General features: G+C 40.7%; 105 protein-coding genes, 2 tRNA genes, 1 pseudogene and 1 other annotated feature (2 of these 109 cut by a window edge). Of the genes and pseudogenes, 23 read left to right on the plus strand and 85 right to left on the minus strand.

Going from position 1 to position 115,343, the window contains the following annotated elements:
* Together FFM67_RS00540 and FFM67_RS00545 are read right to left on the minus strand one after the other, a co-directional pair.
* Positions 1-319, minus strand: the beginning of a protein-coding gene (locus FFM67_RS00540) for an AI-2E family transporter (RefSeq protein WP_137612727.1). The gene continues 851 nt to the left of window position 1, outside the view; only the first 319 of its 1,170 coding nucleotides appear in the window; the start codon lies at positions 317-319; its stop codon lies beyond the left edge, outside the window.
* Positions 320-331: 12 nt separating this feature from the next.
* The gene (locus tag FFM67_RS00545) at positions 332-676 is read right to left on the minus strand and encodes a PTS glucitol/sorbitol transporter subunit IIA (protein WP_137612728.1); all 345 of its coding nucleotides are present in this window, start codon (positions 674-676) and stop codon (positions 332-334) included.
* A gap of 107 nt (positions 677-783) precedes the next feature.
* Here FFM67_RS00545 and FFM67_RS00550 point away from each other — a divergent pair, with 107 nt between their 5' ends.
* Positions 784-1,803, plus strand: a complete 1,020-nt coding sequence (locus FFM67_RS00550; protein ID WP_137612729.1) for a lactonase family protein — start codon at positions 784-786, stop codon at positions 1,801-1,803.
* A 22-nt stretch (positions 1,804-1,825) separates the two neighbouring features.
* A complete protein-coding gene (locus FFM67_RS12230) occupies positions 1,826-1,987 on the plus strand; it encodes a hypothetical protein (RefSeq protein ID WP_169818918.1) in 162 nt (53 codons plus the stop codon).
* A 458-nt stretch (positions 1,988-2,445) separates the two neighbouring features.
* On the opposite strand, the gene FFM67_RS00555 is transcribed toward FFM67_RS12230, so the two are convergent.
* From FFM67_RS00555 to groES, 9 genes and pseudogenes are all read right to left on the minus strand, one after another.
* Positions 2,446-2,871, minus strand: a complete 426-nt coding sequence (locus FFM67_RS00555) for a hypothetical protein (protein ID WP_137612730.1) — start codon at positions 2,869-2,871, stop codon at positions 2,446-2,448.
* 168 nt (positions 2,872-3,039) lie between these two features.
* The gene (locus tag FFM67_RS00560) at positions 3,040-5,721 is read right to left on the minus strand and encodes a cation-translocating P-type ATPase (protein WP_137612731.1); all 2,682 of its coding nucleotides are present in this window, start codon (positions 5,719-5,721) and stop codon (positions 3,040-3,042) included.
* A 267-nt stretch (positions 5,722-5,988) separates the two neighbouring features.
* On the minus strand, positions 5,989-6,753 hold the full coding sequence (locus tag FFM67_RS00565; protein WP_137612732.1) for a tRNA 2-thiocytidine biosynthesis TtcA family protein: 765 nt from the start codon (positions 6,751-6,753) through the stop codon (positions 5,989-5,991).
* A gap of 17 nt (positions 6,754-6,770) precedes the next feature.
* Positions 6,771-8,225: pseudogene (locus FFM67_RS00570) on the minus strand (LTA synthase family protein); the annotation flags it as partial.
* Between the two features lie 214 nt (positions 8,226-8,439).
* Positions 8,440-9,264 (minus strand): NAD(+) synthase, encoded by an 825-nt coding sequence (gene nadE / locus FFM67_RS00575; RefSeq protein WP_137612734.1) that lies wholly within the window; start codon positions 9,262-9,264, stop codon positions 8,440-8,442.
* 13 nt (positions 9,265-9,277) lie between these two features.
* Positions 9,278-10,750, minus strand: coding sequence for a nicotinate phosphoribosyltransferase (locus tag FFM67_RS00580; RefSeq protein WP_137612735.1), 1,473 nt, complete (start codon positions 10,748-10,750; stop codon positions 9,278-9,280).
* Between the two features lie 143 nt (positions 10,751-10,893).
* Positions 10,894-11,253 carry a DUF1827 family protein gene (locus FFM67_RS00585; RefSeq protein ID WP_137612736.1) on the minus strand — a complete coding sequence of 120 codons (360 nt, stop codon included), beginning with the start codon at positions 11,251-11,253 and terminating at the stop codon, positions 10,894-10,896.
* A 234-nt stretch (positions 11,254-11,487) separates the two neighbouring features.
* Positions 11,488-13,113 carry a chaperonin GroEL gene (groL, locus tag FFM67_RS00590; protein WP_137612737.1) on the minus strand — a complete coding sequence of 542 codons (1,626 nt, stop codon included), beginning with the start codon at positions 13,111-13,113 and terminating at the stop codon, positions 11,488-11,490.
* A gap of 21 nt (positions 13,114-13,134) precedes the next feature.
* Positions 13,135-13,419 carry a co-chaperone GroES gene (gene groES, locus FFM67_RS00595; RefSeq protein WP_137612738.1) on the minus strand — a complete coding sequence of 95 codons (285 nt, stop codon included), beginning with the start codon at positions 13,417-13,419 and terminating at the stop codon, positions 13,135-13,137.
* Positions 13,420-13,617: 198 nt separating this feature from the next.
* On the opposite strand from groES, the gene FFM67_RS00600 reads away from it, so the two are divergent.
* Entirely contained in the window at positions 13,618-14,277 is a 660-nt protein-coding gene (locus tag FFM67_RS00600; protein ID WP_137612739.1) for a CPBP family intramembrane glutamic endopeptidase, read from the plus strand.
* A gap of 66 nt (positions 14,278-14,343) precedes the next feature.
* Positions 14,344-14,964, plus strand: coding sequence for an NAD(P)-dependent oxidoreductase (locus FFM67_RS00605; protein ID WP_137612740.1), 621 nt, complete (start codon positions 14,344-14,346; stop codon positions 14,962-14,964).
* 58 nt (positions 14,965-15,022) lie between these two features.
* On the opposite strand, the gene FFM67_RS00610 is transcribed toward FFM67_RS00605, so the two are convergent.
* The 13 genes from FFM67_RS00610 to FFM67_RS00670 all read right to left on the minus strand — a co-directional run bounded on the left by FFM67_RS00610 (position 15,023) and on the right by FFM67_RS00670 (position 27,643).
* Positions 15,023-15,835: an RnfABCDGE type electron transport complex subunit B gene (locus FFM67_RS00610; RefSeq protein WP_137612741.1), complete on the minus strand. Its 813-nt coding sequence runs from the start codon at positions 15,833-15,835 to the stop codon at positions 15,023-15,025.
* 56 nt (positions 15,836-15,891) lie between these two features.
* On the minus strand, positions 15,892-16,482 hold the full coding sequence (locus FFM67_RS00615) for an electron transport complex protein RnfA (protein WP_137612742.1): 591 nt from the start codon (positions 16,480-16,482) through the stop codon (positions 15,892-15,894).
* The gene (rsxE, locus tag FFM67_RS00620) at positions 16,482-17,159 is read right to left on the minus strand and encodes an electron transport complex subunit RsxE (protein WP_137612743.1); all 678 of its coding nucleotides are present in this window, start codon (positions 17,157-17,159) and stop codon (positions 16,482-16,484) included. The genes FFM67_RS00615 and rsxE overlap by 1 nt, the downstream gene beginning before the upstream one ends.
* Positions 17,160-17,171: 12 nt before the next feature.
* Entirely contained in the window at positions 17,172-17,729 is a 558-nt protein-coding gene (locus tag FFM67_RS00625; RefSeq protein WP_137612744.1) for an RnfABCDGE type electron transport complex subunit G, read from the minus strand.
* A complete protein-coding gene (locus tag FFM67_RS00630) occupies positions 17,726-18,667 on the minus strand; it encodes an RnfABCDGE type electron transport complex subunit D (RefSeq protein WP_137612745.1) in 942 nt (313 codons plus the stop codon). The genes FFM67_RS00625 and FFM67_RS00630 overlap by 4 nt, the downstream gene beginning before the upstream one ends.
* Positions 18,664-19,989 (minus strand): electron transport complex subunit RsxC, encoded by a 1,326-nt coding sequence (gene rsxC, locus FFM67_RS00635; protein WP_137612746.1) that lies wholly within the window; start codon positions 19,987-19,989, stop codon positions 18,664-18,666. The genes FFM67_RS00630 and rsxC overlap by 4 nt, the downstream gene beginning before the upstream one ends.
* A gap of 366 nt (positions 19,990-20,355) precedes the next feature.
* Positions 20,356-21,165: an MBL fold metallo-hydrolase gene (locus FFM67_RS00640; RefSeq protein WP_137612747.1), complete on the minus strand. Its 810-nt coding sequence runs from the start codon at positions 21,163-21,165 to the stop codon at positions 20,356-20,358.
* A 48-nt stretch (positions 21,166-21,213) separates the two neighbouring features.
* A complete protein-coding gene (locus FFM67_RS00645; protein WP_137612748.1) occupies positions 21,214-22,059 on the minus strand; it encodes a two-component system regulatory protein YycI in 846 nt (281 codons plus the stop codon).
* Positions 22,060-23,373, minus strand: a complete 1,314-nt coding sequence (locus FFM67_RS00650; protein ID WP_137612749.1) for a YycH family regulatory protein — start codon at positions 23,371-23,373, stop codon at positions 22,060-22,062.
* The gene (gene walK, locus FFM67_RS00655) at positions 23,370-25,199 is read right to left on the minus strand and encodes a cell wall metabolism sensor histidine kinase WalK (RefSeq protein ID WP_137612750.1); all 1,830 of its coding nucleotides are present in this window, start codon (positions 25,197-25,199) and stop codon (positions 23,370-23,372) included. Before walK ends, FFM67_RS00650 begins: the two co-directional genes overlap by 4 nt.
* A gap of 2 nt (positions 25,200-25,201) precedes the next feature.
* Positions 25,202-25,906, minus strand: coding sequence for a response regulator YycF (gene yycF / locus FFM67_RS00660; protein WP_137612751.1), 705 nt, complete (start codon positions 25,904-25,906; stop codon positions 25,202-25,204).
* A 341-nt stretch (positions 25,907-26,247) separates the two neighbouring features.
* A complete protein-coding gene (locus FFM67_RS00665) occupies positions 26,248-27,102 on the minus strand; it encodes a DegV family protein (protein ID WP_137612752.1) in 855 nt (284 codons plus the stop codon).
* The gene (locus FFM67_RS00670; protein ID WP_137612753.1) at positions 27,095-27,643 is read right to left on the minus strand and encodes a DUF1836 domain-containing protein; all 549 of its coding nucleotides are present in this window, start codon (positions 27,641-27,643) and stop codon (positions 27,095-27,097) included. The genes FFM67_RS00665 and FFM67_RS00670 overlap by 8 nt, the downstream gene beginning before the upstream one ends.
* A 157-nt stretch (positions 27,644-27,800) precedes the next feature.
* Here FFM67_RS00670 and FFM67_RS00675 point away from each other — a divergent pair.
* Positions 27,801-27,873: transfer RNA gene (locus FFM67_RS00675), tRNA-Lys, on the plus strand.
* A gap of 224 nt (positions 27,874-28,097) precedes the next feature.
* On the opposite strand, the gene FFM67_RS00680 is transcribed toward FFM67_RS00675, so the two are convergent.
* Genes FFM67_RS00680 through opp3b form a run of 4 tightly spaced genes read right to left on the minus strand, consistent with a single transcriptional unit; the run spans position 28,098 to position 32,100 of the window.
* The gene (locus FFM67_RS00680; protein ID WP_137612754.1) at positions 28,098-29,051 is read right to left on the minus strand and encodes an ABC transporter ATP-binding protein; all 954 of its coding nucleotides are present in this window, start codon (positions 29,049-29,051) and stop codon (positions 28,098-28,100) included.
* Between the two features lie 16 nt (positions 29,052-29,067).
* Positions 29,068-30,114: an ABC transporter ATP-binding protein gene (locus tag FFM67_RS00685; protein WP_137612755.1), complete on the minus strand. Its 1,047-nt coding sequence runs from the start codon at positions 30,112-30,114 to the stop codon at positions 29,068-29,070.
* A 7-nt stretch (positions 30,115-30,121) separates the two neighbouring features.
* A complete protein-coding gene (gene opp3C, locus FFM67_RS00690) occupies positions 30,122-31,159 on the minus strand; it encodes an oligopeptide ABC transporter permease (RefSeq protein WP_137612756.1) in 1,038 nt (345 codons plus the stop codon).
* Complete coding sequence (gene opp3b / locus FFM67_RS00695; RefSeq protein WP_137612757.1) at positions 31,159-32,100, minus strand: oligopeptide ABC transporter permease; 942 nt, start codon at positions 32,098-32,100, stop codon at positions 31,159-31,161. Before opp3b ends, opp3C begins: the two co-directional genes overlap by 1 nt.
* A gap of 187 nt (positions 32,101-32,287) precedes the next feature.
* Between opp3b and FFM67_RS00700 the strand changes: the two genes are divergently transcribed.
* Positions 32,288-32,632: a DUF3899 domain-containing protein gene (locus FFM67_RS00700; protein WP_137612758.1), complete on the plus strand. Its 345-nt coding sequence runs from the start codon at positions 32,288-32,290 to the stop codon at positions 32,630-32,632.
* Positions 32,633-32,744: 112 nt separating this feature from the next.
* On the opposite strand, the gene FFM67_RS00705 is transcribed toward FFM67_RS00700, so the two are convergent.
* Entirely contained in the window at positions 32,745-34,409 is a 1,665-nt protein-coding gene (locus tag FFM67_RS00705; protein ID WP_137612759.1) for a peptide ABC transporter substrate-binding protein, read from the minus strand.
* A 591-nt stretch (positions 34,410-35,000) separates the two neighbouring features.
* On the opposite strand from FFM67_RS00705, the gene FFM67_RS00710 reads away from it, so the two are divergent.
* The 4 genes from FFM67_RS00710 to leuD are packed head-to-tail and all read left to right on the plus strand — an operon-like array spanning position 35,001 to position 39,586.
* Entirely contained in the window at positions 35,001-36,521 is a 1,521-nt protein-coding gene (locus FFM67_RS00710; RefSeq protein WP_137612760.1) for a 2-isopropylmalate synthase, read from the plus strand.
* Between the two features lie 12 nt (positions 36,522-36,533).
* Positions 36,534-37,583 (plus strand): 3-isopropylmalate dehydrogenase, encoded by a 1,050-nt coding sequence (gene leuB / locus FFM67_RS00715; protein WP_137612761.1) that lies wholly within the window; start codon positions 36,534-36,536, stop codon positions 37,581-37,583.
* A gap of 48 nt (positions 37,584-37,631) precedes the next feature.
* Positions 37,632-39,005, plus strand: coding sequence for a 3-isopropylmalate dehydratase large subunit (gene leuC, locus FFM67_RS00720; protein WP_137612762.1), 1,374 nt, complete (start codon positions 37,632-37,634; stop codon positions 39,003-39,005).
* The gene (gene leuD / locus FFM67_RS00725) at positions 39,005-39,586 is read left to right on the plus strand and encodes a 3-isopropylmalate dehydratase small subunit (protein ID WP_137612763.1); all 582 of its coding nucleotides are present in this window, start codon (positions 39,005-39,007) and stop codon (positions 39,584-39,586) included. Before leuC ends, leuD begins: the two co-directional genes overlap by 1 nt.
* A 73-nt stretch (positions 39,587-39,659) precedes the next feature.
* Here the strand turns inward: leuD and FFM67_RS00730 are convergent, their stop codons facing one another.
* The 5 genes from FFM67_RS00730 to FFM67_RS00750 form a co-directional block, all read right to left on the minus strand.
* Positions 39,660-41,426, minus strand: a complete 1,767-nt coding sequence (locus tag FFM67_RS00730; protein ID WP_137612764.1) for an ABC transporter ATP-binding protein — start codon at positions 41,424-41,426, stop codon at positions 39,660-39,662.
* A gap of 33 nt (positions 41,427-41,459) precedes the next feature.
* A complete protein-coding gene (locus FFM67_RS00735; RefSeq protein ID WP_137612765.1) occupies positions 41,460-42,161 on the minus strand; it encodes a MarR family winged helix-turn-helix transcriptional regulator in 702 nt (233 codons plus the stop codon).
* A 171-nt stretch (positions 42,162-42,332) separates the two neighbouring features.
* Positions 42,333-42,464: a FeoB-associated Cys-rich membrane protein gene (locus FFM67_RS00740; RefSeq protein ID WP_137612766.1), complete on the minus strand. Its 132-nt coding sequence runs from the start codon at positions 42,462-42,464 to the stop codon at positions 42,333-42,335.
* Entirely contained in the window at positions 42,452-44,614 is a 2,163-nt protein-coding gene (gene feoB / locus FFM67_RS00745; RefSeq protein ID WP_137612767.1) for a ferrous iron transport protein B, read from the minus strand. The genes FFM67_RS00740 and feoB overlap by 13 nt, the downstream gene beginning before the upstream one ends.
* Positions 44,615-45,085, minus strand: a complete 471-nt coding sequence (locus FFM67_RS00750) for a FeoA family protein (protein WP_137612768.1) — start codon at positions 45,083-45,085, stop codon at positions 44,615-44,617.
* 376 nt (positions 45,086-45,461) lie between these two features.
* On the opposite strand from FFM67_RS00750, the gene nrdH reads away from it, so the two are divergent.
* The 3 genes from nrdH (at position 45,462) to nrdF (ending at position 49,155) form a co-directional block, all read left to right on the plus strand.
* A complete protein-coding gene (gene nrdH, locus FFM67_RS00755) occupies positions 45,462-45,680 on the plus strand; it encodes a glutaredoxin-like protein NrdH (RefSeq protein WP_137612769.1) in 219 nt (72 codons plus the stop codon).
* Positions 45,681-45,950: 270 nt separating this feature from the next.
* Positions 45,951-48,110 carry a class 1b ribonucleoside-diphosphate reductase subunit alpha gene (gene nrdE, locus FFM67_RS00760; RefSeq protein WP_137612770.1) on the plus strand — a complete coding sequence of 720 codons (2,160 nt, stop codon included), beginning with the start codon at positions 45,951-45,953 and terminating at the stop codon, positions 48,108-48,110.
* A 79-nt stretch (positions 48,111-48,189) separates the two neighbouring features.
* Complete coding sequence (gene nrdF, locus FFM67_RS00765; protein ID WP_137612771.1) at positions 48,190-49,155, plus strand: class 1b ribonucleoside-diphosphate reductase subunit beta; 966 nt, start codon at positions 48,190-48,192, stop codon at positions 49,153-49,155.
* A 39-nt stretch (positions 49,156-49,194) separates the two neighbouring features.
* Here the strand turns inward: nrdF and FFM67_RS00770 are convergent, their stop codons facing one another.
* From FFM67_RS00770 to rplU, 21 genes are all read right to left on the minus strand, one after another.
* Positions 49,195-49,869: an MgtC/SapB family protein gene (locus FFM67_RS00770; protein ID WP_174784448.1), complete on the minus strand. Its 675-nt coding sequence runs from the start codon at positions 49,867-49,869 to the stop codon at positions 49,195-49,197.
* Between the two features lie 83 nt (positions 49,870-49,952).
* Positions 49,953-50,660 carry a pseudouridine synthase gene (locus FFM67_RS00775; RefSeq protein ID WP_137612773.1) on the minus strand — a complete coding sequence of 236 codons (708 nt, stop codon included), beginning with the start codon at positions 50,658-50,660 and terminating at the stop codon, positions 49,953-49,955.
* A gap of 123 nt (positions 50,661-50,783) precedes the next feature.
* The gene (nagB, locus tag FFM67_RS00780) at positions 50,784-51,485 is read right to left on the minus strand and encodes a glucosamine-6-phosphate deaminase (RefSeq protein ID WP_137612774.1); all 702 of its coding nucleotides are present in this window, start codon (positions 51,483-51,485) and stop codon (positions 50,784-50,786) included.
* Positions 51,486-51,725: 240 nt separating this feature from the next.
* On the minus strand, positions 51,726-52,214 hold the full coding sequence (locus tag FFM67_RS00785) for a hypothetical protein (protein ID WP_137612775.1): 489 nt from the start codon (positions 52,212-52,214) through the stop codon (positions 51,726-51,728).
* Complete coding sequence (locus FFM67_RS00790; protein ID WP_137612776.1) at positions 52,192-53,001, minus strand: DUF3100 domain-containing protein; 810 nt, start codon at positions 52,999-53,001, stop codon at positions 52,192-52,194. Before FFM67_RS00790 ends, FFM67_RS00785 begins: the two co-directional genes overlap by 23 nt.
* Positions 52,998-54,266: a M20/M25/M40 family metallo-hydrolase gene (locus tag FFM67_RS00795; RefSeq protein WP_137612777.1), complete on the minus strand. Its 1,269-nt coding sequence runs from the start codon at positions 54,264-54,266 to the stop codon at positions 52,998-53,000. Before FFM67_RS00795 ends, FFM67_RS00790 begins: the two co-directional genes overlap by 4 nt.
* Before the next feature lie 402 nt (positions 54,267-54,668).
* The gene (locus FFM67_RS00800; RefSeq protein ID WP_137612778.1) at positions 54,669-55,808 is read right to left on the minus strand and encodes a mannitol-1-phosphate 5-dehydrogenase; all 1,140 of its coding nucleotides are present in this window, start codon (positions 55,806-55,808) and stop codon (positions 54,669-54,671) included.
* Position 55,809: 1 nt separating this feature from the next.
* Positions 55,810-56,247: a PTS mannitol transporter subunit IIA gene (locus FFM67_RS00805; protein WP_137612779.1), complete on the minus strand. Its 438-nt coding sequence runs from the start codon at positions 56,245-56,247 to the stop codon at positions 55,810-55,812.
* Between the two features lie 23 nt (positions 56,248-56,270).
* A complete protein-coding gene (locus tag FFM67_RS00810) occupies positions 56,271-58,322 on the minus strand; it encodes a BglG family transcription antiterminator (protein WP_137612780.1) in 2,052 nt (683 codons plus the stop codon).
* A gap of 87 nt (positions 58,323-58,409) precedes the next feature.
* Positions 58,410-60,167 carry a PTS mannitol transporter subunit IIBC gene (locus tag FFM67_RS00815; protein WP_137612781.1) on the minus strand — a complete coding sequence of 586 codons (1,758 nt, stop codon included), beginning with the start codon at positions 60,165-60,167 and terminating at the stop codon, positions 58,410-58,412.
* A 154-nt stretch (positions 60,168-60,321) separates the two neighbouring features.
* The gene (locus FFM67_RS00820) at positions 60,322-60,693 is read right to left on the minus strand and encodes a DUF956 family protein (RefSeq protein ID WP_137612782.1); all 372 of its coding nucleotides are present in this window, start codon (positions 60,691-60,693) and stop codon (positions 60,322-60,324) included.
* A gap of 109 nt (positions 60,694-60,802) precedes the next feature.
* Positions 60,803-61,714 carry a PTS system mannose/fructose/sorbose family transporter subunit IID gene (locus FFM67_RS00825; protein ID WP_137612783.1) on the minus strand — a complete coding sequence of 304 codons (912 nt, stop codon included), beginning with the start codon at positions 61,712-61,714 and terminating at the stop codon, positions 60,803-60,805.
* A 21-nt stretch (positions 61,715-61,735) separates the two neighbouring features.
* Positions 61,736-62,542 carry a PTS mannose/fructose/sorbose transporter subunit IIC gene (locus FFM67_RS00830; protein ID WP_137612784.1) on the minus strand — a complete coding sequence of 269 codons (807 nt, stop codon included), beginning with the start codon at positions 62,540-62,542 and terminating at the stop codon, positions 61,736-61,738.
* Positions 62,543-62,573: 31 nt separating this feature from the next.
* Positions 62,574-63,566, minus strand: coding sequence for a mannose/fructose/sorbose PTS transporter subunit IIA (locus FFM67_RS00835; protein ID WP_137612785.1), 993 nt, complete (start codon positions 63,564-63,566; stop codon positions 62,574-62,576).
* 69 nt (positions 63,567-63,635) lie between these two features.
* Positions 63,636-64,142, minus strand: coding sequence for a PTS sugar transporter subunit IIB (locus FFM67_RS00840; protein ID WP_137612786.1), 507 nt, complete (start codon positions 64,140-64,142; stop codon positions 63,636-63,638).
* 202 nt (positions 64,143-64,344) lie between these two features.
* The gene (locus FFM67_RS00845) at positions 64,345-67,119 is read right to left on the minus strand and encodes a sigma-54-dependent transcriptional regulator (protein WP_137612787.1); all 2,775 of its coding nucleotides are present in this window, start codon (positions 67,117-67,119) and stop codon (positions 64,345-64,347) included.
* 372 nt (positions 67,120-67,491) lie between these two features.
* Positions 67,492-68,931: a TrkH family potassium uptake protein gene (locus tag FFM67_RS00850; RefSeq protein ID WP_137612788.1), complete on the minus strand. Its 1,440-nt coding sequence runs from the start codon at positions 68,929-68,931 to the stop codon at positions 67,492-67,494.
* A 12-nt stretch (positions 68,932-68,943) separates the two neighbouring features.
* Positions 68,944-70,311 (minus strand): Trk system potassium transporter TrkA, encoded by a 1,368-nt coding sequence (trkA, locus tag FFM67_RS00855; protein WP_137612789.1) that lies wholly within the window; start codon positions 70,309-70,311, stop codon positions 68,944-68,946.
* A gap of 830 nt (positions 70,312-71,141) precedes the next feature.
* Positions 71,142-71,435, minus strand: coding sequence for a 50S ribosomal protein L27 (gene rpmA / locus FFM67_RS00860; RefSeq protein WP_010779981.1), 294 nt, complete (start codon positions 71,433-71,435; stop codon positions 71,142-71,144).
* Between the two features lie 12 nt (positions 71,436-71,447).
* Complete coding sequence (locus tag FFM67_RS00865; RefSeq protein WP_137612790.1) at positions 71,448-71,798, minus strand: ribosomal-processing cysteine protease Prp; 351 nt, start codon at positions 71,796-71,798, stop codon at positions 71,448-71,450.
* 17 nt (positions 71,799-71,815) lie between these two features.
* A complete protein-coding gene (gene rplU / locus FFM67_RS00870; RefSeq protein WP_010740661.1) occupies positions 71,816-72,124 on the minus strand; it encodes a 50S ribosomal protein L21 in 309 nt (102 codons plus the stop codon).
* Between the two features lie 20 nt (positions 72,125-72,144).
* Positions 72,145-72,215: a sequence feature (ribosomal protein L21 leader region), on the minus strand.
* A gap of 110 nt (positions 72,216-72,325) precedes the next feature.
* Here rplU and FFM67_RS00875 point away from each other — a divergent pair.
* The 4 genes from FFM67_RS00875 (at position 72,326) to FFM67_RS00890 (ending at position 74,714) form a co-directional block, all read left to right on the plus strand.
* Positions 72,326-72,973 carry a uracil-DNA glycosylase gene (locus FFM67_RS00875; RefSeq protein ID WP_137612791.1) on the plus strand — a complete coding sequence of 216 codons (648 nt, stop codon included), beginning with the start codon at positions 72,326-72,328 and terminating at the stop codon, positions 72,971-72,973.
* Positions 72,974-73,642, plus strand: coding sequence for an O-methyltransferase (locus tag FFM67_RS00880; protein WP_137612792.1), 669 nt, complete (start codon positions 72,974-72,976; stop codon positions 73,640-73,642). It begins immediately after the preceding gene.
* A gap of 101 nt (positions 73,643-73,743) precedes the next feature.
* Positions 73,744-74,580 carry an alpha/beta hydrolase gene (locus FFM67_RS00885; RefSeq protein WP_137612793.1) on the plus strand — a complete coding sequence of 279 codons (837 nt, stop codon included), beginning with the start codon at positions 73,744-73,746 and terminating at the stop codon, positions 74,578-74,580.
* Positions 74,581-74,640: 60 nt separating this feature from the next.
* Positions 74,641-74,714: transfer RNA gene (locus FFM67_RS00890), tRNA-Arg, on the plus strand.
* Positions 74,715-74,861: 147 nt separating this feature from the next.
* Here FFM67_RS00890 and FFM67_RS00895 read toward each other — a convergent pair.
* Positions 74,862-75,128, minus strand: coding sequence for a Na+-transporting malonate decarboxylase, carboxybiotin decarboxylase subunit, madB (locus FFM67_RS00895; protein WP_137612794.1), 267 nt, complete (start codon positions 75,126-75,128; stop codon positions 74,862-74,864).
* 544 nt (positions 75,129-75,672) lie between these two features.
* Between FFM67_RS00895 and FFM67_RS00900 the strand changes: the two genes are divergently transcribed.
* Entirely contained in the window at positions 75,673-76,038 is a 366-nt protein-coding gene (locus FFM67_RS00900; protein ID WP_137612795.1) for an ACT domain-containing protein, read from the plus strand.
* A gap of 36 nt (positions 76,039-76,074) precedes the next feature.
* Here FFM67_RS00900 and FFM67_RS00905 read toward each other — a convergent pair whose 3' ends face one another.
* Positions 76,075-76,578, minus strand: coding sequence for a signal peptidase I (locus tag FFM67_RS00905; protein ID WP_137612796.1), 504 nt, complete (start codon positions 76,576-76,578; stop codon positions 76,075-76,077).
* Positions 76,579-76,813: 235 nt separating this feature from the next.
* On the opposite strand from FFM67_RS00905, the gene FFM67_RS00910 reads away from it, so the two are divergent.
* A complete protein-coding gene (locus tag FFM67_RS00910; RefSeq protein ID WP_246042879.1) occupies positions 76,814-78,451 on the plus strand; it encodes an MFS transporter in 1,638 nt (545 codons plus the stop codon).
* A 44-nt stretch (positions 78,452-78,495) separates the two neighbouring features.
* Here the strand turns inward: FFM67_RS00910 and lplA are convergent, their stop codons facing one another.
* The 4 genes from lplA to FFM67_RS00930 are packed head-to-tail and all read right to left on the minus strand — an operon-like array spanning position 78,496 to position 82,166.
* Positions 78,496-79,503 (minus strand): lipoate--protein ligase, encoded by a 1,008-nt coding sequence (gene lplA / locus FFM67_RS00915; protein ID WP_137612797.1) that lies wholly within the window; start codon positions 79,501-79,503, stop codon positions 78,496-78,498.
* Positions 79,504-79,519: 16 nt separating this feature from the next.
* Positions 79,520-80,257, minus strand: a complete 738-nt coding sequence (locus FFM67_RS00920) for an MBL fold metallo-hydrolase (protein ID WP_137612798.1) — start codon at positions 80,255-80,257, stop codon at positions 79,520-79,522.
* Entirely contained in the window at positions 80,254-81,027 is a 774-nt protein-coding gene (locus tag FFM67_RS00925; RefSeq protein WP_137612799.1) for a DUF975 family protein, read from the minus strand. The genes FFM67_RS00920 and FFM67_RS00925 overlap by 4 nt, the downstream gene beginning before the upstream one ends.
* 59 nt (positions 81,028-81,086) lie before the next feature.
* Positions 81,087-82,166, minus strand: a complete 1,080-nt coding sequence (locus FFM67_RS00930) for a M42 family metallopeptidase (protein ID WP_137612800.1) — start codon at positions 82,164-82,166, stop codon at positions 81,087-81,089.
* 178 nt (positions 82,167-82,344) lie between these two features.
* On the opposite strand from FFM67_RS00930, the gene FFM67_RS00935 reads away from it, so the two are divergent.
* Positions 82,345-82,755 carry an NUDIX domain-containing protein gene (locus FFM67_RS00935; protein ID WP_137612801.1) on the plus strand — a complete coding sequence of 137 codons (411 nt, stop codon included), beginning with the start codon at positions 82,345-82,347 and terminating at the stop codon, positions 82,753-82,755.
* 123 nt (positions 82,756-82,878) lie between these two features.
* Here FFM67_RS00935 and FFM67_RS00940 read toward each other — a convergent pair whose 3' ends face one another.
* From FFM67_RS00940 to FFM67_RS00950, 3 genes are read right to left on the minus strand one after another with little or no spacing between them, the layout of a single operon-like run.
* Positions 82,879-84,051: an ABC transporter permease gene (locus FFM67_RS00940; protein ID WP_137612802.1), complete on the minus strand. Its 1,173-nt coding sequence runs from the start codon at positions 84,049-84,051 to the stop codon at positions 82,879-82,881.
* Positions 84,038-85,174: an ABC transporter permease gene (locus FFM67_RS00945; RefSeq protein ID WP_137612803.1), complete on the minus strand. Its 1,137-nt coding sequence runs from the start codon at positions 85,172-85,174 to the stop codon at positions 84,038-84,040. Before FFM67_RS00945 ends, FFM67_RS00940 begins: the two co-directional genes overlap by 14 nt.
* 10 nt (positions 85,175-85,184) lie before the next feature.
* Entirely contained in the window at positions 85,185-86,117 is a 933-nt protein-coding gene (locus FFM67_RS00950; protein WP_137612804.1) for an ABC transporter ATP-binding protein, read from the minus strand.
* Positions 86,118-86,334: 217 nt separating this feature from the next.
* Between FFM67_RS00950 and FFM67_RS00955 the strand changes: the two genes are divergently transcribed.
* Complete coding sequence (locus FFM67_RS00955; RefSeq protein WP_137612805.1) at positions 86,335-86,808, plus strand: hypothetical protein; 474 nt, start codon at positions 86,335-86,337, stop codon at positions 86,806-86,808.
* 213 nt (positions 86,809-87,021) lie between these two features.
* On the opposite strand, the gene dltD is transcribed toward FFM67_RS00955, so the two are convergent.
* The 7 genes from dltD to FFM67_RS00995 all read right to left on the minus strand — a co-directional run bounded on the left by dltD (position 87,022) and on the right by FFM67_RS00995 (position 94,525).
* Entirely contained in the window at positions 87,022-88,287 is a 1,266-nt protein-coding gene (gene dltD, locus FFM67_RS00965) for a D-alanyl-lipoteichoic acid biosynthesis protein DltD (RefSeq protein WP_137612806.1), read from the minus strand.
* Positions 88,287-88,520 (minus strand): D-alanine--poly(phosphoribitol) ligase subunit DltC, encoded by a 234-nt coding sequence (dltC, locus tag FFM67_RS00970; RefSeq protein ID WP_137612807.1) that lies wholly within the window; start codon positions 88,518-88,520, stop codon positions 88,287-88,289. The genes dltD and dltC overlap by 1 nt, the downstream gene beginning before the upstream one ends.
* A gap of 38 nt (positions 88,521-88,558) precedes the next feature.
* Positions 88,559-89,776, minus strand: coding sequence for a D-alanyl-lipoteichoic acid biosynthesis protein DltB (gene dltB, locus FFM67_RS00975; RefSeq protein ID WP_137612808.1), 1,218 nt, complete (start codon positions 89,774-89,776; stop codon positions 88,559-88,561).
* Positions 89,776-91,287, minus strand: a complete 1,512-nt coding sequence (dltA, locus tag FFM67_RS00980; protein ID WP_137612809.1) for a D-alanine--poly(phosphoribitol) ligase subunit DltA — start codon at positions 91,285-91,287, stop codon at positions 89,776-89,778. Before dltA ends, dltB begins: the two co-directional genes overlap by 1 nt.
* A gap of 44 nt (positions 91,288-91,331) precedes the next feature.
* Positions 91,332-91,481 (minus strand): teichoic acid D-Ala incorporation-associated protein DltX, encoded by a 150-nt coding sequence (locus FFM67_RS00985; protein ID WP_137612810.1) that lies wholly within the window; start codon positions 91,479-91,481, stop codon positions 91,332-91,334.
* Positions 91,482-91,755: 274 nt separating this feature from the next.
* Positions 91,756-93,768 carry an FtsX-like permease family protein gene (locus FFM67_RS00990; protein WP_137612811.1) on the minus strand — a complete coding sequence of 671 codons (2,013 nt, stop codon included), beginning with the start codon at positions 93,766-93,768 and terminating at the stop codon, positions 91,756-91,758.
* Entirely contained in the window at positions 93,758-94,525 is a 768-nt protein-coding gene (locus FFM67_RS00995) for an ABC transporter ATP-binding protein (RefSeq protein WP_137612812.1), read from the minus strand. The genes FFM67_RS00990 and FFM67_RS00995 overlap by 11 nt, the downstream gene beginning before the upstream one ends.
* Before the next feature lie 342 nt (positions 94,526-94,867).
* Here FFM67_RS00995 and nrdD point away from each other — a divergent pair, with 342 nt between their 5' ends.
* Both nrdD and nrdG read left to right on the plus strand, forming a co-directional pair.
* Positions 94,868-97,060: an anaerobic ribonucleoside-triphosphate reductase gene (nrdD, locus tag FFM67_RS01000; RefSeq protein WP_137612813.1), complete on the plus strand. Its 2,193-nt coding sequence runs from the start codon at positions 94,868-94,870 to the stop codon at positions 97,058-97,060.
* 70 nt (positions 97,061-97,130) lie between these two features.
* The gene (gene nrdG / locus FFM67_RS01005; protein ID WP_137612814.1) at positions 97,131-97,733 is read left to right on the plus strand and encodes an anaerobic ribonucleoside-triphosphate reductase activating protein; all 603 of its coding nucleotides are present in this window, start codon (positions 97,131-97,133) and stop codon (positions 97,731-97,733) included.
* Between the two features lie 44 nt (positions 97,734-97,777).
* Here the strand turns inward: nrdG and dinB are convergent, their stop codons facing one another.
* From dinB to FFM67_RS01075, 14 genes are all read right to left on the minus strand, one after another.
* Positions 97,778-98,887, minus strand: coding sequence for a DNA polymerase IV (dinB, locus tag FFM67_RS01010; protein ID WP_137612815.1), 1,110 nt, complete (start codon positions 98,885-98,887; stop codon positions 97,778-97,780).
* A gap of 177 nt (positions 98,888-99,064) precedes the next feature.
* Complete coding sequence (locus tag FFM67_RS01015) at positions 99,065-99,595, minus strand: prevent-host-death protein (protein WP_071860689.1); 531 nt, start codon at positions 99,593-99,595, stop codon at positions 99,065-99,067.
* Positions 99,596-99,663: 68 nt separating this feature from the next.
* A complete protein-coding gene (locus tag FFM67_RS01020) occupies positions 99,664-100,701 on the minus strand; it encodes an HTH domain-containing protein (RefSeq protein WP_137612816.1) in 1,038 nt (345 codons plus the stop codon).
* A gap of 113 nt (positions 100,702-100,814) precedes the next feature.
* Positions 100,815-102,920: a heavy metal translocating P-type ATPase gene (locus FFM67_RS01025; RefSeq protein ID WP_137612817.1), complete on the minus strand. Its 2,106-nt coding sequence runs from the start codon at positions 102,918-102,920 to the stop codon at positions 100,815-100,817.
* A gap of 49 nt (positions 102,921-102,969) precedes the next feature.
* Positions 102,970-105,144 (minus strand): heavy metal translocating P-type ATPase, encoded by a 2,175-nt coding sequence (locus FFM67_RS01030; RefSeq protein WP_137612818.1) that lies wholly within the window; start codon positions 105,142-105,144, stop codon positions 102,970-102,972.
* A complete protein-coding gene (gene copZ / locus FFM67_RS01035) occupies positions 105,145-105,354 on the minus strand; it encodes a copper chaperone CopZ (protein ID WP_137612819.1) in 210 nt (69 codons plus the stop codon).
* 33 nt (positions 105,355-105,387) lie between these two features.
* Positions 105,388-105,828, minus strand: a complete 441-nt coding sequence (locus tag FFM67_RS01040; protein ID WP_137612820.1) for a CopY/TcrY family copper transport repressor — start codon at positions 105,826-105,828, stop codon at positions 105,388-105,390.
* A 142-nt stretch (positions 105,829-105,970) separates the two neighbouring features.
* A complete protein-coding gene (locus FFM67_RS01045; RefSeq protein ID WP_137612821.1) occupies positions 105,971-108,028 on the minus strand; it encodes a heavy metal translocating P-type ATPase in 2,058 nt (685 codons plus the stop codon).
* A gap of 230 nt (positions 108,029-108,258) precedes the next feature.
* Complete coding sequence (gene asnS, locus FFM67_RS01050; RefSeq protein WP_137612822.1) at positions 108,259-109,557, minus strand: asparagine--tRNA ligase; 1,299 nt, start codon at positions 109,555-109,557, stop codon at positions 108,259-108,261.
* Between the two features lie 40 nt (positions 109,558-109,597).
* Positions 109,598-110,785 (minus strand): pyridoxal phosphate-dependent aminotransferase, encoded by a 1,188-nt coding sequence (locus FFM67_RS01055; RefSeq protein ID WP_137612823.1) that lies wholly within the window; start codon positions 110,783-110,785, stop codon positions 109,598-109,600.
* A 27-nt stretch (positions 110,786-110,812) separates the two neighbouring features.
* Positions 110,813-111,316, minus strand: a complete 504-nt coding sequence (locus FFM67_RS01060) for a cell wall elongation regulator TseB-like domain-containing protein (protein WP_137612824.1) — start codon at positions 111,314-111,316, stop codon at positions 110,813-110,815.
* Between the two features lie 54 nt (positions 111,317-111,370).
* Complete coding sequence (locus tag FFM67_RS01065) at positions 111,371-114,124, minus strand: helicase C-terminal domain-containing protein (RefSeq protein ID WP_137612825.1); 2,754 nt, start codon at positions 114,122-114,124, stop codon at positions 111,371-111,373.
* A gap of 182 nt (positions 114,125-114,306) precedes the next feature.
* Entirely contained in the window at positions 114,307-114,507 is a 201-nt protein-coding gene (locus FFM67_RS01070) for a cold-shock protein (RefSeq protein ID WP_010740784.1), read from the minus strand.
* A 192-nt stretch (positions 114,508-114,699) separates the two neighbouring features.
* On the minus strand, positions 114,700-115,343 hold the 3' portion of the coding sequence (locus FFM67_RS01075) for a baeRF6 domain-containing protein (RefSeq protein ID WP_137612826.1). Its footprint extends 460 nt past the window's final position; only the last 644 of its 1,104 coding nucleotides appear in the window; its start codon lies beyond the right edge, outside the window; it ends in the stop codon at positions 114,700-114,702.

Consider the following 115,343-nt stretch of genomic DNA (forward strand, 5'->3'; position numbering starts at 1 on the left):
CGATCACAACGATTCCCCACGCAATCAACGCGACAACGACAATGAATAGCAAAACAATCCCTATCGACCGTTTGATTCCCTTGCGTTCCAAGAAATTTACGACTGGATTCATTAAGTAATACAAGATTCCGGCGATCACTACCGGTAACCCAACGATCGCGAAAAATTGTCCTATTGGTTCAAAAAGATAAGAAACCTTTGTAAATACTAACGTAATCAATAGGAGCAATAAAACGATGATCAGGGCCACCACCACTTGGCTATTTAAAAACCATTTCCAAAACCACGAGGTGCGTTCCCCTAATTTCTTTTTATCCATACTCTCACATCCCTACTGAAACGTAATCTTCATTCCAACTTCTAATTCTGGAAGTTTTTCTGGACTCACATAGACCGCATTGGCAATTGTTCCTACTTCTTTTTGAAAGAAAATCGTCGCGTGACCGATCTCATTTAAATTTTGATTTGCCACCGGACCCACGCCCTGCACTTGATAGCTTTGGTCGCCGAAGATGATGCGACTACCTGCTTTTAACGCAATCGGCTCATCATTAATTGTCTTCTGAACGACAGAGACATCCAGCAAATCTGGTGTGATGCTTTCGCCAAAAAGTACGATAATATTTTCATCATTAACTGCGTCTTTGCCAATTTGAGTTATTTCCGTTACTGTCATAATTCACGCTCTTTCTTAGTTTATTTTCCAATTATATCACAAAGTTAGCGCTATCCAAGAAGGAATAAACTTGCTAAAATAGGAGGTACATTGAAGGAGGTTTTCAAATGATTCAAAAGATACTCTTAGGAACATATACTCGCCGTGTAAGTGAAGGCATCTATCAAATCGAATTAGATACCACCACTGAAACGCTGAACAATTTGCAATTGATTACTAAGGAAACGAGTCCTACTTACCTTGCTAAAAGCAAAGAAAACTATCTGTATTCCGTAACAAGTCATGAAGGCGAAGGCGGCGTCTCTAGTTATAATCCGCAAAGTAACTTATTAAACAATGTAACAGAAGAAGGCGCACCTCCTTGCTACGTTGCCGTAGACGATAACCGTCAATTAGTATATGGCGCCAACTACCATAAAGGTGAAGTAAATACGTATGCCATCCAAAACGATGGCTCACTAAAAGCCGTTGCTTCTATTATCCATACAGAGCCCACTGGCCCGCATAAAAATCAAGATCATGCCCATGCCCATTACAGCGATTTGACTCCGGATCAGCGTTTAGTTGTTTGTGACCTTGGGACAGATCGCATTTATACTTACGATGTCGCTGGCTCAGGTGAGATTGAAGAAGTCGCAGTTTATGTGGCTGAACCTGGTACGGGGCCACGTCATCTTGTTTTCCACCCGAATAAAGCATTGGCTTATCTATTTGGTGAATTAGACAGCAGCGTAAGTGTCTTAGCCTACGACAAGACTGACGGTAGCTTCACTCAAAAACAAAAAGTTTCGACCTTACCGTCAGATTTCGACGGCGAAAACGGCGGTGCAGCTATCCGCATTTCAACCGATGGACGTTACTTGTACGCATCAAATCGTGGTCATAACTCTATCGCAGTCTTTGCCATTGATGAAGCTGGAACGACGATTGAAATGATCCAATCCATCTCAACAGAAGGTGATTTCCCTAGAGACTTTGCTTTAAGTTCCGATGACGCCTACGTAGTAGCTGCTAATCAAAATAGCGACAACTTAACCTTATACCGTCGCGATGCTGAAACTGGACTTTTAACAATGATTCAAAAAGATGTTTACGCGCCAGAAGCCGTTTGCGTATATTTTGATTAAGTCAATTTGAGAGGATTCTAAAATGAATAAAGAAGAAGTCATCGAGCGGCTAAAAAAAGATTTGGACTTGCCGAATTTTAAAGGCCGACTTGAGGAAAAAGAATACACCGAAGAGGAATATCAAAAAATCAAAAAAGATCTGAATGACTATTTTGAAGATTATGTAAGAAATATCGAGATCTAAAAGTCTGAGGCCCGCGTGAAGCTTTCACGTGGGCCTCAGTTTTTTTATATGTACGATGTTGGCTATGTTAAAAATTGATTGAGCTACCGTTGTTGGCTTGGTTTATGGAATTCATTTTCCAAAACCTACGGAAAACGTGTTTGATTCACATCACGCTTACGATTCCACTAGTCACACCGAAAGTTACAGGCAACTCATAAAAATGAAGAAAGTAATTTTTTAATTGACGCTTATTCAGGGCGACCTATGATTTTTTAACCTGCTGAAGCAAAAAAACGAACAAAAAAAAGCACCGATCGGCAAATCGGTGCTCAAGGAGTATTACCTAAATGCAATGAAAAAGAAAAGGTTGTTATTGGTTATGAAGTAATCATACCTGATTCTTTATCGATTGTATTTAAAATAACGTTATAATAAAATTAAAAAACCTTTGTTGTGTTAAATATTTATATTGTTTACTATTTCAATAACAAATTTGTAATTTTTTGAATCGTTTTATAGATTATATCGGTTGCTTCATCTTGTTTTTTTTCAGCCGCGTTAAATGCTTCTTCATTGACTTCTGGTAATAAGCTATCGGTCATTTCTTGGCAACCGGCAACATATTGGATATAAGCTTTTTGGAAGCTCTTATGATTTCCCATTACTTTCGCCGGTGGTTTCATCATGCCAATTTTTTCTAAATTCAGTTGATAAAAATGAGTGCCTTCTTCGAATAGGTCATGAATCTCTGACAACCGTTCCTTTTCAAATTCGTTGATTTTCTTTTCGTCTAAAGCTTTTCGAATTTCTTCATAGCTTGGATGTAAACGTTCACCCATTTTTTCTGTATTTTGAACGATTTCGTTAATTTCTCCAGCGTAAAACCCCGTATTTGGTCGCATTCTTCTATTCCTACTTTCTTTGGTATGATACTTCCATTTTACTGATTTTCTTTCATTATGCAAAGCGGTTATGAAAAGATTTAAAATCAGCATCAGCCCCATCTGAAAACAATCCTTTAAAAAAGCGGGCAAAGCTGACCCTCCGTCAAGCATTACCCGCTACATGAATTAATCTTTATTTTTCATTGCTCCACGTTGGAAAGCTTTTACAATCTCAACGATTGGAATAATTGCAAAGGAAGCACCGATCACGATTCCCCATTGATATAAATCTAGATGAGCCACCCGGAAAACGTCATTCAATCCTGGCACGACAATGATGACCATCATCAAAGCAAAGGATAACAAGATCGCCCAGTTAAAACTCTTATTGCGGAATGGGCCGACTTTGAATAATGATTGATGAACAGACTTCACGTTAAAGGCATGGAACAATTGCATCAAGCCTAAAGTTGCAAAAGCCATCGTCAACGCATCTGAATGAATTTCAGCATAGGCAGTATGCATCGGCCACTGAATCGCTGACCAATAGACGAATAATACGGTAGCAGCTTCTAAAATCCCTTGATAAATAATACTTGAGAAGACACCGCCAGAGAATAAGTTTGAACTGCGGCCACGAGGCTTATGCTGCATCAAATCTTTTTCGGCTGGCTCCATCCCAAGAGCAATTGCTGGGAACGTATCAGTCACGAGATTAATCCATAATAAATGAATCGGCAACAAGGTATCCCAACCAAGTAAAGTTGCAATAAATAGGGTCAAGACTTCCCCAAGGTTAGCAGCTAGTAAATATTGAACTGCTTTTTGGATGTTTGAGAAGACTTTTCGGCCTTCTTCAACAGCTACGACAATCGTCGCAAAGTTGTCATCAGCAAGGACCATGTCAGACGCTCCTTTGGAAACTTCTGTCCCAGTGATCCCCATGCCGATTCCGATATCCGCTTGTTTCAAAGCAGGTGCATCATTGACACCGTCGCCGGTCATGGCAACAACCTTGCCTTCTTTTTGCCAAGCTTTAACGATCCGAACTTTATGTTCAGGCGACACGCGGGCATAAACAGAATAATGTTCCACTTTTTGCGCGAACTCTTCATCAGACATTTCGTTTAATTGGGCACCCGTTAAAACGGAGGCATCGTCTCCTTTTTCAATGATGCCTAAACGAGCAGCGATAGCTTCTGCCGTATCTTTGTGGTCTCCAGTGATCATGATTGGACGCACACCGGCATCTTTCGCTACGCGTACCGCTTCAGCAGCTTCAGCACGCTCCGGATCGATCATGCCGACTAAACCAGCGAAGATCAAATCATTTTCAATTACTTCACTTTCTAGTTCTGCTGGAACTTGATCAACATACTTATAAGCCATTCCCAAGACACGCAATGCTTGTTGCGCCATGTCTTTATTATTCACTAGAATAGCTTGTTTTTCTTTTTCAGTCATTGGTACGACTTGACCGTTTAACAAGATTTGTGAGGTACGATTTAATAAAACATCAGGAGCTCCTTTGACAGCGACCAAAATTTTACCCGCTGCTTCTTCATGGAGCGTACTCATTAATTTACGATCAGAATCAAATGGCAACTCTGCTACGCGCGGTTGTTCGGCTACTTTTTCACGGACATCAAAACCGTTGTTCAAACCAAATTGAACCAGTGCGGTTTCCGTTGGATCACCGATCAAGCTGCCGTCTTGGGCAATTTTTGTGTCATTGGCATAGTTCATGACTTTCATCGCCATGCTGTCCACAGGCACTTCGCCGTTCGCGTCGTATTGATGATTATCGACATATAATTTTTCCACTGTCATTTGGTTCAAAGTCAACGTACCCGTCTTATCTGACGCGATAATATCGGTAGATCCTAAGGTTTCAACGGCTGGTAATTTACGAATCACTGAATTGCGTTTGGCCATGACTTGTGTTCCTAAAGCCAAAATAATCGTTACAATGGCTGGCAACCCTTCTGGAATAGCGGCAACGGCTAGTGAGATTGAAGTCAATAACATATCGACCCACGAAGTATCATTAAAGACCGTTCCAACGAAAAACATCACAACTGCGATAACAATAATTGCTAGGGTTAAGAACTTTCCTAATTGATTCAAATTGTTTTTTAACGGTGTCTCTGTTTCATCTGCTTGAGCCAACATACCAGCGATTTTTCCGACTTCAGTCGTCATCCCGGTATTGACTACCACACCTTTTCCGCGACCGTAAGTGACATTACTATTTGAATAAGCCATATTGACGCGATCCCCGATACCAACCTCGCCTTCGGTAATGACGATTAGCTCTTTTTCTACGGGAACAGATTCACCAGTCAAAGCCGCCTCTTCGATTTTTAATGACGCCACTTCGATCAAGCGCAAATCAGCAGGTACTACATCTCCTGCTTCTAGCATTACGATATCTCCCGGTACAAGCTCGGTGGACTTGATTGAGCTGACATGTCCATCTCGAAGCACATTGGCATTCGGCGTTGACATTTCTCGCAACGCTTCGATCGCTTGCTCTGCTTTCGACTCCTGCACGACACCCATCACCGCGTTAATAATCACTACCGCTAAGATAATGAATGAATCGACGACTTCATGAGAAACGACTGCAGAAATTACCGCTGCAAATAACAAGACGATAATCATTAAATCCTTGAACTGTTCAAAGAACCGCACAAGCATACTTTTCTTTTCGCCTTCTTCTAGCTCGTTCAAACCAAATTCAGTTAACCGCTTTTGCGCTTCCGCTGAGGTCAGCCCTTCTTCAGTTGTTTGAACTTCTGCTAAAACCTGGTCTGTTTCTTCTGTATAGAAAGGTTTTATTCGTTGTTGCTTTTTCTCCTCTGACATCTTTTTCCTCCTTATTCAATTCGAATGTCCCCATACTTCGAGTTCGACAGACATTCTATTTATTCGTGTTTCTGTTGGAAGTAAAAAAAAAGGACTTGTGTATGCGAAAAACACATACATAAGTCTCACTATTTAAGACAACACCAGAAATATTCTTTCTTGTTGGTGGCGTTGCCACAGCGACTGCTGCTAGTTACTCCCTCATGAATACAAGAGGAATTATATCATGAGGGACTCGAGAAATACAATCTTTTATTCTGGAAACCCTCAATTTAAAAGGCTTTCATGACAGGTTTTTATCCAGAAATCTTCAGCTGATCCTTGCTCCATGCCCATTATGAATTTTTCCCGAATCGCTGGGTACTCTTGGGACAAATTGGTCACAAGCTTTTTGATCTCTTCTCGCTTGGTTTTTTTATCCACAGGACACGGATTGAAAACTACTGGTAACTCTTCACGTTTCACAAAACGGATAATTTGTTTTTCTTCCAGATAGATCATTGGCCGGATCATTGTTACCTTTGTCTTCGTTAAATAGCTTTTCGGTTCAAAGCTGTTCAGCCGGCCGTGAAACAAAAAGTTCATAAAATAAGTTTCAAGAGCATCATCGACATGATGTCCTAACGCCACTTTTTGACAGCCTAATTCACTGGCACGGTTGTACAAAATCCCGCGCCGAAGCTTGGCGCAAAGAGAGCAAGGTGATTTTTCTTCACGGATCTCAAAGACCACCTTGGCAATATTCGTCGGAACAATTTCAAGCTCATAGCCCATGCTTTCCACAAATTCCTTCATCGGCGTAGTATCACAATCCTCAAAGCCCATATCAAGCATGATTGGTACAATCTCAAAATCAAAACCTAAGCGGCGCTGACGGCGGATGCGATCCAGCAATACTAGCAAGGTTGTGCTGTCTTTGCCACCACTCATACCGATCGCTACTTTGTCGCCAGGCTCAATCATCTGGTGATTTAAAATTGCGCGCCGCACCGGATTGTAATAACTTTGATTGTCTTTCTTTTTAAATGACATAGCCGTTCACCTTCCTTCTAGTCAAAGAAATTCTCCTTCAGACTATATTGTTTTCCCGTCGTGATATCATATTGGATCATTTGATAGTCTTGGTAAATTTTCTCCTGCTTTTGATTCAATTTGACTTCTTTATTCCAATTCCCCGCTTGGGAGTACATCCCCTTTTCAAAGGCTGGAAGCTCTTTTTGCAAATGAATCAATAGCTCTTGAAAGCCCGTCATTTGCAGGCGTCCTTGTTGAAACAGATCTGCCCCAAAATAAAAAGGACTCGTGACTGCTCGTTGATTGTTTAATTGATGACGATTGTCATACATTAAAAATTCCGTCTCGTGTAAGCGTGGTCCTTGATTTTTCGCCTGAATCTCGTCTGAGTAGATCCCCGGCAAATGATCCCCCCAAAAAACCACTAGCGTCCGCTCTGGCAGATCGTCTATTTTTTTAAGAAAGGCTTGCAGCGCTTGACTACTATAAGCTATGTCCTGCATATAATTGCGCAAAGCGGTAGTATTCTCCCCACGAGCCAAATACGGCAGCTCGCTATATTTATTTTCATAAGGCATATGGGTCTGCATCGTAACCAAATGGAGAAACTGCGGCTTTTTCTGATTCGTTAGATGATCGTAAACTTCGTTATAGGCCGCCTCATCTGAAATATACGGATTGTCTTCGATCTTAGCTTGATACTTCATCGTCTCTTCATCTAAAAATTGATCGAAGCCAAAGGTCTGATACACATCTTTACGTTTGTACATCGACGTATTGTAAGGATGAATCGCAGTCGTTTGGTACCCTCTTTTTTCCAACGTGCTGACTAATGACGGAAAATGATCGAACTTCGGTACTAACATCGTATATGGAGTAGACATTTGTGCATTAAACAGTTCCATTGAAAAACCCGTCAAGGCTTCGAATTCAATATTAGCCGTCCCGCCACCATAATTTTGCGACAACATTTGGCCACTATAGGTTTGATCCGCAACTTCCCGATATGCCTGCAACGGATCGCCACCCAAGATTTCCAACCCCTTTAAACGACTCGGATCAGAAAAACTTTCACTCATAACATACACGATATTCGGTTTGTCAGTCGTTGCCTCTGATTCAACCGGTTGATACCTTTTAGTAATTTTTTTAATCCCACTTGCTGAATAGCCTTGCGGTTGATTCATCGCATCCACCGGTAAGTTATATAAAAAGCCACCCATGAAACCGGTATTGTAATAATTCATTTTTTGACTGTAAGGAATCCACAACGCGGTTTGATTGTACGCTTTGCGTAAAAGATTATTTTGATTATTGAAACCGTTAATATAAAAAAGCAAGCCGCTCGTTAATAGAAAGATCCCGACTCGCAACCATTGCTGCTGCTTTTTTAATCGAATGCTTTTTTTCAAACTCACTAAAATCAAACCCACGCCAACTGCTAACAGCAACAAAAATAAAAGAAATAACGGAAGGCTAACCATATCCCGTGAAAAGTTGGACTGACAGCTAGTTCGTTTTTAGGTATTTATTTTTCAAAAACCGAAAAATAAGTTTCTATTCTCACTGCGCATATCATCCAACTAAACTACGCTCTTCATAAGTCAACTACGCAATAATCGCGCACCTGAACTCAATATCCTGCGAAAAGTTGGACTGACAAAATAAGCTTAGCAGAGGTTGATTCCCTGCTAAGCTTATTGGTTATTTCCAAAAATCATCAAAGACGGAAATTGGTAAATGGCGTTTGTGTTGGGTTTTATTCCACCAATTTTCTATCGTTGTTTGGGCTGTTGAATCAATATTTTTTCCTTCAAGGTAGTCATCAATATTGTCATACGTGACCCCTAAGGCGACTTCATCGGCAACTAATGGCTTGCCATCTTCTAAGTCGGCGGTTGGAATTTTTAAATACAAGGCTTCATCTGCGCCTAATTCTTTCAGCAGCATTTTCCCTTGCCGTTTGTTCAAGCGAAACAGCGGTAAGATATCCGCTCCGCCGTCACCAAATTTAGTAAAGAAGCCAGTCACATTTTCTGCGGCATGGTCCGTACCCACTACGGCTCCTTGATTGTCGCCGGCGATGCCATATTGAGTGATCATCCGTTGCCGTGCTTTGATATTGCCTTTATTGAAGTCGCTGATGGTGATCCCTGCTTCTTCAAGTGCGGCGACTTGCGCATCCACCGCGCCTTTGATATTTACCCGTAAGCTGACATCGGGTTGGATAAAGTCCAAAGCTCGTTTCGCGTCCGCTTCATCCGCTTGCTCGCCATAAGGCAAACGGACAGCAATAAATTTATAGCTATCGTCACCAGTCTCAGTTCGCAATTCTTCCATCGCTAATTGCGCGAGACGACCGGCTAATGAAGAATCTTGTCCGCCACTGATTCCTAACACAAGTGTTTTTAAAAAAGGATTTTTAGTTAAATACGCCTTCAAAAATTCAATACTCGTCCGAATCTCCGCTTTAGGATCGATCGTTGGTTTTACACCTAGTTCTTTAATAATCGTTGTTTGTACTGTCATAAACTATCCACTCCTAATCGTCTTGCTGCATTTTCTTCACAGAATTGCGAACTTGATCCATAATTTTATTCTTATGGTTCCAGCAATCTGTTGAAAGGTCAACTGGATATTTTTGTGGATTCAAATCACGTTTATATTCTTCCCACAATGAGTTTAAGCTCTCTTTAGCGGTTTGTTTTACCACTTCCAAATCTGGCAATTCATACACCAATTTTCCATCGACAAAAATATCTTGTAAAATTGGCCGTGCTTCAAAATTGCGCACCGTCTTGTTAATGTACGTATAGACCGGATGGAACATGAAGATTTCACTTTCTTCTCGTGGGTCTTCATCCCACAGAGTCACATAGTCCCCTTCTGATTTACCGTCAGAATTACGGGTGATCCGCCAAACTTGTTTTTTACCTGGTGTCGTGACTTTTTCAGCATTACTGGAAAGCTTGATGGTATCCATCATCTCCCCTTTCTCGTTTTCGATCGAGACAAGTTTAAAGACCGCGCCTAATGCCGGCTGATCGTAAGCAGTAATTAGTTTCGTGCCTACACCCCAAACATCGATCTTCGCGTGTTGCATTTTTAAATTCAGAATCGTTCCTTCATCTAAATCATTTGAAGCATACACTTTCGCATTCGGAAAGCCAGCTTCATCTAATTGTTGACGGACACGTTTAGAAATATACGCCATATCGCCGCTATCGATACGAACCCCTAAGAAATTAATCTGGTCTCCCATTTCTTTCGCTACTTTGATAGCGTTAGGAACACCTGAATTTAAGGTGTCATAAGTATCCACTAAAAAGACGCAATCACGATGCGTTTGTGCATAGGCTTTAAAGGCATCGTAGTCATTGCCGTAAGATTGGACCAAAGAATGGGCGTGGGTCCCACTGTCAGGGATACCAAAAATTTTTCCTGCTCGCACATTACTAGTAGCATCTGCACCACCAATATACGCTGCTCGTGTCCCCCAAAGCGCCGCATCTAATTCTTGCGCCCGTCGTGTTCCAAATTCTAATAAAGGATCGTCGCCAATCACAGATTTAATTCGAGCTGATTTCGTAGCGATCAACGTTTGGAAATTAACAATATTTAACAAGGCTGTCTCAACTAGTTGGCATTGTAATAATGAACCTTCCACTTGAATGATTGGTTCATTACTAAAAACCAACTCGCCTTCAACCGCTGAACGTACGGTACAAGTGAATTTAAACTCTCGTAGGTAATCGATAAAAGCATCTGGGTAGCCTTCGACCTCTTTTAAATACGCTAAATCACTTTCACTAAAGCTCAATTTTTCCAAATAATTAACCAATCGTTCCAATCCCGCAAAGATGACATAACCGTTATCGAATGGCATATTACGGAAATAACATTCGAATACCGCATGAAGATCGGCACGTCCAGTCTCCCAATAGGTTTTCATCATATTGATTTGATAAAGATCCGTATGGAGGGTCAAACTGTCATCTTCGTACAACTTTTTCATAATCATGCTCCTTATTTGTTTTAGTAATCTAAACTATTTTAAATATTATATCACAAGAGGGGCTAACTCGGGATTACAAGCTTCCCTGACCCAAGTCTACATTCATCAAAAAAAGAAAGACCCACAGTCTTTCTTTTGCGACATTATTTTTGTGGAACTTTGTATTCTATCGCGATCATGTCTTTATAGTTTTCCTTCGGCCACATGCCAGCTTCTAAGATTTGCTTTTTATAACCGACATCAACAGTTACCGCTTGACGATCAACTTTCAATAAGCGATGAATAATCGTATCCACTTCTTGATGACTAATCTTCCGTTGGCGATTCAAAAGTAGCAACGTGATCGTGTCAAAGCGATCCGCGTAAATGATTTTTGTTCGGTCATACGCATACAATTTCAGTAATTTGATTGCTTTACGATTATTAAACATATACTGCATAAGGTTTGGGTACAGTGTTTCTAAATTTACATTGCTATTTAAAGGTGTCTCAATTAATTTCATACAATTAGCTCCTTTGATATTTTTATTCCTCGTCTACTATCTAATTTTAACATAGGAATGGAAGCATTTTTGATATATAAAAAGATTTTTTTCCTAAAAAATAAGTAAAAAAACATGATTATTCTTTAAATGCTCGAAAATAGTCGTTTCTTTCAAACAACATTACCGACCAACCAAAGATCAAAAAAAGCATCACCGGAATTTTCCGATGACGCTAAATTGTTTCGAGGATGCTTACATCATGCCGCCCATCATTGATGGATCCATTGCAGGGGCTGCTGCGCCACCTTCAACGGGTTTGTCAGCAACAACTGCTTCAGTTGTTAATAATAATGCTGAGACAGAAGCTGCATTTTGCAGTGCTGAACGGGTTACTTTCGTTGGGTCAACGATTCCTGCATCGATCATATCAACATACTCACCAGAAGCAGCGTTGAAACCAGTGCCACGATCGGCATTTTTTAACTTGTCGATAACGACTGAGCCTTCAAAGCCAGCATTTTCAGCAATTTGACGAACGGGTTCTTCTAATGCGCGAACCACGATCTTGATACCAGTAGCTGCATCGCCTTCAGCCTCTAAATCTGCGACCTTCTTAATCACGTTGACTAAGGCAGTTCCACCACCGGCAACGATTCCTTCTTCAACAGCCGCACGGGTTGAATTCAAAGCGTCTTCGATTCGTAATTTTAATTCTTTTAATTCTGTTTCAGTCGCTGCACCAACTTTAACAACAGCAACTCCGCCAGCAAGTTTTGCTAGACGTTCTTGTAATTTTTCACGGTCAAAATCAGACGTTGTTTCACTGATCTGACGTTTAATTAATTCAACGCGTTCAGTCAAGCGTTCTTTGTCGCCTGATCCTTCAACGATCGTAGTATTGTCTTTATCAACAACGACTTTACCAGCTGTCCCTAAGTTTTCGATTGTAGCTTCTTTAAGATCTAGCCCTAGGTCTTCTGTAATGACCGTCGCTCCAGTCAAGATCGCGATGTCTTCAAGCATTGCTTTACGACGATCACCAAAACCAGGAGCTTTCACTGCCACAACGTTAAAGGTTCCACGGATTTTGTTCAAGACTAATGTTGGCAAGGCTTCACCATCAACATCATCAGCGATGATCAATAATGAACGAGATTGTTGCAACACTTGTTCTAACAACGGCAAGATATCTTGGATGTTCGAGATTTTTTTGTCAGTGATCAAGATGTATGGATTTTCTAAAGCAGCTTCCATTTTATCGTTATCAGTTACCATATATTGAGATAAGTAACCACGGTCGAATTGCATCCCTTCAACAACATCTAATTCTGTATCGATCCCTTTAGATTCTTCAATAGTAATAACGCCGTCGTTACCCACTTTTTCCATTGCTTCAGCGATCAATTTACCAACTTCTTCGCTGCCAGATGAAACGGCCGCAACTTGTGCAATAGCATCTTTTGAGTCAACGACTTTAGAAATGCTGTGTAATTCTTCAACAGCTGCTTTAGTTGCCATTTCAATTCCGCGACGAATTCCCATTGGGTTTGCGCCGGCAGTCACGTTTTTCAAGCCTTCACGAACGATTGCTTGAGTCAAAACAGTGGCTGTAGTTGTTCCGTCACCAGCAATGTCGTTGGTTTTTGACGCAACTTCAGAAACAAGCTTTGCGCCCATGTTTTCAAAGTGATCTTCTAATTCGATATCTTTTGCGATAGTGACTCCATCATTTGTAATCAGTGGAGAACCATATGATTTTTCTAAAACAACATTACGTCCTTTTGGCCCTAATGTTACTTTCACTGTATCTGCTAATTTGTCTACCCCACGAAGCATTGCTGCACGTGCGTCTTCAGAAAATTTGATTTCTTTTGCCATAATTTCTTCACCTCATTATTTTTATTCGACGATTGCCATAATATCTTTTGCAGCGATAATCAAGTATTCACTGCCGTCATATTTTACTTCTGTTCCAGAATATTTTTCAAACATTACCATATCACCAACAGCTACTGGCATTGGACTTTTTTCACCGTTTTCTAGTACATTGCCTTCACCGACAGCGACAACTTTTGCCGTTTGTGGTTTTTCTTTGGCTGCAGAAGCTAAAACTAAACCTCCAACTGTTTTTTCTTCTTCTTGAGTAACTTCAAGAATGACACGATCACCTAATGGTTTTAACACGATAAATCCCTCCAACTAGTAATGATATTCAATTTGTTAGCACTCGTTAACTTAGAGTGCTAACTCACAGTTATTATCATACTCATTTTCGATTCTTTTTGCAAGTCCTTCGTTTGTCTTTTTCGATTTTTCTCCAACTAAGTTTTTAAGTGAATTATGATATACTTGGGGACAATAAGAGTTTAGAAAGGAAAAATAATGAACGCAAAAAAATACAGCTTTATTACGATCTTTACTTATGGCTTAGTTTTATTCTCTCCCGTGATCTATTTGCAAGTCTTTCACGCGAACCCTTCACAAATTATTCAACTGACAACGTTGACTTATTTCTTAGGAGCGGCATTGATGATTTTTTATCGTTACAAGTCTCAGCTCTTCGGTATTGAGTCTCAACAAAAAAATGTTCTGATCGCCATTTTGATTGGCGTTATCGGGATACCGGTCTCGCTGCTATTGCAAATGCTCATTTTGCAAATTGAGCAACGCTTCCTAGGTCAATCTGCTACTTCTCAAAATACGCAAAATATTGTGGATTTAATCATGAACAATATGGTTTTTATTTTCGCTACTACCATCGCTGGGCCAATTATGGAAGAATTCGTTTTCCGGCGTGGGATTTTTGGGGCATTAGAAAAAAGATTCGGCTTTCTCATTCCGGCACTCTTAAGCTCATTACTTTTCGCCTTTGCTCACAATGACGGCCATTATCTTTTGTATGCCGGACTAGGCTTCTTATTCTGCGGCATGTATCGTTATACCGGACGAATCTGGACCTCCATGATCACCCATGTCGGGATGAACTTATTAGTAATTTTGACCCAGCTCGCTATTCATTCAGAAAAGTTGATTCAACACTAATCTTTTGCCTTTTTAGAAAAACCTCCTTAAACTGATACTAAGCAATCAGTTTAAGGAGGTTTTTTGATGAAAGTAGCAATTATTGGTGCTACCGGAAATGCCGGTTCGCATTTATTAAAAGAAGCACTCAATCGTGATTTAGCGGTAACTGCGATCGTTCGCCATCCAGAAAAGTTAGAGGTAAAGGTTCCCATTTTAGTCAAAGATTTATTTGAATTAACAACACAGGACCTAACTTATTTTGATGTTGTCATTGATGCCTTTCGCCCTCCAGTGGGCAAAGAATTTCTGCATCAAACCTCATTGCGCCATCTAACCGATTTATTAAAAGGAAGCAATACGCGGCTACTAGTCGTTGGCGGAACATCCTCTTTGTTCATTGACGAGGCGCATCGCATGATTGATCTTTCTGATCCTAATGCGGTCTACTATCCGACGGCCTATAATATGTACCAAGCATTTCTTGAACTAAAAGAGCACCAAGATTTAGGATGGACTTATTTAAGTCCGGCTGCAAATTTTATTCCTGACGGTGAACGAACTGCTCAATACCAAGTTAGTGATGAACATTTACGTAAAAATGCCGCTGGAAAAAGCGAAATCAGCATGGCCGATTACGCGATCGCTATGATCGATGAAGTGGTTGCACCAAAACACGAGAAAGAGCACTTCAGCGTTTATCATTAGTATCCGTAAAAATGGAAAGAGCCTCTTCAACAATTTGAAGAGGCTCTTTCTTTTATGATTAACTGTGAATAATTTCCTTTTTAGTCATCTCTACAATACAATTTTGCGGACAAATTTCTACGCACTCACCACAATTAATGCAAAGCTTCGGATCAATCACCGCTACATTGTTGACCATTTTGATGGCATTTTGCGGACAAGTCTTCACACAACGATTGCAAGTAATACAGCCGACATCACATATTTTACGTACGCTTCCGCCTTTTTCCTGATTAGAGCAAGCCACGATCGAAGTATTTTCCGCGGGCAGCATCTTGATTAAGTTTTTCGGGCATACCGCGATACACTTCAGACAACCAACACATTTTTCTGGATCAATCTTCGCGATCCCATCTACTACTTCGATCGCATCATAATCACAAACAGTCTGGCAATCGCCAAAGCCCATACAGCCAAATTGACAGGCTTGCGGACCACCAAAGATTTGATTGGCACCATAACAAGTGCTTGTTCCAGCATAATCCATTTTCTTATTCGTAAATTCGCAAGTCCCGTTACAACGAACAAAGGCAGCGACTCTATCTATCTCTCCGACCTCTACGCCTAAAATTGCGGACAAAGCCGTCCGGGTGGAGGCTCCTCCAGGTGTACAGTTGGTTGCGCTAGCCTCGCCTTGCACCATGGCTTTTGCATACCCGTCACAACCGGAAAAGCCGCACGCCCCACAGTTAATCCCTGGCAACGCTCCTCTTAGTGCTTCTTCTTTCTCATCGACAGGTTTATGGAAAATGATCGTAGCTAATGAAAGGATTACTCCTGCGATCAAACCCATTCCGCTGACGATGCCAATGGGTAACATGATCTCCGTCATTTACGTCCCTCCTATTTTGTCTGAATGATTCCTGCAATTTCCCTCAATCAACAGATTTATCGGAACAATCCTTCCGCCAATCCAGCAAAGCCTAAAAATGATAACGCAACGATTGCTGCCGCAATCAAAGTGATCGGCAATCCTTGCAATGATTTAGGAATGTCATTGCCCTCCAAGCGACCTCGAACGCCTGCAAAAATCACCATTGCGACTAAAAATCCGATGCCGGCAGCAAAAGCGTTAACCATCGATTGAATAAAGCTATAATTTTTTGAAAAGTTCAAAATCGTTACGCCTAATACCGCACAGTTGGTTGTAATTAAAGGCAGATAGATGCCCAAAGCATTGTATAAAGGTGTCATATAACGTTTCATCACGACTTCCACCAACTGAACAAGTGCGGCAATTGTCAGGATGAACACAATCGTTTGTAAATAATCCAATCCCATCGGAATCAGCAAAGCGCTGTAGATAGGATACGTCACCAAAGTTGCTAAAACCATAACAAAAGTAACCGCTAATGACATTCCTACAGCAGTATCCAATTTTTTGGATACACCTAGAAACGGACAGATCCCTAAAAATTGCGACAAAACAAAATTATCCGTTAGAATTCCAGCAACTAAAATAGTCACGAAGGCCTGCATTAGTCTTCACCCGCCTTTTCTTCACAAATCGTTGTACAAGCTTCGGCAATTGGACAGGCAGAACAATCTATTTCCTTGCTCTCGCGGTCGCTAAGTTTATTCGCCACCATGACAAGCATTCCAAACACAAAGAATCCTCCCGGCGGCAGTAGCATAATCGTCATCGGCGGAACTACCCCGGCAGTGATAGAAAATCCTAATAAGGTGCCGCTACCTAATAATTCTCGGATCCCTCCCATACATAAAAGCGCCATGGTGAAACCCACCCCCATCCCCAAACCGTCTAAAGCAGATTGGATGACTGGATGATTTTTCGCGTAAGCTTCTGCCCGGCCAAGAATAATACAGTTCACTACGATCAGTGGCAAATAAATCCCTAAGGTCGCATCTAGCGCTGGTGCCAAAGCTTTCACCAGCAATTGGACCACCGTTACAAAACCTGCGATGATCGTAATAAAGGCGGGGATTCTTACCCGATCGGGAATCACTTTTCGTAAAAGCGAAATAACGATGTTGGAACCTAATAAGACAATTGTAGCTGCGATCCCCATTCCCAAGCCATTCATTGCCGATGTCGTCACAGCCAAGGTGGGACAAGTGCCTAACATTAGGCGAAGAACGGGATTTTCTTTAATTAATCCTTTAGTAAAAATAGCGGATTTCTTTTCATTTTCCATTCCTTCTCTCCCTTACTTCTTTGAGTCAGCGACTTGATCAAAAAGAGCAAGTGCTTTCTCAACTGATTTCACAACGGCTGTTGACGATTTAGTTGCACCGGTGACTGCTTCTACTTGATTTTTACTAGTAGGGGCGCTTTTGACAATTTCTGGTGAACCTTGGAGATTAGAAAATTGATCAACAAACTCTTTTTTTGTGACATTTTGACCCAAGCCGGGTGTTTCATTTGACGCATCTAAAATATCCACACCCACCACTTTTCCATCTGCTATGGCACTCATCACACTGACCTCACTGCCATAACCATAGGCCTCAGTGATAAACAAGTAACCTAGAATCTTACCATTTGGATCAAGTGCTTTATAAGCCTGCTGCCCACCAGTTAATTTTTCTTTCTGAAAATCCTGCGCTTTAATCAATTTTTTCATGACCGCTTGGGTTTGTGCCCATTCCTGCTTAGCGATCCGCTCCTTGAAAGCCGAGCGAGTCCCAGCAACGGCAAAAGTCACCACGAGGCAAATCACAAAGAGGCACAGTGCATCTAGTAAAATCACCTTTGAATGCTTCATTTCACCTTCGCCTCCTCACCAAAGACTTTTGGAATCGTTAAATGCTCGATATGAGGAACGAGGATGTTCATTAATAAAATCGCGTAAGATACTCCTTCAGGCAATGCCGCAAAGAAACGAATCAAGACAGTTATGAGACCACAGCCAACACCGAAAAGGATCTTTCCATTTTTGGTGACCGGAGAAGTCGTATAATCCGTTGCCATAAAGATAGCGCCTAGTAATAACCCGCCGGACATTAGTTGATACAACGGATTTCCTCCTAGTAAAGTAGCTAAGATAACCACGGTTCCGATGAAACACAGCGGAATCACAGGTGATATCACCTTGCGAGCGACTAAATAGACTCCTCCAATCAGCAATGCCAAAACACAGGTCTCGCCTAAGCTCCCTGCACGAATCCCTAAAAACATATCCAGCAGCGAAGGAATTTTTTGGCCGGTTTGCGAAGCTGAAAAGTACGATGCAGATGAAATCACATCGGGTCGAAACATATAATAATTTAATGGTGGCTGCCATGTACTCATTTGAGAAGCAAAGGACATCATTAAAATGATCCGAGCGGTGATCGCGGGATTGACAAAATTTTGCCCCACTCCGCCAAAAAATTCCTTCACAATTACAATGGCGATCACTCCACCTAAAGCAGCCATCCAAAAAGGTAGTGTCACCGGCAAGTTTAGTGCGAGTAAAATCCCGGTAACGACCGCAGTCAAATTGTGGATCGTATCCGACCGCTTCAAGATTTTCCTCGTTAAATATTCACTTAAAACACAAGCCCCCACGGTGACAATAATCAACATAAGGGCACGAAATCCAAAGATGATGGTAGCAGCGATCATTGCTGGAATCAAAGCAACAATCACATCCAACATAACGCTACGAGTGCTACGTCCACAATGCAGGTGAGGCGAGATGGAAACAGGTAATTTATTCATCGAACAGCCTCCCTTTCCATTTGTTTGGCTTGCTTCATTGTTTGAACAAGTCTACGGCCTGCTGGACACACAAATGCACAGCAACCGCACTCCATACAGGCTGAAACATTCAGCTTTCTCAACCCCTCTACATCCTTATTACGGGTACAACGTTCAATCTGCACCGGCAAAAGTGACATTGGACAAGCGGTGACACAGCTTCCGCAGCGAATGCAAGGAGATTCCTCCGGCAAACTTTGCGCCGCTGATAATATGGTAATCGCATTCGTTTGCTTCGTGATCGGTAAGTCCATTGAAAATTGGGCGACCCCCATCATCGGGCCTCCTAGAATTATTTTGCTAGGCTCGTCGACCAAGCCGCCGCAATAATCAATGACTTCGCCAATTGGCGTTCCAATCGGTACGACAACATTTTTAGGTTGGGCAACATTTCCATCTATGGTGATTCTTTTATGGGTCAAGGGCATGCCAATCTCGATATAACGCTGCAAAAGTGAAATCGTTGAGATATTCATAATCAAGCAGCCTACTTTAGACGGAAGTTTTCCTGGAGGTATTTTTCGACCAGTCGTGGCATAGACTAGCATTTTTTCTGCCCCTTGCGGATATAATGAAGGAATCTCCATTACGTCGATTGTCGGATCAAGCTCCGCCAGCTCATTCAAGTGATCACGCAGTCTTTTCAATCCTTTTGGTTTATTACGTTCAATCCCAATGACACCATGTCGAATATTCAAATACTTCATCACTAGTTGCATCCCAGATATAATTCGATCTGGATACTCCAAGCTTTCACGATAATCCGACGTAATAAAGGGTTCACATTCAGCGCCATTAATGACCAGCGTATCAATTGGCGTATCCTCTTTAACGGCAAGCTTTACATGCATCGGAAAACCTGCACCCCCGATTCCAACGAGACCACTGTCGCGAGCGGCTTTCAACAACTCTTCTTTTGAATGAATCTCAACGGGGCGTGGTTCAGGAAACTCTACCGGTAAGCCGTCACTTTTTAGATGGATTGCTTCACAGGTTTGTCCATTTGCCAGTAACACAGGTTTGATTCCTTTCACTTTGCCGGATACTGACGCATGGATCGGAGCGGATACAAACGCCTCTGAATCACCAATCACCTGACCAACAGTGACGACATCCCCTTTCTTTACTATCGGCTTACAGGGACCACCAATATGTTGTTGCATAGGGATCATCACAATTTCAGGAGGTTCCATATAAACGCTCTCGTATTCCGCGGTATTTTTATTATGCGGAACTTTGACGCCTCCTTTAAATTTTGCAATCGCTTTAACCAATGTATCCATGGACTATCCTCCCTTGTAATGTGAAGAAACAAACAATAGTGATTTTACTAGTGAATTAAATTCTATTTTATCTTTTAATATCAGTATTATTAATTGTGAAAATCATTTCTATCTACCTTTGAGAAATGATTTTACCCTCTCCATTATTTGTTATTATACTCTTATATAAAGCGCTTTCACAATCGATTCTAGTGAGAATCGTTCTTACTAGCATCAAAATCATCATGAAAATAAAAATAATTTGTATGATTCGCTCTTTCCACCCCTATTGTTTGATAGTATCAAGGTGGTAAAAAATGAAAAGAGCAAACAAAAAAAGTGTTTAGAAGATCGGCCTGCCGTCTTCTAAACACTTTTATGACTATTTTAAATGGCAAATAATTCTGTGGCACTATCTGGATCCGTATCAAAGATTTGGAATTGATGATTGACACCAAGATCGTAACGGGTCAAGGTCTCTTCCATCGTCATATGAGCCAGTTCCTTCATATTATTCTCTCTACTTAAATGCCCTAAGTAGATTCGTTTGGTTCGATCTCCGAGAATATCTGTCATGACTAATGCTCCATCATCGTTGGATAAATGTCCGCGATCTCCTAAGATGCGCTGTTTCAAGCTCCAAGGATACGCCCCCATCCGCAACATTTCTAAATCGTGATTGCTTTCGACTAAGTAAGCATCTGCATCGCGAATTGTTCCTCGCAGATGTTCACTAGCATAGCCCGTATCCGTCAACATGACAAACGAATGACCATCCTTATAGAAACGGTAAAATTGTGGTGCTGCCGCATCATGAGACACGCCAAAACTTTCGATATCTAAGTCTCCGAAAGTCAAAACTTTTCCCATTTCAAAGATATGCTTCTGTTCAACATCAACTTTTCCAATTAAAGGAGCCATCGCTTCCCAGGTTTTTTCATTCGCATAAACAGGTAATTTATATTTTCTTGCTAAGACCCCAACGCCATGAATATGGTCGCGGTGTTCGTGGGTAACTAAGATTGCATCCAGATCTTCCGGTTTTCGATCGACCTCTGCTAATAACGAAGTGATTTTCTTCCCGCTTAAACCAGCATCTACCAAGATTCGCTTTTTCGGACTCTCGAGGTATAAAGAATTGCCGGTACTACCGCTTGCCAAGACACTGACATTGAAGGCCTGATTCATTTCTAACATGAGCAATTGGTCCTCTCTTTTAAAACTGTCCTCAGTATACAACCCTTTTTATGGATTTTCCACTTTTGGAACTAAATTATTTGTGATCACTTGATTGTTCAACGCATTGACCTTTTCGATCTGTGTCGTCTTATCCGCGGTTCTAATTTTGACAAACCAGACAGGCACATAAACATTTTTTTCTCGCACTTCCAAGGTTCTAAAATAGCCTAGATAGACATTCGTGATCGTGGATTTTGCTGGAATATTATTATTGATATACAAGGTATTCAAGATTTCCTTTTCTGAATAAAGCGCCATTTTTTCCCGTAATGGCTCGATCTCTTTCAACCGAGTTTGTGTATATTTCAAGACTTGTACTTCACCATCAGATTTTTCGACGTCTAAAATCACCCGTGAAGTCTCATCCATAAAAGGAATTCCTTCATAAGACTGAGCCCCGACAATTTTAGCGAGCTCATCTTCCTTTTTCGAAATATCCGGTAAATAAGAATATTGTTGGCCATCCATAATAACTGTGTTTTCCTGCATCAGTTGGTTAAAACTTTTCTGGGTCGTTTTTAAGTTAAACTCCCGATTTTGACTAGGATAATACGTTAAAATTTTGTCAGAAACACTGGCTGTTTGTGCGATTGTTTGATTGGAAGGCTCCGATAATAATTTTTGGAAGTCATCTTGTTCAGCACTTAGATAGTACCCTTCGCGATGTTCATCAGAGATTTTTTCCTTTAACTCGATGTCATCATTTTTTAGTCGATGTATGATATCTTCCCGCTGCTTTGAATTGGTGACTAGGCTTTGCTCGTGTTGATTACTCCAGAAAATACTGAAAAGAAAAATATTCAATCCGATGAAAACGAAAAAGAAGATCCATTCAATTTTTCTAAAATCCATCTAGCTCGCCTCCGTTTCAAAATTACCTAGCATCATTTGATTTGCTGAATACCAGGTATCTTCATATTTGACGAACCATTCTGGAGTCAACGCAACTAGCTTATTCACTCCGTCGATATCTTGCCACGTATAGCCGATTATAAAACTGTTTATTTTACTTAAGTCGATCCCGGCTGCCGCTAAATTCGTTTCGATTTCTAAGGTACTTGGTAGTTCGACCTCTTCATCTGAAGGAATCGGAACTTGGACCGTATCCATGCTGGTTTCGATTTTGACTTGCGGTACCGTTGCTGTATTAGACGAATCAATCGTTACACTCATTTTCCCTTTGGAAGATTGGCTGAAGATCGGGTAGCCCTCAACGAAGATTCGATAATTTATTTTTCCATCATGGTGATTGAAATAGCGCAAATTACCAACCGCCGTACCTAATCGACTGACATAATTAAAGGTCTGACTATAGATGCTCTCATCTTCTAAATCCTCTGGCAACTCACCTGTAAACGTGACCTGTCGTTTTTGCTCGTCCATCATGATCTCTTCGTGACCACTAACAAATGAGCGGGCCCCGCTCTCTTCTTCTTCCCCTTTTGCCTGATCTGGATTTTGGAAAAAGGCATTCCGGAAAAGAGAGTACGATTGTGTTGTTAAAATATAGCTGTATTTTTTTAACCGAATCTGTTCTTTCGTCCGCAATAAACGAGGAATCAGTGAATTTTCTTCTGTCATCTCCAAATAGCGGATTTGATTTTTTTGATAAATTGTTTCTAAACTAGAAAAATCAGCTGAGATCGAGGCTTCATAAACCATATTTTTATGATAGTTCAAAAAGCGAATCTTTTTCTTTGAAAAATCGATTTGAATTTTCGAAAAAGAAATACTGTCCGCATCTTTCAAGGCCTTTAAACTGATGGGCATGTCGAAAACTTTGACGTACTCAGTCAGTGAAAAACCACCCTCATAATTCAATTCAATACCATGATCCAAACTGTAATAGCTTTGGATCGCTTCTTCACCTTCCGCCACTTGTTGCAGTTGACCAAAGGTACTTTCAGTCAGTCGAGCTTGAGTTGTCGCCAATAGATTCTCACTACTCGTCTGATATTTTCCATCTGCCAAATCCCAAATCCCTCGAATCGGTAAAAAAGCATCCGTCGCTTTCGCGTAGTTTTGATCATTTTTCACAGCTTGCTTACTAGTATTCACCTCGGCAATTTTAGCGGTAGGGCTGAGCCAGATAGCATAAGTCAAAGCCAAACTGATTAAGATCAACAGGAGAAGGGCTACGCGAATGATTTTTTCTGATAGTTTCATTCCCAAATATCCTCCTCATAAGGTTCATACGGTAAAGAAATATAGAAGGTTGAGCCTTTTCCTTCCACACTTTCAACCCAAATCTGCCCTTGGTGAGCTTTCATCACTTCTTTTGAGATTGCTAACCCCAGGCCGGTTCCTCCTTGTTTCCGCGCTCTTGCCTTATCGACTCGATAGAAACGTTCGAAGACTTTTTCCAAATCTTTTTTTGGAATCCCTAGTCCTTCATCCGAAATCCCCAAAACAACGTTGTTATGGGTTTCCATCAAATGAACTTCAATCTTCCCACCATCTGGTGAATACTTAATGGCATTATTCATAATATTATCGATGACCTGCATGATCTTGTCGGTATCAATTTCTACCCATAAGTCACGTTCCGTAAATTCGCGAATAATTCGATATTTTTTCTCTTGACTTGTTACCATCATGTCAAAGCGATCCAAAATATAATCGACGAGCTCATTGAAGTTGACTAATTCCAAATCCATTTGTTGTGCACCGGAATCCATCCGAGAAAGATTCAATAGATCATTGATCATCCGAATCATCCGGTCAGTCTCCCCTAAAGTCACACGAATAAAATCAGGCGCGATCTGTTCATCTTGCCAAGCCCCTTCTTCTAATGCCTCCAGATAACTCCGCACACTCGTTAATGGGGTCCGTAATTCATGAGAGACATTCGATACGAAATGACGCCGCTCCTCGGCCGTCTTCTCCTGTTCAGTAACATCATGTAAAACGACAACTAATCCACTAATAAAGCCTGATTCACGACGAATCATCGCGAAATCAGAACGCAAGGTCATACGGTCTTCATCCGCGTCAGATTTAGAACGGTTAATTAAAATCTCTTCTGGGGTCTCCAGTAATTTCCGCAAAGTATATTCTTCATCTAGCTCCAACAAAGTCAAAATCGATTGACCAATCGCTGACTCACTCGTGATATCTAATAAAGACAGAGCCATCTCGTTGATCGTAATGACCTTGCCTCGACGATCCGTGGCAATAACTCCGTCAGTCATGTGGGTCAATACGCTGTCCAAGCGATTCCGCTCGGCTTCCATCGTATCTTGAGCGTCTTCGATTCGATCGGATAATTTGTTAAAGGTCTCTGCTAATTGGCTTAATTCATCATGCCCATGGACTTCAACCTTTTCAGAGTAGTCCCCTTGGGCGATTCGAACGGCCTGCTTCTGCATCTCTTTGATTGGCTTGGTAATCGATCGAGCGACTAATAAAGCCACTACGATGGAAATCAAACCAGCGATCATCGAGGCGGTAAAAAAGATCAACGCAGTGTTACTGATCTCGGTATATTTTTGTTCAATGTCGCTCTTAACATAAAGAGCCCCGATCACAGCCGAATCGCCGGTCGGGGACTGAATAGGTTGGACATTGATATATACCCGTTTATTATTGTCATCAAGCGTTACATATTGTTTCATTGAAAAATCATCGATATCGCTGTACTCATTTTTTTTACCGACAATCGAATCCTTTTGCCCCACATCATTCGTGGCTAGAACAATTCCCTTATCATCAACGACCCACATATCAGTAATATCAGAAGCATTGTTGTTCTCAATAATGCGCTGAATTTGATCGGATTCATTGTCACTATCTTCTGTCATGGTGGCACCTAATGTCGTACTCAAATTAGCCACTCGTTGATTCATGTCTTTGGTAAAGGTATCGATCGTTGATTTTTCAAGTCCACGAATAAAATACGCGCCGATGATTTCAATCGAAATCAACAAGATTAAGATAAAGGAAAAAGCAATCTTGAAATTGACCGATCGATAAAAACGGACTTTTTTTTCCATAATTACTCCTGTTCAGGGTTGCGTAGATAATAGCCTACGCCACGTCGTGTTACTAAATAAGTTGGATGACTTGGGTTGTCTTCGATTTTTTCGCGGAGACGACGAACCGTCACGTCCACGGTACGGACATCTCCAAAATAATCGTAGCCCCAAACCGTCTGCAATAAATGTTCACGGGTCATTACTTGCCCGATATGCTTCGCTAAATAATGCAATAATTCAAACTCCCGGTGAGTCAGTTCAATGGTCTGACCACGCTTTGTTACCATGTAAGCATCGGGATGGATCGTCAAATCACCAATCGTCAAATCGCTTTGAGTCGTTGATTCTTCCTCCTTCGGTGCTTGGCCGCCGCGTCTTAGGTTGGCTTTCACCCGTGCAACTAATTCACGATTAGAAAAAGGTTTCGTTACATAATCATCGGCGCCTAGTTCCAAGCCTAAAACCTTATCGATTTCAGAATCTTTAGCTGTCACCATAATGATCGGCATCTCATGGGTCTTGCGTACTTCACGAGCCACTTCCAAACCATCTTTTTTAGGCAGCATTAGATCCAATAAAATCAAATCTGGATTGACTTCTTCGACTTTTTCCAAGGCCTCTTCACCATCAAACGCAGTAAAGACTTCATAGCCTTCTTTGGTTAAATTAAATTTTACGATCTCCGAGATCGGTTTTTCATCGTCTACAACTAGAATCTTTTTCACTAAGAGTCACCTCATACCTTCATAGGATTGTATGTACGCTTTACTATTATACAATAATTTCAATAGCGTTTCATCTTTTCAATTAGATGACCATTTATTTACAGGGTTTTAAGGGAGAAAAAAAGAAAAGTTTAATAAACACCTGCTCGTATTGAAAAAGATGCTAAGAATAATTCCATCACTAAGCCGTTTGTTTGCTTTCGAGGCTGTTAATTTTTGTAAGTTTGAGCACGCAAAAATACGTCTATTCAGATTGAAATTGCACCATAATCAGAATAGACGTATTACGTTTCAGATTAATAGTTCACAAACATTCTTGAACAAAGCCGCATCCTTAATAGTTAATCCAGCACTTGGCACACGACGCCTAATGAACCTGGACCAGTATGAACTGACAGTGCCGGTGAAACTTTTCCAAAGTAAATATTTTCAGCAGTCGGAAATAATTCCTGTAGCCGCTGACGCATTTTTTCCGCTGTTTCCATTGCATCTGCTTGAGTAATGGCCAAATTGAACCGTTTGTGGGTGCCGATTTGCTCTTTGACTAATTGGATCGTCTTATCAATACTTTTGTTTAATCCCCGCACTTTGGCAACCGTATAATAAATACCTTCTGGGTTGCAAGAAATAATTGGTTTTAATTTCAAGGCGCTCCCTAGTAATGAAGCAACTAGCCCAATTCTCCCACCTTTTTGCAAGTATTCTAAGGTATCTACATTGAAATAGATCTTAGTAGTAGGAATCTTGCTTTCCACTTCTTGAATAACCTCAGCAAATGATTTTCCTAGCTTCACTAAATCCCCAGCGTAAATCGCCAAGATTCCTGCACCAATCCCAACATTTTTCGTATCAATTGATTGGAAAGTCAATCCTTCATAATGTTCTCCTAAAACACGTAGCGCATTATACGTACCACTTAATCCACTGGAAATCGTCACAATGATCACATGAGTATAGCCTTCTGCTTTGATTTGGTCGAAGACTTCATGGATTAATTCGCCGTCGGGTAAAGAAGTTGTTGGCAGTTCTTTTTTAATCAAAGGAAAAATCGTATCGGAGCTGATATCCACCCCATCCTTATATTCTCGATCACTAAAAATAATTCGTAACGGCACCATAAAGAATGGACCACTATCCACGACTTCCTTCGGTACATCTGTTCCCGAATCAACTAAAATCGCAATTTTCTCATTCATTCTTTTCGCCCTCCTGTTCTTTATCTAATTGGATAATTTTTTCGGTTAACATTTTTTGGGTGAAGGAAGCAACAGCGCCTTCCATCGCCAAATAATAAAAATCGTTACTAGTTCTCGTTAAGCTGACCTCTTCGCCTAAAACGATTTTGGTGATTTGTAACAACTTTTCTTCCTGAACAATGCAAAAATTGTTGTACGCCTCTTGTGGTTCATATATAGCCAACTGCATCTGAATCAGCTCGTTGATATTAGGAATTGAGAACACCTGCTTTAATAAGGTAATCGCTATCAAATAGGCTAAGTGATTGCGATTATACCGCTTTTTAACAGGTGGCGGGACTAATTTATGTTTAACATAGTTATTGACCATCGCGCTTGATAACAACGGATGCTTCTCGTCTTCAATCAGTGGCGACAAATAACGATCAACAATTGTGATCACTTGATCCATATACAATTCTAATTCCGGTAACTCATCCCAGCGAGGTAGTTGAATTAATTTTAACTCCTCTGCCCAAGCTTTGAGTTTGGTTTCTTCCATGAATGTCCAACTCCTTTCATTCCTATTCTAACAAAATCATCATAATTATACAACATAGTTTCAAAAACGAGATAATTGAATGGCTTTCATAAAAAAATTTAGTTTTTCTTCTTGCATTTTTATTTTCTCAGTGCTAACATATGAAAGTACTTTGTTTGGGCCGTTAGCTCAGTTGGTAGAGCAGCTGACTCTTAATCAGCGGGTCGCGGGTTCGAGCCCCTCACGGCCCATTGGGTGCCAAACCCACGCCACATAAGGATTCTTGGCTACTTCGGTAGTTTAGAAAAGAGTCCTTGATGTGGCACTTTTTATTTTTATTAAAAATAAGTTAACTATAAAAGTACATGGATCTTTCCTTTGAAAAATAATCTAATTTTTTTATAGCTAGCTTTTAACTTCATAGAAAAAACAGCCCAAACAATGATTGTTTGGGCTGTTTTTTGTGTACAACAAATTAAACTGCTATTGCTTTTTCATTTTTTAAATGCTGCAATTTTTTCTTATAGTAGACTACTTCGTCTTCCGCTGCATAAATAAAATGACCTGGTCCGATTTCTCGTAGTGAACGCTCTTTGCTATCGTGTGGCTCGATTTGATACTTGATCCGGCGGCGTTGACGTTCATGATCAGGATCTGGCATCGGAATCGCCGATAAGAGACTTTCTGTATAAGGATGCACACCGAAGTGATAAATCTCCTCACTGCTACCCACCTCTAGTAAGTGCCCATTATTCATTACGCCGATCCGATCACTGATATGTTTCACCATTGAAAGGTCATGAGCGATAAACAAATAAGTCAAATTGTGTTCCTTCTGTAAGTCTTGTAATAAATTGACCACCTGAGCTTGAATCGATACGTCTAAAGCCGAGATTGGTTCATCACAAATAATAAAGCGCGGACGTACCGCCAACGCTCGGGCAATCCCGATCCGCTGACGCTGTCCACCAGAAAATTCATGGGGATAACGTGTGCCGTGACTTGGATTCAGTCCGACTGTCTCCAACAGGTCATTCACAATTTTATCCCGCTCTTTGCTAGTGCTAGCCAAGCCGTTGACGTCGATTCCTTCTGCAATGATGTCTTTGACTTTCATACGAGGATTCAAAGAAGCATACGGATCTTGGAAGATCATTTGAACATCCCGTCGAAATTGTTTTGAGGCCTCTTTGCCGTGGATTTTTGTAACGTCTTGTCCATCAAATAAGACTTCACCCGCCGTTTGCTGGTTCAAGCGAATAATCGTTCGTCCCGTCGTGGACTTTCCACTGCCGGACTCCCCAACTAATCCAAAAGTCTCGCCTTCTTCGATATAAAAACTGACATCATTCACGGCACGAACTTCATCTTTTCGGCCGGCATTGAAATATTGTTTTAGATTATTGACTTCTAACAGCCGTTTTGTCATAGTGATCCTCCTCGTGTTACGCAGAATGTTGTTTTTGTTTTTTTGCAAAGATATCCCAGCGCCGTTGAATCTCGGCAGGAGGAGTAACTGCAGGTGCTTGTGGTGCCAATAACCAAGTTGCAGCTTTATGGGTTGCTGAGAGCTCGAAAAATGGCGGCTCTTGCTCAGCATCTATTTTTAAAGCAAATTCATTTCGAGGATAAAAGGCATCGCCTTTTGGCGGGTCTAATAAATCAGGCGGTGACCCAGGAATCGCGTACAAGCGATCACTTTCACTTTCTAATGTTGGCATTGAGCCTAATAAGCCCCATGTATAAGGATGCTGCGGATTGTAGAAAATCTCTTCCGCTGTCCCAACTTCTATAATTTTACCCGCATACATCACCGCTACCCGATCAGCCACATTGGCTACCACCCCTAAATCATGGGTAATGAAAATAATCGATGTTTCGATCTTCGTTTGGATTTCTTTTAGTAATTCTAAGATTTGGGCTTGGATCGTCACGTCTAACGCTGTCGTCGGTTCATCGGCAATCAAGATTTCTGGATTACAGATTAAGGCAATCGCGATCACAATCCGTTGACGTTGCCCGCCGGAAAATTGATGGGGATAACTTTTTAAACGCTTCTCGGCATCGGGAATTCCAACTAAGTTCAACAAATCCAGGGCCGCTTTTAAGCCTTCTTTTTTCGAAACTTTTTTGTGCTTTCTTAAAGACTCGGCCACTTGTTTGCCAATTGGCATCGTGGGGTCTAAAGAAGTCATAGGATCTTGGAAAATCATAGCGATTTCTCGTCCACGAATTTTTTGCATTTCTTTTTCTGTTTTGTTGACTAAATTATCACCTTTAAATACTATTTCTCCCTGATCGATATTCGCATTACTGGAGAGTAGCCGCATGATTGTCCGGGTGGTTACAGATTTCCCGCTACCAGATTCTCCCACAATGGCTAAGGTCTCCCCTTTATTTAGTTCAAAATCGACACCGCGAATCGCGCGAACTTTTCCCGCATAGGTGTCAAAAGATATTTGTAAGTTGTTTACTTCTAGAATTTTTGTCATACGCTCGTCACTCTTTCATTTTCGGATCGAAGGCATCTCGCAACCCATCGGCCAATAGATTAAAACAGATCATAATGACGGAGATTGTCACCGCTGGAATCCATAATAAGTAAGGTAAGTATAAGAAGGTTTTGTACCCGTCGTTCAACAATGTACCTAAAGAAGCATTCGGCGGCATCAAACCTAGACCGATGAAGCTCAAGAAAGCTTCAAAGAAGATCGCCGTTGGAATACTGAACATCATTTGAATAATAATGACACTGGAGATATTCGGGACGATATGCTTGAAGGCAATCTTCCATTTAGATTCTCCTAAGGTCATCCCAGCTAAAACATATTCTTGATCCTTTAACTTCAAGGTCTGGGCTCGAACAATCCGCGCCATCGGTATCCAGTTGGTAATCGCCATCGCAGCTACAATTGAGAAGATCCCTGGTTCAAAAACTACCAGCATCAAAATCATTACCACTAAGTTGGGAATCCCTGAAAGAATTTCTAAGAAACGTTGCATCGCATTATCAACTTTCCCGCCTAAAAGACCAGAGATCAAGCCATAAGCTACACCGATCGTAATATCAAAGAGAGCGGCGATAAAGGCGATCAATAGTGAGATTCGCGTTCCCATGAATAGTCGGCTCAATACATCTCGACCTAAGCTATCTGTTCCTAATAAATAATTCACGTTGCTGGGGACATCTGCTTGGGCATATTTATTAACCAATTCACCGGCCACCATTGTTTTTCCGTTCAACCCGTTAATATTCAGACCGGGAATTCGCGGTGGCAAATTGCTGTAATCTACGTTTTGCTTCGTCGGATCTTGGGGTGAAATAAAAATCGTTAAAATTGAAACCGCGATGATCACGACAAGTAAGCCCATAGAGATCACAGCTGCTTTATTTTTTTTCAAACGGCGCCAAGAATCTTGTAAGAAATTCAAGGAAGGTGCGGCAATTTCTTCCCGTTCCTTCTCGGTATTTTTTTGTAACGGTTGAAATTCATCAGCAGGAATATCAACGATCGAAGAATATTTGATTGTTTCCATCAGCTCTTGCTCCCTTCTGATAAACGAATCCGCGGATCAACAAGCCCATAGAGCAAGTCTACAACTAAAATAACGAAGACTAGCATAAAGGAATAAAGGATCGTCACCGCCATGATGGTTGGATAGTCATTAGTAGTAATGGACTTAACAAATTGCTCGCCGATCCCAGGAATTGCGAAAATATTTTCAACCACCAACGAACCGGTCATCAAGGCCACTGCTAGAGGTCCTAATAAGGTCATTAGAGGAATCAAGCTATTTCGTAAGCCATGCTTAAAGGCGATTTCCCAGCGACTTAATCCTTTGGCTCGTGCCAATTCTACATAATCACTGTGGAGGACTTCCACCATCTCGGTTCGAATAAAGCGGGCCGAATCGGCTAGTGGCGACATCGCCAAGGCAATGGTTGGCAAAATGGTATAAGCGAAGCCTTCCCATTTTGCGATCGGTAAAACCTGCAACTTCATAGCAAAAATGTATTGCAACAAAACAGCAAAAACGAAGTTCGGGATTGAACGACCTAAAATGGCGATTAGCGTTGAGGACGTATCCACCCAAGAGTTTTGGCGCATTGCCGCTACCGTTCCTAAAATGATCCCTACAAGGGTACCGAAAATAATTGCTTGTACCCCAAGTTGTAAGGAAGGTCCGATTCGTCCAGCTAATAAAGTCGCTACCGCTTGGTTTTTAAACTGGAAGGAAATCCCAAAATCTCCTTGAACTAGGTTTGACAAATAAATGCCGTATTGAACGATCACTGGTTTGTCTAGTCCCACTTGCTTGTTTAACATTGCAATCGTTTCTGGACTTAGACGTTCTTGATTGGTATACGGTGTCCCTGGTAATAATTGCATCAAGAAGAAAGTGATGGTCGCAATCAGCCATAAGGTAATCAACATAAAAAAGACACGCTTCAATAAATACTTAACATAGCTGCTCATCTGGTGCCTCCTAATTTCTATCGTAATATGTATTTTAAATACATCGAGTGTCATTGAATTGTTTGACTAATTTTTATGAATAGAACAAATGCTCTACTAAATGTAATAGCCTGTTCTTTGACTTTAAAGATCATTTTGTTTTACAGTATCAATAGCTGTCCTTAACTTAAAAATTGGAGTTGTCTATATGAAAAACAAATTATTTCCCCTCATTATCGGTGGTGGGCTACTAATCTTAACTGTCGTCTACTCTGCTTTTCAGAATGATCTGACGGCCATATCTTTATCCAACCGATTCTTTTTAGTTAGTCTGCCCTTTTTGATTATCGGCATTTTATTATGGATTTTTTCTTCAGGCTTCTTTGACTATTTTCAACATTCAATGAAACAAGCCCTTAATAGAAAACAAAAGAAAAAATCAGAAGGCTTAGCCCTCTCCGAAGTTGGACAAGGACGCTATTTCTTTTGGTTGATCATTGCCGCGATCTTAATCGTTGCATCCATCGTTTGCGTCATTCTGGCAATGATCTAAAAGGAAGTTGGAACAAGGAACGTTCCAACTTCTTTTTTTAGTCATCATCCCCCGTTTGCACATCAATCAGTCTGTTTTCGATTAATTTTCCACAGGTTCTTTTACTTCTCTACTATTTTTCTACATAAGTCCATTTGTAATCCCAAGAAGCGCCAGCTGGGTGATGCACAATACCTTTGACTTTCTCGTTTACTAAATGTGCTTCTGATAATTGGTAAAGTGGCGCAATCCCTGATTCCTTAGAGATGATTTCGTTAGCCTTTTGTAGATCATCCCAGCGTGCTTCTTCATCACTAGCATCTTTATTGCCAGAATCATCGACTGCTTTGTCATACTCTTTGTTGCTCCAACGTCCACGGTTGTATGAATTTCCTGTAACGAATAAATCGGTGAAGCTAGATGGGTCTGCATAGTCAGCACCCCAACCGCCTAAAAGAACATCGAAGTCGCCGTTATTTGAACGATCCAATCGAACTGAGAATGGTACTGGTGTCGGTTTAACCGTAACACCTGGCAAGGTTTCTTCTAAAGCACTTTGCATATACTCAATCACTTTTTTCGATGAATCAGTGTCTGACGCCATTAATTCGAATGAAAGTGAATTGATATTCAATTCTTTCTTAGCTTTGTCCCAATATTCTTTGGCTTTTGCTTTATCATAAGGCGCTAAATTCCCCGCTTCTTTCGCAAAGTCTTCGTCAGTCTTAGGATTTTTTGACATTCCAGATGGTACTAGACCAGTTGAAACAACTGAACCATCACCTAATACTTGGTTGACTAAAGATTTACGATTGACCGCGTAAGAAATTGCTTTGCGCAAGTTTTCATTTTTAAATGGTGAGTCCGCTTTGCGTTGATTAAATTCAAGGTAGCTAGTACGGGCCTCTTTAAAGGATTTGTAGGCTGGATCATTGGCATTTTGTTGTGCCAATTCACCTGAAAGAATGATGTCATCTGCTTCACCATCTTTAAATAAATTTAATGAAGTAGAAGATTCCTTCACGACATTGACTTTAATATTCGATAGTTTGACTTCGTCTTTGTCCCAGTACGTATCATTTTTCTTATACTCCCACTCAGTGTCCGTTCCCGGTCCATCAAAGCCTGCTAATGTAAATGGCCCATTGTACACGGATTTGTCACTCTTAGTCGCATACTCTTTGCCGTTTTCTTCAACAACTTTTTGATTTTGTGGGAAGAATGAAGGGAAAGCCAATAGGTAATCAAAATAAGGGGTTGCCTTTGCTAATTTGATTTCAAGCTCGTGATCATTTACTGCTTTGATTCCCAATTCATCAGGCGATTTTTTCCCAGCCGTAATATCTGCTGCGTTCTCAACTGATTCAAAAAGGTAGGCATACTCTGAAGCGGTTTCAGGCTTCACTGTTCGCTGCCAACCATAAACATAATCTTTGGCGGTAACAGGATCGCCATTCGACCATTTTGCATCTTTTCTTAATTTAACAGTATAGGTTTTACCATCATCACTGACTTTGACTTTTTCACTAGCACCAGCAGGCTGAGGCTTATTGTCTTTGTCTAAACGATAAATTCCTTCATAAACATTATTTAATGCGGTGAAGCTGATTGTATCTGTTGCAACTGATAAGTCAGCGGTAGGCATTTCTTGTTGAACAACTAAATTGAAGGTGCCATTGTTGTCTTTCGAACCGCTGCTAGAACTACTTTTGCTGTCCGATGACGCCCCACCGCCATAACACCCCGCTAAAACTAGACCACATATTGCGATAATCCCATAAGTAAATTTATTCCTCATATCTTTTTCCCCTTTGTTTCAATTTTCAGAATAATTATGTTTTTCTGAGTTAATTAGTAGTTTAATCACTTGTTTTTAATAAATCAATACATTTGCTTAAACTTTTTTTAATTTCAGCAAAAAATCAAAGTAAAACTTGTTAAATCAACAATTAATCAAGAAATTTTTTTCTTAGCTAAGTAAATCAAGTAAATGTTGTCTATTTACACCAAAATGTAAGCCAAATTTTTTTGAAAAAAAAATAATAGCATTCATTTAAGCGTAAAATTATATTTTTTCATTTTTAAAACGCAATCAAATCCATTTAAAATTAAAAATAATTCTCATTGTTTCTTCATAAATACCATTGACATTCTTTTTGTTTTCTTATACGATATTAACAACAAATTTTATAAAAAATTCTGACAATAAACGGGTGGTTGCAATGACGAATACAAAAATAGCTTTCAACGCAACTTTATTATTATAGCTGGGACTCTTTCTTGAAAATTCTTTCAGAGAGTCCCTATTAGCATTGCATCGAAGAAGAAAGAGGTTCTTCTTCGATGGAGTGCTTTTTTTATACCCGCTTTTGACTAAGGAGGAAAAAAGATGAGAAAGATCCAATTTTTCGACACTACATTAAGGGATGGCGAACAAACACCAGGGGTTAATTTTAATGTCAAAGAAAAAATTCAAATTGCTCTACAATTAGAAAAATGGGGCGTAGATGTCATCGAAGCCGGATTCCCTGTCGCCTCACCGGGAGACTTTGAAGCGGTCCAACATATTGCACGTCGAATAAAAAAAATGACTGTCACCGGTTTGGCCCGTTGCCAGAAAAAAGATATTGATCGTGCCTATGACGCACTGAAAGAAGCAGCTGATCCGCAAATCCATGTCTTTCTAGCTACAAGTGACATCCATATGCAATACAAATTGAAAATGACTAAAGCTGAAGTCCTCGCTTCTATCAAAGAGCATGTTAGCTATGCCCGGAGTTTATTTAAAAAAGTTCAGTTTTCACCGGAAGATGCTTCGCGAACGGAAAAAGGCTTCCTATTAGAAGCGGTCCAAACGGCGATTGACGCTGGCGCGACGATTATTAATGTGCCGGACACAGTAGGCTATTCGAACCCCACAGAATACGGCGAGATCTTTCGTTATCTAATCGAAAATATTCAAAGCGAGATGGAGATCAGTTTTTCTTCTCATTGCCATGACGATCTAGGCATGGCTACCGCCAATGCATTAGCGGCGATTGAAAATGGTGCCAATCGAGTCGAGGGTGCGATCAATGGGATTGGTGAGCGGGCCGGCAATACAGCTTTAGAAGAAGTCGCCTTAGCATTATTTATTCGCAAAGATTTTTATCAATGTGACGCAGGGATCGTTTTAAATGAAACCAAACAGACCAGCGAATTAGTTTCTCGCCTTTCAGGCATTCCTGTCCCCAAAAATAAGGCGATCATTGGCGAAAATGCCTATGCTCACGAATCAGGTATTCATCAAGATGGTGTGTTAAAAAATCCCGAAACGTATGAAATCATCACTCCGACTTTAGTTGGTGTCAGCCAAAATTCCCTCCCCCTTGGAAAATTGTCCGGCCGTCATGCTTTTACTACGAAGCTTGAAGAACTTGGGTATCAAATGGACGAGACAGATCGCAAAGAAGCCTTTAAACGATTCAAAAATTTAGCTGATAAGAAAAAACAAATCACGGATAAAGATCTAGTTGCACTATTAGCCGACCAATATCGAGAAGAAATTGAAAAATGGAAGCTGGCTGACGTCCAAGTTCAGTACAACTCCAACGGTTATCAAGGAGCAATCGTTTCTATCTCAAGTGAGGAGAACGACATCAAAGTGGCTTCACGAATCGGCTCAGGAAGTATTCAAGCGATCTACAACGCCATTGATGATCTGTTCCAGCAAGAACCTCAGCTAACAGAATACGAAATTCAAGCATTAACTGGTGGTGAAGATGCACAGGCTGAAGTTCGGGTCACACTGTTTGATGAAAAGAACAATCGGGAAGTCCGGGGAATCGGCGTCGATTTCGATGTACTTCATGCCTCAGCTAAAGCTTATGTACAAGCCAGTAATCATTTAATCCAAGCGATAATCGAATAAGGAGATGCATTTATGAATAATAAAATTGTTGTTTTAGCCGGTGACGGGATTGGACCAGAAATCATGGACAGCGGGTTAAAGGTCTTAGCTGCGATTGAGGCACAATGTTCTCACAAATTTACCATCGAAAAACAGCCTTTTGGCGGTGCCGGAATCGATGAAGCGGGTACCTCCTTGCCTGAAGCAACGCTTGCTGCTTGTCAAACAGCCAATGCGATCCTGCTTGGCGCGATCGGTGGACCGAAGTGGGAAAAAATGACTGATACTCCAGAAAAAGGTCTATTGGCTTTACGTAAAACCTTGAACTTATTTGCTAATATTCGGCCGATCTCTGTTTCTTCTGCTTTGCTACATCTCTCACCTTTAAAGCCAGAAATTATTGAAGGCACCGATTTGGTTATCGTTCGTGAATTAAGCAGTGGCATTTATTTTGGCGAACCACGTGAACTAGGTGAAACGATGGCCGTTGATACTGCTCGATACCAAAAAGCAGAAATCAAGCGGATTTTACATGCTGCTTTTACGATCGCTCAGGGCCGCAGCAAAAAGGTCACCTCCGTCGATAAAGCAAACGTTTTGGCCTCCAGTAAACTGTGGCGAGCAACCGCCGAGGAAGTCGCAAAGGACTATCCTGATTGCCAATTAGAGCATCAATACGTAGACTCCGCCGCGATGAAATTGATTCAAAATCCCAAAGCCTTCGATGTGGTTGTTACAGAAAATCTTTTTGGGGATATTTTAAGTGATGAAGCCTCGGTCTTACCTGGCTCGCTTGGCGTCTTGCCAAGTGCCAGTCACAGCTCTGATGGTTCGTCACTTTACGAGCCCATCCATGGCTCTGCCCCTGATATCGCCGGCAAAGGAATTGCCAACCCGATCTCAATGATTTTATCGGTAGCTATGATGCTGCGACAGTCTTTCCAAGAAGAAACTGCGGCAGCCACAATCGAAGTTGCTTGCGATACCGTCTTAAAACAAGGAGTATTTACTAGTGATCTTGGAGGACAAGCCTCCACAACAGAATTTACCGACGCTGTGGTTAAGGAACTAGCGAAAAAATAGAACTGGCTAATCAGATAGCACAAAAAAAGCCGATAAGGAGTACAAACAATGAGACAGACATTATTTGATAAGCTTTGGCAGCGACACGTTGTTTATGGCGAAGCAGGTGCACCACAACTGCTTTATATTGACTTACATTTGATTCACGAAGTTACTTCCCCGCAAGCTTTTGCCGGTATTCGTGAAGCGGGCCGAAGCTTGCGTCATCCCGAAAGAACCTTCGCGACAATGGATCATAACATCCCGACAGCCGATATTTTCAACTTTACGGATCTTATCGCGAAAAAGCAGATCGATACGTTACGAGCGAATTGTAACGAATTCGACGTTCAGCTTTGCGATAATGGCAGCCAGCGACAAGGCATCGTCCACATGGTGGGACCGGAAACCGGTTTGACCCAACCAGGAAAAACCATTGTTTGCGGTGATTCCCATACAGCCACTCATGGCGCGTTCGGTGCCTTAGCCTTTGGGATTGGGACCAGCGAAGTAGAACACGTTTTTGCGACTCAAACCCTTTGGCAAAATAAACCAAAAAATATGGGCATCAAAATTACAGGTAAATTATCAAAAGGTGTCTATGCCAAAGATATTATTTTAGCTTTGATTGCTAAATACGGAACTAATTTTGGGGTTGGTTATGCTGCTGAATTTTGCGGTGAGACCATTGAAAGGCTCTCGATGGAAGAACGCATGACGATTTGTAATATGGCGATCGAAGGAGGCGCCAAGATTGGCTTGATCGCTCCTGATGAAAAAACCTTTGAATACGTCGAAGATCGCCAGTATGCGCCTAAAAATATGACTGCTGCGATTGAAGATTGGAAACAATTATACACAGACGAAGACGCACAATACGATAAAGTGTTGACGCTAGAAGTCGATGAGCTGGTTCCTTTCGTTACTTGGGGTACTAATCCCGAAATGGGCGTGCCTTTTAACGGAACCTTTCCCGCGATCACCTCGCCAGATATTCAACAAGCCTACGATTATATGGATTTGAAACCCGGACAAACCCCGGCGGATATTCCGATTGGCTATGTCTTTATTGGTTCTTGTACCAACGGTCGGCTTTCAGATTTGCAAGAAGCGGCTAAAATCGTTGCCGAGAAAAAAGTCAATGACCAAGTCACCGCGATCGTGGTTCCCGGTTCGCGACCTGTTCGTAAAGCGGCAGAAAAAATCGGCTTGGATAAAATCTTTAAAGCGGCGGGCTTTGAGTGGCGTGAGCCGGGTTGTTCGATGTGTCTCGGAATGAATCCGGACCGCGTCCCAGCAGGCGTTCATTGTGCCTCTACTTCTAATCGAAACTTTCAAGGACGCCAAGGAAAAGATGCCCTTACACATCTGTGCAGCCCCGCAATGGCCGCCCTTGCCGCCATTAACGGAAAGTTTGTCGATAGTCGTAAGGAGGTTATCTAATGGAAAAATTTACCGTCTATACCGGAAAGAACGTCTCGTTGATGAACGACAATATTGATACCGATCAAATCATTCCTAAAAGTTTCCTGAAGCAAGTCGATAAAGCCGGCTTTGGCAAACATCTTTTTGATGAGTGGCGTTACTTAGAGGATCGTTCAGAGAATCCTGCGTTTATTCTAAATGCACCAGAGCGCAAGGAAGCCACGATTTTGATCTCTGGCGAAAACTTTGGTTCCGGCTCTTCCCGAGAACATGCAGCTTGGGCGATCCAAGACTACGGCTTCAAAGCAGTGATCGCCGGCAGCTACAGCGATATTTTTTACATGAACGCTTTAAAAAATGGCCTGCTGCCGATTCAATTGTCCCAATCCGTGCGAGATACGCTAAGTCAATTACCAGCAGATCAAAGCATCACGATTGATCTGCCAAAACAAGAAGTCCGCACCCCAGACGCCTGCTATGGTTTTTCAATCGACACGACTTGGAAAGAAAAGCTGGTGGAAGGCTTGGATGATATCAGTATCACTTTAGGCTATGAAGACGAGATCACGGCCTACGAAAAGAAGATGCTAACTTATTAAAGCCAACACAAGCTCATTGAATCTTTTTCTAAAACAGCAAAAAACTCTTCGAAAAAAATTTCGAAGAGTTTTTTTAATTTAACACTTGTTCTTGCACATATTGGGCATAAAGCGGATGCGTTGCGATTAATTCACTATGGGAGCCATGTCCGGTCACTTCCCCTTTTTCAATGAAATAAATATGATCGGCATCCACGATGGTGGATAACCGGTGAGCGATCACCAACGTCGTCCGTCCTTCCATCAATTGATCCAATGCCCGTTGGACCTTTTCTTCTGATTGGGAATCCAAGCTGGCTGTCGCTTCATCCAACATTAAAATCTTAGGATCTCGCAAGAAGGCACGAGCGATGGCGATCCGTTGCTTTTGACCACCAGAAAGTTTCACACCTCGTTCACCTAGCTCTGTTTCCAATTGATCTGGAAAATCACGAACAAATTGATCGGCGTAGGCTAATTCCAACCCATGCCACAATTCGGCTTCTGTTAAGGTGCGGTCTAATCCATACTGCAAGTTTTCACGAATACTTCCGGCAAAGACCGCACTATCTTGAGAAACATAACCGATTTGTGAACGCCAATTCGTTAGACTGATATCGTCGATGGTTTCAGCACCAATCTTGATCGTGCCATTGACCGGATTGTAGAAACGTTCTAGCAAGGCAAAAATAGTCGATTTCCCACCGCCGCTTGGTCCAGCAAAAGCGATCACTGTATTAGGTTTCGCTTCAAAAGAAACATTTTTCAAAATGGGATGATCTTCGGTATATTGGAAGGATAAATTTTCTGCCTTGATCGTTTGTCCAGTGACATCGATCCGTTTGCCCAGTTCGATTGGTTCTAAATCCGTCTTGAGAATTTGTTCGATCCGTTCGGTTGCACCCATTGCCTTTTGGACTTGAGAGAAGAACATGGCAAAACTAGCCGCCGGCATCATGATGTTAAAGAGATATAAAAGGAAAGCGACTAACTCACCACTCGTCAAGGTACCAGCTTGAACGCGAACTGCACCATACCCTAAAATCCCTACGAATAAACCTAACATAACCGTCGTAATAATCGGTTGCAGCAACGCTTCGACTTTAGCATCCTTGATCCCTAAGCTGAAAATTTTGTTAATAAAGGACCCGCCGCTTTCTTTTTCAAAAGTTTCACCATTACTGGCTTTAATCAAACGAATCTCCGATAATTTTTCACTAGCTTCCGCATTGAAGTCTGCCGTTGCAGCTTGTAATTGACGACCTAAACGGGACATCACCCGGCCGATCGGCATCATAATCAGAGCCATCACAGGCACCGCCAAAAACATCAGTGACGCCATTTTCCAGTCCATCACGAATAAAATCACCATGGAGCCGACTAGCTGGATTGCCCCAGTTATAAAGTTAGGAAATTGGGTTGCCACCAAATCTTTGATGACAGTCGTATCATTGACTAACCGTGAGCTGCTCTCCCCTGATTTATGGTCATCAAAATAACCAACTGGCATTTGCAGCAAATGACCCCATAGTTTTTCCCGCAGTGTTTTAACCGCGCTTTCTCCTACAAAACGCAATAAGAAGCTACCGATTGCTCCAAAAGCTAATTGCGCTACGAAAGCTAAAACTAACACGATCAACATCTTCTTATCGATCTGGGCCAATTTACTCGTATCAATCAAGCCTTTAGTTAATTGCGGTACGATCAAGCTGGCACCACTAGTCAGCAAGCTTAAAAATAAGCCAAACATAAACAACGCTTTCTTTGGATTAACACTCGTGATCAACCGGACGAAATCCTTTAATTTATAGTTACTTTTAGCCGCAAGTCTTTCCTCTGCCATGTCCACTCCACGATCCATGTGCGATTCCTCCTTTTTTAGCAAATTTTTTTGCTAAAAATCTTCCCATTCAGTCTCTTTTGTTGTTCGGTTTTCATCCGGTCTTTCGGAAAAATCATACCCACCCCAAAAATCCTGACGAAAATCATGCTTGAAGTCCCTTGAAAAATCACGAGAAGCCTTGCGCATTTCTCGCTTCATTTGATTACGCATTCGGTGCTGTTCTTCCCGCGAGAGATTTCGCCAGTCTTCTTGCCAATTTTCCGAAAATTGTTCACGCATTGCCTGCATCTGTCGCAAACGATCCATAGGATCAACAAAGCGTCCCGCTTGCTTTTGAAATTCTTCTTGCCAGCCGGCTGAAATCTTTTGCATGTAGGCACTGAAATTTTCCTGTTCTTCTTCTGTTAAACCGGCAAAAAATGCTTCACTCATGTCTTCACTAACACGGCTATATTTCTGGGCCTTTTGCCGACCTTGTTCTGTTAAAAAAACACGTTTGATGCGCTTGTCCTGTTTTTCTTCTTTACGCAGAACATCGCCACTTTTTTCCATTTTTTTCATCAATTCCGCCAATGAACTAGGTCGAATATCTAAAATCTCAGCTAATTGGCTTTGAATTAATCCGTCTTCTTTTGCCAAAACGGCTAGGACACGTTGCTGCCCATTTAATTTTTGTCGTTTACTCATGAACGCATTACTCGCTGAACTAATAAAACGTAATTGTCGCATCAAATCTTTAGTAAAATCACTCATCATCAAGCGCTCCTTCATCTATTTCTATTTAAAGTTCGGTACCTAACTTCATTCCGTTTGCTATTATAGTTCGGTGCCGAACTATTGTCAACAATTATGTTGAACTTTTTTTGAAGACGCAAAAACACCGACTCTAAAGCAGTCTGCTTTAAAAGTCGGTGTTTAATTTTATTATTTATTCTGCTCTTCTTTGACTGGACAGCCGCATTCGCAATCTTCACAAGAGCTGCCATTTTTGATCCTGCGATAGATAACCACTCCGGCCCCACCAAAGATCAAGACGCTTAAAATTATAGTTGCCATTCTTTCACCTCTTTGATTTCTTCAATCGTAATTGTCGGTGTTTGCTTCACTGGTTTTCTCAAGATGAAGTACAGCATTGCGACAATCAAACCGATCGCAAGAATAAAGCCAACGCCAAGTGTTCCGCCTTCAAAAGCTACATGACCGATTTGGTAAATAATAAAGCTAACCACATAGGCTAAGCCACATTGGTAGCCGATCGCCCGCCAAGTCCATTTGATATCGCCCATTTCACGGTGAATTGCACCCATCGCGGCAAAACATGGTGCACACAATAAATTAAAGACTAAGAAGGAATAGCCAGCGACAGGTGTATAGGCCGCTTGCAAGGACTTCCAAATTTCTACTCCGTCTTCCGCTACTTCGGCATGGCGATATAAAATCCCAAAGGTTCCGATAACATTTTCCTTGGCGACTAAACCAGTGATCGCAGCAACTGCTCCCCGCCAATCACCCCAACCTAACGGTGCAAAAATCGGTGCGATCAACCCACCTAAAGCTGCTAAAATGCTGTCATTTTCATTGACTGATTGCAAGGAAAAATTATAGCTGGAAATAAACCAGATTACGATACTAGAAACAAAGATGATCGTCCCAGCCCGTTTAACAAAAGCTTTACTGTGATCATACGTATAACGGATCGTATTGCCGATTCTAGGCATATGATACAGCGGCAACTCCATTATAAAGGGAGACGGATCGCCAGCAAAAAGTTTGGTTTTCTTCAAAGCAATCCCTGATAAAACAATCGCTCCCATACCAACAAAGTAAGCCGACGGTGCTACCCAACTGCTATTTGGGAAAAAGGCCCCCGCCACTAGTGCAATGATCGGCAACTTCGCTGAACACGGCATAAAGGTCGTCAACATTGCCGTCATTCGCCGATCCTTTTCATTCTCGATCGTTCGACTCGCCATCACGCCCGGTACGCCACAACCAGTGGCAATCAGCATCGGGATAAAAGATTTACCTGACAGTCCAAACTTACGAAAGAGCCGGTCCATTACAAAAGCAATCCGGGCCATATAGCCACAGTCTTCCAATAATGCCAGACAAAGGAACAGCACCATCAATTGTGGCAAGAAGCCTAATACGGCACCAACACCGGCAATGATCCCATCTAAGATCAAGCTTTGCATCCAACCAGCCACATGCCATGACTGCAAGGTAACGCTGACAAAATTAGGTACAATATCACCAAAGAGATTGTCATTCACCCAATCCGTTCCCATTGCGCCAACCGTCTGAATTGCAATGTAATAAATCAGCCACATCACTAGCATAAAAATAGGCAACGCTAGGAAACGATTCGTTACGATTCGGTCGATTTTATCTGAAAGAGATAATTTGAATTGATCCTCGTCCACTACGCATAACGCTTTTAAATTGGTAATAAAATTATAACGTTCGTTGATGACTAAGCTTTCAGCATCCTCGCCGAAGATTTTTTCCGTGATCTTAGTAATCTCCGCTAAGTCCTTCTGCTGGATTGAACTTAACTCTAATTCTTTTTGCGCCCGTTCGTCCCGCTCAAATAATTTCAGACTATACCAGCGACTGTATTTTTCCAACACGGTACTGCCTAAAACTTCTTCAATCTCGCTAAGTGCTGCTTCCAGCTTCTTATCATAGTGAGGGAAATTAATTTCTTCAACGCCTTTCTTGATTAGATGTAGCGCCTCATTAACAGCTTTATCGATGCCCCAATTTTTTAAGGCGCTGATTCCTACCACGGGGACACCTAAAGCATAAGAAAGTTTTTCTAAATTGATTTGCTTACCGCTTTTTTTTATGATGTCCATCATGTTGACTGCTACAACAACTGGAATACCAGTCTCGATCAATTGCGTCGTCAAATAAAGATTGCGTTCAAGGTTGGTCCCGTCAATAATATTAATGATGGCATTTGGCGTACCCGATAGTAAATAGTCCCTAGCTACTACTTCCTCTGGTGAATAAGGGGACAATGAATAAATACCTGGCAGATCATCAATAGTAACATCGGAATTCTTTTTGTAGATTCCTTCTTTGCGTTCTACCGTTACCCCCGGCCAATTGCCAACAAATTGATTCGTTCCGGTTAAGACGTTAAAGGTGCTGGTCTTCCCGCTGTTAGGATTCCCCGCCAATGCAATATGGACATTTGCCATCTACTCCGCCTCCTTCGCGACTACAATCATCTCTGATTCATTTTTCCGTAAACTTAATTCATATCCTCGGATTCGTAGTTCCATCGGATCGCCTAACGGGGCTAATTTTACAACTTTGATTTTCGTTCCTTTCGTTAACCCCATATCCATTAAGCGCCGTTTAATCGCGCCACTACCATGAACATTCACAACAGTTCCCTGTTCTCCAATCTTCAACTGGTCAAGTGAGATCCACGATTGTTGCGCTTCCGTTAATTCTTTCACAAGTATTTTCTTTAATAAGGATTGGGATAAGGCTAAGCGGGTATTGTGTAGTAGAATAATCCCGTTATCGCCAGAATGATTTACAACCGCAACCTTCGAACCCACAATCATGCCAAGATCTTGCATACGTCGCTTTAAATCATTATCCAATGCCATTTCATCAATTTGAACTACTTGGTTCAACGAAACATCTGCTAAAGTCGTCATATACCCTCCACCTAACTCTAATCAATAATGAGAATCTTTCTCACTAAGAATAGCTTCATTTGGCACCAAAGTCAATCATTGGTCGAAGATTTTCTCGTTTGGCGAGCAGTTTGTTTGACAATCACTGATTTATTTGATTTTAAAATTATTTATTAGTTATTAAAAAAATTTTTCCCTCGAAAAAAAACATCGTTGAATATTTTTTTTAATTATACAACGGTGTTTTTCTTTGAAACAGTCTGCTTTCAATGTTTTTGCAAAAAACACAAAAAGTAGTATACCGATATTTCAACGACACAATATATGGTGTTTAACCGTTGACTTTTAGCCCACATCTTTTATACTAGTAATTGTAGAAACAAAGGGAGGTCGTCTTATGGTAAAAGTCTATTCTAAAAATAATTGCATGCAGTGCAAGATGACAAAACGTTATTTAACTGAGAAACAAATTTCATTTGAAGAAGTCAATATCGACAATGAACCCGAAGCGCTCGTTTTCTTGAAAGATCAGGGTTTCCAAAGTGTCCCAGTTATTTTCGGCGGACAGCAAGCCATCATCGGTTTCCGTCCAGATCAATTGAAAGCATTAGCCTAACTCGAAACTTTGCGGTCCCACGATTGCAAAGTTTTCTTCTTTTATATATATGAAAAAAACGACAGCGAATACCTCCAGTTTGTTGCCAGTTTCACACCACGCTTTGGTGTGCGTTGGGGAAAGATCGACGTTATACCAATTAGAGTCTTTTTTTACGTTTTTTGAAAGATGAGTGTCTAAATTGAAATTCGCCAAAGACCCAGACTAAAAAAACTGGTTTACGAAAAAAAATACGAAGAGCAAAAAGATAAAATAGAAAGATGTGATGAAATGAGTTTAAAAGACCTCGGTGAAGTATCTTACTTCAAGCTAAACAACGAAATCAATCGTCCAGTCAATGGACAGATTCCACTAAATAAAGACAAAGATGCCTTGGCAGCCTTTTTTAAAGAGAATGTTGAACCAAATACACATAAATTTGCTTCCGTGCAAGAAAAAATCGACTATTTAATAGAAGAAGATTTTCTTGAAGAAGCCTTTATCGCAAAATACACCTCTGCTTTTATTGAAAAGTTATATGCTTATTTAGCGGAGCAGAATTTTACCTTCAAATCTTTTATGGCGGCGTATAAGTTTTATTCTCAGTATGCCCTGAAAAGTAATGACGGTACTGAATATTTAGAAAGCTATGAAGATCGCGTGGCTTTCAATGCGCTATATTTTGCGGATGGCGATGAAAAATTAGCCTTATCTTTAGCCGACGAAATGATCCACCAACGTTACCAACCAGCTACCCCATCCTTTTTAAATGCCGGACGCAAACGCCGTGGTGAATTAGTCTCTTGTTTCTTGATCCAAGTTACCGATGATATGAACAGCATCGGCCGTTCGATTAACTCAGCCCTTCAACTGTCTCGGATTGGCGGCGGGGTTGGAATCAATCTTTCTAATTTACGGGAAGCTGGCGCACCGATTAAAGGGTACGATGGTGCAGCCAGTGGTGTTGTACCGGTCATGAAATTATTTGAAGACAGCTTCTCTTATTCTAACCAACTTGGGCAACGTCAAGGTGCGGGTGTCGTCTATTTAGATGTCTTCCATCCTGATATTGACATGTTTTTATCAGCGAAAAAAGAAAATGCCGACGAAAAAATCCGTGTAAAGACGCTCTCTCTTGGTGTAACTGTCCCAGATAAATTTTATGAATTAGCTCGCAACAATGAAGATATGTATTTATTCAGCCCATATGGCGTTGAGCGTGAATACGGCGTACCTTTTTCTTACGTAGACATCACTAAAGAGTACGATAATTTAGTAGCAAACCCGAATATTCGCAAGAAAAAAATTCGTGCACGTGATTTAGAAAATGAACTGTCTAAATTACAGCAAGAATCTGGTTATCCTTATATTATCAATATCGATACCGCCAATCGTGCCAACCCAATCGATGGAAAAATCGTTATGAGTAACCTTTGTTCCGAAATTTTACAAGTTCAAACACCGTCTATCATTAATGGCCGTCAAGAGTATGATGTATTAGGAACGGATATTTCTTGTAATCTGGGCTCTACCAATATCGTCAACTTAATGGAGAGCCCTGACTTTGGGCAATCAGTTCGAACGATGACTCGAGCATTAACTTTTGTTACCGATGAATCTGATATTGAAGTAGTACCTTCGATTCAAAACGGTAACCACTTAAATCATACCATCGGTCTCGGCGCAATGGGATTACACAGCTTCTTCGCCAAACATTTGATGGAATATGGTTCTGAAGAATCGATCGACTTCACCAATGTTTATTTTACCTTGTTAAATTACTGGACCCTAATGGAAAGTAACGCGATGGCGAAAGAACGCAAGACGACCTTCCATAACTTTGAAAAATCTGATTATGCCAACGGTTCTTATTTTGATAAATACATGACCGGCGAATTTGCACCAAAAACGGACAAGGTCAAAGAAATCTTCAAAGAGATCTTCGTCCCTTCTGCTGAAGATTGGGCAAATTTGAAAGCAGCTGTTCAAAAAGACGGCTTGTATCACCAAAACCGTTTAGCTGTTGCACCAAATGGATCGATCTCTTATATTAACGATACGAGTGCTAGCTTACATCCAATCACTCGCTTGATTGAAGAACGGCAAGAAAAGAAAATTGGGAAAATTTATTATCCAGCACCTTACTTGAATAATGAAACTTTGCCTTATTATACCTCTGCTTATGATATGGATATGCGGAAAGTTATCGATGTCTACGCTACGGCACAACAACACATTGATCAAGGCATGAGCTTAACCCTATTTATGCGTTCAGAAATTCCTGAAGGCTTGTACGAATGGAAAACCGAAACAAAACAAACGACTCGTGATCTGAACATCTTACGCAACTACGCCTTTTATAAAGGCTGCAAATCAATTTACTATGTCCGGACCTTTACGGATGATGCAGAAGAAATCGGTTCGAACCAATGTGAAAGCTGCGTGATCTAAAAAAAACTACTCCCTCTCGTACGTTGGTCCGAGAGGGAATGCTATGCGTGAGTATATATTTATCTTAGGAGGAATCTTCATGGCAGAAACGTATTATGAAGCCATTAACTGGAATGAAATCGAAGACGTCATCGATAAATCGACGTGGGAAAAATTGACGGAGCAGTTTTGGCTGGATACCCGTATTCCGTTATCTAACGACTTAGATGATTGGCGCAAATTATCGCCCTTGGAACATACCGTGGTTGGTCATGTTTTCGGCGGACTAACGCTACTAGATACTGTACAATCAGAAAGCGGAATGGATCAGTTGCGCGAAGATGTTCGGACACCTCATGAAGAAGCTGTCTTGAACAATATCCAATTTATGGAGTCGGTCCACGCCAAAAGTTACTCGTCAATCTTTAGTACTTTGAACACGAAGTCTGAAATCGATGACATTTTTGAATGGACGAATACAAATCCGTATTTACAAAAAAAAGCAGAACGGATCAATGAGATTTATAAAAATGGCACACCTTTAGAAAAGAAGATCGCTAGCGTGTTTCTTGAGACATTCCTATTCTACTCTGGTTTTTATACGCCACTGTATTATTTAGGGAACAATAAACTGGCTAATGTGGCGGAGATCATTAAATTAATCATTCGTGATGAATCGGTTCATGGAACGTATATCGGCTACAAATTCCAACGTGGCTTCAATGAACAACCAGAAGCAGAACAAGAACGTCTGAAAGAATGGATGTATGATTTATTGTATGAATTGTACGAAAACGAAGAGCATTATACCGAAGAGCTATATGATGAAATCGGCTGGACGGAAGAAGTCAAAACGTTCTTGCGCTACAACGCCAATAAAGCCTTGATGAACCTTGGAATGGACCCACTATTCCCTGACACCGCTGATGATGTCAATCCAATTGTGATGAACGGGATTTCAACTGGAACTAGCAACCATGATTTCTTTTCACAAGTTGGTAATGGCTATTTACTTGGTCAAGTCGAGGCGATGAATGACGATGACTATTTAATTGGATTAGAGTAAACGAAAAAGAGAAACTCCTAATTAGGAGCTTCTCTTTTTTTAGACATTAATCATCCGGAGCTTCGTTATATTTTTATACATCGATAAATCTTCAATCACATCGGTATAATTCATCCCCCGCGGCAAATCAATCGTATAAACATTGGTGTAAATTCGATAATCATCCATGAAATCCACGTCGAAATCGACATCTTCAACTTCAATATTTTTACTTTCGAAATAATTCATAATAAATTCTTTGGTGGCTTCACGATGAATGTACCGAATCTCGATTTTTTTAATCGCGTTGATCTTGATCACACGCTTCACCACAGTCAGTGCCAGTATAATGCCGACAAAACTACAAATGGCGATTGTATAATAACCCATGCCGATAGCAATCCCTAAGCCAGCACCGGCCCAGATCGAAGCGGCCGTCGTCAACCCCTTGACCGAGCGATTACTGACCATGATCGTACCCGCACCTAGAAAACCGATGCCGCTGACCACTTGAGCGATCAAACGGGCCTCATCTGCTCGAACTACTCCAACAAACTCAGGTTTAGCCGCCGCATAGCGCAACGCCTGATCGGCGATCTCAACTTGGATCAATGCCATAATAGTCGCGCCCATACACACCAAAATATGGGTCCGAATGCCAGCCGGACGATTCTTATATTCACGCTCTATCCCAATGGCGCCACCCATGACCATGGCTAAAAATAAGCGCAACATGATTTCATAAACGGATAATTTCAAATCCACTGGTCCATCACCTCTCTATTCAGTATAGCATGCTAGAGAAAAAAGCAACCTCCCTAACCTTTCAAAGAAGCTATTTCTTCTGCTGTTACTACTCTGTAATTTCCTTTAACTAATTCTGACGGCAATTCCAAGCTTCCCATACGAATTCGTTTTAAGTAGGTCACTTCTTTTCCGCAAGCCTTGACCATCCGCTTCACTTGATGAAATTTGCCTTCGTGTAAAATGATCCTAACTTCTGACGAGTCTGCTGTCGTCTCATCAATCAACAATTCCGCCGGCAAGGTCTTTTCTCCATCTAACAAAATGCCTTCAACAAAGCGCTGTTGGTCTTCTACTGTCATCACACCTGCTACTTTTGCAAAATATTCCTTCTCTACATGCTTTTTGGGAGATAATAATTCGTGAGCCAACTTGCCATCATTGGTAATCAATAGCAAGCCTTCCGTATCTTTATCTAAACGTCCTACCGGAAATAAATCACTACGGTAATCTGCTGGTGTGAATAGGTCCAAAACTGTTCGATCCCTTGAATCTTCTGTTGCACTCACCACCCCTGCTGGCTTATGCAACAAATAATAATAAAACTCCTGATAATGTAGCGTCTCGCCTTGAAAAGCGATCTGATCCTTTTCCGGTTCCACTTGCTTTTTGTCCGATTTTTCAATTTGTTGGTTGACGCTGATCTGACCCTTTTTAATCAGCTGCTTAACCTCTTTGCGACTGCCTAGGCCAACTTCTGCTAGAAATTTATCTAAACGCATTCCTATCATCCTTTTTACTCTGATAATTTACTATAGCCAATGGCAAGAAAAGAAGCAAGGAGATCATAAATAAATAAAAAACGTCAAGGAAAATTCCCTTGACGTCGCTATTCAATCTAATTCTTATAGTTTGCTCGCTGCAGCTTCATCGATGATCACTGTTACGTCAGCGTGGTTTTGTAATACGCTGGCAGGTACATCCGTAGTTACAGGTCCGTCGATCATCCCTTTGATGGCGTCAGCTTTATCCGTACCGAATGCCATTAACAAGATTTTTTTACTTTGCATGATTGAACCAATCCCCATTGATAAAGCATGAGTAGGAACATCTTCTACTTTGTCAAAGTTACGTTTGTTGGCTTCAATAGTTGATTCAGTCAATTCAACTACATGAGTTGTCACATCAAATGGTGTGCCAGGTTCGTTGAATCCGATATGCGCGTTGCGGCCGATTCCTAATACTTGCAAGTCAAGTGGATGATCAGCGATTACACCGTCGTAACGTTTGCATTCAGCTTCTAAATCTTCCGCTTTGCCGTTTGGTACGAAAGTTTCTTTAAATGGTTTTTTGTTGAATAATTGATCATTCATGAAGTAACGATAGCTTTGTACATCGTCGCCTGCTAAACCAACATATTCATCTAAGTTTACAGAAGTCATTTCTGAAAAATCTAAATCACTAGAAGTCATTTCTTGATATAACGTTTCAGGAGTACTACCAGTAGCCAGACCTAATACTTTTACTCCGTTTTCCATTCCATCTTTGATAATTTCAAATGCTTTTTTTCCGCCTTCAGCGGCATCTTTTACGCGAATTACTTTCATGGGTAAACGCTCCTTTACTCTTTTGGTATACACCAATTCTAACACCATAATCTGACATTTGCAACAATTAAGTCTAGACCAAAATTATAAATTTTTCTATCTTATTACTTGATACTATTATCGTCACTTACTATTTGGGAAGATAAAACCTTTTCCATTAATCAAAAATATCCAGCTCATAGTTTATTCTGAGCTGGAGAGTCATATTTTGACAGCATGCTGCTGTTTCTATAAAAGCATTTATTTCCCTGTTAAAAACAAGCCGATTTGGGCAATGATCGTACTTCCAAGATACGTTCCAATAAAAACAAATATCGCAACAATAGCAACTTTCCAAGAAGTTTTCCGCAAATCCATCAGACTATCCGCTACTGAGAGACCGGCAAAAGCTAAGATTGGAGTGGTGATCGATAAAAAATCGACTCCAGCGATTGCCTGAACAAAAAAATCAGAAAGCAGACAGAAAAATAAAGAAGTCAATGATACCCAGCCTAAGATTGGAAAATCGGCTAAAATTTTAATGTTGGTTTTCTTCACTAAGGTTGAAATAAATACACCAATCATTGAAAAAGCCCATAAGACAATGAGTCCTTGAAGTGTATTTAAGGTAATCGGAGTGGAAGCTGGATTTTTAAGCAATTTGACCCCTTGAGTAAACAAAATCAAGCAAATACTCAATAATAGGACCAAGGATATCTTGAAGTATTCATTGGACTGTTTCTTTTCCACGGCGTGATCCTCCTGTCAATAAATTGTACATGAAACGCTGCAACGGGGCAGCCACAAAAACCATCGTATACGTTCCCACAAAACTGGTCAGCAACTGACTTGCTGCCGCATATGCTGCAATCGTAGTTTCATTTTCAGGCATTAAAGCAATTAGGGAAGAAGATGCCGCAGTCATCATACTTGCTGAACCGACTCCTGAACTCATTGCCAAGGCACGATAATCAAAGCCCATTCCTGCCATGATCGGTGCAAAAATACTGAAAAAAATCGAACCAAACAACGTACCGATTAGATAGAGCGACAACACGCCGCGACCTTCTGCTGAATCTAATGTGTATTTCTCAGAAATATATGCTAACTCACCTTCACGTCCTAATCCTAAGGTGGCACCGATCGCTTCCCGTCGTAAACCTAACATCAGCGCAATCGGTAAACCAATAATGACTGTCCCAACATTTCCCAACTCTTGAAAAAGAAATACCCAGCCGACGGTCAAAATCTCTTTCAATCTCGGTGCCACATCAGCACCGTAGCGCGCCATCAAGGGTAACATGATATACAATAAATACTTTGCTGAAAACTGGATGTTGCTCTTCGAATAAACCTTCGCAATGAACCCTTTACGAACCCTCGGTAAGCCAAATAGCATAGCTAACAACACAGAGAAAACCAATGGTAAAACAGTGATCGTTGTATTTCCTAATGAAATAAACTGCATTCCGACTAATTCTGCAACAGTTACTACTGCTATCACAAAACCAATTAACCACAACAACTGCTTTTTCATACGTTCCCTCCAATTGAATCGATCAATTCTTTGTATTCCTCAAATGAACGACGATAGATTTTTTCCCCATCCAAATTGCCAGACATTTCTTTTAGAACCTCTGCCAAGAATTCAGGAAGAATCTCTAAGACAAATTCCGGATCGATCATTTTAAAATCATCACCATGAATCGTTCCTGCAAATCCCCCATAACTGATCTGAATACAAGGCATCATAAATGCCAAGTCGCCAATATCTCCAGCTGCTGCGATTCCACCGCGATCATCAATGATATCTGGAATCTTGTCAAACTTAGTAAACGCCCGTTCTACAAAACTATTTAAATAACGATCTTGAACAAACGGCAAGTAACCCATCTCCGTTTCGATGGTCACTTCGCCTTCCAAAGCATAAGCACTTCCTTTGGCAGCATGATCCAGCTTCCGTGCTACTTCCGTCATATATTCTATTGTCTTGCAGCGTAAATCTGTCCCTACTGTAATGTGATTTGGAATGACATTCGTTGACATGTCGCTGTCCATTACGATTGGATTCACTCGAATCGATTCCGTATCTTTAAACTGTTGCCGACTCAAAGCGATTGCTGTGTTGAACAAAGTTGATATGCTGTAGGCATTGATCCCTGAAAAAGGATCGAATCCTGCATGAACGGCTTTTCCAGAAAAATGATAGCGTTTATACAAGAAGCCTGCTAAATCGCAATTCACTTCGATCGTTGGCCGTTCAAATACTTCGCCGATGGCATGCACACAAACACCAAAGTCAACATCGTCAAAAACGCCTAATGACATCGCTTCTGGCTTGCCGCCTAAAAATTGAATCTTGCCAGCCTCTCGAAGTTGCTTGCGGAAATCTAAATCTAAATACTCCTCTGCGGGTACAAAGATAAAGCACAGATTAAAATCTAATTTCTTATAATCTCCAGTTTTGACATAGTGATCATATAAAGCCAACGCGATTGCTACTTGCGTAAAGTGACCGCAATTGTGAGCAGCTCCCGTCGTCGCATCTGCTTGGAAATGTGTTGGTGCATAAACCGCGTCTAATTCTGCAATGAACGCCAGGGTTCTTTTCTTGTCTGTAGACAAAAAAGTTTTGATTCCAGTTCCAGAAAATTTAGAGAATTCAACCGTCGAGTGAATACGATTTAATTCTTCGATGACTTTTTCTGAAGTCCGATCTTCCTTGTAACCCAACTCAGGATGTAAAAATAAATCTTCAGTGAATGCTTTCAAATGATGATAATTGTCAGCGAATGTCGTCATTTGACTCCCCCTTATAGTTGATAAAAATGAATGCTAAATTTTGGAAAAGCTGATTTGTGCTCTCTCTAAAAAACTCAGGTTCATCCAGAAATTTTTGAATTATCCACGAACATTCATGAAATGAAATTTCTAGACTTTTTTATCATATCTTTTCAAAAAGAAAGAATCAAGTGTTTTTCCGATAAAACACGAACTATTTTATCACTTAATGCTTTTAATGTTTCTTATTTTGCTGACAATCAACTTAGACGACTATCTATAAAATCACACCTTCTATACCTTTCATATGAAAATATTTATTTATAATAAAGGAAAAAATATTTTTATCTCTTATTTGAAATAATATTTCTTTATGCACAAAAAAACCTCCATCACGAACATTCATGGTGGAGGTAGAAGAAACTATTTTTGATATTTTGCTGAAATTTCTGCAATTAATTCGTCATCTTTCAAATCGGTTACTTGTTGAATCACTTCAGCCACTGATTTTTCTTTAAGTAGAGCTTGCAACTCAACACTTTGTTCATCTTTCGGATCATCGTACTTTAAGACCATTGCAACAACATCGACTAGGTTGTCATAACCTAATCCTCTCTCTTTCAATTCGCGGATTGGACGAATAAAGCGTTCATCAAAGCCTAGTTTACGAATTGGCGTCCGTGCGACACGGCTAATGCTGTCAGAAATGTATTTATTTTCAAAACGACTAACAATCTTGTCAATATAAGCAAAGTGTTTCTCTTTGTCAAAGCCCCATTTATTAATTAACAGACTGCCAGTTTCGCCTAAAACTGCTCGTAATTTTTCTAAGACTCGTTCATCTGAGATCGCTTCGTCAATCGTTTCATAGCCATCATAAGCGCCCGTATAAGCAACTGTCGCATGGCCGGTATTAACTGAAAATAGCTTCCGTTCAATATAAGGCTCTAAATCTTCTACGTATTCCACGTCATTAAGGCGCAAGTCTTTGTTTTTACTTTGTGTTGCGTCAATCACCCATTCACTAAAAGGTTCCACTGAAACAAATAGTGGGTCTTCATGATGTTGAATTGGAACGATACGATCGACTGCTGCGTTGGGGAATCCGATGTATTGTTCTACATAGGTCATATCCTCAGCGGATAAAAAGCCTTGAACCTTTTCAAATAAGAACTGGCTGCCGCCGATCATATTTTCGCAGGCAATCACGTCTAAAGGCGCGTTATTTCCTTCACTGCGACGTTTTTGAATCCCTTTTGCGATTAATTCTGCAATAAATGGCAAAATATTAGGACCAATCGCTGTGGTTACGATGTCCGCTTTGCTGACAGAAGCAATGACCGCTTCTGGATTCGTTTGATTGTTTAGACCATCCACATTTGAAACATGGATTTCTTTTTGACTTTCGTCTGCCAATTGAATGGTGTATTCATTTCGTTCATTCAACGCATTGATGATTGTTTCATTGATATCAACAAAATCAATTGAAAAATCGTTCTTTGCTAAAATTTCTCCGATAAAACCCCGTCCAATATTTCCTGCGCCAAAATGTGTTGCTTGCATCCTATTCTACCTCCTGAAGATAGCCAATGACTTCTTCTTTTGTTTTTGCATCTGCTAATTTTACGACATTTTCAACATCTGAACAAAAGATAGCAATTTTTTGTAGGATGTCTAAATGTTCATTCCCGATTCCAGCGATACCAAATAATACCATTGCTACATCTTCTGTATCATCTTTACCAAAGCGAACGCCCGTTGGGACTTGAATTACTGAAATACCACTTTTTTTCACATAATGCTTAGCTTCGTCGGTGCCGTGGGGGATCGCAATAAAGTTTCCCATATAAACAGAGACTAACTTGTTTCTCTCAATCATTGCATCCACGTAGCCTGATTCCACACAACCTGCATCAACTAGTAGTTGACCACAGGCACGAATCGCATCTTCCTTATTGGCATATTCTTGATCCATTAAAATCATTTCTGGCACTAATTCCATTATTGATTCACTCCTATCACAGATTAATTATCCCGTATTTCTTTCACGAACAAAGAACTCAATAACTGATAAATGATTTCTTTGTTGCCAAATTTGTAGATTTCCGTGTTCAAATCACTTTCAATCACGGAGCTGCTGATTTTTCCTAACAGACTTTGTTGACTAGCTGGCATTGGATCAGGGGCAAGCAATAATAATACTCGCGTTAATTCAATACTTTTTTTATCCATTCCTTGAATCAAAAACTTCTGGTCCAAATCATAAATGGTGAATAGCGGTTCTTTGACATGCACATCAGCGGCATGGAACAACGCAAAATTAGTCTTTGGTACCCCGATTGGTGCCACTAAATAACGTTGAATCACTTTATCTGTCACTGCCGCCGCATCTGTCACAATCGTTCCATTTAAGGGATCAATGATTTTCGCTAAGGTCTGCTCAATCGTTTCTTCCGACGTAATCGGCTTCACATCAAAACTTTGCAACAGTTGATTGGCAACTCGCATCGTTTCATAAATCTCATCAAAAGCTTCACTCGGCTCTTGTTCTGGTTCACTCATCATTTCAACCGTTTTATCAGGGTGTAGCGTCTGGATATATTCTTTGATTTCCTTGATCTCATCATCTAATAGTAAAGGTGAAATGACTTTATAAGGTAAATGGAACCCCGGCAAGAAGACCGTCGCTAAAATCAGATCATAGCTTTTATAATCCAGATGATTCATTTCTGAAATTTTTGCGACTTGCACCTGCTCGATCTCGTTCAAATATTTATGAATCCGACTTTCCAAGATACGTGCCGTTCCGATTCCACTGGAACACAATACTAAAACAGAAAGGGCTCGACCTCTTGGGTAGCGCTCTAAAGATGTTGCAAAATGGATCACGACATACCCTAATTCATCCGTAGTAAATTCATGATCTGGAAAAACCACCGCCAACTCTTTAATGATCGCTGTCGTCAGTTTTTGGTATTTCTCACGAATTTTTTGCAACAGTGGATTACTCGCGCCTTGTATAACCGTCAAATTCCGTTTCAAGGCCGCGGACATATGGGCCGATAAATCATTGAAAAGCTGCTCATCTTTGCGGAAATCGATTGTCGTCGCTTCAGAAACTAAACGAATCAATTCCTTGATCTGATAAGAAAGTTCTACATCAAAACTATCAATGAAAATATTTTGCGGCTGCTTATAATTGACTCCTTCCAATTGAAAAGCGAAGAAACGAACCTCCTGTGGCGGAATCGATTTCTTTAATGTTGTCGCCACCTTGATCATGATTTGGCTTGCAATCTGCATACTTTCGGGCTTGGCTTTGTTTTCTTGTTCTGCCTCAACAAAACGATCTTGTGCCATCCGATCGATTGACAACGCTAATAGAATCAACACTCGCTGCAATTGATTATCCGTGACCTTCCGGAAAGATTGTTGGGAAACTTGGGTAAAAATCTGGCCAGCCAACAATAAATTCTCTTGATTTAATAATTTCAAAAAGAAATTATCAGTGACCGCCTCACCTTCCTCCAATAAATCAAGAAACTGAAAAAAATCAAATTCACTCACACCGTTATAAATCAAATTACTTAATAACTGCCGCCGCTGTTTCTCACGACCGTCGATTCGAATTCCACGTCCTTTTAATCGCTTAAGTTCTAAGCGATAATCGATCACGCTTTTTTCGATCGCGGCTAAGTCCGAAGTAATCGTCGCAGGACTTACTTTAAAATCAATCGCTAGCCCTTCGATTGTTTCTTCTTCATCCATCAACAGCAATGAGCAGACGATCGCACTTTGTCGTTGAACGTTATCGGTAAACAACTCCGTTTGTTTCTCGCCTAACTGTTGCTGTAATTGCTCCAAACTTTGGGTCTCACCAACAATCCGGTACCCCTCGCCACGAGGTTTGATGATTTGTACATCCACCGATTTGATCGTCTTTTCGATACTGGATATCTCACGATAAACTGTTCGTTTGCTGACTTGTAATAGATCTTGCAACTCCTCCGACGTAATGCCGTTGGGGTATTCTAACAAAAGCGAAAGTATCTTTTTTTCGCGAATCGAAAAATACACAATATCTCCTCCAATAATTTCAAAGGCTAAAAGCAGTGAGAATCCTCACTGCTTTAAGAGTAATACGATTCTTCAAAAAAGACTACTTTATTTTCTTAGATTTTGGACCACACGGTCATATTTTTCTGAAGCAACTAAATCACTCAACGGTACATGAGTTGCACTTGGTGCTTGTTGTTCCGCTTTGATAGTTTCGTCATTGTTAGTAATAACCAACGCATTCGTTTCATCTGCTAAATCCTTAATCGCTACCACTGTGACTGGATAATTCATCCCGTTGTCTTTCAGTAATTTCTTCAAGATCGTTGCACCCATGTTAGCAGAGCCTTTGACTTGATCATAGGCAAAGATGACATGATCGGCTTTCGAATAATCCGCAACGCCTTGAACGACATCATCAGTCAATGGTTTTTCTTCAGTAGCATCCGTTGGTTCTTCCGATAACCGGTTGACGATTTCATCATACCGTGGTGAATTCATAAAGTTTTCTACTTGAACAAAGGTTGCGTTAGGGGCTTTTTGGCTAGCCCGCTCATGCAATTCTTCTTGCGTCACAATCAAAGCATTTGGATCATCGTTTAGATTGTTAATTGCTGAGTTTGATACAGGTAACGTCAGTCCCGCTTTCTTCACCTTGTCTCGTAATACCGAAGCACCCATCGCACTAGAACCCATTCCAGCATCACAAGCAAAGATAATTTTGTTAATGTTACCAAACATTTCTTGGTTTTCTGTTTTAACAGCATTTTGACCTTTGCTTTGTGCTTTTGCATCTGCCATAGCAGCTTGATTAGCAGCAAGATCGTCTTCTTCACTGTGATCCGATTTGATAATGATCATTGCAACAAAGAATGAAACAGCACAGCCAACAGCGATCCCAGCTAAGTTAGCAAAAATAGCATCCGGTGGTGTCATAGCCATGATTGCAATGATTGATCCTGGAGAAGCAGCTGCTCGTAAACCTGCGCCTAACAATTGGAACGTAAATGTTCCGGCAACCCCACCGGCCATAACGGCTAAGAACAATAATGGTTTCATCATTACATATGGGAAATAAATTTCATGAATCCCACCTAAGAACTGGATAATGATTGCACCTGGTGCTGAGGATTTCGCTGCACCTTTTCCAAACAATGTGAAGGCTAATAAGATTCCTAGACCTGGTCCAGGATTTGCTTCTAATAAGAATAAAATTGATTTTCCAGCTTCTGCTGCTTGTTCAATTCCTAGTGGCGTCAAAATCCCATGATTGATCGCGTTATTTAAGAATAAAATTTTCGCAGGTTCGATAAAGACATTGGCTAATGGCAATAAGTGCATGTTGATGATTGATTCAACACCTGCAGCCATCAAATGAGTTGCGCCTTCAACGACTGGGCCAATTGCGTAATACCCAATAATCGCTAAAGCAAAACCAATCAAACCAGAAGAGAAGTTATTGACTAACATTTCAAATCCAGCTTTGATCTTTTCTTGGAAAGCGTCATCAAATTTCTTGATACACCAACCACCTAAAGGTCCCATCATCATCGCGCCGATAAACATTGGAACATCGGAACCGACAATCACACCCATAGCGGCAATTGACCCAACAACCGCTCCGCGTTGGCCATGTACCATGCTACCACCTGTATAAGCGATTAATAATGGCAATAAGTAAGTAAGCATTGGTGAGACTAATGAGGCAAGGTTTTCATTCGGAAAGTAGCCATCTGGAATAAATAAGGCTGTAATAACCCCCCAAGCGATAAATCCTCCAATATTTGGCATGACCATCCCCGATAGATGGCTCCCAAGACGCTGGACTTTTGCTTTAAGTCCACTTTTTTGTCTAGTAGCTTCCATTTTAGTTCCTCCTTAAATAATAAAATGATTTCGTTTACATTTTTATCATAGCGCCAGAATGATACGCTTTCAAGGAATAGAAGATAGAGGTTTGGCACAGAAGTTTGTGCCAAAATTAAAGAGCCTTTCAGTGCAGAACTGAAAGACTCTTAACTTACTTCTTGAATTTATTTTGTAGACCACGTTTCACTACATCGAAGAATCCTAGCGATCTTACCATATGGTCGGGATCGACATACTCACGAATGGCTCGTAAAACCTTTTTAGGTTCTTTTGAAGCAAATGAATAGGTTCCATTTTTCTTTGTTTGAATCGCGTATCGGGGAATCCACTTCCCTTTAAAAACCACAGAGGCAACGACATAGTCTACTTCTTCCCACGGAATTTGTACAAATTTTCGAGCATCACGGTTATTAAAAAATTCGAAGCCTTTATCACCGATCATAATTTTCCCATAATCAGCGACGCCTAAGTACGAGGTAGCATCGATCGTCAAATCGACCTTTGTATTGATTGACTGAACCATTTGATCTACTCCATTTCCATATATGTATCTGTTTCATATTATACTTATTTTTTATTTATTAAGCAAAAAAATGCCCGGGACAAGCCCGAGCATTTGCATAAGTGCCTTTTTACATAACACCTAATACGTGTAAGCCAACACCAACTACGAACAAACCAAGAATGATGATGATTGGAGAAACTTTTTTCTTCAATAACCACATGCAAAGTAGTGTCAATAGTAAGGCAGCAAGGCCTGGAATCAATTGGTTCAAGTTATCTTGTAATGTTGTAACTTTATGGCTATCAAGAGCAAGACCAGAAGATTGTTGAGTTAACGCTTCTTTGATTCCTTGTGCGCCAGAAGGTAATTTATCCCATTCGATATAAGCACCTTTGTCTAATTTAACAGTAGAAACGACTGGTGTGAATTTCACGTTTACCCAACGTTCTACTAAGGCACCAAGCACGAACATCCCTAGAATAGATGCACCTTTAGTCACTTTTTGTAACAAACCGCCTGAAAGGTCATCAGTGATTTTAGAACCAGCACGGTAGCCGAATTCTTGTGTGTACCACATGAATGCCCAACGAATAATATTCCAAGCAAGGAAGAAAATGATTGGTCCTAAGATATTTCCAGCTAATGCTAGAGAAGCTCCTAAAGCACCTAACATCGGACGTACAGTAAACCAGAAGACTGGGTCACCAACACCGGCTAAAGGTCCCATCATACCAACCTTAACCCCTTGGATTGCTACGTCATCAACGGGTGCGCCATTGGCACGTTCTTCTTCAAGTGCTAGTGTAACCCCGATAATTGGTGAAGCGATATATGGGTGAGTATTAAAGAATTCCAAGTGACGTTGCATTGCAGCAATACGGTCTTCTTTAGTTTTGTACAATTTTTTGATCGCTGGCATCATTGCGAAACACCAACCACCATTTTGCATACGTTCATAGTTCCAAGATCCTTGAATGAAGGTAGAACGCCATGCAACGGCTAAACGATCTTTTTTACTTAATTCGATTTTTTCTGCCATTTTATTTCTCCTCCTTCAAGATTAATAATCATTCAAAATGTCGCCTAGCGGATCACCAGTATTGCCTCCGCCGCCATTAGATGAACCGCCACCAGAACTTTCTTGTAGGTTCAAGTAAATCAAAGCAAATGCAACAGCGATAACACCTAGTGCGATTAACGTTAATTCAGAAATAGCTGCAATTGCAAAACCAATTGCGAAGAATGGCCATACTTCACGTGTAGCCATCATGTTGATAACCATTGCATAACCAACGGCCACAACCATACCACCACCGATAGCCATACCATCTGTTAACCAAGCAGGCATTGATTCTAAGAATCCACGTACTGTGTCAGCAGGGATAACTAATAATGCAGCTGCAGGGATTGCGATACGAATACCTTGCATACATACTGCAATGATGTGCCACATTTCAACTGTACGCATTTCACCTTTTTCAGCCGCAGCATCCATAAAGTGAACGATTGGTACAGCTAATGTACGAACGATCATTGTTAAGAACAATCCAGCAACAGCCAAAGGAACTGCGATTGCGATGGCAGAAGAAACACCTTTAACTCCTTGACCACCTAAAACTAAAATAATTGCAGATGCAACAGATGCTAACGCAGCATCCGGTGCTACAGCGGCCCCGATGTTTGCCCAACCTAAGGCGATCATTTGAAGCGATCCGCCAAGAACGATCCCAGCTTCTAAATTACCAGTTACTAGACCGATTAATGTACATGCTACTAGTGGTTGGTGGAATTGGAATTCATCCAAGATTCCTTCCATACCAGCTAGAAAGGCAACGATTATTACTAATACCATTGAAATACCAGACATTATAAGCCCTCCTATTAATTAATTTTATTGCTTATGCATTTTTTAATTCGTTTTTAGCTTTGTTAAGAATTTCGTCCATGTTGGCTTTAGAATCATTTGGTACTTTACGTACATCAAATTTGATTCCTTTTGCTTTTAATTTCTCAAAAGTATCAACATCTTCTTGACCCATTGACAATACTTTACTTACTACGACTTTACCGACTGAGTGCGCCATTGAACCAACGTTGATCTCTTTAATGTCTACGCCGCCTTCAACCACTCTAAGTACGTCTTCAGGATTTTCAAATAGCAATAATGCTTTTGTATTCCCGAAACGAGGATCTTTTGAAATTTCGATCATCTTGTCGATTGGAATAACATTGGCTTTAACACCTGGAGGAGCAGCTTGCTCGATTAATCTCTTACGAAGATCATCTTTTGCTACCGCATCTGATACAACAATGATCCGGCTCGGTCCAGTTGTTTTTGTCCAAGCAGTTGCTACTTGTCCATGAAGTAAACGAGAGTCCACACGTGCCAAGACAAATTTGATGTGTCCATCCCCAAGAACCGTTCCTTCTGGAATAGCCCCTTTAGGTTGGTCGTTATCTGCTGCAACTACTGGAGTTGCTTCAGTGGGTTCCAATTCTTCTGGACGGATTCTTACGCCTTCTTTTGCTGTTCCTGAAATGTGAGCAGCGATTTCATGCGCAGTTTCCATTGAAAAACGTGAAGCATAAGCTTCAATCAACATTGGTAAGTTCATACCAGCAACAATTGCCCACTTGTCTTTGTGTTCTTCAAACAAACTATTGGCTTGGTTGAAAGGAGTTCCACCCCAAAGATCGACTAAGAACAATACTTCGTCTTGGTTTTCGAAAGAAGCGATTGCATCTTTCATTTTTGCCTTAACGTCATCCGGTCCCTCGCTGGGCATCAAAGTTACAGCTTTGACATTTTCTTGTTCTCCAAAGATCATCGCTCCGGATTGCAAGATACCATTAGCGAATTCACCATGACTGGCAATGATAATTCCTACCATCTCTATACCTCCTACTATTATTGTTACAGCTCAAAAATATAAATAAGTTCTAAAAACCTGTAACCAAAATTAAGTTGTTGCAGCATCTTTTCTTTTTTTGATCAATTGCATTAGATCCGTTTTGCGGTCCGTAGGTACTTGGCGTACTTCCAACTCGACTCCTAGTTCAGCCAAGGTCCTGAAACAAGCAAGATCGTCTTCATTCATGGAAATAAAGTTTGTGATCATCTTTTTTCCTTCGCAAAAACGCATACCACCGATATTGACTGCCTTCAAATCAACGCCTGCTTGAACTACTTCTAACACATCTTGTGGAGAAGCAAACAGCAGCATGATCTTCATCCCATCAAACAAATGATCTTGATAAACCTCTACCAATTTTCTTTTGGTGACGACATTAGACTTGATACCTGGTGGAGCGGCTTGTTTTAATAGGAATTTTCGCAACTCATCATTAGCCACTTCGTCACTGACTACTAAAATCCGTTCAATTCCAGTTGCCTTTGACCATGCAGTAGCCACTTGACCATGGATCAACCGATCATCGATCCGAGTGAGGCGTATATCCATTACCATCCCACCACCTCCTACAACTAATACAAGGCTCCGATGCTAAAAGACTTGTGCTACAATAATGAGTACACTGACAAACAGCTACTCACTTACTATAAAGCAATTGCCGTGCCAAAATACACTAACAAGAAATTCTTTAGTTATCAGCTTTCTAGTGATACACAAAAAAAGGATACAGTATACTGTATCCTTTTTTGTGTATTATTTATGCGATTACTTCTTCATGATTTTTGAGTAATTGATAAATATAGTAACGCTCTGAGGTAGGAATTGAAATTCGAAGTTGACTCTCTAATTCGTTTAGCCCGCGATTCATGACTTTATTATCCGTTACCTTCTGATAGATTTTTTTAGACTCTTCATCGACTTTCAACGGCTGCTGTAAAATGCCCCGCTCAATCGTTCCGGCCATATGCATAACGAAATTCACCATCACAGCATAGTCCGCGGAATTTCCATTGTTCTCAATAACAGTCGTAGCTAAATGCCATAGAGGCTCAATAATCTTACTAGGATTGACAAACGTAAAGCTTTCTTCCATAAATTTAATACACAATTCTCGTGCTTGCTTAGCATCTAAGACGACTTCACCTTGATCTGCTAAATCATTTTCTAATAGCAATTCGTCAATGACTTGCTCCGCTTTTTGGTTAATGAATTTTTCCATTGGAATATACGGAGCACCAATTTTAGGATCAACAATTCCCGTCGTTGCAATAATTTTGTATTCTTCTTTAAAAGTAGGAACTTTGGTTTTTATATCTCCCACCGCCAAAGTCAGCACCTCAATATGTTTCAGATTACGCTGCTTCAATGGACGTTCAATAATCTCCTTCAAACGTTGAGCCGTTCCTTCACCGGAAGCACAAACAGCCAAAATCGCCTGCTTTTCACTCACTTCCTCGTTTTCTTGACTCACATGACCATAACCACGAAAGCCCTGTAAAGATTCATATAACTCATCCACCCCAGAACCGAGTACACTGGATTTGCGTGCGGCTTCAATTAATAGAGGCGTCGTCACCATGTCTAAGGTTCGAACCTCTATCCCTGTATCCTTTCGAATCTCTTCATTAAAAGTAGCTAGTGATCCCATATCTACCATAATCAAAACACCGCTGCCGTCATCAATTTGCGCGACTGCTTCTCGCATTTTTTCATAGGCTACCCGCGGATGCATATCCAGTGGCATATCCACTGCGTTAATATTCGTGACATCTAACAACTCGCGAACAACTTGCGCCATCGATGACGCCGTGCTATTTCCATGTGCCGCTACAACCACACCAATCTTGCCTGAAGATTGATCTTCTCGCAATGAAACCAATAAAACAGTTAAATAATAATCTTCGCTCTCTGGAATAATTACTTGGAATTCCTGTTCAACTAAGCGACGAATCTCACGAGCTACCGCGAATTCCGTCGGATAGTCTTTAGCCATCTCACGAATATTGTCATTGGTCTCACGCGTCTCACCAACATGGATTTTTTTCAAGAAAGACGAAATATGCAGACTCATTGCATAAATAAAGTTCTGTTGAAAATGAGTCTCCAGCCGTTCACCCACAAGGGCAGCGATCTTGTTACTCGTATCAATCACATGCTTATCAACAAATTCCGTTAAGCGTGTTTCCGTGTCAAAGGTAAAGCCGTGATCTTTATAGAATGATTTCAAGTGAACATTGATATCCGTTGAGATAAAATGGTTAATCGTTTCTTGATCCAGACCTTCCGTTTTCAATAACGCGGCTTTGTCGCCAATGATATCGTACAGATTATACGGCAGCTCATAAGTATCCGTCTTAATCAATTCATCGATCTCATTCGGCGTAACCACCATCTCTGGTTCAAGATATGGTGAGATATCCGTTGTTTTGATCCGATCAGCAGAAAGCTGGACTAAGCCGGCCTTAATCCCTTCCGTCAAATCATTCAATGTGATAGGAATTTCCTCTTGCATCATGTGGTTCATAAAGCCTCGGGCACAAATCAATTGAACATTTGATTTTAATTGGCCGACATTTCCATAAGATACACTACCAAGAAGGGCCTTTACCACATCTTCAGTCAAAGTGATCTTGCGTTGAATTCGATTGGCTTCCATCGCTACCATCACCCGAACCAAATCCAACTGCTCTGCGGCTGGACGACTGCTGAAGGCTGGCATCTGGATATTGATCGGAATTCTTCGAACAAAGGTATCCAACAAGGAGGAATGCGGATCTTCTGTGGTGGCTCCAACAATCCGAACATTTGCGAAACGATTTTTCCCCGTTTCTCCTAAACGGCTATAAGTTCCATGATCCATAAAATAGAAGATCATTTCCTGACCTTCAGGGGGCAGGCGATGAATTTCATCTAAGAACAGCATTCCGCCATCCGCTTGCTGAATCAGTCCATCTTTATCGGTATCCGCTCCGGTAAAAGCTCCTTTTTCGTATCCAAATAAATGACTCATCAATAGTTCTGGGTTGTTAGCGTAGTCGGCACAGTTAAAGACAACCAACTCACAATCCTTTTTAATCGTGCCTTCAGTTTGAGCGAATTGAAACATCGCGTGAGCAAAAAATGTTTTGCCCGATCCAGTAGGTCCAGTGATCAAACAATTCAAGCCACGTGGCGGGTATAGAATTGCCGCCTTCGCCTGTTCCACAGCGTTACGCATACTGCCGGTTGAGCCAATGATTTGAGTAAAAACATTTCCTGCACTCTGATTCAAAATTTTTTTCTCTGGCGGTTCAATTTTGGTGGTTTTATCATGAACAGGTTCTGGATCAAACGACACTTCTAGTGATTGGGTCGAAACAAAATAGCGAACGGGTCTCCCTTCACTTTTATTCAATTGGCCCTCTTTAACAAGTAAATTTAAATCTTTACTGGCATTTGTTCGTTGAATATCTAAAGAATCCGCAACATCTTTTGTTGTTGCATTCGCGTTCTCAGATACAAAGCGATAAATGCGGTCAATCCGTCGTTCCATTCAGTCACCTACTTTATTAGTGTATTCCTACTATCAATCATCTATAGTTTTTGTTAAAATGTCAAATAATTTGTTATAGAATAATACACTATATTTTTTACAAATGGAAATTTTCTTGATTTGTCACAAGAATTATAAAAACTTCCTTAATAAATCCCGATAATTTCTTTTATCCTTTCCTAATTCCCTAAAAAGATACCTTATTTCTTCTATATAAATAGTAATAATTTGGACTTTCCCGTCCTTTCACTTGAAATAAACGGTAAAACAAAAAAATTCCCATCTTCCAGGAAGATAGGAAAAAATTCAAATTGAAACAGCCTCTTTCCAAAATTCATATGAGTCAAAAGAAATCAGCTGGTTCTATTGATCTTAACTTCGCCAGAAGGATTTTGAAAAGAGAATCAATATTGGAAAGATCTCCAATCGTCCAGCTAACATAGCAAAAGATAAGGTCCATTTAGAAAGATTGGATAAAAAACCAAAATTATGAGTGGGACCGACGCCATTGAAACCCGGTCCAACATTATTAATACAAGTGGCTACTGCTGAAAAAGTCGTCTGGAAATCAACATTCTCCAAAGAAATAATCAGTAATGAACTGGCAAATACTAACAAATACAGGACTAAATACGAATGGATGTTGTTAATCGTCTTAGGTGCAACCGCCTCTCCTTCAAAATTCAAGGTAGTGACCGTCCGAGAATGTAAAATTCGTTTTAACTCTTGCAGCGCATGCTTCGAGAGCATCATGATCCGCGAAACTTTGATTCCCCCACCTGTGGATCCGGCACAAGCGCCAATAAACATCAAGGATAGCAAAGTCACTTGAGAAAACATCGGCCACAAATCATAATCTGCCGTCACAAATCCAGTCGTCGTAATGATCGATGCCACTTGAAAAACGGCATATCGGAAAGCTTTTAAGTACGAAGGATACTGCGAAGCAATATTCACGGTAATTAAAATTGTTGCTGCCGTAATAATTGTCAAATAACCTCGTAGTTCTTCACTTTTCAATACGGGAATAATTTTTCCAATAATAAAGAAATAAATCAGGTTGAAATTAATTCCAAAGAGAATCATAAAAACCGTGATCACACCATCAGTATACGCACTATTATAGCCAGCAATGCCTGCATCAGTAACAGAAAAGCCACCCGTCCCAGCAGTTGCAAAAGAATTTAGCATGCTATCAAAAACCGGCATTCCGCCGATGATTAATAAAACAATCTGGAGTAACGTCAATGCGCCATAAATGACATAGAGTATGCGGGCGGTGACCCGTACCTTAGACACTAATTTACCAACCACCGGTCCTGGCATCTCGGCTTTCAGAATATGCATCGTTCGCCCAGACGCTAATGGAATAAAGGCAACAGTGAAGACTAAGATCCCCATCCCACCGACCCAATGGGTAAAGCTGCGCCAAAATAAACTCGCATGACTCATGCCCTCCAGCGTCGATAATATCGATGACCCCGTTGTCGTAAAACCAGAAACCGTTTCAAAAAATGCATTGGTGAAAGAAGGAATCTCACCTGTCAAAACGAAAGGCAACGCCCCAAAAAGCGATAGTAAACACCAACTTACCCCCACGATGAAGAAGCCTTCTTTTGCATAAATATTTCTATTTTTAGGCGGCTTTCGACACAATGAAAAACCCACTAAAAAAACCACTATTGATACGAAGGCATATGAAGCTGTACCTTTTTCCTGATAAATCAACGAGACCAATAGTGGCAATAATAGTAGCCCCGCCTCCACCTTCAATAATTTACCTAATGTAAACAGAACCATTTTTTTATTCATAATAATCGATCGTTATCTCCTTACCAGATCATTTAAGCAGCAAATATTTCGATCTGTTGTAATAAACACGATATGATCCTTCAACCGAATTTCAGTATCACCTTTTGGAATAACAAAACCACGTTCTCTTGAGATTGCCGCAATCAATACATTGTCCTTCAATTGAACCTCAGAGACCTTTTTGTCTAGGAACCTTGACTGAGGCGTAACCACAAACTCCATCGCTTCAACATCATCATTCACTAATCGATGCAAGGTCTTCACACTGCTATCATCATCCTTATTATTTTTTGCTCGAATGAAGCGCAAGATATGACCAGCGATAATATTTTTCGGAGAGATCACGCTATCGATATCCAATTGATCCAAAACATGAACGAAATTCATTCGCGTCACTTTCGCCACGGTTTTTTTTGCGTTCATTTGCTTGCCGTAAAGCGAAATTACGATATTTTCTTCATCTAATCCCGTTAATGCCACTAACGCATCAATCGATTCGATCCCTTCTTCAATCAATACCTCTTCATCGCTGCCATCCGATTCAATGATCGTCGCTTCAGGCAGCTTTCTTGAAAGCTCCAAGCAACGCTTCGGATTGTTCTCAATAATTTTTACTTGAATCCCATGTTCAACCAATTGGCGTGCCAAATAAAATGCGATCCGACCGCCACCGACAATGATAATTCGCTTGGTCTTTTGTTTAAATAAATTGATATCCTGACAAAAACGTACCAAGTCTCGGTGCTGACCCATCACATGAATTCTATCGTTCTGTTCAAGCACGAAATCTCCATCTGGAATAATCAGTTCTTCCTTGCGGCGAACTGCACAAATTAGCACATTTGATTTAGAAACCTTTCCTAAACGATTCAATGGTATGCCGTTTAGACGAGTATTCTCCTTTAGTCGAAATTCTGCCAACTCGATCTTGCCGCTAACAAAGGTATCCACCTTAAAAGCCGAAGGGAAAAGCAAGATCCGCCGTATTTCATTTGCTGCTTCTAATTCGGGATTAATGATCATGGAAATTCCTAATTGATCCCGCATAAAGGAACGTTGCTTCAAATAGTCAGGATTCCGAACACGAGCAATGGAATTTTTGGCCCCCATTTTTTTAGCCATCAAACACGCTAAAATATTCAGTTCATCTGTTTCTGTCACAGCAATGACAATATCCGCCTCGCTAACTCCGGCTTCCATCAAGATGTCATAGGTGGCACCATTGCCAACGATCCCCAACACATCGTACTGATTCACGATTGCTTCGACCTTTTCAGCATGTAGATCAATGATGACCACATCATAATTATAATCTTCATTAGATAAATGCTGCGTCAGAGATTTCCCGACCTTGCCAGCACCTAAAACGATAATTTTCATTTTTTCTCCTTATTCGTTTCAATGGATTCATTTTTCTCACGAAAAATGAGTTTCATTCGAATGCCGTATATCATTCAACTAAACCGTTCACTTTTTTTTAACTGTAATTTTTAGATGGTTCGTCTTGTTTATAAATTACTAAAGTTGAACTGACATCCTTATTCGTTTCAATGGATTCATTTTTCTCATGAAAAATGAGTTTCATTCGAATGCCGTATATCATTCAACTAAACCGTTCGCCTTTTTTTAACCGTAATTTTTTAGACGGTTCGTCTTGTTTATAAACTACTAAAGTTGAACTGACATCCTCACTCGTTTCAATGGATTCATTTTTCTCACGAAAAATGAGTTTCATTCGAATACCGTATATCATTCAACTAATTTTGTTAAATAAATCGCAAAACTAAATTAACTTTCTCAGGACATTCTTAACCCTCATTCTAGCTTTTTATACAAGGGAAAACAACATCCTTTCACAAAGTCTTATCCCATTTTCTTCAATTAAATTTTATAAAAAATCAAATAAAAAATTACCAAGTATTTGCTTTTGGGAAAATTAAAAACCAGCCAAGCTTCGGATCTGCTCTGACTGGTTTTATATTAAATAATTGTGGTAACAATCGTGATTGCCCCTAAAATGACTCCTAGCACATTCGCTATAATAATGAGTATATTTTCTTTTGCACAGAAATATGGATTACCTGTTCTTTCTTGTCCATAAAAACACCTCTCCCATATTCCGTAGTTTATCTTGAATAAATAAGTAAAAAGAAGCGAATAAATAAAAAAAGCCCCACCCCTTGCTACACAAGGGATAGAGCTAATTGTAATTAAGCTTCTTGAGCTACTGGGTAAACAGACACTTGTTTTTTGTCGCGACCTTTACGTTCGAAACGTACTACGCCGTCAACTTTAGCAAACAATGTGTCATCGCCACCGATACCAACATTAACACCAGGGAAAATTTTAGTACCACGTTGACGGTAAAGAATTGATCCACCAGTAACAGTTTGACCGTCAGCACGTTTAGCGCCTAAACGTTTTGATTCTGAATCACGTCCGTTAGATGTTGAACCGCCACCTTTTTTGTGGGCGAATAATTGTAAGTTCATATTCATTAACATGAGCTGCACCTCCTATGGTTTAGATTGTGTTTGGACTTCGATGAAATCCAAATAGTCTTTTTCGATTGATTGCAAGCCTAACAATAAATGCTCTAGCAAAATTTGTGAGATATTCATCTGCTCTTGGGTCAACGAATCATTTATTTCCATTGAAACATGAAGGTAACCACCTTCATCATCATTGGTTTCGATGTTCGGAATGACACCCGCTAGTGCATCCAAGCTATTTACCGTACTGATAGCTAACGCGGAAACAGCTGCACAGACGATATCACTACCGTAAGGACCTGCTTCAGCATGACCCGTCAGCGTAAATTCACTGATTAGACCCGCTTGGTTTCGAGTGAATGTACCTTTGATCAACTTAGGCACCTTCTTTTTTATGCTTTGATTGAGTCAATGACAACTTTAGTGTAAGGTTGACGATGACCTTGTTTACGGTGTGAATGTTTTTTAGGTTTGTATTTGAAAGTTACGACTTTCTTTTGTTTGCCGTGTTTTTCTACAGTTCCTTCAACAGTTGCACCTTCAACGATAGGAGCTCCTACTTTCGTAGATTCGCCGCCTACTAAAACGACTTGGTCGAAGACAACTTTTTCGCCAGCTTCAACGTCTAATTTTTCAATGTAGACTGCTTGACCTTCTTCAACTTTGATTTGTTTACCGCCAGTTTTGATGATTGCGTACATGCTTGTGGCACCTCCTTATATAATATACTTAGACTCGCCATCCCAAGTGACCGAAGTACTTACTACTTGTTCTGTGCGGTTGTAGCTGTGGGTTCCACAATTACAACATTCATATTCTACTAAAAAAGATAGGCTAAGTCAATGATTAATTATTGACGCGGCGCCAGCTTTTTTCTACTATAATAAGACGAGGTGATAATAATGGACTATCCAACCGATTTAGTTGACCTAGTAGCAAAACGTTCAACGGGCTTTCAACTGGAAGGTTTCATTGCGGGTCAAGGACCTATTCATCCAAAACTAATGTTAGTGGGCGAAGCACCTGGTCGAAAAGAAGTAGAGAACCATATTCCCTTTTCTGGTGCCGCTGGTAAAGAACTGATTCGAGCGATGGAATCGATTGGACTCACCCGAGAGAATACGTATATTACGAGTGCTGTCAGAAGCCGTCCCTACAAAGTATTAGAGCGTTTGGATAAACGAACGCAGAAAAATGAATTCGTTTATCCGAATCGAATACCAAACAAAAAAGAAATTTTAGCTCACGCTCCGCTTTTAGATTATGAATTGTCACAGGTCCAACCAAAAATTATCGCTACACTGGGCAACATCGGCTTACAACGTCTGTTAGGACCAAAATGGCTGATCAGCGAAAAGCACGGGACTGTCTATCGTGGATCGATCTTGGAATTAAATGACACGCTGGATCGTTATCAACTATCAAAAAGAGAATACAATGTCCTCCCCCTTTTTCATCCAGCAGCTATTTTTTACAATCGCTCGCTCACTGAAAAAATCAAGGAAGACTGGATCCTATTAGGAAATTTACTAGAGAAAGAGGACGAATAAATGCGCAACGAGATGATGTACCGCCCAATTATTAACGAAGATATTTTGCATTACTTACGAACGGAGCAAAAGCAATTGACTGGAAAATTAGGAGAGTTGGAAGAACTCGCGCATGAAAATGGTGTGCCGGTGATTCCCCACGAAACCGTCGTCTTCTTGCAATTCCTATTGAAACAAAAACAACCGAAAAACGTGTTAGAAATTGGAACGGCTATCGGCTTCTCAGCTAGTTTAATGGCCGAATCCATTGGTAAAGAGGCTAAAATCACCACGATTGATCGGTTCCCAGTGATGATCGAAAAAGCCAAAGCGAACTTTGAAAAACTAGGCTTACAGGATCAAGTGACTTTATTAGAAGGTGATGCTGCTGATTTACTAAGCACACTGGAAGGTCCTTATGATTTTATTTTTATGGACAGTGCTAAATCTAAATATATCGCCTTCTTGCCAGAATGTTTGCGTTTATTGGCTGATAACGGTGTGCTGATGGTGGATGATATTTTCCAAGCCGGCACCGTGTTGAAAGGCATCGAAGAAATCCCACGAAAAAATCGTGCGATTCATCGGCATTTGAATGAGTTCTTAGAGGAAGTCACAAAATCTCCCGAACTAACCTCCACCTTATTGCCATTGGGTGACGGCGTAGCGTTAATTTCAAAAAACAACTAATAGATAAGACGGAAATTTGAAACTTTTTTGAATTTCCGTCTTTTTACTTGTACCTGAAAAAATTTGGCGTACACTAGGGAACTGAAATGGAGGAATTTCCTATGAAAAAGAAAATAGGAATCATCATATCGATCATTATAGTGTGTTTTGTCGGAATGGTTCTATTTAAAACGAAAAATTCCGCTCATGCCTCGAAAAAAATCGAAACACCCTTAGCTATCCCTGCACCAGTCATCATGGTACCTGGGACAAATGGCGATGTCGATCGCTTTGATAGTCTAGTGAATTCTCTAAAAGAAACAGAAAAAAATGTTGATGAAATAAAAATCACGGTTAACAAAGACGATTCCATTACGTCATCTGGACAATTTACCAAAAAGACCAAACGGCCCATCATCGCGATTGCCTTCGAAGACGGTTCAGACCCTTCTTTGCCTAAACAAGCAGGGTGGTTCCAAAAAGCCTTGGAGTATGCTGAGAAACATTATACTTTCAACACCTATGACTACTTAGGTTATTCTAATGGCGGCTTGATTATTACCGGCTACTTGGAAAATGAGCAAAAGAGTAACGATCCTGCGCTCTATCATTTGATTACACTAGGAACTCCGTACAACGATACCTCGTGGGACTACAACGAAAACAACTCGACCTTCACCAAACCAAAGGCTAAGAGCGACTTGTTGAAGTATTACTTGAAAAACAAGCAGAATATTCCTAAAAACATAACGGTCTATAATATTGCCGGCAATGTAGACAACCAAAATACGGACACTACCGTCCCTTTGACTAGCGTCTTAGCTGGTCGGCTGATTTATGGCGATAGTGAGAAATATAAAGAAATCATCGTCAACGAGCAATCCGATCATGGCTCACTGATTGAAAATCCGAAAACGTTGAAGTTAATCAAAGAATATCTATTTGAATCAGTAAAATAACTGATTAGGATTGACAAGCGAGTGTAGTTTTTCTATAATAGCAATTGTTGCAAAACTACTGTCACAGTAGCTCAGCCGGATAGAGCATCCGCCTTCTAAGCGGACGGTCGGGGGTTCGAATCCCTCCTGTGATATGTTTAAACCGTTAGGAATTCATTTTCCTAACGGTTTTTTGTTGAATAATCTAGTTGATGTAGCCAGTTAGAAGGCACTGTGTGAAAGTCTCCCCTCTTAGATAGAAAAAAAGTGTCCAGAAGTTTCCTTCTGAACACGCATGTTTTTTATTCTTTCACGGCTTTTGGTGCTACTAGCAACCAACACATTGCTAATCCTAAAACAATAAATAGTCCTGCACCTACGATATTCCCCTTCGTCAACATCGCAAATGCGATTGTTCCGAATAGGCTGGCCACAGTCAAAACAATACCAGATTTTTGGATTGCCGTCAGATCAGCAAAAGTATTTCTAAAACCAATCGTTAATAATAAAGCGCCAACAAAAGAAGCAATCCCAAAAAGAATATGTCCCAGCAAAATAAGATTTTCCATGTCTACACCTCCCTCAAAGCCACTATACTAAAAAGGCGGAAAGAAGACGAAAATTGTGCTTGTGAGAAAAAAAGCGTGACACTTCATGAATCATTTCCATGAGACTTTTTTTTATTCAATTTGATAGCGAAAAATCGCCTGATGTCTCCCAGATACTGTTTTGCGGCATCATTGAGATTTCCAGTTATATCTTCCACATTTTTGGTGAGCCAGATCCCTTCTAAAGGAAAGAACGTATTCAACCTCTCCTTGTTGCTTTGGATGAAGCTGAAAAATTTTTTTTGAAACCCCACTTACTTTTCAAGCAGTTAGATAGAATACTTCAACTCGTCCTGAAAAGCTTCCATATTGGGAGCACCTGCTCGTTTGCGCGTAATCCCTTTTCTGGCGAGACTGTGTCCACGTGGAGTATTTTTTTATACCGCATAAAGCTTCTCTTCTTTTTTCAATCCTACGTTTTTATTAAATTGCTCTTAGTCTGAAACTTTGGTAAATTAAGAAGTGAAAGCTCGTGATTCGAAATTATAATTTAAGGAGGAGAACTATGAAACTAGTTGTCTTAACGCAAGCATTGTCCGTTTACCAAGTTGCCGCATTGACTGAGTTGGACTTATCTCAACAGCCGCTATTTATCGGTGTGACTGACGAGGAGATCTCTGTTGTTTCGGCCACAGATAAAGTCCCCGCTGACACTATTGAACGTGAAGACGGCTGGAAAGCCTTTAAAATCGAAGGTGTACTAGATTTTAGTTTAGTTGGAATTCTAGCAAAGATCGCGCAACTGTTAGCAGCTGCCGATATCAGTATTTTTGCCGTCTCTACTTACAATACCGACTATATTTTAGTCAAAACAGAAAAACAAGCAGCTGCCAGTGCCATCCTCACTACAAACGGGTATGTGGTCGTATAAAAAAGAAATCATTCTTCTAATCAGAGGAATGATTTCTTATTTTTTTTTTTGATGAAATTGATGGATATTCGTCGGAACCAACAGCGCATAAAAAGTCATCAGTACCGCTAGCAAGAAGAGACTTACTTTTAAAACACCCATAATCTGAACATTCACTAAGATGCCAATATAAGGTAAATAGAAATACGGCCTTCCGATCAGGTTTCGTTTATGGACAATGCCCATCTCCACTTTATCCGTATTATCCCCTTTGACAAAATACCCCTCCAAGCGATCGTCTACCGCCAAGACACGGCGTGTTTTGATTGCATTTCCTTGATTCTCATAATAGGTAATTGGATCGCCCACATGAATATCTCGTTCCTCGTTTTTAACAAAAACCAACCCGCCTTTGCGGTATTGCGGCGCCATTTTATTATCTCCTACGACATAGGGGGTAACATTGAGTATTTTGGGAATAACAATCGTTACTAGTGCTAGGATAAATAGAAAGAAGATCACAAAAATATATACTATCGTTATTTTTTTATGTTTACGCACGCGTGGTTTTCCTCCGAATAAAGAATTTCCTCTTATTATTATCATAGCATATTTAGCAAAAAAATCCATTTTTTCATTATGTAATGAACAAAAAGGCAGAATAAATTTTGAAAGATTTATGCTTTATGTTAAAATTAACAGACATACACTATTGTATCTAGGTGTCTTTATAAAAAAGGGGTGTTATCTTATTCCGTTTCTTAGAAATTTTAAGGTTGTTTTTAAAAAATTTCTAATGCGAAAACAACTTATCATATCTATAGTTATTTTATTATTTCTCATATTAGGCTTTTCAAAGTTTTTTTATGACTTAAAAACAACAAGTGTCCGTCAAATAACGGAGCACTGGTCTTTTTTTGTCAAAGATCGTTCGGATCATCTGGTCTTCGGTGAATCGGATCAACGAATCAAAGATGTTGAGCCTAATCATTCATTGATTATGCAACAGATTTTAGAATCACCATTGAAACATCCTGAATTGGCAATTCGAACAAATCATCAATGGGTTTCGGTTTATTTGGAAGATCAGCTTCTATATCAATATGCTGCTAGCAAACGGAACCCAACGCCTGGTCTTTTACAGACTACGTTGCACTTACCTGAGGGCTATCAGCAAAAAAAAGTAAGAATTATCACTAATACACCTTACGAGTATTATGCGGGAATTCCCGCTCAAGTATTTATTGGGGAAAAATCAGAAATCAGCCGTTACTTTGTGCTTCGGTCTATCCCGCAATTAATTTTATTTGTTGTCTGTCTCAGCTCGATAATCGCGGCGCTGGTTTTACTTTTTTTACGGAGAAAGCCTGATCGTCAACAAATTATGGCAACATTGCTCTTAGTGAGCTTTGTCTTTTTAATTGGGTTTCAATCAATTGTTCTAAATATCCCGGCCAGCACCTTATTCAGTCCTACTAGTCTGTCGCTGATTTATAATCTTACCAGTATTTTGATTCCGATTTGTTTGACCAACTATTACTTATTACGGACTAAAAGGTATCACCGATTTTACTTAGCGGCGATTGTCCTGCAATTCTTTCTTTTGTTCGCGGGATTGATTTTTACTTTTATCAATCAACTCTCAGTACCGGTTTCGATGCAGGTCTTTAATGGTTTTCATGTTTTCTTGACCCTTTATACCGCTACAATCGCTTTAGCCGAGTCAGCGAATCAAAATCATTTTTATGTGGTTTGTTCTCCGGCAATTGTAATCGCTGCCTTTATCCACTGCTTTTTCTATATACAGTTGTTTGCTGGCGCAGCCAATTTAACAATTGACTGGCCGCTGATTCTTTTCAGTCTCTTAATGTTTATCATTTGTTCCTATCACTTTAGCGAAGATCTTGCCTTTTTACGCGAGCAAGTTAACAGGCAACAAGAAGAAAACCAAAAGACTATTATTCGCGACGAGCGGCAACAGAACTTACTGCAGACCTTTAAGCTTTTGGCACAACAGGAAAGCGGCAAATACGACCAGTTACAATCATTAGAGCATGTATTACAGCATGCAACGAGTTATTATCAGAAAGAATTTTCAAAACGTTCGAAGTTTTTTACTTATCAAATTAAGGTTCCTAAAGAGCACGAATTATTGCGAGAAAACAGTCTTTTGATCATTATCCAATTGCTTGAAAACTTTCTGATTGGCGATGAATATGGTGCGGTAGATATCACTGTTCAAGAGCAAGCAGGAAAACTAGTGATTGAAAGTAGTACGAACGTCTTTACTCGTCATTCTTTTGCTGAAAGTATCCATACGGAAACAACCGTGGAGCATCAATCACTGAAGCACTTCGTAAAAAGTGCTGATGGCCAGTGGCATTGGGAAGATAAAGACAACGAACACTATTTTAAGATCACTCTTTCAATTTAAAAAGCGGTTGTCCAATAAAGATGGACAACCGCTTTTCCTTTAAATTAATAAATCAATGCTAAAAAGTCTTCTTTGGTGATATTGCCAAAGTAATGAATCAGATCAAGTTGATCGATCACTTCAGTTAAAGCGTGCTTATCATAACGGGTACCAATCAGCTGGCCTTCCACATCTTTGATCTCGCCTAACCCGAAGAAATCACCAAAAATCTTGGCTTTTTCAATAGACCCACCAACGACATCTAAGCGTACTTCAATCGAGCCAATCGGAAAACGTTTTTGTCGTTCCAAGTTAAACTCTGGCGAACGGCCATAATTCCAATCCCAGTTTTTATAATACTCCTCAGAGATTTTATTAATTGCTTGCCAATCCTCTTCCGTCAATTCGTGAGTCTTGACTTGATCAACATTGTCTACGCCAAATATTTGTAACAGGATTGCTTGACGAAATTCTTCAGTGGTCATGGATTGCTTGTCTTGCGGTAAATAATCTTTGATATTCGTTACACGAGAACGAATCGACTTGATGCCTTTTGATTCAATCTTGTCTTTTTTCACTTTCAGCGCATTCACGACTTCATCAATATCGCTGTCAAACATCAAGGTCCCATGAGCAAACATCCTGCCGTTCGTCGAATACATCGCATTGCCGGAGAATTTTTTATCATCGATTACTAAGTCGTTACGACCTTTCAATTGAGCTCCGTCAATGCCTAATTTATGCAAGGCTTCCACGATCGGCTCCGTCAATTTCTTGAAGTCCCGGAAGGAATTCCCATCATCGGGCATGATGAAACTAAAATTCAAATTTCCTTGATCGTGATAGACGGCTCCACCACCACTTAACCGGCGGACAACATGAATCCCTTTTTCATCGACATATTCCTTATTGATTTCTTCAATTGTGTTTTGGTTGCGGCCAATAATGATTGAAGGCTCATTGATATAAAAAAGTAAAATCGGTTCGTCCAAAGGCATATTTTGTAATAAATACGTTTCAATCGCTAGATTTATTCGTGGATCACGTTCATTATCATTTGGTACGTAGAGCATTTTCCCAACTCCATTTCTATATCTCAAAAATTTTGTGCGGCGCTGCTAATTCAACGGGAATCCCCTTGCTAACAGCCGCTGCTTGTTGACGCAGTTTTTCTAAATCCCCTTGTTGAGGCAGATGGGTCAACACTAATTTTTTGACAGCTGCGTTTTTGGCGAATAATCCTGCTTCACCCGCAGTAAAATGCGCTTTATGACGTTCGTTTCCGTCAAATAAATAAGTATCCGCTAAGAACAAATCCGCATCCTGCGCGAATTCATTAAAGGATTCTAGATAGCCCGAATCGCCGGTAAAAACAAACACTTTGCCGGTTTTTTCTTCCACGAAACGCATCGCATAGCAAGGCACTGGGTGGACCGTCTTCATAAACGTAACAAGAAACGGACCAAGTTTCAATTCTTCTGCTTCGAAATAGGAATGCCCTTCAGACACCCCTTCCATCGTTAAATCATTGAAATGAAACGGATCTTCTGTATGTCCATAAATCGGTAAAATCGGTTTAGGTATTTTGGTTGGATAAAGCTGCCAATAATATTGCAGCACGCCTAAATCGGCGATGTGATCATGGTGATAGTGAGTCAGGATCACCGCGTCTAAATCCAACGGATCTAATTCCTTTTCCAACTCAACTAACGTCGAACTCCCAGCATCTAATAATAGATTGAAGCCTTCCGACTGTAATAAATAACTGGTCGTTCCGTGGCCTTCATAAGGATAAGCACCTAAGCAACCTAACACGGTTAATTTCATGCAAATTCCCCCTGCTCGATTTTTTCTTTAACTGCTTGATCATAAAAGGCCGCACTCGCTGTATTGACATAGACTACCACGAATAATAATCCCACGACTAAGGCCGCGATTCCCAAAATATACCAACCAATGAATGATAACTGCAGTAAAATGTATTTGCCCCAGCGATCTTTCAATAAGAACCACGCCCGCTTAATGGATTCACTGACACTTAAATCAGGATAATCAAATTTGACCCAAACTGCGAATCTAAAAATAATACTAATGATCGTGGTGACTAATAAAAATACCAATAATAATATGAAATATAAACCAAATAATCCAATACTCAATAAGGTGCTGACGTTCTCTGTACTGGTGACTCCCCCTGATGAAATTAAAGAGAAGTAGACGCCGCTACCGGCTTGCAACAGCATTGGAATAAAGAAGATTGCAGCTAAGGCATATTGAACGACTTGCGCAATAATATTGATTAATAGCAGCGGCACATAGTAACCCTTTTGAAAAACAACAAAGATCTGACCCAATTCAGCCCGTCCGCCGCGCACCACATATAGGCTGACATAATAAAGCGCATAGCTAAAGGCGAATAAAACGAGAATACTTAATAGGAAAGAAAAACCTAATTGCAGATTCGTATCCTGAGGCATCGTAGAGACACTGCTGATTGCTCCCGTTAACAATCCAATGATCACTACTAATCCAACATTGATCCCCCATTGACCGCTCAAACGATCCTTGGCGGTTTGACGATATTCACTCAGTTTCATTGACTCACTCCTCATCTTGATATTAATAAACTTCCTTCTGCTCACAAAAATTTGGGGTCTTAGTAATTTTTGATTTCGCTAACCGTTTCGCTATCTAAGCGAGCCACGACTTCAGTTACTAGTTTGACAGTATTTAAATAATCCTCTTCGTGGATCACTGATGTATGAGAATGTAGGTAACGAACCGGCACCGTAATCGCTAATGACGGTACCCCATCTCTAGTTAAATGCATCTGTCCCGCATCTGTTCCGCCGCCAGCAATTACCGTATATTGGAAAGGAATCGCTAATTCTTCCGCCACATCAATTACAAAATCCAATAATTTTTTGTGCGGCACCATCGAAGCATCATAGATCAAAATTTGTGGCCCCTTCCCTAAGACCGAATCTGCTTCTTTCGGTGTCATTCCTGGGGTATCACCAGCCGTCCCAGTGTCTAAGGCAAAGGCGATGTCCGGATTAACGATATGCGAACTCGTGCGAGCGCCTCGTAAACCGACTTCCTCTTGCACATCACTACCAGCAAAAAGAACATTATGATGTTCTCGCTGAGATAAGTTTTCCAACACCCGCAACGCGACCGCTGTACCGATCCGATTGTCCCAAGCCTTTGCTAATAAAAATTTGGACTCATTCATGCGCTGATATTGAATGTACGGTGTCACCATATCCCCAGGACGAATCCCCCACTCTTTGGCTTCTTCTTGACTAGAAGCCCCAATATCAATAAACATATCCTTGATCTCAAATGGTTTTTTCCGTGCTTCCGGTGTCAATACATGTGGTGGTTTTGAACCAATCACCCCATGGATGATTTTTCCTTTACGCGTTTTGATCTCGACTTGTTGGGCCAGCATAACTTGGTTCCACCAGCCACCGATCGTTTGAAACTCTAAGAAGCCTTTTTCCGTGATCTTCGTTACCATAAAGCCGACTTCATCTAAGTGTCCCGAAATAAAAACCTTTGGTCCGCCACCTGCGCCATGCTTTGCAATCACGCTGCCCAAGCCATCAAAAAAAATATCGTCCGCGAAGTCTTTAGCGTATGCCTTAAAAACCTCTCTGACTTCTTCTTCATTTCCCGCAATACCGCGAGCAGAAGTTAACTTAATCAGCAGTTCCTCTTCTTTTTTCTCCAAATCTATTCCTCCTACTTTATAAAAAAATTATTCTGCTTCAGGAATCTCCTAACTAAACAGGAGTGCTAGTTGCTTGCCCTTCTTAGCTCAGTAAGATACTCCCTTTTTCCATAGAAATAGTATACCATTGTCAAAAAAATCTGCGTAGTATGTTGTATAATCACAAGGAGGTGAGAGAATGAACCGTTTACTAGCGATTGAATTCACTATGCTGGTGATGATTGAAAATGAACAAGGTGAGATTCTGATCCAAGATCGGAAAAAGAAAGATTGGCCCGGCTGGACCTTTCCCGGCGGTCATGTTGAAAAAAACGAAGGGAGCTACGCTGCGGCTATCCGAGAAATCCAAGAAGAAACTGGATTAGCGATTCGGCCTAGACTTCAAGGGACCGCTGAATGGAATCATTTGGCAGACAAAACGCGGGAGCTGGCCTTTCTTTATCACGCAAACGTTGTGAAACAAGCGGTCTCAGAAAATCTTTTTTGGGTAGCTAAAAAAGATTTAAAGTCGGCGGCTTTAGCCGGGACTTTACACGAGTTATTGCCCATCTTTTTCGGTGAAGAGCAGCAGTATTATCGTGAAGTATAAAAAAATCCTTTTAGCGGTGTTTTCGCTAAAAGGATTTTTAAGAATACGCGATGTGATAGAATCAGCTTCTTCGGAACTAAGCCAAAATTTCTTGAAGCGGATACTATCCCAAATTTTTCTAATTTATGCTTGAACGTTTCTTGATGACCACGTGCCTTTTTCTCGCATCGTGATCAAGTGGATCACCCAAAAGGCGGCGGCAAAGGCTAACAATACCCCTGATTGAAATAAAAATTTAGTTAAAAACGTTTGATTGAAAGCGACGGTCTGCCCGATCAGATCATTGTTTTGAACAAACCAATACGTTGGCGTAAAGGCCGCTATTTTATTCACCACATCCGGTAAAAATTGGCTGGGAACAAAGACCCCAGCGATAAAACAACTCCCCATAATGAAAATATTATTGATGCCAGCAATGGCATCCTCATTTTGCAAAACACTGGTGATCATAATAGAAAAACTGATAATGGCAATGAAGAAGGCAACGGTATTCAAAACAAAGTAACCGTGTACGTGATCAAAATCTCCACGGGTCACGAACTGAACAAAGACAAGAAAGATCAGCCAGCAAACAATTGCATAGGACAAATTACCCAGCGAAATCTTCCGGGCCAATTTCCGACGCGAAATCGGTGAACAGCTATTTCGCTCACGAATCTCCTTGCGATTGAAAGCTAAATTGACTGCTGCATAGCCGCTAAAAACGGACATAAACATCCCATAGGCCAATAGACTATAAATTTGGCCAGTTACATTTTGCTTTTTCTTTTTATGATAGGTGGAATCAAACTGGACCTCTCCGTCCTTGTTTAAAGTGGTCATAGTCTTTTCCAATAGTTCTTGTTGACTAAGGGACGGCAGTTGCTTTTGATATGTCAAATAAGTGTTCAGATAATTATTAACGGTTGTATCGACTAACGATTGAGAAAAGGTCGCTGGCCGAGTCTTACTGGCTAGCGAAACCGTTTCTCCTTTCGATAATTTAGCAGAAAAATCTTTTGGAATCTCTAAAATGTATTGCACTTCATCAAAATACAAAGCATCATCCAGACTCTTCTTTGAGGTGCCTTGCAAGTCTACAAGAGTATGCTGTTTCGCTAAGTAAGTAACAAAATTTTTTTCCAAGTTAGAATCATCCTCCGAAAGGATGGCAACCTTCACTTTCGTCAATTCTTCCGCGTCCCTCGTCAGTTGTCCCGCGTAAAATAAAGTAATAATCGCCATGATGATCACACCTAGCAGCAGGCTGCCCTTATTTTTCTTTAAAATTTGCAGGATCGCCTTATAAGTGGTCATATTGCACCTTCCTCTCGAAAGAATAATTCACGATCACAAACAAAAGACCAAAGCTCGTTAGCCAAATCAGATTGGTGTAAAAGGAATCTAGGGATTGATAATAGAATAATTGATACAGACTTTCACTAATCAGATTCACGATATTGATTCGCCCCAACAGCGGAACATGAACATCAATCCAGTATTTGATCGATTGCGAACCCATCATCCCGGCTAGGAAACTCATAATCATGGAAATCGAAATACCAATCGAAATTTTTTGCTGAAAATCTAATTTCGAAAAGGCATTGCCAATTAAGGTACCAAAGGAAATTGCCGTAAAAGCTCCCAACCCGCAAACCAGTAAAATGTAATTCCAATGGTCTCCGAATTCAACTTGATAGACAAACCGATAAAACATTAGGATCAAGATCACTTGAGCAACAAAGAGGAAAAAGCTAGCGAGCATATTAGCAAAGGAAACCAGCAATTTATTTCGAGGAATCAAGCATAGCCGCATGCCTTCTGGCGATTGATTGGCTTGCTGATCATTCGCGTTCCGTAATCCCCACATAAAGCCATACATCACTGTCATCCCCACTAAAGTAAAGAAATAAAAAGATTTTAAGTTAAAATTTCCTTGTCCATTTCTATCGTGAACAAAGTTTTTTTGTTCTAACGCTTGTTCAATGGCTTGTGGCTGAGCTGTGCCTGAGGCCATTAAGTTCTCGACCTTATCCGTATTTTGTAAGTATTGATTCAATAATTCCTTTAAGACCGTTTGCTGTGTGCCGCTTTTGCTAACGAACAAGGTGATTTTTTTGGCGTCAATTTCAAAGTAACCTGAAATTTTATCATCAGACAATTGTGCTTTTGCTTCTTTTTTTGACAATTTTTTTCCTTTAAAAACTACTTCATTCTCATTTTTGACTTGCTTCAACACTGCTTCAAACTGATCCGCTTTTGACTGATCAGTGGTAACGATTCCAACCGTTGACGTTTCCAGTGAAAATATATCATCCAAGTTGCCAAAAGCTAAATTAAATAGCAGACCTAAGACGATAGGAAAAGCGAACGTCCAAAAGAGCAGACTGCGATTTCTTAGTAGCACCTTTAACCGATAAATAAATAACCGAACAAACATATTTTCACCTCTAATCCCTTAATTCTTTGCCCGTAATTTCTAAGAAAACGTCATTCAAGGTCGCTTCTTGCGTATGGATATTGGCGTACATGATCTTCTCCGCTTCAAAATAATGCAAGATCGGCAACAGCGCCTGCTTCAAGTCTTTCGTGGTAACGTGCAAATAGCTGTCATCATAGGAGACTTCTAAAATCGAAGGAACAGCTTCCACCGCTTCAACCTGTGCCTTCGTTAAACCGTGAACTTCAATAATCAATTTTTCGTTTTCTCGGACCATCTTTTTCAGTTGTTCCTTACTGCCTTCAGCAATTACTTGCCCTTGATCGATAATCACGATGTGGTTGCATAAAATTTCGACCTCTTCCATGTAATGAGTCGTATAAACGATCGTGGCCCCTTGACGATTCAGCTCCTTGATACTGTCTAAAATTTTATTGCGGCTTTGAGGATCAACCGCGACAGTCGGTTCGTCCAAGAAGATCAATTCCGGCTTATGCACGATGCCACAAGCAATATTCAAGCGTCGTTTGAGCCCGCCGCTTAACTGCTTAGGATAAAACGTGCGAAATTCTTCCAACCCAACTAACTGGATAACTTCTTCCACAGACTGCTTTCGCTGGTTTTTCTCTTGCACATATAAGCCACAAAAATAATTGATATTATCCATGACAGTCAGCTCTTCAAAAACTGCGATCTCTTGCGGTACTACGCCAATTTTTTGTTTGATTCCATATTTTTCTGGTCCCATTTCCTCGCCAAATATTTTGATTGAGCCGCGATCATAGGTCAACAACGACAACATGCAGTTGATTGTGGTAGATTTCCCACTCCCATTTGGCCCTAACAAACCTAAAATATCTCCTTTTTTAACCGTTAAATTCAAATGATTCAACGCTGTAAAATCGCCATAACGCTTCACTAAATTCTCGATTTCAATCACCACTTGAAAAACCCCCTTTTCCTTTTCCTTATACATTTACTATAATAAAATTATGAGCAAACTTACAGTGAATTTATGCCAATAATAAAATGACGACTGTATTCATTGGTAAGCAATCATCTGGAGGATTAAAAAATTTTTTTATTTTCGGAAACTAATACTTTACTACGAGCAGGTACAGAAATTGAAGCCTTTAACTAACTATTAGGTAGATTTTTTCTTGGGGGAAGTACGTAATCGAGGTACTGCGGATTTTCAGCAAGGCTTTCACACAAATGATCATTTATTTTTTGATTCTTATCCTGTTGGACAGCTCAGCTTTGTTGCCGCCGAAATGGTTAGGACAGACAGCCGGCGTATTCCCGCTCTTGATTTTGAGTTTTTCTGGCCAACCTTACTTGTTTTTCTGCCGGTAAAGCTGCGAATTGTTTGGTGGAACGAGAGTACTTGGAACTGGGTATTAATTGCCCTAATTGTTCCGTTCTTTCGTAGTAAAGTACCAAATCGTTGGAATCAGGAACAAGAACGAACCTTACTCATGATCTTAAAAGAAGCCTTAGCCAATGTGATGAAACACGGCAACACGTCACCAAAATCGGCGGGCAATTACACATCACACAAGCACCGAATAATTTTTATGAGCCTTGTCATCTTACCGAAAAATGTGCACCTTTTCTGCGCTGCCCGCCCTTAAGTGAACATCCCGGTTTTTACTTGTAAATAAGGAGGAAGACTACGATTCGCCTTGTCGTTGTTGACGATGCTCTGCTTGTGACGGAATCATTAAAACTATTTTAGAAGTATCAGCGGAAATTCAGGTAATCGGAACAGGCCATTCGGCTTCAGAAGCCGTTACCTTAAATAGCACTAAAAATAGACGTCAATCTGTTGAGATTGACGTCTATTTTTATTTAATATCTAGCGGGTTAGTCTGTTGCCATTCATGACTTAGAAAATACGTATTGTTCATGACGTAATTTTCTTTGATCGGTTTGCGATCTTTTAAGAATGGCGCAATTTTTTTATCTGCCGCTAGCCAACCATTCCAACCTAGGTGAATCGTGTCTTGCATAAAGTAAGGCGTGTCCCCTTGATCGGTGTAGTCAGCAATGTTGTTAAAGCCTTGGGAAGTCAATTGGTATTTGATCTTATCCGAAAACTGCTGCAACATTTCTTGAGAAAGCCCTGTGTATTTCGCCCAGCGGCCATTCACTGGCGGAATAATAAAGAGACAGTCGGCATGTTCTTTAGATAATTGATCTAAGGCCAATTGAAAATCAGAGAATTCAGGGGAATAACGATAATCCCAATTTTTTTGCGAATCAGCAAAAAGATTCATATGCGGTTTGATCCGTTTTTGATAAAAGTGTTTTTGGATGCCGAATTCATTTCCTTGCGTTGCCCGCTCTCCTAATCGATCAGCCAAACTGCTCAACTCACTATGCTTGTATTCAGTTGGCAAGGTTTTGACATTTTTATCGATTGCCTCTTGCTTACTTACCATGCCGACAGTACTGAACAATTCATCTTCGCGTTCCAGCATATTCAATTTCAAGCGACTGAACCTCACATCCGTCTTGTCCGGTAACTTGCCATCCTTGACTGCGGCCAGCATTCGATCTAAGTGTTCATCTTTTCTTACTACGCCATAGTCCGTCAAGCGCTGAGCCAAATAGCGGTCACTGGCTTGAACCTTCTTTAAATGGAGCAACCAGCTCAAGGTTTGTTCTGGGGAATAGTAGGCATCAAAGTAATCACGTTTGATACCATCTTTAACAAACCATTGCGGAGAAATGATAAAGACCGCCTTACGATCTTTCAATTCACTGCCTAATGACTGCATCATCATGAATTGGGTTAAAGACTGTGTGCCAGGCGCCCCCATCAAAAAGGGCGTATAGCCACGATCATATTTTTCAGCCAGGACTGATGGATGGAACGGGCTAATTCGACTCAACTCAGAAGAACCAAAAAACGGCACATACTTATCGGTACTTAAAGCTTCCTTTGTAATACTGTTTCCTCGTAAGACATTTCCCGCCATCGAACTTGAGGCAGCCTTGATCAGTTTTGGATCATTGCTGTCGATCTTGAATGGTGAAAAAAACAGAAGAACCAATAGGACCGCCGCCAAAAGGATCGGGCCAAAGATACCGAAGAGTTTCTTTTTCATTAAGCTTCTAAAGCCTTCACTTGTTGAATAATTTTATTTGGTGTATTCCATTGAGCGCGGTCGAACTCAGATACAGGAACTTGAACGCCTAATTGCCCTTCGATTTCCACTAATAATTGAACGGTTGCCAACGAATCCATCAACCCTTCTTCAAATAAATCGACATCTGGATTGTCTCTTACTTCATCTGTTCCTGTAATATCTTCTAAAATACTGAATAATGTGTCTTCCATATTCCTCACTCCATTTCATTTTTTTAAGTAAATCTCTTTTAACGCATCAAAAAGTTATGAAAGAATAACTTGTCTAAAAAACCTGAGAAGATTAAAAAACTCAAGCAGACGGCGTTGAAGGTCAAGAAGACCGCCAATGCGTGGGTAAATTTATTCGATGGCAACTGTTTCTTGTGTTTCTTTTTGAAACGTAGCCAAGCATCCGTCAAACAAATCAAGGTCGCATGATAAATCCCATAGACAATGTAATACCATGTCAAGCCGTGCCAGATACCCATGATCAAAAACAACGCGAAATAACCAACATTTGAAGCCACGATCCGGCTCTTAAAGGTTTTCTTTTTGATCAAGGTAAACATTAAACGCATGTAAATATAATCACGGAACCAGAAGGAAAGCGTCATGTGCCAACGATTCCAGAATTCTTTGATGTTCCACGATAAGAACGGTTTATTAAAGTTCGGCGGCGTCTCGTAACCCATCAGCTTACTTGTTCCTACCGCAAATAGACTATACCCAGCAAAATCGAAGAACAAATACATGCTGTACACATACATATAGGCAACTAAGCCCCAAGAAATTCCACCATGCTGCATCGCTATCCGGTCAACAACCGGTAAAAGAACTTGGCCAAAAAAATACCCGATGATGAATTTATATAAAAAGCCAACGAAAATATTATGAATCCCTGAGCCTAACAAATCGATATATTTTTCCGGTGCAGGTGGCTCATTCAAATCCTTTTCAAAACGACGATAGCGATCAATCGGCCCTGATGAGATCGTTGGGAAGAACAACAGAAACTTGATGTAATTCAAAGGACGGTATTCTTTGATCATACCGTCTCGCATCTCCATAATGATCTGAACCGATTTAAACGTCAGATACGAGATACCTAGAAAGCCTAAGATAGAATTTTGTCCATCCATAAAAGGTGTCACTTTAACAAAAATCAACGGAACAATACTTAAAAAGACCGCTAAATAAAAGATATTCGCTTGATTTTTATTTTTGCGGTATTGGTGATATCCCCAAACCAAAATACTTTGGAAGATGACATAAACAATCAATGCAATTCCTTGACGGTAATCTTTTCCGCCAAAGGAAATATACAAAAAGAATACGGTGATCAAAGATTGGTACCAACCGATCCGTTTACCACGAAGCAATAAACTTACGATCAGTGGCAACAACGCAACCATTAAAATAATAAAGTAAATCGGTGACGCATAAGGCACCATATGAGGAATATACATTAACGATTCACCTCATTAATCAGCCGCTTACGATCAATCTTGCCATTGGCTGTCCGGGGCAATTGATCCACATAAACAAATTTTTGCGGAACCATATAGTCCATCACGCCTTCAGCCAACTCTTCTTTAATTGCCTTCGTCAATTGATAGGCTTTTTCAAAGTCATTGTCATTGGCAACGACATAGGCCACTAGCTGTTGGACTTTGTGGTCTTGATATTTTGGTACTACTGTTGCCTGCTTCACGTAAGAAACATGTTCCAAATGATGATCGATATCTTCTAATTCAATTCGGAAACCGTGGAGCTTCACTTGAAAATCGATCCGTCCTTCATAAAGCAATAACCCATCTGCTTGCAAACGACCTGCATCGCCGGTGTGATAAGCCGGCACGCCGTCAATTTCAAAAAAGGCCGCCGCAGTTTTTTCTGGATTATGCAAATAGCCTTTTGACACGCTAGGACCTTTGATGACGATCTCGCCAGCTTCACCCGGTGCTGCAAGGTGATCTTCATCGTAAATTAAAACCTCTGTATCTTTTTTGACATAGCCAATCGGTACACGATCATATTGATCCAATACTTCAGAAGTAACTTCGATCAAGGTCATCGCCACCGTTGCTTCAGTCGGTCCATACGTATTAAAAATTTTGGCGTTGGGGAAGCGTCTGAGTAATTCTTCTGCTGTTTTACGCGTTAATTCTTCGCCGCAAAATTGGAAAATTTTTAATGAAGGAACATGTTCGCCATCGAAGGTTTTCTCCATCAAACAAATATCCATGAAAGAAGGCGTGGAGACCCAAATTTCCAAGTCTAAGCTTGGTAAAAAACTAAAGAGCTTTTTAAAATCATTGATGACGGCTTTTTCCATTGGGATCAAGGTACCACCGCTACATAGCGCAGGATAAACGCTCATCACGGATAGATCAAAGGAATAGGGCGCTTGAGATAAGAAACGCATTCCTTGCTGAATACCGAAAGCTTGCAGATCCCAATTCGCAAAGCTCAATAAATTATCATGACTGATCTGCACCCCTTTTGGTACACCCGTCGTACCAGAAGTGAAGATAATATAAAACGTCTCCTCCTCCTTCACTGGCTGCAATTCGGTTTGTGCTTGTTCTGTTTTAAAAATTTTGGTCAATTCAATTGGCGTGACAACGGGGATCTCCGTTGCCAGTTCCTCAGGCCACGGCAACACACTTAAAACTAAAGCAGGCTGCGCGACTTCTAAAATCAATTGGATACGATCCAGGGGTGTGTTCGATTCGATTGGGATATAGGCATGTCCGCTTTTGGCTGCCCCTATGAAACTAGTAATCATTTCAAACTCTAGCTCACCAAAAACAACGATTGGTGTTTTGGCTGCGGTTTGTCTTGCTAAATACTGCGCTAAGTTATCCGACCACTGCTGCAATAATTGATAAGAATAGCTGGCTGTTTCAGATTGGTAGGCTAACGCCTCTGGTTGATCGATCGCCCATTGATCAATCGTCGTAATGATATTTTTCATAACTATCCCTCCGTTCGGGTTCAGGCGAAATTGTGCTGTTGAAACTAGAATTCATTGTAGATAAAGTTACCGCCTTGGATACTCTTGTAATGGTATAAATAAATTAAGATCAGCACGACTGCAAAATAGAAAATCGTCTTGCCGATAAAACTCAACCAATAATGAGTTGTCGGACGGCTCAAAAATGCCTTCATTAAATCGCCCTCTCTGTTTTCTTTTGTAGCTTATTTTATTATAGGACGATCAAGATAATCTTCCACGTATTCAACTTACATTATCCAGTTTCAAACGAACAGTTTTGTCACATCGGTTATTTAAATACAAAAAAAGCCGCGGCACCTGCATGTCGCGGCAAAAAAAGATAAAGAAAAGTTGAATCCTTACTTTATTCTCTTACTATTACAAATTAGAGCCAAGATTTGATCATTGATCTAGCTGACGAAGAGCTAAAAGACTGGTAAAACAAATTTAGAGCAATCTTTTTTGATAGGCACTGGAGAATAAATAGAACCCCCCATAGACTATCAGCATCAACCCGCAAAATAAGTAAACAAAGCCATAATCTGCGTTCTGAGCAATATGAGAAATAACCGAAATGGCTAAAACACTATGGATCAATGCCAATAAAGCTGGGATAAAGAACGCCACTCGATTTTCTCGATTGATCTCTTGATAAATCGTCTGATTAGGAATCCCCATTTGTTGCAATAAACGATACTGCTTACGTTTTCGATTAAACTCTGACAAGCGTCGTAACGTTACCGTGCTGGCTGTCGTAATAATAAACGTCGTCGTTACAAATGTTACCACGAACAAAACCAACCCAAGGCTACTACGAGTCCTGCGATAAGTCTCTTGATAAGAAGTATACTCCGAACGATAGATCGTTGTGTCGGATTTTTTACTGCCGGCTCCGTGATTAATATCTCCCATTAGCTGATGATTCTTCCAGCTAAGATCATAGTGGATCGGAAAATCCCAATCTCCTTTGACATTTTTTTGGATCAACTGGTTCAACTTATTTTCATTTTTGGGATGGACATCGATCGCCTCAATCGTATAAGAAATGCCCTCAGTTTCATGGAATAATTGATCCGAAACAACAATCATCCCCGTACCATAGCGCAGATTAATATCACCAAAAAAATTTGGGTGACTAGCTTGAACACTTAATTTCTTATCCTTTAAATAAATCCGATTGCTATAGCGCGTATAGTCGTTCAAATAGCGCTGATAAGAACTTAATACCACGGTAGACTTGTCAGATTTCAATTGAATGTCTCGCAATGTAGGATTCATTTTTTGAAAGGCCCGATAATCTGAGATGGAAACCATATCCATGACTTCCGGCTGGGTATTCATCCCTTCTCCTGAAATTTCTACATTTTGTTTCGCCGGCACCGCTTTAAAATGAATGGATTGTCGTTGGTAAGGTTCGACACTTTCCAACTTAGGTGCTAGCTTCTGATAGCTTTCCCGCGTAATCAATAACGAAGCCGGAGCGATTTCATCAACAGAACGCATTTCTATCGAAGCCAAAGCTGCCATGCCGCCAAGTATTGCTAGAGCTAAACCTAAGGAAACGGTGATTGATCCTAAAAAGCGCCATTCGCTGAATAACCGTAGCTGCCACTCACTGCGTGACAACATACCTAGATTTTTATCAAGACGCTTCGGATGAAAGGAATTGTACCAACGTAAAGTAAAAGCGAAAAAGAGATAACTACCGACCGCACATAACAGAAAAATAATACTCATCAATAGAAAATTCCCTTGGACCAAACCAAGCTGATCGCTTAGCTTCGGAGCAATCGAAATATACGTTAGGGCCAATCCCCAGCCCATTAGTAAAAGCAAGCCACCAATTACAGCCATAACCTTTTGCCATAAAGAAAGCTTCATTGCCTGAATGTTTCGCAGCCGAGCCTTTTTGACATGGCTGAACTTATAACCAGATACTAACCACAAAATCTGCAAACAAACAACGGCCAAAATAAACAATACTACGAGTCCAGTCGCCAGAATCGCATCACTAGAGAAAAAGAAATGGACTTTCAGTGGCAGATCCATCGCTTTAACCAAGATCATGCTAAAGAGTTTTGAAAATAGAATACCTAGGCCAATCCCAATCCCGAAGGAAAACACACCCATGAATAAAAGCTCTAAAATAAACCACAGACAAATTTGATAATAACTCAGTCCATATAAATGAAAGATACTAATATCCTTGCGGCGATTTTCAATAAAGAAACGGTTGGTATTCGCCATAAAAAATAAAAGAATCAACACCACCGCAAAACTGCCGACCCCTAAAACACCAACTAATTGGGTATTTTTCCCAACACCGCGAATCAAAGGCTGTTCATAAGTCATCGCTGTAAAAGAATAATAAACCATCACTGAAAAAATCAAGCTAAAGAATAGCAATAAATAATTGAATAATTGCTTTTTAAAGCCTCGCCAAACTAACCTAATTAGCATTGGCCTTGCCTCCTCCGCCGATCGTCGCCTGCATATCAATCACTTTCTCAAAAAAATCCTTACGGGTTGAACGCCGAACAATCTCAGAGAAAAAGCGCCCATCCTTAATGAACAGCACACGATTGCAATAGCTAGCTGTATAAGGATCATGAGTGACCATCAAGATTGTCGTCTCCTCATGAAGGTTCACCTCATCCAAGTAATTCAAAAACTCAGTCGCTGCTTTAGAATCCAAAGAGCCGGTGGGTTCATCAGCAAATAAAATCATTGGACGAGTGATCAAGGCCCGTGCTGCTGCAGTCCGTTGCTGTTGACCAGTAGAAAGTTCTTCTGGGAAACGTTCTAAGATACCGTCAATATTTAAAATTTTTGCTAGATGATCCACTCGTTTCGCAATCTCTTCATAGGAAAGCTTGCTAACTGCTAAAGGCAAAATAATATTGTCTCGTACTGACAAACTGTCAATCAGATTAAACTCTTGAAAAATAAATCCCAGATTTTTTCGACGAAAATCTGTCAACCGATTCTCCCGCATTTGCGTGATGTCAGCGTCGTCGATCTTCACACTTCCCATCGTGGGTAGCAAAATCGTTGACAGGATGTTCATTAACGTCGTCTTGCCAGCGCCACTAGGACCCATGATTCCGACAAATTCCCCCTTTTCTACGGAGAAATTAAGATCATTCAAGACCGTTACTTTATTATTGCGAGTGCCATAGCTTTTACTTAAATGCTGCACATCGATTATTTTCTGCATTGCTTGATCCTCCTGTCAAACCGATTTCTTTTCAAAATTAAGCAGCTATTTCTAATATCCAAATTTTTTCCTTTATGGTATCATATTTAGGTTGGTTTTTTACGTAAAACGACTGTCTGACAGCTTACATTTTTTTCACATTCAAAGCAAATATTTTTAAGTTATTTTAACATAGCTACAAAGCACGTCCTCATCAGCTTTCATACACTTTTACATAAAGGAACACACTATATATAGTGTGTTCTTCTTGCATTACCCGAAAAAGCCCCAATATATCGTTGCATGCTAAATCAAAATGCTATATTATTAATAGTGAGATCTAGAAGAAATGGAGTGTTTGTTATGATGGAAATCCATACAAAAGACTCGTTGCTTAACGAGTTTCAATCGTCATTAAAAAATATTAAAGTCGTAAAACGCGATGGACGTCACGTTTCCTTTGATGACCAAAAAATTTATGATGCATTGATTAAAGCTGAAACAAAAATAAAAGGTTCAATTGACCCTTTAGCTCACGAGCGCATCCAATCAATCGTCGAACGCGTAGATGCTGAAATTTCTGAGCGTTTTAACAGCGACATTAAAATTTATGAAATCCAAAACATCGTAGAACATATTCTATTAGAACATAACGAATACGAGTTAGCCGAAGAATATATCAATTATCGGACTCATCGTGATTTCCAGCGTAGCAAAGCCACTGACATTAACTTTACCATCGAAAAATTAATCAATAAAGACCAAACCGTCGTAAATGAAAATGCCAATAAAGACAGCGATGTCTTCAATACTCAACGGGATTTAACGGCTGGAATCGTGGGTAAATCCATCGGTTTAAAAATGTTGCCGGCCCATGTGGCGAATGCACACCAAAAGGGCGAAATTCATTACCATGATTTGGATTATCATCCCTATACACCAATGACGAACTGCTGTTTAATCGACTTTAAAGGGATGTTAAACGACGGTTTTAAAATCGGTAATGCCGAAGTAGAAAGTCCTAAATCAATCCAAACGGCGACCGCACAAATTTCACAAATCATTGCCAATGTAGCTTCAAGTCAATATGGTGGCTGTTCAGCCGATCGGACAGATGAATTGTTAGCTCCCTTCGCACGTTTAAATTATCAAAAACATTTAAAAGACGCCGAAGAATGGATCGATAGTCCAGAAAAACAAAAAGCTTTTGCAAAACAAAAAACACGTAAAGATATTTATGACGCGATGCAAAGCTTAGAATACGAGATCAATACACTGTTTACTTCAAACGGACAAACCCCTTTTACTTCATTAGGCTTCGGGCTTGGAACAGATTGGTTTGAACGTGAGATTCAAAAAGCAATCTTACAAATTCGGATCGAAGGTTTAGGCAGCGAAAAACGCACGGCGATTTTCCCTAAATTGATTTTCACCCTGCGTCGTGGAACTAACTTGGAACCAACTGATCCAAACTATGACATTAAAGAATTGGCGTTAGAATGTGCAACAAAGCGGATGTATCCAGATATCCTGAACTACGATAAATTAATTGAGTTGACGGGTAGCTTCAAAGTGCCGATGGGCTGCCGCTCCTTCTTACAAGGCTGGAAAAATGAACAAGGCGAAGAAATCAATGCAGGCCGTATGAATCTTGGGGTCGTTACATTAAATTTACCACGAATCGCCTTAGAATCAGCCGGTAACAAAGAAAAATTCTGGACATTATTAGAGGAACGTTTGCAAATCGCTAAAGACGCGCTTGTTTTCCGGATTGATCGTTGTAAAGAAGCCACACCGGCGAACGCACCGATCTTGTATCAATACGGTGCATTCGGCAAACGTTTGAAACGAACAGATGCTGTCAACGAATTATTCAAAAATAAACGTGCAACGATTTCTTTAGGCTATATTGGTCTTTATGAAGTGGCTAGTGTCTTTTACGGCGGCGAATGGGAAGGCAATCCTGAAGCGAAGAATTTCACCTTAGATATTATGAAAGATCTAAAAGAACATGCAGATGCTTGGGGCAATGAGTACGGCTATCACTTCAGTGTCTACTCAACACCAAGTGAAAGCTTGACGGATCGTTTCTGTCGTTTAGATACAGAGCGCTTCGGTGTCATTGAGAACATCACGGATAAGGACTATTACACGAATAGTTTCCATTATGATGTGCGGAAAAACCCAACGCCGTTTGAAAAATTAGATTTTGAAAAAGACTATCCTAAATATTGTTCTGGCGGCTTCATCCACTATTGTGAATACCCAGTCTTGCAACAAAATCCAAAATCTTTGGAAGCCGTTTGGGACTATGGCTATGATCGCATCGCCTATTTAGGAACCAACACGCCAATCGATCACTGCTACGAATGTGGCTTCGAAGGGGACTTCAAACCAACCAAACGCGGTTTTGAATGTCCAGAATGCGGCAACCATGATCCAAAAACTTGTGACGTAGTTAAACGGACTTGCGGTTACCTAGGCAATCCGCAAGCACGCCCAATGGTTCACGGCCGCCATGAAGAAATCGCCTCACGCGTCAAACATATGAAATAGAAACTGGAAATACGATTGACAGGGACGGCGCTCTTTGCCGCTCCCTGTTTTACTTGAAAGGTGAAAAAACATGCGCAATCCTAAACCAAAAGAATGGCTGGCCTGTGAGCTAAGTCAGCAATACATTGCCGATTATAAGCCCTTCAACTTTGTTGATGGAGAAGGCGTCCGGAATAGTCTCTACGTCAGTGGCTGTCCCTTTGCCTGCGAAGGCTGCTTTAATGCTGCCGCACAAAATTTTCATTACGGCAAGCCCTTCACTCAAGAAATTGAAGAGCAATTAATCACGGATACAGCCCACGATTATGTACAAGGTGTCACCTTCTTAGGCGGCGAGCCTTTTTTGAATACCCAAGTCTGCTTAAGAGTGATTGATCGTTTACGGAAAGAATTTGGCGACACGAAGGATATTTGGTCTTGGAGCGGCTATACATTTGAGGAGCTGTTGCAAGATAGTGAAGACAAATTAGAAATGCTCAGCAAGATTGATATTCTCGTTGACGGGCGTTTTGAACTAGCGCAAAAAAACTTGATGCTGCAATTTCGTGGCAGTGCCAATCAACGGATCATTGATGTCAAAAAATCTTTGGCACAAGGTGAAGTTGTCATTTGGGAGAAACTCCATGACTCCGAAAAAGCTTTTGAACAAATCAAAAAGAGCGAACTCATTTGATCGCCCTTTCCATTTCGATGTCCGGCTTTACGAACTAGCTTTTCTTACTCCCACAAGGGTAAGACAATATTTTCATAGGCAATGGGATCTAGATTAGTCAACGTGATACCGACTAAGCGGATCCCTTTTTCGATGCCGCCAATTTCCTCCCAAATCAAGCTTGCTTGGGAAAATAGTGTTTCTTTTTTTTCTATGTAATAAGGCAACGTCACTCGTCGCGTCACCGTCGTATAATCTGTATAACGAATCTTGACGACCACCGTTTTACCATGCCGCTGTACGCGTTTTAAGGCGCCTTCGACCTTTTCCGCTAATTGCCTTAACTGACTTAAAACCTCGTCCTCCGTGGCCAATGGACGGCCATAAGTATGCTCTTTTCCCACTGACTTGCGTTCGCGAGTCACAGTGACGGGAGAGTCGTGAATTCCGCGAACCTTTCGATACAAAGAATAGCCCATCTTACCAAATTCCTGGATCAAAAACATTTCACTTTTTTCGTATAAATCCTCGCCAGTAAAGATTCCCAATTCATTCATTTTAGGTACGGTTTTCTTACCGACACCGTGAAATTTTTCAATTGGTAGTCGTTTTAAAAAGACAACAGCTTCTTCTGGGGAGATCACTGTCATGCCTCTTGGTTTTTGATAGTCAGAAGCCAATTTAGCCAAAAATTTATTATAGCTGACCCCAGCCGAACAAGTCAGTTGCAACTCCTGCCAAATATCTTGCTGAATTAAGCGAGCAATCTTAATGGCTGAACGAGCATTGATTTTATTTTCAGTCACATCTAAGTAGGCTTCATCAATCGAGACGGGTTCAATGACATCTGTGTAGCGATGAAAAATAGCTCGAACTTGTTGCGAGACCGCACGATATTTTTCATGATCACCAGGTTTAAAAATTGCTTGGGGACAAAGCTCAAACGCTTTTTGAGCGCTCATCGCAGAATGAATCCCATAAACCCTAGCCTTGTAATTCGCTGTTGTCACGACTCCTTTTCCTCCAGTATCAGAAGGATGGCGGGCGATGACTAAGGGGTGTTTCGCTAATTCAGGATCATCCCGCTCCTCAACAGAAGCAAAAAAAGCATCCATATCGATATGAATAATTTTTCGCGTCGTATCATTTTTTAACGGAAAAACTAAGTCAGCCATAGAACTCACCTCCTCTTTCAGCATCTCTGTCGATGATTCTAGCTCCATTATAACCGAACGCTTGTTCACAAACAACTATCCCGTAGGTTCTCAGATAATGATCTTACCCCAATAAAAAAGGCCCAAGCTTTCGCTTTAGACCTTAAATCTATTTTTCCGATTTAACACTTGAACGACTTAACGTTCAATCAAATTAACTTTACGAATCATCAACTTATCCGCTGCTGCTCGTTGGAATTCCTGGGCTTCACCAAAAATTTCAGCATAAATGACTTTATTATGTTCCCTGCGGCGCAATTGATAAACGATCTTGCCGCTGTCTTCCAATTCCTTCATCATTTCCGTGACACCACCAAAGCCGGTCTTCTTCGTAATAAAGCCGGTGGCCACCATGCGTTCGTCTAAGTAACGGGCAGAAATTACCGAGCCTTTCGCTAAGGTAGTTCGTAAAGCCGTTGCTAATTCCTCTAATTCTTCTGGGACCGGTAATTCCCGCTCCACTGGTTGGTATAATGTATCTCGTAAGGTTGTTAATTCCTCAATTAAAGCTTCATACTGTTCTTTCGTCAACATCACGCCAGCAATTTTTTCACGATTGAAGACATAGACCCCAGTGTCGGCTTTGCGAGCTTGAGCAAAAACATCCATTGGTGATTTTTTTACTTCTGTAATCGAAGATGTCGGAACATCTAATTTTTTTAACCCCATCTGCTCTCCTCCTACGCGCGTAGTCTTCATTATTATAGCATAACCCTTCATTAAGCAAAAACATCCCTCTATATTCTTTTAGATGAAGATAAAAAAGCGTGATAGCCCTCTTGAATTCGTAGTGAAGTTTTTAAGTTGGGATTTAAGGATAACGAAACTTGATAACTGGAATAAAGGATATGATTCAGCGCCAAAGCCAATTCATCGATTCGGCAATTCCTTAATAGCGGAAGCGATCGTTTCAATTCCTTACTGAAGGAAAATAAAATCGCCGGCACTTCTCTCGGCTTCCATTTTTGGTTAAAAACCGCTAAAGGCAGACCTTGCTGGATTCCTAAAAACAGATCAAATAATTTAAGGATAAAAACAGGCTTGCTAGAATTCAATTCCCACATAGATTCCATCTCAATGATTTGCAAGCTCTGGATGATCGACTGATATAAAGGGGTTTGATCTTTCTCGTGACAAAGGTAAAATGCCAGACAAGTCTGGATATGATAGCGTAGATAATCAAAAAAACACAGCTCAGCAATATTTTCTGGTAAAGAAAAATCAGCTGCAAAGGTCAACAGCATTTCTTTATCCGGAATCAACTCTTGCTTTGGATAAAAGAGCTGCTGCTCTTCATAATGCCGAGCCAAACGATGATACAACGCTCGTTCCTCTAACTGGCAAAAATCACGTAAAAACTTCAACTGCAAATGGAAAATCAAACGAGCATCTCCGCTTAAACACCTTCGTCGGCGATTAACTGAAAGATTCCAAATAAGTAAATAATTATTTAATTGCTTGATTTTTCGATACTCAATTTCTTGCGGCCCATCACTCCATAAATATTGTTGGAACAGCTTGAAGGTGGGATTCTCTAAAAGAATTTTGCGATACAACTCAGAAAAACTCGTTACGTTGGACCAATCAAGTTGCCATTGAGTCATTTTTTTAGCGTAACCCTTTTCTTGTAAAACGGTCAGATCCCGCAAAACGGTTTTTCTGCTAACACCGAGCTGTCCCATTAATTCCTTTACTGTATAACATTCTTCTTTCAATAACTCGATGAGTTGCAGCTGCCGCTGTTCTTTTTTTCCTGTCATAAATTGCCAGATCATCCTTCGCCCTTCTTTCCTACTCCTTGCCGATCGTCTCTCATTCAACATAGCATAAGTTCAAAGGCTTTAAATTCTCAACTTTTTTCCAAAAAAAAAGAAAAACGCCTGAAAAATCAGACGTTTAACATCATGGCATTGATCGCTACAATGATCGTACTTAAAGACATTAAGATCGCTCCAACAGCTGGGCTTAACAAAATCCCAATCGGTGCCAAGACACCCGCGGCCAAAGGAATCGCTAAAATATTGTAACCAGCTCCCCACCAAAGATTTTGGATCATTTTACTATGGGTCCGCTTAGCCAAGCGAACGAATTTTAAAATATCCTGTAAGTTGCTGTTAGTTAAAACAACATCAGCTGAATCAATCGCGATATCCGTTCCTGCACCGATCGCCATCCCAATCGAGGCTCTGGCTAATGCTGGCGCGTCATTGATTCCATCACCGACCATCATGACTTTTTTACCTTTATCCGTATAATCCTTAATAATTTTTTCCTTGTCATCTGGCAAGAGTTCACTGTAAAACTTTTTAATATCCAAATAATTAGCGACTGCTTTCGCTGCCTCTTGATTATCACCTGTCAGCATGACTGGTTCAATCCCATTGTCTCGCAAGCTCTTGATAAACTCTTTCGCTTGTGGTTTCAAGGTATCACCCATAGCAAAGAAAGCAACTAGCCGATCGTCAATCAACAAGAAAGAAATGGTATTGCCTTGGGCCTGATAATCTTTTAATTTCTCTGGATCAATTGTTAACTGCCGTTTTTCGATTTCTTTTTGATTAGCTAAAATCACTTGATGCCCTTCAACAGATCCTTTCACGCCAATCCCTTTTAACGTTGAAATATCTGTTCCTTGATAAGGTTCGATCTTTTCAGCGGTTAAATAATTCATGACCCCAACGGCTAATGGATGATTCGTTTGCGCCTCCAACGCGCCAATGTACTTCAACACTTCTGTCTTGTCCATCTCAGTCAGGCTTTCAACTCCGGTCACTGTGAACTGTCCTTCTGTCAACGTTCCCGTTTTATCTAAAAATACATAATCTAACTGATTGCCTTGTTCCAACGCCTGACGACTTTTTAATAGCAACCCATTTTTTGCAGCTAAAGAAGTCGAGCGAGCGATTACTAAAGGAATCGCTAGTCCTAGCGCATGAGGACAGGCAATTACGAAGACTGTGACCATCCGATCCAAAGCTTTAGGCAAATCTGCTACAACTAGCCAAACAATAAAGGTGACTATCCCAGCAGCTAGCGCGATATAAAACAGCCATTTGGCTACTTTATCAGAGATCGATTCCAGCTTAGATTTTTCTTGCTGGGCTTGTTTCACCATCGTCATAACTTTCGCTAAATAGCCATCTTCACCGGTCCCCGTTACTTTTAATTGGATGGTACCATCACCATTGACAGAGCCACCAATCACCGAGTCGCCGACCGTTTTCTGGACACCCTTTGATTCACCAGTTACTGCGGATTCATCCACGATCGTCGAGCCATCAGTGATTTCACCGTCTGTGGGCATTTTGTCGCCGGCTCGTACTAACAATCGATCGGCTTTTTTTATTTCTTGCAGTTTGACTTTTTTCGTCGAGCCGTCTGCTTCGATCTTATTGACTTCATCCGGCAACAGTTCAGCTAACTTCTTCAATGCATTGCTGGCATTAGAAACGGCACTCATTTCTACCCAGTGGCCTAGTAGCATAATAACGATTAGCGTTGCTAATTCCCAGAAGAAATCCATCACATGGGCCGCTGGGTTCATTTTATTCGCCACAAAAGAATACAGACTATAAATATACGAAACCGAGATTCCCATCGCGATCAAGGTCATCATCGCTGGGCTTTTCATTTGTAATTCCATTTTGGCGCCGCTTAAGAAAGGTTGACCGCCGTAAACAAACAGAATCGTCGCTAAAACTAAGACGACCCATTCAGAACCAGGAAAAGTAAACTGAAAAGGTAGCTGCATTCCCATCATCGGTGAAAGTACGATGATGGGAATCGCCAAAATCAACGAGAGCCAAAATTTTTGTTTAAAATTGCCCATATGCATCGAATGATCCATTCCACTATGATCCATTTCGTGATCCTCATGACCGTGCATTTCGTGATTCATCTGCTGATGATCACTCATCGAATGATTCATCTCGTGATGTTCATGTGCCGAATGATCCATTTCCATCGATTCATCCATTTGTTCTCGCTGTTTCATAGCAACTCACTCCCAATTCTTTTTAATCTTATTTTTAATAATCGTTCGCCTATAATTTTTTCTGGTTCAAGCTCAGCGAATTCAACAAGACGCTAACGGAGCTAAAAGCCATCGCACCGCCAGCAATAATTGGATTCAAAAAGCCAAAGGCCGCAAAAGGAATTCCAATCACGTTATAACAGAAGGCCCAGAATAGATTCTGTTTAATTTTTCGTAAGGTCAACTTAGATAAACGAATACTTTTTTCAACCGATACAAGATCGCTATTCATCAAAGTAATATCTGCTGTCTCCATTGCGATATCCGTCCCATTACCCATTGCAATCCCAATATCTGCTAAGGCCAAGGCTGGAGCATCATTGATTCCATCGCCTACCATACCAACGGATTCTCCCTTTGTCTGCAAGTCCTTCACAACTTGAGCCTTATCTTCAGGTAATACTTCTGCGACGATATCCGCAAACTGCAAACCAACCTGTTCACCAATGTAACGAGCGGTCTGGGGGTTGTCTCCTGTCAACATTTTCACTTTGATGCCTAGCGTGTGAAGTGCTTCGATTGCTGATTTAGAAGAAGCTTTAACTTGATCAGTCACGGAGATCATCGCTAAAAGATTGGCTTGATCGGTCAAGAACATCACCGTCTTACCTTCCTCTTCTAACGCTAGCACACGATCTTCTGCAAATGAAATATTTCGCTCCTTCAAGCCCCGTTTTGATCCGACAAAATAATGTTTGCCGTTGATACTTCCTGTCACCCCTTGTCCAGTCAAACTTTCAAATTGATCAACCGGTAAAATTTCAGTCTGGTCTTTGCCATATTGATAAATCGCTTTTGCAAGGGGATGCTCTGACTGCTGTTCCAAACTCGTCAGATACGCCAGGGCTCGCGGATCAAAAGCTTCAAAATCAGCTACCACCGGTTTCCCTTCAGTGATCGTACCCGTTTTATCTAAAACAACCGTCGTTAAATGGGCAATTTTTTCTAACGCGCCACCGCCTTTGATTAAAATGCCCGACTTCGCTCCCAAACCAGTGCCCACCATAATCGCTGTCGGCGTCGCTAAACCTAAGGCACAGGGGCAAGCGATCACTAAGACAGACACACTATGAACAATCGCCTGTTGCCAATCACCTGTAAACAGGCCTGTGGCCAGCAAGGTCAATAACGCGATGCCTAAAACAGTTGGGACAAATATTTTCGAGATTTTATCCGCAATTTGTTGGATCGGCGCTTTTTCACCTTGCGCATCCTCCACCATCCGAATAATCCGAGAAAGTACCGTCATACTACCAACTTGGGTAGCGGTAAATTGAATACTGCCGGTCGTATTGACCGTTCCGCCAAACACTTGATCTTCTACTTGTTTATCTACCGGCAGACTTTCACCGGTCAACATGCTTTCATCAATCGTCGTTTGACCAGCAAAAATCTTGCCATCCACAGGAATCTGTTCCCCAGGACGAACACGCAATAAATCTCCCACTTGAACTTTTTCAATTGGAACTTGCTGTTCTACCCCTGCAACGAGGATCGTCGCTGTTTTGGCTTGTAAACTCATTAACTGTTTGATTGCGTCGCTCGTTTTGGTTTTGGCTTTTTGCTCTAAATATTTCCCCAACAAGATCAACGTGATGATCATGCCACTACTTTCAAAATATAAATCAGAGTTATGGGGATTGAAAAAACCATTATAAACGCTTAGTAAAAACGCCGCAGATGTTCCCATCGCTACCAAAACATCCATATTAGGGGCCTTGGTTTTTAGGGCATGGTAGGCACCACGATAAAATCGCTGACCTATACCAAACTGAACAGGCGTGGCTAAAATCAACTGAACCAGTGGTCGATGTAGAAAATGTACCCAACCGGCGTGGCTACCTAAAAGCATCGCGATCATGGCGATCATTAAAGGAGCTGTTAAGAACGCACTCAAAATCAAATCACGTTTCATTCTTTTTAAGTAAGCGGCTTTTTCTTGTTGAATCTTTTGCTTGTGTTCCTCGTCAAACAGAATCGCCCCATACCCAATAGCTTCGACTCTTTGGATTACTTGCTCTGCACTAAGGGTGCGATCAAATTGGACGGTGGCTTTTTCAGTCGCTAAATTAACATTCGCCTCCAGTACACCATCGGTCGTTTTCAATTCTTTTTCCACTCGTGCCGAACAATTGGCGCAAGTCATACCAGTAATCGCAAATGTTTCTACGGTTGCGTCTGCCAATTAGATCACCTCAGTTTCATACCCTGCTTCAGTCACTGCTGCAGCGATTTTATCTGCTGAAACTTGTGCCTCGTCGAATTTCACCGTACCATTATTTTTCTTCAGATTGATTTTCACTTTATCAATCCCATCCAATTGATTGATCGCTTGCTCCACTTTTGCCACACAGTGGTTGCAGCTCATTCCGTTAATTGCAAATTGCTTTTTCATTTTTTTTGTCTCCATTCTTCTTCGTTTTATTTTTTATTGATGATGCTTGCATTCGCATTGACCAGGAATACAGTTACACTCAATTTTTTCTACCGTTTGCTTGTTTAGCAACTGCTCTTGAATCAATGCCACATCGGCAGCGGTCAATTCCGCTTCCGACACCAACTCGGCGATTGCTTCCCCGATTCGCTTCGCACAAATATGAGAAAATAAATTTTCCGTTGCGCTCTTGACTGTCTCACCTTCGCTAATCGCTGGATAATAAATATATTTTTTCCCCGCTTGCTCAGTGCGCACGGCTTCTTTTTTCACTAAACGCCCTAATAACGTTTTGATCGTCGCCGGTTTCCAGTCCATTGTCTGTCCTAAAATAGCAATAATTTCTTGTGCGGTAGTTGCCTTTTGTGTCCAGATCACTCGCATGACTTCCCATTCAGAATCACTGATCTTAATCGGCGTAATCGTCATAGACATACTCTCACCTCTTCCGTTTACAAATGTAATCTACTTTTTAAGTTTACATTTGTAATCTCAATTCGTCAACCATTATGTTGTTTCTTTTTTTAAAACGCAAAAAAAAGCTTTGCGACTATACGTCACAAAGCCTTACGGTTGTTTATTTTGTTCTCAAACACCGCATCGCATTCAACACAGCGAGCACTGTCACACCAACATCTGCAAAAACCGCGGCATACATTGTAGCAAAGCCCAACGCACCTAAGATCAAGACGATCACCTTTACGCCAATCGCAAAGACGATATTTTGTTTGACAATTTTCATTGTTTTACGAGCGATCCGAATCGCAACCGGAATTTTTTCCGGTTGGTCATCCATGATGACAACATCTGCTGCTTCAATAGCCGCATCTGATCCAAGGCCCCCCATGGCAATCCCGATATCCGCACGTGCTAAAACCGGTGCGTCATTCATCCCATCTCCGACAAAGGCGGTTTTTTGTTCCCGTTTCAATTCATCTTCTAAATGAATCACCTTATCTTCTGGCAATAATTCACTGTAGACTTGATCGATTCCAATTTTATTCCCAATTGCGTCAGCAATCCCACGATTATCTCCAGTCAGCATAACTGTCCTTTTGATACCTAACTGTTTCACTTCATCTAACGCTTCAACAACGTTACTCTTCAATTCATCCGCAATCACTAAATGTCCAATATAATTTCCATCCATCGTCACATACACAATCGTACCGATCTCATCGACTCCTTGAAAGGAACTATTTTCTTTAGCTAATAATTTTTCGTTTCCAACTAAAAATTGATGTCCTTCAATCACAACTGAAATGCCATAGCCAGCAATTTCTGTTAACTGACTAACTGGCAACAACGGTTGATCCACGTAGTTCACGATAGACTGAGCGATCGGATGACTTGAGCTTTGCTCTGCACTGGCAACATAACGTAGAAAATCATTTTGATTAATGGTAGTCTCAACCTTTTGAACTTCAAAAACACCTTTGGTAAAGGTTCCCGTTTTATCAAAAACTAAAGTTTCAACGTTTGCTAACGTTTCAATATAATTACTGCCTTTGATTAATACGCCCACTTTACTTGCTCCGCCGATTCCCCCAAAGAAGCTCAACGGTACAGAAATAACCAACGCACAAGGACAAGAAATCACTAGGAAGGTCAATGCACGATAGACCCAATCATAAAAGGGCTCACCGGTAACAAGCGGCGGAACTATTGCCAGCAGCGCTGCTAATCCCACAACGATAGGGGTGTAATAACGAGCAAAACTAGTGATAAAGTTTTCCGCTGGTGCTTTTTTACTGCTGGCGTTCTCAACTAAATCCAAAATTTTGCTAACCGTTGACTCACCAAATGTCGTCGTCACTTCCACCGTCAGTTGCCCACTTTGATTAATAAAACCACTCAAAATTTGTTCATCAGGATGAATGCTGCGGGGAACGGATTCCCCAGTTAGGGCGGATGTATCCAGCATCGAGTTTCCTTCTTTAACAATTCCATCTAAAGGAACTTTTTCACCTGGTTTGATTAAAATTTGATCGCCAACTTGGATCATTTCTGGTGCGACTTTCTTTACCTCACCATTTTGGATTAAATTCGCAGAGTCCGGTCGAATCGCCAATAACGAACTAATTGATTTTCTCGATTTTGCCACTGCATAATCTTGAAAAAATTCACCGACTTGGTAAAAGAGCATAACTGCCACCGCTTCTGGATATTCACCAATTGCGATCGCCCCAACCGTTGCTACAGCCATCAAGAAATTTTCATCAAAAATCTCACCATGAAAAATATTGGTAATAGCGGTCTTCAATACGTCATACCCGATCCACAAATACAAAACTAAGTAAGCAACGAGCTTCCAAGGCATTGCCGGTGTCACAATTGCTAATAAAGCTAATGCCAGGATAGCGACCACAATTTGAATGATTTTTCCTTTAGAGTCTTCTTCGACTTTTTCCGTTTGGACACTATTGACCTCGACGTCAGGTTCCAGCTTATAAACGACTTCCTTCACTTCTTCCGTCACGCGATCAATGTCCTTTTCAGGCGCAACGATTGTCAGTTTCGTACTGATAAAATCAACTTGTGCTTTTTCCACACCTTTGATTTGTTGAACGGAACGTTCGATCTTAGCTGCACAATTTGCGCAATCCAATCCATCTAACCGATATACTTTTTCCATGAGATTCCCTTCTCTCTATAATACATATGAATGTTTCTTCATATTTATTATATATGAACAACCATTCATATGTCAAGCAGAAAAGAAAGCTTTTTCAAAAAGAAAAGAGCTTGTGACAGAACGTGGAAGGCTTCAATTTATTTCCGAAAAAAACTACTTCTGAAACACCGTTTTATTCGACAAAAGGAGCTATGACAAGATTTTTGTCACAGCTCCTTTATTATTTATTCTTATGGATAAATCCGGTTTAACAAGCGTGGGAATGGAATGGCTTCCCGTACATGATCAATTCCTGAAATAAAGGTAATGGTCCGTTCCAAGCCTAAACCAAAGCCTGAATGAGGCACCGTTCCGTATTTACGCAAATCCAAATACCATGAATATTCTTCTTCGTTCAAACCAGCCTCACGAATTTGTTCTAACAGATAATCATAATCTGTCGCACGTTCTGAACCGCCGATAATTTCACCATAGCCTTCTGGTGCAATCAAATCCGCACAGATCACCACGTCTTCACGTGTTGGATGTGGTTTCATGTAGAATGGTTTGATAGCTTTTGGATAATTCAAAATGAAGACTGGACGATCAAAGGAATTCGCGATAAAGGTTTCATGTGGCGAACCAAAATCATCGCCCCATTCGATATCATCAAAATCATTTTTCTTCAATAAGTCAATCGCATCATCATACGTGATTCGTGGGAACGGTAATTTTGTATAATTTTTCAAAATTTCTTTGTCTCGACCTAACGTATCCAACGCGTAGTCACAATTGTCCAAGACACTTTGTACCAAGTACGCAACATATTGTTCTTGAACTTCTAGGCTATCTTCTTGATGCATGAAAGCCATTTCCGGTTCGATCATCCAAAACTCAATTAAATGACGACGAGTCTTCGATTTTTCAGCACGGAAGGTTGGGCCGAATGAGAATACTTTTCCTAAAGCCATCGCTGCGGCTTCCATGTATAACTGTCCGCTTTGTGATAAATAAGCTTTATGATCAAAATAATTCGTTTCAAATAAATCACTCGTACCTTCAGGAGCTGAACCCGTTAAGATCGGTGGATCAACTTTCACGAAACCATTATTATTGAAGAATTCGTATGTCGCACGAATCACCTCGTTACGAATCAACATGATTGCGTGTTGTTGTGATGAACGCAACCATAGATGACGATGGTCCATTAAAAAATCAACGCCGTGTTCTTTTGGTGTGATAGGATACTCATGACTTTCACCGATGACTTCAATTTCCTTCACGCCTAGCTCATAACCGAATTTCGAACGAGTATCTTCCCGAATTTCTCCTGTTACGATAACTGACGTTTCTTGTGTCAGCTCTTTTGCTAAATGGAAAACTTCTTCTGATACTTCGCTTTTTACTACAACTGCTTGAAAATAAGCTGTTCCATCACGTAATTGTAAAAAAGAAATTTTTCCGCTTGAGCGCTTATTCGCTACCCAAGCACCAATTTTTACTGTTTCGCCAACATGATTCTTGGCATCAATAATTTGAATCTGTTCCACAAATGTCTCTCCTAACTTATTTATCCCGAATGAAGTTTTTTTACTTTTTACTATTTTCAATAAAACGACGAATCCGTATAACCGCTTCTTCTAACTCTTCCATACTGGCAGAATAACTCATCCGCACACTGACAGGCGAACCAAATCCTTCACCAGTCACCAGCGCTACTTGTTCTTGCTCTAATAGATCGTTGACCCAAGTAGTCACGTTATCATACCCCCCCATATCCATCGCTTCCTTGATATTAGGAAATAGATAAAAGGCTCCCTGTGGTTTTGTTAATTTAAAGCCTGGCAGATCAGCCACCTTCGGATAAATGGTATTTAGCCGTTCCTCAAAAGCTTGCCGCATTTTTTCGACTGTCTCTTGTTCACCTGACAAAGCTTCGACCGCCGCAATTTGACTGACCGCTGTTGGGTTACTGGTTGATTGTGAAGCAATTGCTGTCATACCACTGATGATTTCAGCGTTACCGATCGCATAACCGATTCGCCAACCGGTCATGGAATAGGTTTTTGATACACCGTTAATGATCACTGTATGCTGAAAAATCTCGTCAGATAAAGAAGCAAGATGGGCCGCTTTGTTCCCATTATAAACAAGATGATCATAAATATCATCTGAAACAATCAATAAATCGTGACGAACAGCCCATTCACCTAGCGCTCGCAGTTCATCCTCTGAATAAATCATCCCAGTCGGATTTGAGGGGGAGTTGATAATGATCGCTTTGGTTTTTTCTGTACGAACTTCTTCCAAATTATCCACTGTGATCTTATAATCGTTGGCTTGTTCCCCATACACAAAGACTGGATTGCCTTGCGCTAACTTGACTTGTTCTCCGTAACTAACCCAATAAGGCACTGGAATGATTACTTCATCCCCAGCATCAAGAATGGTTTGGAACAACGTATACAAAGCAAATTTTGCACCGGTAGTCACGATAATATTTTTTGCTTCAACAGTCCGGTCATAATTTTTTTCAGTGAACTCAATGATCGCTGATTTTAATTCTGGTGTACCACCTGAGGCAGTGTAAAAGCTGACTTTCCCACTCTTGATCCCATCAATAGCCGCTTGCTCGATATTTTCCGGTGTAGTAAAATCAGGCTCTCCTACGGTCAAACTAATCACATCTAACCCTTTTGCTTTCAATTCTTTGGCTTTTGTCGTTGCTGCTAAAGTGACGGACGGTTCTAAGTTCGTTACACGCTGCGATAATTTCATAACCAATAACTCCCCTACCAAGATTTTTTAGAGCTTTTTGATGACTTTAATTGTCTTGCCGTCATTAAAGGTCAGCAAGTAATAATAAATCGCGCCTTGATCGTCTTTTGCAGTGATTTCCCAAGCCGTCTTGTCGCGATAGATACCAAGAGTTGCTTTTTCAACGGTGACATCGGGATAATTCGTTTTAACAGTTGCTTCTGCTTGCTCCTCAGTCAGTCCATCCTTCTGAGCAAGGACACGCACTTTGTCTCCCGATTTCGGAATGATCACAATGATTTCTTCCTGTGATTTGTTTTTTCCTACGACCGTAAAATAAGTCTGCTCGCGATTGAACCAGTAAAACTGATCCACCGTTTCAAGATCTGCATATTTTTCCGCCATTTGGATCGCTTCTCTTTTCGCCTGTTGCATTGGCCGGTTTGAACGAATGAAAATCATAGATCCGGCAACAAGGATGATCAATAAAAAGGCCACGATTCCTAACAGCCAACGGTTAAGTTTATTCTGTTTTGCACTATTCGTATCCAAAATCATACTCCTTCCAGACAAGCTACATTATACCAAAAGAACAACTATCCCTCATTAATTCTCTTCACTTTTCTCAGAAATTAAGAATTGAGTCGTTTCCGTCAAAATTTCTTCTAGCGGTAGCTGTTTGATTGGCAATTCTTTCGGCAACGCCTTTCGTAATCGTTCGCCGTAGCTAGCTGAAACAAAGCGTTGATCCAATAAGAGCATCACGCCCTTATCTGTTTCAGAACGAATCAAACGACCTAATGCCTGTCTTAGACGCAATGCCGCATGAGGGACTGCTTCTTGGAAAAAGGGATTGATTCCCTCAGCCTCTAGGAAACTGTTTCGAGCACGAACTTGAATACGTTGCGGATTTTCAAAGGGCAGTCGGGTTACAATCAAGAGCTGCAAGATCTCTCCAGGTAAATCGATCCCTTCCCAAAAGCTGTCCGCCCCTAGCAGCACCGCATCTTTTGAAAGTAAAAATCGTTTCAGCAACTTCTCACGACTCCCGCCGATTCCTTGTGCTAAGACTTCTCGTCCTTCATGCAACAACGGCATCTTCAATCGCTGATGCACGCGATTCAAAATATCATGAGAAGTAAATAAAACTAGAATCGGTCGTTGCTGATGAACCGTCATTTTATGGACCACATCGGCAACATATTGGGCATATTGATCTGGTGAAGACGTTTGAATACTAATGTTTTCTGTTGGTAAATAAAGTCGCGCTTGTTGTTCATAATCGTAGGGACTACTGATGATTTTCAACGCCGCTTCAGGAATTCCCCAGCGTTTTGCAAAATAATGGCGATCACCACCAATTTTTAACGTTCCGCCGAGATACAAAATCTGTTTGTAACGAGGATACCAGCTTGTTTGATTTAATTGCGAAGCTTCCAAGTCTTGTACGTGAAGCGTCTTACGTTTGACATTGAACCAATGAATATAACGAGGCTCCCACTGTTCACTGAAAAGTTCGAAAGCCAGCTGCTGTTGGGCTAAGCTATCCAATAATGTTTGTAGATCACTCCACTGAGCCTGTTCGGAAATGCTAAAGGTCTCTTGATAGCGCAGATAATAACTTTTCAACTGCTCGCCAAGTGTTACTGCGTCTTGATAAAGCAAACTTACCCGCTGCAAGACTTGTTCACTCGCTAAAGATAATTGATCAATCATTTCCTTAGTAATCAAGCGCTCGTCATTCGTTGGAAACTCCTCTTTAAATAGCTGATAAAGATCGGTCAGCTCTTCATTCAATTCCTGCAACACATCCTGAAAAACTTCTAACGAATGTTGGGTCTGCTGATCTTTTTTAACTAAGGCTCGCCAAGCTTGAAAGACTTTATTTTCCAGCAAATGACTGAACCCCTTTTGGATCGCCAAAATATTTAATTGATGCGTGCTGACCTTTTCCAAAACTCGATTTAAATGATGGGCCTCATCAATAATCAAATAGGGACTGGCCGGCAGCTGTGGACTTTTCCGCTGATTTTCTTGAGCTAAAAAGGAATGATTCGTAATAATCACATTGCTTTGTGCCAATTTTTTCTGACGATGGTGAATAAAATCAACCTCGTAAAAAGGACTATTAGGATTTAACGTTGTTGGGCCCAGATGAGCCACCTCTTGCCAAAAAGGATGCTTCAAGTTCGTCATATTTAGCTCGTCAAAATCCCCCGTCTCTGTCTGAGTCAACCAAACTAGCAAAGCCATTTGGTAAAAGGTATATTGTTTTTGCTGAGATTTGTTTTGGAAGCTCTGATAAAAACGATCAAGGTCGAGATAGTGGCGACTGCTTTTCATCACTACCGCTTGCAAAGGCTGATCCAATAAGCGATTGATCAGCGGCAGATCGTGATTCACAATCTGTTCCTGCAACAATAAAGAGACGGTGCTAATCACTAACGGATTTTCCGGTGTTGCCACATAACTCATAGGCAATAGATAGCCTAAGGTTTTCCCGATACCCGTCGCGGCTTCGACTAAAATATTTTTGTCCTCTTTCTTATTAAAAAAGTCATAGACTAAATTCATCAAGCGCGCCTGTTCCTTACGAAAATCCAGCTCCTTTTGATACACCTTTTCTTTGGCTTTACGAGAGCGAGGATAAGCTTTGGTGCCAAAATAATTTTCAGAAAAAAGCGGTACGCTCTTTTTTTTCAGTGCGAAGCCATGAACGATCACCAGCTCTTTTGCCAACGGCTTGCGTTGTTCTTGCAGCTCAATCAAACAATCGACTAGATAGTTTTTCGTCTGAAAAGCCATCTGATCAGCAGTCGCTACAATCTTCTCTAGCGTGATAATCGGTAATTTTTTTATTTGAATTTCCAAATGCAACAGTAACTGTGCCGTTACATCAGCATCACTATCTGCTTGATGAGGATTTTCATGGACTAGCTGCAATTCCTCTGCTAAATCTCTTAAGCGGAAGCTTGGAGAGGTCGGCATGAACACTTGCGCCAATTCAACGGTATCGATGCCGTCAATCGTTAACGGCGGCATTCCACAACGTTCAAGTTCATTACTTAAAAATGGATAATCGAAATAAATATTATGGGCGACAAAAACAGTCCCCTCCAATAAATTACTAATCGTTTCGGCGACATCTTCGAAATAAGGGGCTTTACGAATCCGCTGATTCGTGATCCCTGTTAGGGTTTGGATTTGATTTGGAATCGTTTGATCGGGATTGATATCCGTTGAAAAATGCGCAACGATCTCACTATCTTCAATCAGTGCACAACCAAATTGAATAATCCGATCCGACTTTGGATCTGTCCCAGTCGTTTCAATGTCTACAACTGCATATCTTTTTTTCATGACAGCCTCCTTCCTATGGAATTATAGCGGATTCTACTATTTTTTAACAGAGCCGTCCTCTTAAGTCTTTCGAAAGCCGACTATTTTTTCAAAAATAAAAAAGACCTAGCAAAAAAATTCTGCTAAGTCTATCCTATGATTAAAAAAAAACGAGTACCGAAGCACTCGTTTGAAAAAACTAATTAAGCTTTGTTTACGTTTGTTGCTTGAGGTCCACGTTGGCCATCTTCAACATCGAAAGTCACTGCTTGACCTTCTTCTAAAGTTTTGAAGCCGTCGCCTTGGATTGCTGAGAAATGTACGAATACGTCGTTTCCGTTTTCAGCAGTGATAAATCCGTAACCTTTTTCTGAGTTAAACCATTTTACTGTACCTTGTTCCATGTTAAACATCCTCCTAGGATAAAAATTAATTTTGTAATTACTTGAATGGTGAAATAGGAAAGATGTCGTCTGAAACAAACTTGCCAATATTACCGTACAAAAACTACAATTAGAAGTATAACACAGAAAAAGCGATAACACTAGATTATCGCTTAAAAAGTTTTTTCTTAATCTATTTGAAACATTAAAGCGCTAATAGCGCAAAACTGCCAATAAACTTTTTTCATCCGGGGCATCTTTTTGGTCTAGAACAAAGACCTGTCCACCATTTTTGATAACGTCATCAGCAATTTCATTCAATACTTGACGACGGTCATATTCCACATCTGGGTCTTCACCAAAGCCATCAACTAAATTGGAAGTAGCGATAAAGAGATGAGAAATTTTCCCTTCTTTTGCTGCTGGCACAATATCGACCAATTGATCATTAAATTTCTTATCCGTTAATTTTTGATAACTTTGTGTTTCCGCCGCAGCCAACTCATCAGCAATTTTTTGACTTTCCTTTTTCACATCGTTCACATTCGATTGAGCCGGTGAACCAGTAATGGCTGCTTTATCTGAGTAATATGGATTTTTAGCCACCTTTTTAAACTGTGTTTGATTTTCCGGTAAAGCAAATAGATAAATGGGGAACTGCTCTGGATTATCCAGCTCTTTCAAGTAATTATCCACCGCTTGGTAGTAATTGATCCAGTCGATCTCCACCTCTTCATCTTTGGTATTAATCCCATGGAAACTGCCGGTTTCACCGCCGCGAGCAGACACGTTCAGATTTCCACCGGTTAATTCATCGCCTAAAGCCGTTACGATATCTTTAGGTGCATCATCAGGAA

Origin of the sequence: Enterococcus viikkiensis (genome assembly GCF_005405345.1) — a bacterium.
In the GTDB taxonomy this organism is placed as follows: Bacteria; Bacillota; Bacilli; order Lactobacillales; family Enterococcaceae; genus Enterococcus_A; species Enterococcus_A viikkiensis.

Excerpts from the sequence above, each read along its gene's own strand:
- FFM67_RS00545 (WP_137612728.1), bottom strand. The coding sequence starts at position 676 with ATGACAGTAACGGAAATAACTCAAATTGGCAAAGACGCAGTTAATGAT.
- FFM67_RS00550 (WP_137612729.1), top strand. The coding sequence starts at position 784 with ATGATTCAAAAGATACTCTTAGGAACATATACTCGCCGTGTAAGTGAA.
- FFM67_RS12230 (WP_169818918.1), top strand. The coding sequence starts at position 1,826 with ATGAATAAAGAAGAAGTCATCGAGCGGCTAAAAAAAGATTTGGACTTG.
- FFM67_RS00555 (WP_137612730.1), bottom strand. The coding sequence starts at position 2,871 with ATGCGACCAAATACGGGGTTTTACGCTGGAGAAATTAACGAAATCGTT.
- FFM67_RS00560 (WP_137612731.1), bottom strand. The coding sequence starts at position 5,721 with ATGTCAGAGGAGAAAAAGCAACAACGAATAAAACCTTTCTATACAGAA.
- FFM67_RS00565 (WP_137612732.1), bottom strand. The coding sequence starts at position 6,753 with ATGTCATTTAAAAAGAAAGACAATCAAAGTTATTACAATCCGGTGCGG.
- nadE (WP_137612734.1), bottom strand. The coding sequence starts at position 9,264 with ATGACAGTACAAACAACGATTATTAAAGAACTAGGTGTAAAACCAACG.
- FFM67_RS00580 (WP_137612735.1), bottom strand. The coding sequence starts at position 10,750 with ATGAAAAAGTTGTACGAAGATGACAGTTTGACCCTCCATACGGATCTT.
- FFM67_RS00585 (WP_137612736.1), bottom strand. The coding sequence starts at position 11,253 with ATGAAATTAATTGAGACACCTTTAAATAGCAATGTAAATTTAGAAACA.
- groL (WP_137612737.1), bottom strand. The coding sequence starts at position 13,113 with ATGGCAAAAGAAATCAAATTTTCTGAAGACGCACGTGCAGCAATGCTT.
- FFM67_RS00600 (WP_137612739.1), top strand. The coding sequence starts at position 13,618 with ATGAACGCAAAAAAATACAGCTTTATTACGATCTTTACTTATGGCTTA.
- FFM67_RS00605 (WP_137612740.1), top strand. The coding sequence starts at position 14,344 with ATGAAAGTAGCAATTATTGGTGCTACCGGAAATGCCGGTTCGCATTTA.
- FFM67_RS00610 (WP_137612741.1), bottom strand. The coding sequence starts at position 15,835 with ATGACGGAGATCATGTTACCCATTGGCATCGTCAGCGGAATGGGTTTG.
- FFM67_RS00615 (WP_137612742.1), bottom strand. The coding sequence starts at position 16,482 with ATGCAGGCCTTCGTGACTATTTTAGTTGCTGGAATTCTAACGGATAAT.
- rsxE (WP_137612743.1), bottom strand. The coding sequence starts at position 17,159 with ATGGAAAATGAAAAGAAATCCGCTATTTTTACTAAAGGATTAATTAAA.
- FFM67_RS00625 (WP_137612744.1), bottom strand. The coding sequence starts at position 17,729 with ATGAAGCATTCAAAGGTGATTTTACTAGATGCACTGTGCCTCTTTGTG.
- FFM67_RS00630 (WP_137612745.1), bottom strand. The coding sequence starts at position 18,667 with ATGAATAAATTACCTGTTTCCATCTCGCCTCACCTGCATTGTGGACGT.
- rsxC (WP_137612746.1), bottom strand. The coding sequence starts at position 19,989 with ATGGATACATTGGTTAAAGCGATTGCAAAATTTAAAGGAGGCGTCAAA.
- FFM67_RS00640 (WP_137612747.1), bottom strand. The coding sequence starts at position 21,165 with ATGTTAGAAATGAATCAGGCCTTCAATGTCAGTGTCTTGGCAAGCGGT.
- FFM67_RS00645 (WP_137612748.1), bottom strand. The coding sequence starts at position 22,059 with ATGGATTTTAGAAAAATTGAATGGATCTTCTTTTTCGTTTTCATCGGA.
- FFM67_RS00650 (WP_137612749.1), bottom strand. The coding sequence starts at position 23,373 with ATGAAACTATCAGAAAAAATCATTCGCGTAGCCCTTCTCCTGTTGATC.
- walK (WP_137612750.1), bottom strand. The coding sequence starts at position 25,199 with ATGGAAAAAAAAGTCCGTTTTTATCGATCGGTCAATTTCAAGATTGCT.
- FFM67_RS00665 (WP_137612752.1), bottom strand. The coding sequence starts at position 27,102 with ATGAATGAGAAAATTGCGATTTTAGTTGATTCGGGAACAGATGTACCG.
- FFM67_RS00670 (WP_137612753.1), bottom strand. The coding sequence starts at position 27,643 with ATGGAAGAAACCAAACTCAAAGCTTGGGCAGAGGAGTTAAAATTAATT.
- FFM67_RS00680 (WP_137612754.1), bottom strand. The coding sequence starts at position 29,051 with ATGACAAAACGGCTGTTAGAAGTCAATAATCTAAAACAATATTTCAAT.
- FFM67_RS00685 (WP_137612755.1), bottom strand. The coding sequence starts at position 30,114 with ATGACAAAAATTCTAGAAGTAAACAACTTACAAATATCTTTTGACACC.
- opp3C (WP_137612756.1), bottom strand. The coding sequence starts at position 31,159 with ATGGAAACAATCAAATATTCTTCGATCGTTGATATTCCTGCTGATGAA.
- opp3b (WP_137612757.1), bottom strand. The coding sequence starts at position 32,100 with ATGAGCAGCTATGTTAAGTATTTATTGAAGCGTGTCTTTTTTATGTTG.
- FFM67_RS00700 (WP_137612758.1), top strand. The coding sequence starts at position 32,288 with ATGAAAAACAAATTATTTCCCCTCATTATCGGTGGTGGGCTACTAATC.
- FFM67_RS00705 (WP_137612759.1), bottom strand. The coding sequence starts at position 34,409 with ATGAGGAATAAATTTACTTATGGGATTATCGCAATATGTGGTCTAGTT.
- FFM67_RS00710 (WP_137612760.1), top strand. The coding sequence starts at position 35,001 with ATGAGAAAGATCCAATTTTTCGACACTACATTAAGGGATGGCGAACAA.
- leuB (WP_137612761.1), top strand. The coding sequence starts at position 36,534 with ATGAATAATAAAATTGTTGTTTTAGCCGGTGACGGGATTGGACCAGAA.
- leuC (WP_137612762.1), top strand. The coding sequence starts at position 37,632 with ATGAGACAGACATTATTTGATAAGCTTTGGCAGCGACACGTTGTTTAT.
- leuD (WP_137612763.1), top strand. The coding sequence starts at position 39,005 with ATGGAAAAATTTACCGTCTATACCGGAAAGAACGTCTCGTTGATGAAC.
- FFM67_RS00730 (WP_137612764.1), bottom strand. The coding sequence starts at position 41,426 with ATGGATCGTGGAGTGGACATGGCAGAGGAAAGACTTGCGGCTAAAAGT.
- FFM67_RS00735 (WP_137612765.1), bottom strand. The coding sequence starts at position 42,161 with ATGAGTGATTTTACTAAAGATTTGATGCGACAATTACGTTTTATTAGT.
- FFM67_RS00740 (WP_137612766.1), bottom strand. The coding sequence starts at position 42,464 with ATGGCAACTATAATTTTAAGCGTCTTGATCTTTGGTGGGGCCGGAGTG.
- feoB (WP_137612767.1), bottom strand. The coding sequence starts at position 44,614 with ATGGCAAATGTCCATATTGCATTGGCGGGGAATCCTAACAGCGGGAAG.
- FFM67_RS00750 (WP_137612768.1), bottom strand. The coding sequence starts at position 45,085 with ATGACGACTTTAGCAGATGTTTCGTTGAACCAAGTAGTTCAAATTGAT.
- nrdH (WP_137612769.1), top strand. The coding sequence starts at position 45,462 with ATGGTAAAAGTCTATTCTAAAAATAATTGCATGCAGTGCAAGATGACA.
- nrdE (WP_137612770.1), top strand. The coding sequence starts at position 45,951 with ATGAGTTTAAAAGACCTCGGTGAAGTATCTTACTTCAAGCTAAACAAC.
- nrdF (WP_137612771.1), top strand. The coding sequence starts at position 48,190 with ATGGCAGAAACGTATTATGAAGCCATTAACTGGAATGAAATCGAAGAC.
- FFM67_RS00770 (WP_174784448.1), bottom strand. The coding sequence starts at position 49,869 with ATGTTGCGCTTATTTTTAGCCATGGTCATGGGTGGCGCCATTGGGATA.
- FFM67_RS00775 (WP_137612773.1), bottom strand. The coding sequence starts at position 50,660 with ATGCGTTTAGATAAATTTCTAGCAGAAGTTGGCCTAGGCAGTCGCAAA.
- nagB (WP_137612774.1), bottom strand. The coding sequence starts at position 51,485 with ATGAAAGTAATTCGCGTAAAAGATGCCGCTGAAGGCGGAAAAAAAGCA.
- FFM67_RS00790 (WP_137612776.1), bottom strand. The coding sequence starts at position 53,001 with ATGAAAAAGCAGTTGTTGTGGTTAATTGGTTTTGTGATAGCAGTAGTA.
- FFM67_RS00795 (WP_137612777.1), bottom strand. The coding sequence starts at position 54,266 with ATGACGACATTCGCTGACAATTATCATCATTTGAAAGCATTCACTGAA.
- FFM67_RS00800 (WP_137612778.1), bottom strand. The coding sequence starts at position 55,808 with ATGCAAGCAACACATTTTGGCGCAGGAAATATTGGACGGGGTTTTATC.
- FFM67_RS00805 (WP_137612779.1), bottom strand. The coding sequence starts at position 56,247 with ATGGAATTAGTGCCAGAAATGATTTTAATGGATCAAGAATATGCCAAT.
- FFM67_RS00815 (WP_137612781.1), bottom strand. The coding sequence starts at position 60,167 with ATGGAAGCTACTAGACAAAAAAGTGGACTTAAAGCAAAAGTCCAGCGT.
- FFM67_RS00820 (WP_137612782.1), bottom strand. The coding sequence starts at position 60,693 with ATGGTTCAGTCAATCAATACAAAGGTCGATTTGACGATCGATGCTACC.
- FFM67_RS00825 (WP_137612783.1), bottom strand. The coding sequence starts at position 61,714 with ATGGCAGAAAAAATCGAATTAAGTAAAAAAGATCGTTTAGCCGTTGCA.
- FFM67_RS00830 (WP_137612784.1), bottom strand. The coding sequence starts at position 62,542 with ATGTCTGGTATTTCAATGGTATTAGTAATAATCGTTGCCTTTCTAGCT.
- FFM67_RS00835 (WP_137612785.1), bottom strand. The coding sequence starts at position 63,566 with ATGGTAGGAATTATCATTGCCAGTCATGGTGAATTCGCTAATGGTATC.
- FFM67_RS00840 (WP_137612786.1), bottom strand. The coding sequence starts at position 64,142 with ATGGTAATGGATATACGCCTCACTCGGATCGATGATCGGTTGATCCAT.
- FFM67_RS00845 (WP_137612787.1), bottom strand. The coding sequence starts at position 67,119 with ATGGAACGACGGATTGACCGCATTTATCGCTTTGTATCTGAGAACGCG.
- FFM67_RS00850 (WP_137612788.1), bottom strand. The coding sequence starts at position 68,931 with ATGAATAAAAAAATGGTTCTGTTTACATTAGGTAAATTATTGAAGGTG.
- trkA (WP_137612789.1), bottom strand. The coding sequence starts at position 70,311 with ATGAAAATTATCGTTTTAGGTGCTGGCAAGGTCGGGAAATCTCTGACG.
- rpmA (WP_010779981.1), bottom strand. The coding sequence starts at position 71,435 with ATGTTAATGAATATGAACTTACAATTATTCGCCCACAAAAAAGGTGGC.
- rplU (WP_010740661.1), bottom strand. The coding sequence starts at position 72,124 with ATGTACGCAATCATCAAAACTGGCGGTAAACAAATCAAAGTTGAAGAA.
- FFM67_RS00875 (WP_137612791.1), top strand. The coding sequence starts at position 72,326 with ATGGACTATCCAACCGATTTAGTTGACCTAGTAGCAAAACGTTCAACG.
- FFM67_RS00880 (WP_137612792.1), top strand. The coding sequence starts at position 72,974 with ATGCGCAACGAGATGATGTACCGCCCAATTATTAACGAAGATATTTTG.
- FFM67_RS00885 (WP_137612793.1), top strand. The coding sequence starts at position 73,744 with ATGAAAAAGAAAATAGGAATCATCATATCGATCATTATAGTGTGTTTT.
- FFM67_RS00895 (WP_137612794.1), bottom strand. The coding sequence starts at position 75,128 with ATGGAAAATCTTATTTTGCTGGGACATATTCTTTTTGGGATTGCTTCT.
- FFM67_RS00900 (WP_137612795.1), top strand. The coding sequence starts at position 75,673 with ATGAAACTAGTTGTCTTAACGCAAGCATTGTCCGTTTACCAAGTTGCC.
- FFM67_RS00910 (WP_246042879.1), top strand. The coding sequence starts at position 76,814 with ATGCGAAAACAACTTATCATATCTATAGTTATTTTATTATTTCTCATA.
- lplA (WP_137612797.1), bottom strand. The coding sequence starts at position 79,503 with ATGCTCTACGTACCAAATGATAATGAACGTGATCCACGAATAAATCTA.
- FFM67_RS00920 (WP_137612798.1), bottom strand. The coding sequence starts at position 80,257 with ATGAAATTAACCGTGTTAGGTTGCTTAGGTGCTTATCCTTATGAAGGC.
- FFM67_RS00925 (WP_137612799.1), bottom strand. The coding sequence starts at position 81,027 with ATGAAACTGAGTGAATATCGTCAAACCGCCAAGGATCGTTTGAGCGGT.
- FFM67_RS00935 (WP_137612801.1), top strand. The coding sequence starts at position 82,345 with ATGAACCGTTTACTAGCGATTGAATTCACTATGCTGGTGATGATTGAA.
- FFM67_RS00940 (WP_137612802.1), bottom strand. The coding sequence starts at position 84,051 with ATGACCACTTATAAGGCGATCCTGCAAATTTTAAAGAAAAATAAGGGC.
- FFM67_RS00945 (WP_137612803.1), bottom strand. The coding sequence starts at position 85,174 with ATGTTTGTTCGGTTATTTATTTATCGGTTAAAGGTGCTACTAAGAAAT.
- dltD (WP_137612806.1), bottom strand. The coding sequence starts at position 88,287 with ATGAAAAAGAAACTCTTCGGTATCTTTGGCCCGATCCTTTTGGCGGCG.
- dltC (WP_137612807.1), bottom strand. The coding sequence starts at position 88,520 with ATGGAAGACACATTATTCAGTATTTTAGAAGATATTACAGGAACAGAT.
- dltB (WP_137612808.1), bottom strand. The coding sequence starts at position 89,776 with ATGTATATTCCTCATATGGTGCCTTATGCGTCACCGATTTACTTTATT.
- dltA (WP_137612809.1), bottom strand. The coding sequence starts at position 91,287 with ATGAAAAATATCATTACGACGATTGATCAATGGGCGATCGATCAACCA.
- FFM67_RS00985 (WP_137612810.1), bottom strand. The coding sequence starts at position 91,481 with ATGAAGGCATTTTTGAGCCGTCCGACAACTCATTATTGGTTGAGTTTT.
- FFM67_RS00990 (WP_137612811.1), bottom strand. The coding sequence starts at position 93,768 with ATGCTAATTAGGTTAGTTTGGCGAGGCTTTAAAAAGCAATTATTCAAT.
- FFM67_RS00995 (WP_137612812.1), bottom strand. The coding sequence starts at position 94,525 with ATGCAGAAAATAATCGATGTGCAGCATTTAAGTAAAAGCTATGGCACT.
- nrdD (WP_137612813.1), top strand. The coding sequence starts at position 94,868 with ATGATGGAAATCCATACAAAAGACTCGTTGCTTAACGAGTTTCAATCG.
- nrdG (WP_137612814.1), top strand. The coding sequence starts at position 97,131 with ATGCGCAATCCTAAACCAAAAGAATGGCTGGCCTGTGAGCTAAGTCAG.
- dinB (WP_137612815.1), bottom strand. The coding sequence starts at position 98,887 with ATGGCTGACTTAGTTTTTCCGTTAAAAAATGATACGACGCGAAAAATT.
- FFM67_RS01015 (WP_071860689.1), bottom strand. The coding sequence starts at position 99,595 with ATGGGGTTAAAAAAATTAGATGTTCCGACATCTTCGATTACAGAAGTA.
- FFM67_RS01020 (WP_137612816.1), bottom strand. The coding sequence starts at position 100,701 with ATGATCTGGCAATTTATGACAGGAAAAAAAGAACAGCGGCAGCTGCAA.
- FFM67_RS01025 (WP_137612817.1), bottom strand. The coding sequence starts at position 102,920 with ATGAAACAGCGAGAACAAATGGATGAATCGATGGAAATGGATCATTCG.
- copZ (WP_137612819.1), bottom strand. The coding sequence starts at position 105,354 with ATGAAAAAGCAATTTGCAATTAACGGAATGAGCTGCAACCACTGTGTG.
- FFM67_RS01040 (WP_137612820.1), bottom strand. The coding sequence starts at position 105,828 with ATGTCTATGACGATTACGCCGATTAAGATCAGTGATTCTGAATGGGAA.
- FFM67_RS01045 (WP_137612821.1), bottom strand. The coding sequence starts at position 108,028 with ATGGAAAAAGTATATCGGTTAGATGGATTGGATTGCGCAAATTGTGCA.
- FFM67_RS01055 (WP_137612823.1), bottom strand. The coding sequence starts at position 110,785 with ATGAAATTATCGCAGCGTGTAACGAACTTAGAACCGTCCGTCACTTTA.
- FFM67_RS01065 (WP_137612825.1), bottom strand. The coding sequence starts at position 114,124 with ATGAAAAAAAGATATGCAGTTGTAGACATTGAAACGACTGGGACAGAT.
- FFM67_RS01070 (WP_010740784.1), bottom strand. The coding sequence starts at position 114,507 with ATGGAACAAGGTACAGTAAAATGGTTTAACTCAGAAAAAGGTTACGGA.